116 protein-coding genes, 2 tRNA genes, 2 pseudogenes, 2 riboswitches and 1 other annotated feature (2 of these 123 running past the window's edge) are annotated in these 115,343 nt (G+C 33.3%); of the genes and pseudogenes, 62 read left to right on the forward strand and 58 right to left on the reverse strand.

Annotated features, from left to right (window positions below):
• From menC to hutH, 14 genes are all read right to left on the reverse strand, one after another.
• A protein-coding gene (menC, locus tag HMPREF2706_RS04880) for an o-succinylbenzoate synthase (protein WP_049427393.1) crosses the window boundary here: on the reverse strand, positions 1-908 show its 5' portion. Its footprint begins 94 nt before the window's first position; only the first 908 of its 1,002 coding nucleotides appear in the window; the start codon lies at positions 906-908; its stop codon lies beyond the left edge, outside the window.
• Positions 905-2,308 carry an o-succinylbenzoate--CoA ligase gene (gene menE / locus HMPREF2706_RS04885; protein WP_002434680.1) on the reverse strand — a complete coding sequence of 468 codons (1,404 nt, stop codon included), beginning with the start codon at positions 2,306-2,308 and terminating at the stop codon, positions 905-907. The genes menC and menE overlap by 4 nt, the downstream gene beginning before the upstream one ends.
• Positions 2,309-2,913: 605 nt before the next feature.
• Positions 2,914-3,002: transfer RNA gene (locus HMPREF2706_RS04890), tRNA-Ser, on the reverse strand.
• Positions 3,003-3,061: 59 nt separating this feature from the next.
• A tRNA-Glu gene (locus HMPREF2706_RS04895) sits at positions 3,062-3,133 on the reverse strand.
• 273 nt (positions 3,134-3,406) lie between these two features.
• A complete protein-coding gene (locus HMPREF2706_RS04900; RefSeq protein ID WP_002434422.1) occupies positions 3,407-4,690 on the reverse strand; it encodes an adenylosuccinate synthase in 1,284 nt (427 codons plus the stop codon).
• A 278-nt stretch (positions 4,691-4,968) separates the two neighbouring features.
• Positions 4,969-6,369 (reverse strand): replicative DNA helicase, encoded by a 1,401-nt coding sequence (gene dnaB, locus HMPREF2706_RS04905; protein WP_002434020.1) that lies wholly within the window; start codon positions 6,367-6,369, stop codon positions 4,969-4,971.
• 48 nt (positions 6,370-6,417) lie between these two features.
• A complete protein-coding gene (rplI, locus tag HMPREF2706_RS04910) occupies positions 6,418-6,864 on the reverse strand; it encodes a 50S ribosomal protein L9 (protein WP_002434521.1) in 447 nt (148 codons plus the stop codon).
• The gene (locus HMPREF2706_RS04915) at positions 6,861-8,828 is read right to left on the reverse strand and encodes a DHH family phosphoesterase (RefSeq protein ID WP_064212313.1); all 1,968 of its coding nucleotides are present in this window, start codon (positions 8,826-8,828) and stop codon (positions 6,861-6,863) included. The genes rplI and HMPREF2706_RS04915 overlap by 4 nt, the downstream gene beginning before the upstream one ends.
• A gap of 29 nt (positions 8,829-8,857) precedes the next feature.
• Positions 8,858-9,784 (reverse strand): YybS family protein, encoded by a 927-nt coding sequence (locus HMPREF2706_RS04920; RefSeq protein ID WP_030062315.1) that lies wholly within the window; start codon positions 9,782-9,784, stop codon positions 8,858-8,860.
• Between the two features lie 153 nt (positions 9,785-9,937).
• Positions 9,938-10,906 carry a homoserine O-acetyltransferase MetX gene (locus HMPREF2706_RS04925; RefSeq protein WP_030062313.1) on the reverse strand — a complete coding sequence of 323 codons (969 nt, stop codon included), beginning with the start codon at positions 10,904-10,906 and terminating at the stop codon, positions 9,938-9,940.
• 65 nt (positions 10,907-10,971) lie between these two features.
• Positions 10,972-11,072, reverse strand: a riboswitch (SAM riboswitch).
• Between the two features lie 125 nt (positions 11,073-11,197).
• On the reverse strand, positions 11,198-11,527 hold the full coding sequence (locus tag HMPREF2706_RS04930) for an AzlD domain-containing protein (RefSeq protein WP_030062311.1): 330 nt from the start codon (positions 11,525-11,527) through the stop codon (positions 11,198-11,200).
• Positions 11,524-12,216, reverse strand: coding sequence for an AzlC family ABC transporter permease (locus tag HMPREF2706_RS04935; protein ID WP_002434554.1), 693 nt, complete (start codon positions 12,214-12,216; stop codon positions 11,524-11,526). The genes HMPREF2706_RS04930 and HMPREF2706_RS04935 overlap by 4 nt, the downstream gene beginning before the upstream one ends.
• 335 nt (positions 12,217-12,551) lie before the next feature.
• Positions 12,552-13,838 (reverse strand): serine--tRNA ligase, encoded by a 1,287-nt coding sequence (gene serS, locus HMPREF2706_RS04940; RefSeq protein WP_002434130.1) that lies wholly within the window; start codon positions 13,836-13,838, stop codon positions 12,552-12,554.
• A gap of 373 nt (positions 13,839-14,211) precedes the next feature.
• Positions 14,212-15,717 (reverse strand): histidine ammonia-lyase, encoded by a 1,506-nt coding sequence (gene hutH, locus HMPREF2706_RS04945; RefSeq protein ID WP_002434518.1) that lies wholly within the window; start codon positions 15,715-15,717, stop codon positions 14,212-14,214.
• Positions 15,718-16,132: 415 nt separating this feature from the next.
• Between hutH and HMPREF2706_RS04950 the strand changes: the two genes are divergently transcribed.
• Positions 16,133-16,945, forward strand: a complete 813-nt coding sequence (locus tag HMPREF2706_RS04950; protein ID WP_030062309.1) for an NAD(P)H-hydrate dehydratase — start codon at positions 16,133-16,135, stop codon at positions 16,943-16,945.
• A 177-nt stretch (positions 16,946-17,122) separates the two neighbouring features.
• Here HMPREF2706_RS04950 and gyrA read toward each other — a convergent pair whose 3' ends face one another.
• From gyrA to dnaA, 6 genes are all read right to left on the reverse strand, one after another.
• Entirely contained in the window at positions 17,123-19,795 is a 2,673-nt protein-coding gene (gene gyrA / locus HMPREF2706_RS04955; RefSeq protein WP_037550842.1) for a DNA gyrase subunit A, read from the reverse strand.
• Positions 19,796-19,831: 36 nt separating this feature from the next.
• A complete protein-coding gene (gene gyrB, locus HMPREF2706_RS04960; protein ID WP_023349973.1) occupies positions 19,832-21,763 on the reverse strand; it encodes a DNA topoisomerase (ATP-hydrolyzing) subunit B in 1,932 nt (643 codons plus the stop codon).
• 10 nt (positions 21,764-21,773) lie between these two features.
• Positions 21,774-22,889: a DNA replication/repair protein RecF gene (recF, locus tag HMPREF2706_RS04965; RefSeq protein ID WP_023349972.1), complete on the reverse strand. Its 1,116-nt coding sequence runs from the start codon at positions 22,887-22,889 to the stop codon at positions 21,774-21,776.
• On the reverse strand, positions 22,886-23,131 hold the full coding sequence (yaaA, locus tag HMPREF2706_RS04970; protein ID WP_002454368.1) for a S4 domain-containing protein YaaA: 246 nt from the start codon (positions 23,129-23,131) through the stop codon (positions 22,886-22,888). The genes recF and yaaA overlap by 4 nt, the downstream gene beginning before the upstream one ends.
• Positions 23,132-23,505: 374 nt before the next feature.
• Positions 23,506-24,639 carry a DNA polymerase III subunit beta gene (gene dnaN / locus HMPREF2706_RS04975; protein ID WP_049427084.1) on the reverse strand — a complete coding sequence of 378 codons (1,134 nt, stop codon included), beginning with the start codon at positions 24,637-24,639 and terminating at the stop codon, positions 23,506-23,508.
• Between the two features lie 309 nt (positions 24,640-24,948).
• Positions 24,949-26,304, reverse strand: coding sequence for a chromosomal replication initiator protein DnaA (gene dnaA, locus HMPREF2706_RS04980; RefSeq protein WP_016898446.1), 1,356 nt, complete (start codon positions 26,302-26,304; stop codon positions 24,949-24,951).
• A 735-nt stretch (positions 26,305-27,039) separates the two neighbouring features.
• Here dnaA and rpmH point away from each other — a divergent pair.
• The 6 genes from rpmH to noc all read left to right on the forward strand — a co-directional run bounded on the left by rpmH (position 27,040) and on the right by noc (position 32,736).
• Entirely contained in the window at positions 27,040-27,177 is a 138-nt protein-coding gene (gene rpmH / locus HMPREF2706_RS04985) for a 50S ribosomal protein L34 (RefSeq protein ID WP_000240855.1), read from the forward strand.
• A 108-nt stretch (positions 27,178-27,285) separates the two neighbouring features.
• A complete protein-coding gene (rnpA, locus tag HMPREF2706_RS04990; RefSeq protein WP_030061530.1) occupies positions 27,286-27,633 on the forward strand; it encodes a ribonuclease P protein component in 348 nt (115 codons plus the stop codon).
• Positions 27,634-27,790: 157 nt separating this feature from the next.
• Positions 27,791-29,170, forward strand: a complete 1,380-nt coding sequence (mnmE, locus tag HMPREF2706_RS04995; RefSeq protein WP_030061528.1) for a tRNA uridine-5-carboxymethylaminomethyl(34) synthesis GTPase MnmE — start codon at positions 27,791-27,793, stop codon at positions 29,168-29,170.
• Positions 29,171-29,252: 82 nt separating this feature from the next.
• Positions 29,253-31,130: a tRNA uridine-5-carboxymethylaminomethyl(34) synthesis enzyme MnmG gene (mnmG, locus tag HMPREF2706_RS05000; RefSeq protein ID WP_030061526.1), complete on the forward strand. Its 1,878-nt coding sequence runs from the start codon at positions 29,253-29,255 to the stop codon at positions 31,128-31,130.
• The gene (rsmG, locus tag HMPREF2706_RS05005) at positions 31,130-31,849 is read left to right on the forward strand and encodes a 16S rRNA (guanine(527)-N(7))-methyltransferase RsmG (RefSeq protein WP_070862225.1); all 720 of its coding nucleotides are present in this window, start codon (positions 31,130-31,132) and stop codon (positions 31,847-31,849) included. The genes mnmG and rsmG overlap by 1 nt, the downstream gene beginning before the upstream one ends.
• 47 nt (positions 31,850-31,896) lie before the next feature.
• Positions 31,897-32,736, forward strand: a complete 840-nt coding sequence (gene noc, locus HMPREF2706_RS05010; RefSeq protein WP_002434625.1) for a nucleoid occlusion protein — start codon at positions 31,897-31,899, stop codon at positions 32,734-32,736.
• 64 nt (positions 32,737-32,800) lie between these two features.
• Here the strand turns inward: noc and HMPREF2706_RS05015 are convergent, their stop codons facing one another.
• Together HMPREF2706_RS05015 and HMPREF2706_RS05020 are read right to left on the reverse strand one after the other, a co-directional pair.
• Complete coding sequence (locus tag HMPREF2706_RS05015; RefSeq protein WP_030061522.1) at positions 32,801-33,511, reverse strand: SDR family NAD(P)-dependent oxidoreductase; 711 nt, start codon at positions 33,509-33,511, stop codon at positions 32,801-32,803.
• 66 nt (positions 33,512-33,577) lie between these two features.
• Entirely contained in the window at positions 33,578-34,213 is a 636-nt protein-coding gene (locus HMPREF2706_RS05020) for an HAD family hydrolase (protein ID WP_002434582.1), read from the reverse strand.
• 260 nt (positions 34,214-34,473) lie between these two features.
• Between HMPREF2706_RS05020 and HMPREF2706_RS05025 the strand changes: the two genes are divergently transcribed.
• Genes HMPREF2706_RS05025 through HMPREF2706_RS05035 form a run of 3 tightly spaced genes read left to right on the forward strand, consistent with a single transcriptional unit; the run spans position 34,474 to position 35,768 of the window.
• Positions 34,474-34,833 (forward strand): DUF3147 family protein, encoded by a 360-nt coding sequence (locus HMPREF2706_RS05025; RefSeq protein WP_002454376.1) that lies wholly within the window; start codon positions 34,474-34,476, stop codon positions 34,831-34,833.
• Between the two features lie 19 nt (positions 34,834-34,852).
• The gene (locus HMPREF2706_RS05030; RefSeq protein WP_030061520.1) at positions 34,853-35,248 is read left to right on the forward strand and encodes a DUF3147 family protein; all 396 of its coding nucleotides are present in this window, start codon (positions 34,853-34,855) and stop codon (positions 35,246-35,248) included.
• Positions 35,214-35,768 carry a TetR/AcrR family transcriptional regulator gene (locus HMPREF2706_RS05035; protein WP_030061518.1) on the forward strand — a complete coding sequence of 185 codons (555 nt, stop codon included), beginning with the start codon at positions 35,214-35,216 and terminating at the stop codon, positions 35,766-35,768. The genes HMPREF2706_RS05030 and HMPREF2706_RS05035 overlap by 35 nt, the downstream gene beginning before the upstream one ends.
• Positions 35,769-35,873: 105 nt before the next feature.
• Here HMPREF2706_RS05035 and HMPREF2706_RS05040 read toward each other — a convergent pair whose 3' ends face one another.
• Positions 35,874-36,071 (reverse strand): hypothetical protein, encoded by a 198-nt coding sequence (locus HMPREF2706_RS05040; RefSeq protein ID WP_030061515.1) that lies wholly within the window; start codon positions 36,069-36,071, stop codon positions 35,874-35,876.
• A gap of 295 nt (positions 36,072-36,366) precedes the next feature.
• On the reverse strand, positions 36,367-37,017 hold the full coding sequence (locus HMPREF2706_RS05045) for a YIP1 family protein (protein WP_049427073.1): 651 nt from the start codon (positions 37,015-37,017) through the stop codon (positions 36,367-36,369).
• A 243-nt stretch (positions 37,018-37,260) separates the two neighbouring features.
• On the opposite strand from HMPREF2706_RS05045, the gene HMPREF2706_RS05050 reads away from it, so the two are divergent.
• From HMPREF2706_RS05050 to HMPREF2706_RS05060, 3 genes are read left to right on the forward strand one after another with little or no spacing between them, the layout of a single operon-like run.
• Positions 37,261-38,376: an efflux RND transporter periplasmic adaptor subunit gene (locus tag HMPREF2706_RS05050; RefSeq protein WP_030061384.1), complete on the forward strand. Its 1,116-nt coding sequence runs from the start codon at positions 37,261-37,263 to the stop codon at positions 38,374-38,376.
• Positions 38,373-39,059: an ABC transporter ATP-binding protein gene (locus HMPREF2706_RS05055; protein ID WP_023349962.1), complete on the forward strand. Its 687-nt coding sequence runs from the start codon at positions 38,373-38,375 to the stop codon at positions 39,057-39,059. Before HMPREF2706_RS05050 ends, HMPREF2706_RS05055 begins: the two co-directional genes overlap by 4 nt.
• Positions 39,052-40,254 carry an ABC transporter permease gene (locus HMPREF2706_RS05060; protein WP_030061382.1) on the forward strand — a complete coding sequence of 401 codons (1,203 nt, stop codon included), beginning with the start codon at positions 39,052-39,054 and terminating at the stop codon, positions 40,252-40,254. The genes HMPREF2706_RS05055 and HMPREF2706_RS05060 overlap by 8 nt, the downstream gene beginning before the upstream one ends.
• Before the next feature lie 139 nt (positions 40,255-40,393).
• Here the strand turns inward: HMPREF2706_RS05060 and HMPREF2706_RS05065 are convergent, their stop codons facing one another.
• Complete coding sequence (locus HMPREF2706_RS05065) at positions 40,394-40,804, reverse strand: DUF3139 domain-containing protein (protein WP_030061380.1); 411 nt, start codon at positions 40,802-40,804, stop codon at positions 40,394-40,396.
• A 118-nt stretch (positions 40,805-40,922) separates the two neighbouring features.
• Between HMPREF2706_RS05065 and HMPREF2706_RS05070 the strand changes: the two genes are divergently transcribed.
• The 3 genes from HMPREF2706_RS05070 (at position 40,923) to lip (ending at position 45,104) form a co-directional block, all read left to right on the forward strand.
• Positions 40,923-41,672, forward strand: a complete 750-nt coding sequence (locus HMPREF2706_RS05070; protein WP_049427071.1) for a C40 family peptidase — start codon at positions 40,923-40,925, stop codon at positions 41,670-41,672.
• Between the two features lie 477 nt (positions 41,673-42,149).
• Positions 42,150-42,299, forward strand: coding sequence for a hypothetical protein (locus HMPREF2706_RS12215; protein ID WP_002454386.1), 150 nt, complete (start codon positions 42,150-42,152; stop codon positions 42,297-42,299).
• Positions 42,300-42,800: 501 nt separating this feature from the next.
• Positions 42,801-45,104, forward strand: coding sequence for a YSIRK-targeted triacylglycerol lipase (lip, locus tag HMPREF2706_RS05075; RefSeq protein WP_030061378.1), 2,304 nt, complete (start codon positions 42,801-42,803; stop codon positions 45,102-45,104).
• A gap of 86 nt (positions 45,105-45,190) precedes the next feature.
• Here the strand turns inward: lip and HMPREF2706_RS05080 are convergent, their stop codons facing one another.
• From HMPREF2706_RS05080 to HMPREF2706_RS05100, 5 genes are all read right to left on the reverse strand, one after another.
• Complete coding sequence (locus tag HMPREF2706_RS05080; RefSeq protein ID WP_002434632.1) at positions 45,191-45,385, reverse strand: VraH family peptide resistance protein; 195 nt, start codon at positions 45,383-45,385, stop codon at positions 45,191-45,193.
• Positions 45,386-45,425: 40 nt separating this feature from the next.
• A complete protein-coding gene (locus tag HMPREF2706_RS05085; RefSeq protein ID WP_030061376.1) occupies positions 45,426-47,306 on the reverse strand; it encodes an ABC transporter permease in 1,881 nt (626 codons plus the stop codon).
• A complete protein-coding gene (locus HMPREF2706_RS05090; RefSeq protein WP_002454391.1) occupies positions 47,296-48,054 on the reverse strand; it encodes an ABC transporter ATP-binding protein in 759 nt (252 codons plus the stop codon). Before HMPREF2706_RS05090 ends, HMPREF2706_RS05085 begins: the two co-directional genes overlap by 11 nt.
• Positions 48,055-48,216: 162 nt before the next feature.
• Positions 48,217-48,615 carry a YxeA family protein gene (locus tag HMPREF2706_RS05095; protein WP_049427063.1) on the reverse strand — a complete coding sequence of 133 codons (399 nt, stop codon included), beginning with the start codon at positions 48,613-48,615 and terminating at the stop codon, positions 48,217-48,219.
• 13 nt (positions 48,616-48,628) lie between these two features.
• Positions 48,629-49,030, reverse strand: a complete 402-nt coding sequence (locus HMPREF2706_RS05100; protein WP_023349952.1) for a YxeA family protein — start codon at positions 49,028-49,030, stop codon at positions 48,629-48,631.
• 259 nt (positions 49,031-49,289) lie between these two features.
• On the opposite strand from HMPREF2706_RS05100, the gene HMPREF2706_RS05105 reads away from it, so the two are divergent.
• From HMPREF2706_RS05105 to lepB, 5 genes are all read left to right on the forward strand, one after another.
• Positions 49,290-49,499 carry a hypothetical protein gene (locus HMPREF2706_RS05105; protein WP_037582504.1) on the forward strand — a complete coding sequence of 70 codons (210 nt, stop codon included), beginning with the start codon at positions 49,290-49,292 and terminating at the stop codon, positions 49,497-49,499.
• Between the two features lie 217 nt (positions 49,500-49,716).
• A complete protein-coding gene (locus HMPREF2706_RS05110; protein ID WP_030061370.1) occupies positions 49,717-50,097 on the forward strand; it encodes a hypothetical protein in 381 nt (126 codons plus the stop codon).
• 14 nt (positions 50,098-50,111) lie between these two features.
• Positions 50,112-50,768, forward strand: coding sequence for a hypothetical protein (locus HMPREF2706_RS05115; RefSeq protein ID WP_023349949.1), 657 nt, complete (start codon positions 50,112-50,114; stop codon positions 50,766-50,768).
• Positions 50,769-50,793: 25 nt separating this feature from the next.
• Complete coding sequence (locus HMPREF2706_RS12080; protein ID WP_002434595.1) at positions 50,794-50,955, forward strand: VraH family peptide resistance protein; 162 nt, start codon at positions 50,794-50,796, stop codon at positions 50,953-50,955.
• Between the two features lie 25 nt (positions 50,956-50,980).
• Positions 50,981-51,556, forward strand: coding sequence for a signal peptidase I (gene lepB, locus HMPREF2706_RS05120; protein ID WP_002454395.1), 576 nt, complete (start codon positions 50,981-50,983; stop codon positions 51,554-51,556).
• A gap of 77 nt (positions 51,557-51,633) precedes the next feature.
• Here lepB and HMPREF2706_RS05125 read toward each other — a convergent pair whose 3' ends face one another.
• The 5 genes from HMPREF2706_RS05125 to HMPREF2706_RS05145 all read right to left on the reverse strand — a co-directional run bounded on the left by HMPREF2706_RS05125 (position 51,634) and on the right by HMPREF2706_RS05145 (position 55,836).
• Positions 51,634-52,992 carry an MFS transporter gene (locus HMPREF2706_RS05125; RefSeq protein WP_070862226.1) on the reverse strand — a complete coding sequence of 453 codons (1,359 nt, stop codon included), beginning with the start codon at positions 52,990-52,992 and terminating at the stop codon, positions 51,634-51,636.
• Between the two features lie 410 nt (positions 52,993-53,402).
• On the reverse strand, positions 53,403-54,038 hold the full coding sequence (locus HMPREF2706_RS05130) for an ABC-2 transporter permease (protein ID WP_030061366.1): 636 nt from the start codon (positions 54,036-54,038) through the stop codon (positions 53,403-53,405).
• A complete protein-coding gene (locus HMPREF2706_RS05135; protein ID WP_030061365.1) occupies positions 54,038-54,880 on the reverse strand; it encodes an ABC transporter ATP-binding protein in 843 nt (280 codons plus the stop codon). Before HMPREF2706_RS05135 ends, HMPREF2706_RS05130 begins: the two co-directional genes overlap by 1 nt.
• A 36-nt stretch (positions 54,881-54,916) precedes the next feature.
• Complete coding sequence (locus tag HMPREF2706_RS05140; RefSeq protein WP_030061364.1) at positions 54,917-55,636, reverse strand: DUF3169 family protein; 720 nt, start codon at positions 55,634-55,636, stop codon at positions 54,917-54,919.
• Positions 55,633-55,836 (reverse strand): helix-turn-helix transcriptional regulator, encoded by a 204-nt coding sequence (locus HMPREF2706_RS05145; protein WP_002434049.1) that lies wholly within the window; start codon positions 55,834-55,836, stop codon positions 55,633-55,635. The genes HMPREF2706_RS05140 and HMPREF2706_RS05145 overlap by 4 nt, the downstream gene beginning before the upstream one ends.
• Before the next feature lie 283 nt (positions 55,837-56,119).
• On the opposite strand from HMPREF2706_RS05145, the gene HMPREF2706_RS05150 reads away from it, so the two are divergent.
• Positions 56,120-56,320 carry a YozE family protein gene (locus HMPREF2706_RS05150; RefSeq protein WP_016898412.1) on the forward strand — a complete coding sequence of 67 codons (201 nt, stop codon included), beginning with the start codon at positions 56,120-56,122 and terminating at the stop codon, positions 56,318-56,320.
• 112 nt (positions 56,321-56,432) lie between these two features.
• Positions 56,433-56,663, forward strand: coding sequence for a helix-turn-helix domain-containing protein (locus HMPREF2706_RS05155; protein ID WP_083319928.1), 231 nt, complete (start codon positions 56,433-56,435; stop codon positions 56,661-56,663).
• Between the two features lie 181 nt (positions 56,664-56,844).
• On the opposite strand, the gene HMPREF2706_RS05160 is transcribed toward HMPREF2706_RS05155, so the two are convergent.
• A complete protein-coding gene (locus HMPREF2706_RS05160; RefSeq protein WP_002434067.1) occupies positions 56,845-57,231 on the reverse strand; it encodes a VOC family protein in 387 nt (128 codons plus the stop codon).
• A gap of 403 nt (positions 57,232-57,634) precedes the next feature.
• On the opposite strand from HMPREF2706_RS05160, the gene HMPREF2706_RS05165 reads away from it, so the two are divergent.
• Genes HMPREF2706_RS05165 through HMPREF2706_RS05175 form a run of 3 tightly spaced genes read left to right on the forward strand, consistent with a single transcriptional unit; the run spans position 57,635 to position 60,173 of the window.
• Positions 57,635-58,822: an acetyl-CoA C-acetyltransferase gene (locus HMPREF2706_RS05165; protein WP_030061361.1), complete on the forward strand. Its 1,188-nt coding sequence runs from the start codon at positions 57,635-57,637 to the stop codon at positions 58,820-58,822.
• A gap of 3 nt (positions 58,823-58,825) precedes the next feature.
• On the forward strand, positions 58,826-59,521 hold the full coding sequence (locus HMPREF2706_RS05170; RefSeq protein ID WP_030061359.1) for a CoA transferase subunit A: 696 nt from the start codon (positions 58,826-58,828) through the stop codon (positions 59,519-59,521).
• Between the two features lie 4 nt (positions 59,522-59,525).
• Positions 59,526-60,173: a 3-oxoacid CoA-transferase subunit B gene (locus HMPREF2706_RS05175; RefSeq protein ID WP_070862228.1), complete on the forward strand. Its 648-nt coding sequence runs from the start codon at positions 59,526-59,528 to the stop codon at positions 60,171-60,173.
• 393 nt (positions 60,174-60,566) lie between these two features.
• Here the strand turns inward: HMPREF2706_RS05175 and HMPREF2706_RS05180 are convergent, their stop codons facing one another.
• From HMPREF2706_RS05180 to HMPREF2706_RS05200, 5 genes are read right to left on the reverse strand one after another with little or no spacing between them, the layout of a single operon-like run.
• Positions 60,567-61,310, reverse strand: a complete 744-nt coding sequence (locus HMPREF2706_RS05180) for a cyclase family protein (RefSeq protein WP_002454405.1) — start codon at positions 61,308-61,310, stop codon at positions 60,567-60,569.
• Positions 61,311-61,331: 21 nt separating this feature from the next.
• On the reverse strand, positions 61,332-63,578 hold the full coding sequence (metE, locus tag HMPREF2706_RS05185; protein WP_030061352.1) for a 5-methyltetrahydropteroyltriglutamate--homocysteine S-methyltransferase: 2,247 nt from the start codon (positions 63,576-63,578) through the stop codon (positions 61,332-61,334).
• Complete coding sequence (locus tag HMPREF2706_RS05190) at positions 63,575-65,413, reverse strand: bifunctional homocysteine S-methyltransferase/methylenetetrahydrofolate reductase (protein WP_037550897.1); 1,839 nt, start codon at positions 65,411-65,413, stop codon at positions 63,575-63,577. Before HMPREF2706_RS05190 ends, metE begins: the two co-directional genes overlap by 4 nt.
• Entirely contained in the window at positions 65,367-66,542 is a 1,176-nt protein-coding gene (gene metC, locus HMPREF2706_RS05195) for a cystathionine beta-lyase MetC (RefSeq protein WP_030061349.1), read from the reverse strand. Before metC ends, HMPREF2706_RS05190 begins: the two co-directional genes overlap by 47 nt.
• Positions 66,539-67,642: a PLP-dependent transferase gene (locus HMPREF2706_RS05200; RefSeq protein ID WP_030061346.1), complete on the reverse strand. Its 1,104-nt coding sequence runs from the start codon at positions 67,640-67,642 to the stop codon at positions 66,539-66,541. Before HMPREF2706_RS05200 ends, metC begins: the two co-directional genes overlap by 4 nt.
• A gap of 65 nt (positions 67,643-67,707) precedes the next feature.
• Positions 67,708-68,120: a binding site (T-box leader), on the reverse strand.
• 270 nt (positions 68,121-68,390) lie between these two features.
• Between HMPREF2706_RS05200 and HMPREF2706_RS05205 the strand changes: the two genes are divergently transcribed.
• The 4 genes from HMPREF2706_RS05205 to ychF all read left to right on the forward strand — a co-directional run bounded on the left by HMPREF2706_RS05205 (position 68,391) and on the right by ychF (position 71,540).
• A complete protein-coding gene (locus HMPREF2706_RS05205) occupies positions 68,391-69,221 on the forward strand; it encodes a ParB/RepB/Spo0J family partition protein (RefSeq protein ID WP_030061344.1) in 831 nt (276 codons plus the stop codon).
• Positions 69,222-69,325: 104 nt separating this feature from the next.
• Entirely contained in the window at positions 69,326-70,207 is an 882-nt protein-coding gene (locus HMPREF2706_RS05210; RefSeq protein WP_070862229.1) for a mechanosensitive ion channel family protein, read from the forward strand.
• Positions 70,208-70,227: 20 nt separating this feature from the next.
• Complete coding sequence (locus tag HMPREF2706_RS05215) at positions 70,228-70,431, forward strand: DUF951 domain-containing protein (RefSeq protein ID WP_002445134.1); 204 nt, start codon at positions 70,228-70,230, stop codon at positions 70,429-70,431.
• A gap of 11 nt (positions 70,432-70,442) precedes the next feature.
• Positions 70,443-71,540, forward strand: coding sequence for a redox-regulated ATPase YchF (gene ychF / locus HMPREF2706_RS05220; RefSeq protein ID WP_002434081.1), 1,098 nt, complete (start codon positions 70,443-70,445; stop codon positions 71,538-71,540).
• A 132-nt stretch (positions 71,541-71,672) separates the two neighbouring features.
• On the opposite strand, the gene HMPREF2706_RS05225 is transcribed toward ychF, so the two are convergent.
• A complete protein-coding gene (locus HMPREF2706_RS05225; protein ID WP_002434516.1) occupies positions 71,673-71,864 on the reverse strand; it encodes a hypothetical protein in 192 nt (63 codons plus the stop codon).
• A gap of 78 nt (positions 71,865-71,942) precedes the next feature.
• Positions 71,943-72,758 (reverse strand): GH25 family lysozyme, encoded by an 816-nt coding sequence (locus HMPREF2706_RS05230; protein WP_002434109.1) that lies wholly within the window; start codon positions 72,756-72,758, stop codon positions 71,943-71,945.
• A gap of 642 nt (positions 72,759-73,400) precedes the next feature.
• Between HMPREF2706_RS05230 and HMPREF2706_RS05240 the strand changes: the two genes are divergently transcribed.
• The 13 genes and pseudogenes from HMPREF2706_RS05240 to HMPREF2706_RS05300 all read left to right on the forward strand — a co-directional run bounded on the left by HMPREF2706_RS05240 (position 73,401) and on the right by HMPREF2706_RS05300 (position 80,919).
• Positions 73,401-74,540: an aminotransferase class V-fold PLP-dependent enzyme gene (locus HMPREF2706_RS05240; RefSeq protein ID WP_256322941.1), complete on the forward strand. Its 1,140-nt coding sequence runs from the start codon at positions 73,401-73,403 to the stop codon at positions 74,538-74,540.
• Between the two features lie 3 nt (positions 74,541-74,543).
• Positions 74,544-75,221, forward strand: coding sequence for a hypothetical protein (locus tag HMPREF2706_RS05245; RefSeq protein WP_030061334.1), 678 nt, complete (start codon positions 74,544-74,546; stop codon positions 75,219-75,221).
• A gap of 12 nt (positions 75,222-75,233) precedes the next feature.
• Complete coding sequence (locus HMPREF2706_RS05250) at positions 75,234-75,617, forward strand: NUDIX hydrolase (protein WP_030061333.1); 384 nt, start codon at positions 75,234-75,236, stop codon at positions 75,615-75,617.
• Positions 75,617-76,507, forward strand: coding sequence for a DMT family transporter (locus HMPREF2706_RS05255; RefSeq protein ID WP_030061331.1), 891 nt, complete (start codon positions 75,617-75,619; stop codon positions 76,505-76,507). Before HMPREF2706_RS05250 ends, HMPREF2706_RS05255 begins: the two co-directional genes overlap by 1 nt.
• Positions 76,504-76,920 carry an NUDIX hydrolase gene (locus HMPREF2706_RS05260; RefSeq protein ID WP_227489929.1) on the forward strand — a complete coding sequence of 139 codons (417 nt, stop codon included), beginning with the start codon at positions 76,504-76,506 and terminating at the stop codon, positions 76,918-76,920. The genes HMPREF2706_RS05255 and HMPREF2706_RS05260 overlap by 4 nt, the downstream gene beginning before the upstream one ends.
• 3 nt (positions 76,921-76,923) lie before the next feature.
• Positions 76,924-77,670 (forward strand): HAD family hydrolase, encoded by a 747-nt coding sequence (locus tag HMPREF2706_RS05265; protein ID WP_002434512.1) that lies wholly within the window; start codon positions 76,924-76,926, stop codon positions 77,668-77,670.
• Between the two features lie 115 nt (positions 77,671-77,785).
• Positions 77,786-77,950, forward strand: a pseudogene (locus HMPREF2706_RS05270) (recombinase family protein); the annotation flags it as partial.
• 132 nt (positions 77,951-78,082) lie between these two features.
• Entirely contained in the window at positions 78,083-78,379 is a 297-nt protein-coding gene (gene rpsF / locus HMPREF2706_RS05275) for a 30S ribosomal protein S6 (protein WP_002434058.1), read from the forward strand.
• Positions 78,380-78,400: 21 nt separating this feature from the next.
• Positions 78,401-78,910, forward strand: coding sequence for a single-stranded DNA-binding protein (gene ssb, locus HMPREF2706_RS05280; RefSeq protein WP_023349922.1), 510 nt, complete (start codon positions 78,401-78,403; stop codon positions 78,908-78,910).
• A 46-nt stretch (positions 78,911-78,956) separates the two neighbouring features.
• Positions 78,957-79,199: a 30S ribosomal protein S18 gene (gene rpsR / locus HMPREF2706_RS05285; RefSeq protein WP_001831354.1), complete on the forward strand. Its 243-nt coding sequence runs from the start codon at positions 78,957-78,959 to the stop codon at positions 79,197-79,199.
• 328 nt (positions 79,200-79,527) lie between these two features.
• Positions 79,528-79,782, forward strand: coding sequence for a hypothetical protein (locus HMPREF2706_RS05290; RefSeq protein WP_023349920.1), 255 nt, complete (start codon positions 79,528-79,530; stop codon positions 79,780-79,782).
• Between the two features lie 127 nt (positions 79,783-79,909).
• Complete coding sequence (locus tag HMPREF2706_RS05295) at positions 79,910-80,482, forward strand: DUF5067 domain-containing protein (protein WP_227959544.1); 573 nt, start codon at positions 79,910-79,912, stop codon at positions 80,480-80,482.
• Positions 80,483-80,565: 83 nt separating this feature from the next.
• Positions 80,566-80,919, forward strand: a complete 354-nt coding sequence (locus HMPREF2706_RS05300) for a magnetosome magnetite crystal formation protein family (RefSeq protein ID WP_023349918.1) — start codon at positions 80,566-80,568, stop codon at positions 80,917-80,919.
• 70 nt (positions 80,920-80,989) lie between these two features.
• Here the strand turns inward: HMPREF2706_RS05300 and HMPREF2706_RS05305 are convergent, their stop codons facing one another.
• Positions 80,990-81,247 carry a helix-turn-helix domain-containing protein gene (locus tag HMPREF2706_RS05305; RefSeq protein WP_030061297.1) on the reverse strand — a complete coding sequence of 86 codons (258 nt, stop codon included), beginning with the start codon at positions 81,245-81,247 and terminating at the stop codon, positions 80,990-80,992.
• Between the two features lie 156 nt (positions 81,248-81,403).
• Here HMPREF2706_RS05305 and HMPREF2706_RS05310 point away from each other — a divergent pair, with 156 nt between their 5' ends.
• Complete coding sequence (locus HMPREF2706_RS05310; RefSeq protein ID WP_030061295.1) at positions 81,404-82,153, forward strand: amidohydrolase family protein; 750 nt, start codon at positions 81,404-81,406, stop codon at positions 82,151-82,153.
• A gap of 3 nt (positions 82,154-82,156) precedes the next feature.
• Here the strand turns inward: HMPREF2706_RS05310 and HMPREF2706_RS05315 are convergent, their stop codons facing one another.
• Positions 82,157-82,417 carry a hypothetical protein gene (locus HMPREF2706_RS05315; RefSeq protein ID WP_002434577.1) on the reverse strand — a complete coding sequence of 87 codons (261 nt, stop codon included), beginning with the start codon at positions 82,415-82,417 and terminating at the stop codon, positions 82,157-82,159.
• Between the two features lie 301 nt (positions 82,418-82,718).
• On the opposite strand from HMPREF2706_RS05315, the gene HMPREF2706_RS05320 reads away from it, so the two are divergent.
• The 4 genes and pseudogenes from HMPREF2706_RS05320 (at position 82,719) to HMPREF2706_RS05335 (ending at position 85,565) form a co-directional block, all read left to right on the forward strand.
• A complete protein-coding gene (locus HMPREF2706_RS05320; protein ID WP_002434433.1) occupies positions 82,719-82,973 on the forward strand; it encodes a GlsB/YeaQ/YmgE family stress response membrane protein in 255 nt (84 codons plus the stop codon).
• A 162-nt stretch (positions 82,974-83,135) separates the two neighbouring features.
• The gene (locus HMPREF2706_RS05325) at positions 83,136-83,990 is read left to right on the forward strand and encodes a patatin-like phospholipase family protein (RefSeq protein WP_002434588.1); all 855 of its coding nucleotides are present in this window, start codon (positions 83,136-83,138) and stop codon (positions 83,988-83,990) included.
• Between the two features lie 340 nt (positions 83,991-84,330).
• A complete protein-coding gene (locus HMPREF2706_RS05330) occupies positions 84,331-84,963 on the forward strand; it encodes a LysE family translocator (RefSeq protein WP_002434620.1) in 633 nt (210 codons plus the stop codon).
• A 27-nt stretch (positions 84,964-84,990) separates the two neighbouring features.
• A pseudogene (locus HMPREF2706_RS05335) lies at positions 84,991-85,565 on the forward strand (histidine phosphatase family protein).
• A 107-nt stretch (positions 85,566-85,672) separates the two neighbouring features.
• Here the strand turns inward: HMPREF2706_RS05335 and HMPREF2706_RS05340 are convergent.
• From HMPREF2706_RS05340 to HMPREF2706_RS05360, 5 genes are all read right to left on the reverse strand, one after another.
• Positions 85,673-86,050, reverse strand: a complete 378-nt coding sequence (locus tag HMPREF2706_RS05340; RefSeq protein ID WP_023349914.1) for a hypothetical protein — start codon at positions 86,048-86,050, stop codon at positions 85,673-85,675.
• A gap of 158 nt (positions 86,051-86,208) precedes the next feature.
• The gene (locus HMPREF2706_RS05345) at positions 86,209-86,835 is read right to left on the reverse strand and encodes an NDxxF motif lipoprotein (protein ID WP_070597587.1); all 627 of its coding nucleotides are present in this window, start codon (positions 86,833-86,835) and stop codon (positions 86,209-86,211) included.
• A 321-nt stretch (positions 86,836-87,156) separates the two neighbouring features.
• Entirely contained in the window at positions 87,157-88,680 is a 1,524-nt protein-coding gene (gene ahpF / locus HMPREF2706_RS05350) for an alkyl hydroperoxide reductase subunit F (protein WP_030061286.1), read from the reverse strand.
• A gap of 14 nt (positions 88,681-88,694) precedes the next feature.
• On the reverse strand, positions 88,695-89,264 hold the full coding sequence (gene ahpC, locus HMPREF2706_RS05355) for an alkyl hydroperoxide reductase subunit C (RefSeq protein WP_030061284.1): 570 nt from the start codon (positions 89,262-89,264) through the stop codon (positions 88,695-88,697).
• Between the two features lie 446 nt (positions 89,265-89,710).
• Positions 89,711-90,490 carry a 2-keto-4-pentenoate hydratase gene (locus HMPREF2706_RS05360; RefSeq protein WP_049427022.1) on the reverse strand — a complete coding sequence of 260 codons (780 nt, stop codon included), beginning with the start codon at positions 90,488-90,490 and terminating at the stop codon, positions 89,711-89,713.
• A 159-nt stretch (positions 90,491-90,649) separates the two neighbouring features.
• On the opposite strand from HMPREF2706_RS05360, the gene HMPREF2706_RS05365 reads away from it, so the two are divergent.
• Entirely contained in the window at positions 90,650-91,405 is a 756-nt protein-coding gene (locus tag HMPREF2706_RS05365; RefSeq protein WP_030061281.1) for an NADPH-dependent oxidoreductase, read from the forward strand.
• A 58-nt stretch (positions 91,406-91,463) separates the two neighbouring features.
• On the opposite strand, the gene HMPREF2706_RS05370 is transcribed toward HMPREF2706_RS05365, so the two are convergent.
• The 4 genes from HMPREF2706_RS05370 to HMPREF2706_RS05385 all read right to left on the reverse strand — a co-directional run bounded on the left by HMPREF2706_RS05370 (position 91,464) and on the right by HMPREF2706_RS05385 (position 95,321).
• Entirely contained in the window at positions 91,464-92,852 is a 1,389-nt protein-coding gene (locus tag HMPREF2706_RS05370) for an L-cystine transporter (RefSeq protein WP_030061280.1), read from the reverse strand.
• Between the two features lie 261 nt (positions 92,853-93,113).
• Positions 93,114-93,968, reverse strand: coding sequence for a hypothetical protein (locus tag HMPREF2706_RS05375; RefSeq protein WP_070862231.1), 855 nt, complete (start codon positions 93,966-93,968; stop codon positions 93,114-93,116).
• Between the two features lie 116 nt (positions 93,969-94,084).
• Positions 94,085-94,753, reverse strand: a complete 669-nt coding sequence (locus HMPREF2706_RS05380) for a hypothetical protein (RefSeq protein ID WP_023349907.1) — start codon at positions 94,751-94,753, stop codon at positions 94,085-94,087.
• A gap of 160 nt (positions 94,754-94,913) precedes the next feature.
• Positions 94,914-95,321 carry a YflT domain-containing protein gene (locus HMPREF2706_RS05385; RefSeq protein ID WP_002434071.1) on the reverse strand — a complete coding sequence of 136 codons (408 nt, stop codon included), beginning with the start codon at positions 95,319-95,321 and terminating at the stop codon, positions 94,914-94,916.
• Between the two features lie 216 nt (positions 95,322-95,537).
• Positions 95,538-95,640: riboswitch (purine riboswitch) on the forward strand.
• A gap of 288 nt (positions 95,641-95,928) precedes the next feature.
• Here HMPREF2706_RS05385 and xpt point away from each other — a divergent pair.
• The 11 genes from xpt to HMPREF2706_RS05440 all read left to right on the forward strand — a co-directional run bounded on the left by xpt (position 95,929) and on the right by HMPREF2706_RS05440 (position 109,358).
• A complete protein-coding gene (gene xpt / locus HMPREF2706_RS05390; RefSeq protein WP_070862232.1) occupies positions 95,929-96,507 on the forward strand; it encodes a xanthine phosphoribosyltransferase in 579 nt (192 codons plus the stop codon).
• Complete coding sequence (gene pbuX / locus HMPREF2706_RS05395) at positions 96,507-97,775, forward strand: xanthine permease PbuX (RefSeq protein WP_030061278.1); 1,269 nt, start codon at positions 96,507-96,509, stop codon at positions 97,773-97,775. The genes xpt and pbuX overlap by 1 nt, the downstream gene beginning before the upstream one ends.
• Positions 97,776-97,813: 38 nt before the next feature.
• On the forward strand, positions 97,814-99,280 hold the full coding sequence (gene guaB, locus HMPREF2706_RS05400; protein WP_070862233.1) for an IMP dehydrogenase: 1,467 nt from the start codon (positions 97,814-97,816) through the stop codon (positions 99,278-99,280).
• A gap of 178 nt (positions 99,281-99,458) precedes the next feature.
• Positions 99,459-101,000 carry a glutamine-hydrolyzing GMP synthase gene (guaA, locus tag HMPREF2706_RS05405; protein ID WP_023349905.1) on the forward strand — a complete coding sequence of 514 codons (1,542 nt, stop codon included), beginning with the start codon at positions 99,459-99,461 and terminating at the stop codon, positions 100,998-101,000.
• A 585-nt stretch (positions 101,001-101,585) separates the two neighbouring features.
• On the forward strand, positions 101,586-101,825 hold the full coding sequence (locus tag HMPREF2706_RS05410) for a ferredoxin (RefSeq protein WP_002434152.1): 240 nt from the start codon (positions 101,586-101,588) through the stop codon (positions 101,823-101,825).
• A 5-nt stretch (positions 101,826-101,830) separates the two neighbouring features.
• On the forward strand, positions 101,831-103,540 hold the full coding sequence (locus tag HMPREF2706_RS05415) for a hypothetical protein (protein ID WP_070474361.1): 1,710 nt from the start codon (positions 101,831-101,833) through the stop codon (positions 103,538-103,540).
• A gap of 3 nt (positions 103,541-103,543) precedes the next feature.
• Positions 103,544-104,791, forward strand: coding sequence for an ATP-grasp domain-containing protein (locus HMPREF2706_RS05420; protein ID WP_070862234.1), 1,248 nt, complete (start codon positions 103,544-103,546; stop codon positions 104,789-104,791).
• Positions 104,788-105,999, forward strand: a complete 1,212-nt coding sequence (locus HMPREF2706_RS05425) for an ATP-grasp domain-containing protein (RefSeq protein WP_023349899.1) — start codon at positions 104,788-104,790, stop codon at positions 105,997-105,999. Before HMPREF2706_RS05420 ends, HMPREF2706_RS05425 begins: the two co-directional genes overlap by 4 nt.
• Before the next feature lie 16 nt (positions 106,000-106,015).
• Positions 106,016-107,191 (forward strand): MFS transporter, encoded by a 1,176-nt coding sequence (locus HMPREF2706_RS05430; protein ID WP_070862278.1) that lies wholly within the window; start codon positions 106,016-106,018, stop codon positions 107,189-107,191.
• A 409-nt stretch (positions 107,192-107,600) separates the two neighbouring features.
• Entirely contained in the window at positions 107,601-107,984 is a 384-nt protein-coding gene (locus tag HMPREF2706_RS05435; RefSeq protein ID WP_002454466.1) for a VOC family protein, read from the forward strand.
• A 171-nt stretch (positions 107,985-108,155) separates the two neighbouring features.
• Positions 108,156-109,358, forward strand: coding sequence for a GTP-binding protein (locus HMPREF2706_RS05440; protein ID WP_023349897.1), 1,203 nt, complete (start codon positions 108,156-108,158; stop codon positions 109,356-109,358).
• Positions 109,359-109,513: 155 nt separating this feature from the next.
• On the opposite strand, the gene HMPREF2706_RS05445 is transcribed toward HMPREF2706_RS05440, so the two are convergent.
• The 4 genes from HMPREF2706_RS05445 to HMPREF2706_RS12455 all read right to left on the reverse strand — a co-directional run bounded on the left by HMPREF2706_RS05445 (position 109,514) and on the right by HMPREF2706_RS12455 (position 111,186).
• A complete protein-coding gene (locus HMPREF2706_RS05445) occupies positions 109,514-110,392 on the reverse strand; it encodes a trypsin-like serine peptidase (protein ID WP_002434468.1) in 879 nt (292 codons plus the stop codon).
• A gap of 39 nt (positions 110,393-110,431) precedes the next feature.
• Positions 110,432-110,695 carry a hypothetical protein gene (locus HMPREF2706_RS11880; protein ID WP_023349896.1) on the reverse strand — a complete coding sequence of 88 codons (264 nt, stop codon included), beginning with the start codon at positions 110,693-110,695 and terminating at the stop codon, positions 110,432-110,434.
• A 260-nt stretch (positions 110,696-110,955) separates the two neighbouring features.
• Positions 110,956-111,027 carry a PSM-delta family phenol-soluble modulin gene (locus HMPREF2706_RS12450; RefSeq protein WP_095323428.1) on the reverse strand — a complete coding sequence of 24 codons (72 nt, stop codon included), beginning with the start codon at positions 111,025-111,027 and terminating at the stop codon, positions 110,956-110,958.
• Positions 111,028-111,117: 90 nt separating this feature from the next.
• Positions 111,118-111,186, reverse strand: coding sequence for an alpha-1/alpha-2 family phenol-soluble modulin (locus HMPREF2706_RS12455; protein WP_098905584.1), 69 nt, complete (start codon positions 111,184-111,186; stop codon positions 111,118-111,120).
• 613 nt (positions 111,187-111,799) lie between these two features.
• Between HMPREF2706_RS12455 and HMPREF2706_RS05450 the strand changes: the two genes are divergently transcribed.
• Together HMPREF2706_RS05450 and HMPREF2706_RS05455 are read left to right on the forward strand one after the other, a co-directional pair.
• The gene (locus HMPREF2706_RS05450) at positions 111,800-113,299 is read left to right on the forward strand and encodes an NADH dehydrogenase subunit 5 (protein WP_030061267.1); all 1,500 of its coding nucleotides are present in this window, start codon (positions 111,800-111,802) and stop codon (positions 113,297-113,299) included.
• A 17-nt stretch (positions 113,300-113,316) separates the two neighbouring features.
• Positions 113,317-115,343, forward strand: the 5' portion of a protein-coding gene (locus HMPREF2706_RS05455; protein ID WP_070862235.1) for a DUF2309 domain-containing protein. Its footprint extends 544 nt past the window's final position; only the first 2,027 of its 2,571 coding nucleotides appear in the window; its start codon is at positions 113,317-113,319; the stop codon falls past the right edge of the window.

Genomic DNA, 115,343 nt, shown 5'->3' on the forward strand with positions numbered 1-115,343 from the left:
TCAAAGTAATATCCGGAAGGTGTAACATCACCTGGATAATCTCCCTCTTTAGCTAACATTGCTGTAAAATATCTACTTAATCCAAATTCATACATGCCACCGACTACAAATTTAATATTTTTTTCTTTTAAAATATCTATTGCCTCTAAAACTTTATCAATACCACCTAATCTATACGGCTTTAAAACAACTAATTGAATAGGAAATTTTTCAATAATTGAAACAATATCTTTGATAGAAGTCGCCTTCTCATCGATAGCTATAGGTGGATATTCGCTCACATTCATTGCATTTAAATTCTCTAATGATTTAAACGGTTCTTCAATATATATGATATTCGCTTGATTAACCTCACTAATCTTTGAAAATGATTCAACATTCAGCGATTCATTCGCATCAAGTGCTAAATCACAATGAATATCATTTTGATGTATAGCATTGATATCTTCAACAAGTTGTGAAGACCACTTAAGTTTAACACGACGTGGCTGTGTTTCATAAAGCTTATGTAACTTTTCATTTGTTAAACCACTTATTGTCGCACCATAGGTTACTGAGAAAGATGATAACTCATGATACATTTGATAAACTGCCATAACGATAGCTGAACGAGTCGCTGGGGTCTCCTCAAGTTGCTCTAAATAAACAGACCACTCTCTAAATGAATTAAATTCTTTGTCAATAAGCTGAGGTATCCACTCATTGAGCGTATGGACTGCTATATCTATCGTTTCATCATCATACCAATTCGTCGTAAACGCATTACACTCACCATAAAAAGATTGACTATCTTGGGTTACTATTTCAACAATTAAACTTTCACGTTCATAAAGTTTAACTTTAGGTGTAATAATGGGAGATTTGAAAGGTTGTTTATACGTGTATAATTGAATAGCTTTAATAATCATAATTGGTTTCCTTTATATGATACTTTGCTACGTTGTAGTTTTCCTGTAGAGGTATACGGTAAATTCTCTACTTGATAGAAGGCTTTAGGCACTTTATATTTTGCTAAATTCTGTTGAAAATGGTTTAACAATTCTTCTCTATTGACTTCATTTTCAGAAACAAAATAAAGCACAGGAATTTGTCCCCAAGTATCATCAGCAACACCTACACATACTGCATCAGAAATTTCATTAAATTGTTTAGCAACTGTTTCTATTTGGTATGGATAAATGTTCTCTCCCCCACTTATAATTAAATCTTTACGACGATCATAAACCATTACGAAACCTTCTTCATCTATCTCAGCAATATCTCCAGTTTTGAAAAAGTCGTCTTCAAATGTATTAGTCAAATTCTCAGGATACAAGTAACCATTCATCACATTTTCACCTTTGATAAGAAGTTCACCATGACCATCTTGATTAGGATTCTTAATTTTTACTTTTACATTATCACTCGGTTTACCAACTGTATCATGTTTTTGAGCTAACATTTCAGGTGAAGCTGTTAGAAATTGCGAACATGTTTCTGTCATACCGAAAGAGTTATAAATTGGTAACTGATTGGCAAGTGCTTGCTCTATCAGATTAGAAGAAAGTTTTGCTCCTCCAAGTAAAATTTTTTCTATTGAGAATGGTTGTGTAAGACCACCATCCATCAACCATTTTAATGTTTGAGGAACAAGTGAGACATGCGTCATGTTTTCATCTTTAATAATATTAAGCATCTTATCAGTATTAAATTTACCAACTAAGCGAACCGTGAATCCCTCAATGACTGATCTTAAAATAACGCTCAGACCAGAAATATGATAAATAGGTAAAACTGATAGCCACTTTGTATGTTGATCAAATCCTAAACTTTGTTTACAACCTGTGGCACTTGCTAAATGATTATGGAACGTTTGTGGCACAGCTTTCTGTGGGCCTGTCGTTCCAGAAGTGAACATAATAGATGCAATATCTTCTAAATTGAATTGCTTAGATTGGAGTTGTTGAGGTGCAAAATTTCTAAGACCTTCAATGTTGTATAATTTAAAATCCTCCATTGTTAGAGGCATCGTATGTAATATGGTATCAACACGAACTGATTTCATCTGATTTCTCATTTCTTGCTCAGTTAAACGCGTGTTGAGCATCGCTATTTCGATTTGAGCAATCCAACAAGCATGTATAAGAATGACCGAATCTAAATCATTTTTAATAAATAAACCTACTCTTTTCTTATGAAGTGACTGAATGTAGCGTGCCAAATCATAAGCCTTCTCATACAGCTCACTAAACGTTAACGATTGTTCATCAGTGGCCACTGCAATTTTATCTTTATTTAATTGTGATTGTTCTTTTAACCAATAACCCACAACGCATTCCTCCAAAATTAAATACAATACTCATTATAACGATTCACTGCATAATTATCAGTACTTTAGCTTAAAATATATAGGGGGTTAACACGTTATTTTTGATAAGCATATATTAATTATACCTTTATGAATGTTATAATATTAAATAAGATTTACTATGTTGAATTAATATATAAATATATAATTAAAATAAATTCATACAGATAAAAGGAGGAACTCATATATGGTAACGTTTATAATGATTTTTCTTTTTGTTTACTCGCTTGTTATAACAATGATGTATTTTAGTAAAGATAAGAAATGATGTTTCCTGTCGCCACAGAAAGTGATTCTTAATAAAAGAATTTGAGAACAAAGAAGATTAAGAAGTAGTTAAATATTTAAATGAGATTTTCTGTGACTAAATTAGAAAATGTTGTGACTATAATAAAGCTTAATTATCATACTCATAGTCACAATTTGACTAAAAATTTAAAATGAATAAAAACTATTCAGAAGTAGAATTTTACAAAACACATCCAAAGTGTTGATACAAAAGGATTTAAAAGAATGCAAAAAATTAACGCTTATAATGGATTTAAACCATTATAAGCGCGTTTGTACGGAGAGTGAGGGATTCGAACCCTCGAGACGCTTGTGACGCCTACACACTTTCCAGGCGTGCTCCTTCGGCCAACTCGGACAACTCTCCACTATTGAATTTTATTTAAGATATAAAAAAACAGAAGCGATATTTCACTTCTGTTTGTATGACTCCTACGGGACTCGAACCCGTGTTACCGCCGTGAAAGGGCGGTGTCTTAACCGCTTGACCAAGGAGCCGTTCTTAAGCACAAAATAGATTATAGCATAGCTCATCTTTTCATGACAAGCTATTTTTTACATAAATTTAACAATATTTTTTAAGGGTTAATAAATGAGAAATATTGCTATAAAAGTGTTGATGGCGCCGTTTAAAACGGGATTGCATATCGCGTATTCAACTACTTTCTTCTATATAAATAAAGTAAGACCGACTCGTTGTAATGAAACAAGTCGGTCTTCTTTGAAGCTGGGATATCATTAATGATCTCAGCTTTCTTTTACACCTTTGTTTTACCATAATTGTTCTAATAGGTTTGTTTGTTCACGGTCTGGGCCTACAGAGAAGATTGAAATGTGTACGCCACATAATTCTGAAATACGCTCTAAGTATTTGCGTGCATTTTCAGGGAGTTCTTCTAAACTGCGGCAGCCTGTGATATCTTCTGTCCAACCTGGAAGTTCTTCGAAGATTGGTTTACAACGTCTTAATTGATCTAAGTTAGCTGGGTATTCAGTGATTTCTTCGCCATCTAACTCATATGCTGTACAAATCTTAACTGTATCTAAACCTGTTAAAACGTCGATAGAGTTGATTGAAAGGTCTGTAATACCACTTACGCGACGTGAATGACGTAGTACTACTGAGTCGAACCAACCTACACGGCGTGGACGTCCTGTTGTTGTACCATATTCACGACCTACTTCTCTAATGTGATGGCCGTCTTCATCGAATAATTCTGTAGGGAATGGACCGTCACCTACACGTGACGTATAAGATTTACATACACCGATGACTTTAGAAACTGATGTAGGACCTACACCTGTACCTACTGTGACATTACCAGCAACTGGGTTACTTGACGTAACGAATGGGTAAGTACCGTGATCGATGTCTAACATGACACCTTGGGCACCTTCGAATAATACTTTGTCGTCTGCAACGTTAGCATCATCTAAGATTTTAGCTGTGTCAGTGACATATTCTTTTAAGCGTTGACCTGCTGCATAGTACTCGTCAAAGATTTCATCAAACGTAGGGCATGTTTCGTTGAACATTCCTTTGAAATAAGCATTTTTATATTCAATGTTTTCTTTAAGACGACGTTCGAATGTTTCTTTCTCTAATAAGTCTGCTACTCGAATACCGATACGTTGTGCTTTATCTACGTATGCTGGGCCGATACCTTTTTTAGTTGTACCGATTTTATTATCTCCACGACGACGTTCTTCATATTCGTCTTGAGCTAGGTGATAAGGTAAGATGACTTGTGCACGGTTAGAGATACGTAAGTTGTTAGTTGAAATACCACGTTCATTTAAACCGTCTAATTCTTTCAATAATGCTACTGGATCTACAACTACACCGTTACCGATAACTGCTAATTTATCTTTATAAAAGATACCTGATGGTACCAAATGTAATTTGTAAGTTTCTCCACCAAATTGAATTGTGTGTCCTGCATTATTACCACCTGAGAATCTAGCGATAACATCTGCTTGTTCTGCTAAGAAATCTGTGATTTTACCTTTACCTTCGTCTCCCCATTGTGTCCCAACTACTACGATTGATGACATAAGAGCACCTCCAAGTTTTTCTCGTTTAACCATTAGATATTCTACCAATATGCCTATGAGATTGCAAATAAAAATCGAACATTAAATTTGTTTAAGTTGTTTGCAATTGATTCATCTTGTTTTCACTTTTTATACAGTTTCATCGTTGTGTTATCAGTGCTTTTGAATTCATTTTCCGGAAAATGATATACATACTTCAAGTGATTGCAAAGAATGAAAACAAAATAAAAACCGTACAATAAAACTAAAAATAAGTTTATTGTACGGAAAAATAAATTTTATGTCATTTCTGCATGAGCATAATCAATGTCTGTAAATTTATTATATTGTTTCATAAAATGAAGTTTCACAGTTCCTGTTGGGCCGTTACGTTGTTTAGCAATTATGATTTCAATTTCACCGTTATCATCATTCGTTTGTGGCTCAAAGCCTGCATCATCGTCATCATCTTCATCCTCGCCACGATTGTAGTAATCATCACGGTATAAGAAAGCAACGATATCAGCGTCTTGCTCGATAGACCCAGATTCACGAATATCACTCATCATTGGACGTTTATCCTGACGTTGTTCAACACCACGTGAAAGCTGACTCAGTGCGATAACTGGGCATTCTAGTTCACGGGCAATGGCTTTAAGTGTACGTGAGATTTCTGATACTTCTTGTTGACGGTTGTCTGAGAATCGAGAACCGCTACCTTGAATTAATTGTAGATAGTCAATCACTATCATATCTAAGCCGTGTTCTTGTTTAAGACGGCGACATTTAGATCGTAAGTCATTAATACGAATACCTGGTGTATCATCGATAAAAATCTTAGTTTTTGATAATTTACCAACTGCAATCGTAAAACGACTCCAGTCTTCTTCTGTCATCGTACCAGTTCTTAAGCGGTTTGAATCTACGTTACCTGAACTACAAATCATACGCGTTGCTAACTGGTCTGCACCCATCTCAAGCGAGAATATGCCTACTGTAAACATATCTTCATGTGTCGCAACTTTTTGGGCAATATTAAGAGCGAAGGCAGTCTTACCCACGGAAGGACGAGCCGCTAAGATGATTAAATCATTACGGTTAAACCCAGCAGTCATTTGGTCGAGATCTCGATAACCTGTTGGAATACCAGGCGTTTGACCACTATTTTGGTCGAGTTCTTCGGCAGTCTCATACACTTGTCCTAAGACATCTCTAATATCTTTAAACCCGTCACTTTCTCTTGTAGAAGAAAGTTCAAGGATACGTCTTTCGGCATCACTTAGGATTGTATCTAGTTCTAATTCATCATTATAGCCATCATTTGCAATACTATCTGCCGTTTGAATTAACTTACGTTTTAACGCGTGTTTAAAGACGATATCTGTATAATATTGAACGTTTCGCGTTGTTGGAACGTTAGTCGATAGCTCTGCGAGATATTGAGGGCCACCCGCTTCACTTAAGCTTCCATCACTAGATAGTTGATCCATAAGTGTGACAACGTCGATTTCTTTGTTATCTTCATTAAGATGCATCATTGCTCGGAAGATATGTTGATGGGCGCCTCTATAAAACGACTCAGGAAGGAGGACTTCCTGAGTTGTATTAATCAATTCTGGATCTATAATAATGGCACCTAAGACAGATTGTTCAGCTTCATTGCTATGCGGCATTTGATTTTGCTCATACATTCCATCCATTGTTTGCTTTACACCTCTTATTTCAATCCATCTTTGTTATTTTCGAAATTACTGTTCTACTGTGTGTACTCTAATTGTACCTTCAACTTCTTTATCTAATTTAACTGGCACATTTGTATAACCTAACGCGTGGATACCATGTGGTAAGTCCATTTTGCGTTTATCAATTTTAATATCATGTTGTTTATTTAATGCTTCGGCAATTTGTTTAGTACTGATTGAACCAAACAATTTACCGCCTTCACCTGTTTTAGCTGATACTTCAACTTCGATGTTTTCTAATTTTTCTTTAAGTGCTTTCGCATCATCAATTTCTTGTTGTCTGTCTGCTTCAGCACGTTTATTTTGTTGTTCTAATTGTTTTAAGTTACCAGGAGTTGCTTCTACAGCATAGTTGTTTTTAAGTAAGAAGTTGTTTGCGTAACCTACTGGTACGTCTTTTACTTCGCCTTTTTTACCTTTACCTTTAACATCTTGTTTGAAAATTACTTTCATGCATCTTCACTCCTACTCATTTGTTCTGTAATTGCTTGCTGTAATTGTTCTATAGCATCTTCTATAGTGACACCTTTAATTTGTGTGGCAGCATTTGTAAGGTGTCCACCACCACCTAATGCTTCCATCGTTAATTGAACGTTGATAGAACCTAGTGAACGTGCAGAGATACCGATGAGGTTATCTTCACGTTTAGCCACAACATAAGATGCCTCGATACCTTCTAAACTTAACAACTCGTCGGCTGCTTGTGCAACCGTAACAGGATGGTAGATTTTATCATTTGAACCATGAGCGATTGCTACGCCATGATCTTGTAATTGAACCGTTCTAATAAGTTCTGAACGATTAATATAAGTATCTACATCATCTTTTAAGAAGTGTTGCGTTAAGATTGTATCTGCACCATGCGCACGTAAATAACTTGCAGCATCAAATGTTCTTGAACCTGTTCTTAATGTGAAGTTTCTAGTATCTACTATAATACCTGCATACATGACTGTTGATTCTAAACGTGTCAATCTTTGTTCAGTTGGTTGATATTCTAATAATTCAGTAACAAGCTCTGCAGTTGAACTTGCATATGGCTCCATATATACCAATAGTGGGTTTGAAATAAAGCTTTCGCCACGTCTGTGGTGGTCAATAACGACTTTACGGTTTGCTTTATTTAAGACATTTTCATCTAAGACCATTTCAGGCTTGTGCGTATCCACGACAACGACTGTCGTCTTAGACGTCATCATATCCCAAGCTTCATCTGAAGTGACAAAGCGTTCTTTCAATTCTGGTTTCTTATCAATTTCGTCCATGACACGACGTAAAGTCGGATCAATATCTGAATCATTGAGAACAACAAAGGCTTCTAAATTATTCATTAATGCAAAACGTGAGACACCAATTGCTGCACCAATTGCATCTAAATCAGGGCGTTTATGTCCCATAATAATTACCTTGTCGCCTTCAGTTAATATATCTTTAAGTGCGTGAGAAATTACTCGGGCACGTACACGCGTACGTTTCTCCATAGGGTCAGTCTTACCACCGTAGAAGCGAACGTTACCATTCATATTTTTAATGGCTACTTGGTCGCCTCCTCGACCGAGTGCTAAGTCTAAACCAGATTGAGATAAATCCCCTAGGTCAATAAGGTTCTCTGTACCTTCACCGACACCGATACTTAAAGTGAGTTGTGCACGGTAACCGACACTTTTCTCTCTCAACTGACTTAAAATTCCAAAGTTTGAATCTTCAAGTTCTGCTAATATCTTTTGGTTAAGATATGCAACGAATTGATCAGAATTATAACGTTTGAAATAAATATTGTATTCTTGTGCCCATCTGCTAATGACACGTGTAACCATTGAGTTGATTTCTGAACGTTGTGTATCGTTCATATTCTGCGTAATCTCGTCATAGTTGTCTAAGAACAACGTTGCGATAATTGGCTTTGAATCTTCATACAACTCGTTGGTATGTACGCTTTCTGTGATATCAAAGAAATATAAACAATGTTCATTCTCTGAATATCGCACATGGTAATGATAATTGTTATGTTCAATTTCTACTTCTTGTACTTTTTCTAATTGTTTCAATATGTTAGGAAAGACTTCGTTTACATTTTCAGAAATCACATTAGTTTCAACGTGTTCTGTCATGAATTGGTTCATCCATTCAATGTGGTTATCTTCATCTAACACAATCATCCCAATCGGCAAATGTTTGATTGCTTTATTGCTACTTGCCGAGATGTGACCACTTAAATCATCCACATAATTATCCATTTTAAGAAAAGCTTGTCTCAATAACACGCCACTAATAATAATCATCACGACGAGGATTGCTGCAGCAATGCCAGCGACGATTTGGTTGAAAATAAACCATACGATGACTAATGCAATGGCTGTAAGTACCATGAGTATAAAAGGTATGAGCAATGCTTTTTTAGTGGATTGACGGTTCATTCTTCCACCTCTAATCACTTAGTTAATAATCATTTTTTAATAATTCGTTTTAAATTAATACATAAATCAATAACTCCAAGTAAACCAACGATATGTGTCATCGGTGTAAGTAATGTCCCCACCACCATTAATAAAATCGTTACAGCATTCGGCCATCTCTTAGCTTTACCGAAGAAATGTATAACGCTTAAACCTTGGATATACATCACTAATGATAACACAACCTCAAAGTTCAAGACGATACTTTGGAATATACTTGGTTGGTTCGCAAACATTACACAAATAAGAACTATAAGATAAATCCATAATAGTACACGATTCATTTGCCATGCGAATAATGGCTTAAAGATCGGAGTTGCGACCTTAAACTTACGTAAGATAGGAAATGTAATAATCAGATTAATTAAGATTAAAAGGAAAATGACTATAATAAGATAACTAGGGAGTTGGACCGTTGATTGTCGGAAACCTTCCTCAAGAATCTGTCTATAGTTAGAATTTAATCCACTTGTTAAGATGGCATCATACATCGCATCTTTAAATGGCTTAATTAATACGGCTGCTTTTGGAATTTTTTCGAATGTTTGTAATAACATGAATCCAATCAATGTTATTAAACTCAATGAAACCGTTGAAACATAAAGAATTCTTTCTTTTGAAGTTCTTTCCTTAAGTAATTGACCGATGATAAAACTTAAAATTAAGATAAGTACCATCATACTTAAGACAAATGTATTACCTAATAACGTTGTCAGAATCACTGTTACTAAAGCGCTAATTCCAAATGATTGTACAGAGCGGTTCCATAGCACGATGCCAGGAATCGTTGCAAATAAACATAAAATTAAGCCGAGAATAGGTAATACATGTGTTACTAAAGCGACTATCAGTAATGAAATAGTTGCAATAATAGTTGCTTTAGGTTGTATTTTTGAAAACACACACGCCACTCCCATACTTTTTGACTATAACTTCTATTTTAACCTCTTTGCCAAAAATTAACAATAAAGCGCTACTTTTAATGACTTCGTCATTAATTAGTAGCACTTATGCTAAAGACATACTTACTTTGCTTAGCCAAAGTTTAGTATGTCTAAATATAGCTGTGTTTATTTCCTTTTAAATTGTTTTAAGTTCAAGAAATGGTAGAGGTTTGGAGCCCAATCGTTAAAGTTTAGAAGGAAGCCGTCATGTCCTACATTATCTGGCACAAAGAAATGGCGATGATATTTAAATCTCTCTCCGACTGCTCTTACTTGATCATCTGGATAAAGTAAATCATCTATAAACCCCATCGTTAGAACTTTTGTATCTAATGATTGATAGACTTCATCAACATCATCTCGTCCTCTATCAATATTGTGACTATCTAAGACGTCGAGCAGTGTTAAATAACATTGTAAATCAAAGTTTTTCTTGAATTTATTTCCTTGATATTGTTGATACGTTACAACTTCATCTGGTGTAAATCGTTGGTCATAACTTTTAGAGGAGCGGTATGTTAAGAAGCCAAGTTGTCGAGCGATACTTAAGCCTTCCTTCCCACCAAGATGAATTGCTTGTCGGGCGATCTCGTTGAAAGCACGACTGTATGATGACGTTTTACCAGTTGCTGCGAGAATAATGGCTTTGTCGATTTGAAATTGATTATTATACAGCAATTCCATTGCTTGCATACCACCTAGACTTGCTCCAATTAGGATGTTTATCTTATCGAAGTCTAGTGCTTTGATACCTTTTTCAATCGCTTTAACAATATCTCGTAATGTAAGATGCTGTGGAAAATTAGGGTCATTAAGTTTGGAACTTGAACCAAAGGGACTACCAATAACGTTGAAAGTTAGAAATTGATAATCATGACGTGGAATATAACCACCATCTATAATTTCACGCCACCATCCATGTTTCTCGTCTGTTCCATAAGTTAAGTGATTACCTGTTAATGCGTGACAAACAACAACTAATGGTTGACCTTTATATCCAACGTGTTCATAGCGTAATTTTAAATTATTAATGGTTTCTCCTGATTCAGTTGTAAATGTCCCTAATTCTAACGTATCTACTCTGTAATTCGTCATCGTTAACGCTACCTCCTCTTACAAAAAAGCTTCCTACTCAAATGAAAAAGTAGGAAGCTGGTCAGTACTTATCATTCGAGATTCTCGTTGGTTGTAGCACCGTGCTATCATTAGTCGGTTGCTGAAGCATCGTCGGGCCAATTCCCTCAGCTTCTCGAAATAAGATTTGTTGAATTGATTTGTATATTGATGTTGATTAAATTTCAATCTTAAATAGTCTGAATTTTCTAATTAATATAATATTAACTAAAATGGTTTATGACTTCAATACTTTGCTGTCATTTTCAGGAGTTAAAAGATTAAACGTAAACAAGCGATAGTAATAATACCTCCAATTATTGTGATAGTAAGGCTACGTGTGAAAATGGCAAGGAGTACTGTTGGTATAATCGCAATAATATATGACAAATTGAGCGTATATCCAAAGGTGTTATCGTGTTGTTGTATGACGCCATCAATGACAAGTGCGGTAAATAATGTGATAGGAATAAATGAAAGCCATTTAACGACAATTTCAGGTAAATGAACTCTAGATATCATCATAAAGGGAATAATTCGAACGAGTAACGTTACAATTCCACATAAAATAATAAGTATCAGTGTGTGTAAATCTGTTGTCATTTATCCATCACCACCCCTAAGGCTGCAGCGAATGTTGCGGCTATTAATATTGCTACATATGAAGGCATCACTAAACTTAAAAGAAGCATCATTGTGATTACACAGATAATTAAAATTATATATATACGAAATCTTGATTTCTTCACTGACTCAAATTGAGATATACCTAGGAAAATGAACATTGCAGTAATCGCATAGTCTAATCCAAGTGCATTAGGATTAGAAATATATTTGCCGAAAAGGGCGCCGGCCACACACGAAATAGTCCAAAAAAGATATGCTGTGATATTAAGACCATGAAGCCAACGATCATTAATCTTTTCACCTTTAATATATGGCGTAATGGCAACTCCGAAGGTTTCATCGGTTAATAATGTACCGAGACCTACCCTATTCCATAATCCATATTGTTTATAATTAGGCGCCAAAGTCATACTTAATAGAAACATACGTGAGTTAACGATAAGTGTGGTCAACACGATAGCAGATATTGGAGTACCTGTAATCGCTAAAGCGCAAACAATAAATTGTGCGGCACCGGCGTAAATAATGAGACATAATAAAATAATTTCTAAGATACTAAAGTTTTGAGAGGCTGCAACGATACCAAATGATAAACCTACTCCGGCGTATCCAAATAAAGTAGGAATACATTCTTTTACCCCTTGCTTAAATGAAAGATGGGTCATTTGATCAGCCTCCATTCCACTTTCTAAAATAGTAAAATAAGTCTATTATATTTGGAAAAGTTGTTCAATATTTTTAGACTTCGGTTTGTGTGAAGTAAGACAAACATCATAGTCAAATAGTTGTAACTACAACGATTATAAAATTTCAGAATTTTGTTTCTTCTTTTAGACATCCCTCTCATTTTTGAAGATTTGAAGTTGAATCATTTCTCTTCCCCTACCCTGTTCAACAAAAAAACTGTCGACAAAATCGTTAAGATCTTATCGACAGTTCAAATAATTAATTGAGTCATTCATCGTTGTATTGTAGTAATTATTTAGCCTATTCTAAGTTATTATTTTGTAGGTTTAGAAATTTTAGTTTTTCCACCCATGAATGGAACTAATGCTTCAGGAATTGTGATTGTACCGTCTTCATTTTGATAATTTTCAACGATAGCTGCAAATGTACGACCTACGGCTAAACCACTACCATTTAATGTATGAGCTAATTCTGGTTTAGCTGAGTTATCACGTTTAAAGCGAATGTTAGCACGACGTGCTTGGAAATCAGTACAGTTTGAGCAAGAACTAATTTCTTTATAATCATTGTAGCTTGGTAACCATACCTCTAGGTCATATGTTTTACTAGCGCTGAAGCCAATGTCGCCTGTACATAAGATAACTCGACGATATGGTAATCCTAATTCTTCTAAAATTGATTCAGCATTTTTAGTCATATCTTCTAAAGCATCCCAAGAATCTTCAGGTTTTTCGATACGAACCATTTCAACTTTATCGAATTGGTGTAAACGAATTAATCCTCTTGTATCTCTACCAGCTGAACCCGCTTCACTACGGAAACATGCCGTTTGCCCAGTGAATTTTTCAGGTAACACTCCTGGTTGAATGATTTCATCTCTGTAGAAGTTTGTTAAAGGTACTTCTGCTGTTGGAATTGTGTATAGGCCTTCTTTTTCAACTTTAAATAAATCTTCTTCGAATTTAGGAAGTTGACCTGTACCAAACATAGTATCTGCATTCACTAATTGAGGTGTCATCATTTCTGTGTAACCATGTTGAGTTGTATGTTTCGTAATCATATAGTTCATTAATGCACGTTCTAATAATGCACCATCTTTAGTTAAGTAAACGAAACGCGCACCAGATACTTTAGCAGCACGTTCGAAGTCTGCCATTTTTAGTTCTTCAACTAAGTCCCAATGTGCTTTTGGTTCGAAATCAAATTCACGTGGTGTACCCCATTTTTTCAATTCAACGTTTTCTTCATCTGAATCCCCTTGAGGTACATCGTCGTTAATTAAGTTTGGAATACGGATTAAAATATCTCTTACTTTATTATCAACTTCATTTAATTTAGCATCGTTTTCTTTAATTTCATCACCTAAGTTACGCATTTCTGCAATAACGTCATCAGCATCTTCTTTATTACGTTTCTTCTGAGCGATTTCTTCACTGACTTTATTACGTCTTGCTTTCATTTCTTCAGTTTTACTGATTAATTGACGTCGTTGTTCATCTAATTCTAAAACTTCGTCAACGACCTTAGGATCGTCTCCTCTTAATTCAATTTTGCTCTTAACTTTTTCTGGTTCATTTCTAAATAAACGAATATCTAACATGTAACCTTCATCCTTTCCCAAATAAAATATAGATTTAATGGGGGCACGTATGTATAAAATCATAAAAAAAGACCACATCCCAGACAAGGGACGTGGTCTACGCGTTGCCACCCTATTTAACAATTTAAAATAAACGTTGAATCACTTATTCTAAACTGCACTTAACTAAAATAACGGTTATTACCGATTGCTCTCATAAAGTAGGTAGATTCACATCAAAGTCGATTGCTTGTTCTCACTAACCACAAGTTCTCTGAAATCGTCCGGTTAATGCTACTTAGCCTACGAACAATGTTTTATTAAGTTATTTTTAATATAGCAAAGTCTTTTTAACTTTTCAAGTAAATGTAAATGTGTGTAAACTACCTCGTATTTATGCTCTGTGATAAGCATCATCTTTTAGATACTGCGCTACCGCTTCGATATCTTTGTGGAATTGTCGATCTTGATTGATTGAAGGCACGATTTTACGATATTCTTCATATTTCTCACGTGTTTTAGGAGATAATTTATCTACACCTTTTAATTCCACAGCTTGCAATGCGATGACACATTCAATCGCAATCACACGACGTGTATTCTCAATCATTTGGTAACCATGTCTTGAAGCGATTGTGCCCATTGATACATGATCTTCTTGGTTTGCTGAAGATGGAATTGAATCTACACTCGCTGGGTGTGCGAGGGTTTTATTTTCAGAGACAAGGCTTGCAGCAGCATATTGCATAATCATAGCGCCACTTTGTAACCCTGGCTCAGGACTTAAAAATGCAGGTAAATCTCCATTTAATTGAGGATTAATCAAACGTTCTAGACGTCGCTCTGCAACGTTGGCTAATTCACTCACGCCTAATTTTAGATGGTCTAATGCAAGTGCGACTGGTTGACCGTGGAAGTTACCACCTGAAATCACTAATGTTTCATCATCCTCATCGAAGATAAGAGGATTATCATTAGCTGCATTCATCTCAAATTCTAATTTTTCTCTTACATAATTGAACACTTGGAAACTTGCACCATGGATTTGAGGAATACAACGTAAACTATAAGCGTCCTGCACTCGTAATTCAGCTTGGCGTGTCGTAAGCTGTGAATCTTCAAGCCAGTTAAGCATGCGTGCTGCCACATCTACTTGTTCTTTAATATTCCGGACTTTGTGCACGTTATGATTATACGCATCTGTAATACCATTTAAAGCTTGATGCGTGAGTGAAGCAATCCATTCCACTTGATAACCTAAATCCTCTGCCTCAATGAAATTAATCACACCTTGAGCTGTCATTGCTTGTGTCCCATTGATAAGTGCCAAGCCTTCTTTAGCTTGTAGTTTTAACGGTTCACGTCCTAACTCATTAAGGACGTAGCGACTGTCGACTTGTTCATTGTTATAATAAACGTCACCCTCACCAATGAGTGCAAGTGCAAGATGTGATAGAGGCGCTAAATCCCCTGATGCCCCTAATGAACCTTGTTGCGGAATCACTGGAATAATACGTTCGTTAATGAAGAATTTTAATTGTTCAACTAACTCAAGTGTCGCACCTGAATGCCCCTTCAATAATGTATTTAAGCGCAACACCATCATGACTAATGCCACTTCTTCTGAAAATGGTTTCCCGATACCACATGCATGTGAACGAATGAGATTGACTTGTAATTCGTTATATTGACCTGGATCGATTAAAACATCACTAAATAGACCGAAGCCAGTTGTGATACCATAGATTGTTTCTTTATTCTGTATGATACGTTCAACGACTTGGCGACTTTTCGTCACTCGTTCAATGGCATCCTCTGAAATATCAATTTGTAAGTCTTGGCTTAAAAACGTCTTAATTTCCTTAATAGTCAAAGCCTCTCCATCTAAAATTAATGTCATATAAACAACCCCTTTGTTTAAATTTTAACCCCATTACAGGAAAGTATACGTTTTCATTTTTATATTAACAACACTTTTTGCACTTTTTATAATGCATTATCAATGTAATAATTTAACAGGTTAAAGAAATAGGAATATTATTATTTATTATTTTAATAAGGTAGATGGAAATGGTATTTTTGATATTTTGTGCGGATAGAGGTATTCATTATTAAATTTCTAAAATAGCTATTGACTAAAGAGTATTACAGGTATAGTATTTTCTATTGTATTTAAAAGAGATTGGGCAATTTTAAAGGACTTTAATTTCTTAAAAATGGATGTACACAACAATTTATAAAGTGAAATTTAAGACGGTCGGATGTCTTGTGTACGAGATGCGAGAAGTGAGTTTTTTAACGGAGGTTATGTCATTATGGAAACGTTAGATACAGTTAACATTCCTATAAGAAAAGATGAAACGCATAAAGGCGATTATGGTAAGATTTTATTAATTGGTGGTTCTGCCAATATGGGTGGCGCAATTATGCTTGCTGCGCGCGCATGCGTCTATAGTGGTAGTGGATTAATTACAGTCGCAACACATCCTAATAATCATGCAGCATTACATTCACGTTGCCCAGAAGCAATGGTAATTGATATCAATGATACGAAGATGCTAACTAAAATGATCGAAGCTACCGATAGTATCTTAATCGGGCCTGGATTAGGTGTGGACTTCAAAGGTAATAATGCGATTACGTTTTTACTACAAAATATTCAACCACACCAAAATCTTATTGTAGATGGAGATGCAATCATCATATTTAGTAAATTGAAACCTCAAATTCCTACATGTCGTGTGATTTTCACTCCTCATCAAAAAGAATGGGAACGTTTAAGTGGGATTCCTATCGAAGAACAAACATATGAACGTAATCGTGAAGCTGTTAATAACTTAGGTGCTACTGTCGTTTTAAAACAACATGGTACTGAAATTTACTTTAAAGATGATGCTTACAAATTATCTATCGGTACACCAGCAATGGCTACTGGTGGTATGGGAGATACACTTGCTGGTATGATTACAAGCTTCGTTGGTCAATTTGATAGTCTTAAAGATGCCGTTACAAGTGCGACTTACACACATAGTTATATTGGAGAGAAATTATCTGAGTCTATGTATGTCGTACCACCTTCTCGTTTAATCAGTGAAATTCCTTATGTTATGAAACAATTGGAAGGTTAAGTTATAGACACGTTATATATTAAATACTATTTACGATGCACACCTCAAAGTTGTTCACTTATTGTGAATACCTATTGCTGGTGTGCTTTTTTTATAATAAAAAAGACTACCCTCAAGCAGGGTAGTCTAAAAATTAACAGGTTCTCACTATATAGCGAGAACCTGCTTTAATATCTATTATTCGTTGTCATCATCGTCGTCTGAAGCACTTTCAATATCTTCATTTACACGATCCATAAAGTCTTGTCGAACATCGATTCTATCATCATTAGCGTTATCATCTGTTTCTTCATTAGTTACATCTTCGGCTTCTTCTGTATGAATAGCATTACCAGGTGTTTGGTCATCAATAACTTCTTCAGTTGCTGTCTCGCTCGCATCAGTATCATCTGAGTCTGCTTGATTATCTTCTTCCTCTTTAACTTTAGCAACTGTTGAAACAAATTGACCTTCGCCTAATCTCATTAGACGTACACCTTGTGCAGCACGACCATTTTGAGAGATATCTTCCACATCTAAGCGAATAATCACACCTGCATTGGTAACAACCATTAAGTCTTCTTCACCAGTGACTGTTGTGATACAAACGATATTACCGTTACGTTCAGTAATAGTTGCTGTTTTAATACCTTTACCACCACGATTAGATAATCGGTATTCATCTACTGGTGTACGTTTACCGTAGCCATTTTCAGTAACAACTAGAACTTCATCTTCACTTTCTGCGTGAGCCACATCTAAACCTACAACCACGTCGCCTTCACGTAGTGTGATACCTTTCACACCTGCTGCTGTACGACCTAGAGGACGTAAGGCAGATTCAGGGAAGCGAATAAGTGATGCGTGCGATGTACCGATAAGTATATCTTCATTACCAGTTGTTAAGCGTACGGCTATTAGTTCATCGTCTTCTTTGAAGCCTATTGCGATTTTACCGTTCTTATTAATACGTGAGAAATTACTTAACGCTGAACGTTTAACAATACCTCGTTTTGTAGCAAATACAAGGTAATGTTCTTCACTTTCAAGATCTTTAACCGCAATCATCGTACTTATCGTTTCGTCATTCTCAAGTTCTATCGCGTTAACGACTGGGATACCTTTAGATTGACGAGACAGCTCAGGAACTTCATAACCTTTAAGTTTATATACTCGACCTTTATTCGTGAAGAAGAGCACGTTATCATGTGTACTTAAAGTAACTAACTGACTCACGAAATCTTCTTCAAGTGTGTTCATACCTTGTACACCACGTCCGCCACGGTTTTGTGAACGATATGTAGAAACAGGTAATCGTTTAATATAATTATTATGACTTAAAGTAATTACAATTTGTTCTTCTGGGATTAAATCTTCATCTTCAATATCGTCTAATCCACCTAATTGAATTTCAGTACGACGTTCATCTCCAAATCGTTCTTTGATTTCAGAGAGTTCATCACGAACCAATTGTAATAATACTTCTTCATCAGCTAGAATTTCTTCTAATTCTTTAATGTATTCAAGTAATTCATTATATTCAGATTCAATCTTATCGCGTTCTAAACCTGTTAAACGTCTTAAACGCATATCTAAGATAGCTTGTGCTTGACGTTCAGATAGCTTAAAGCGTTCTTGTAAGCTTTCCATCGCGATTTTATCTGTTTCTGATTCACGAATTGTCGTGATAATTTCATCAATATGATCTAGAGCTATTCTTAAACCTTCTAGAATATGCGCACGGTCTTTAGCTTTTCTTAAATTGTACTCAGTGCGTCGTCTTACAACTGTTTTTTGATGCTCTAAGTAGTGAATTAATGCTTCTTTTAAGTTAATTAACTTAGGTCTGCCATTAACTAAGGCAATCATATTTACACCGAATGATGTTTGTAACGGTGTTTGTTTGTATAAGTTGTTAAGAATAACGCTTGCATTCGCATCTTTACGTACGTCAATAACGATTCTAACACCTGTACGTAAACTTGTTTCATCTCGTAAGTCGGTAATACCATCGATTTTTTTATCTCTAACAAGTTCAGCAATTTTCTCAATCATACGTGCTTTATTAACTTGGAATGGTATTTCAGTTACTACGATACGTTGACGTCCACCACCGCGTTCTTCAATCTCTGCACGTGAACGCATTTGGATAGAACCACGACCTGTTTCATATGCACGGCGGATACCACTTTTTCCTAAAATAAGACCTGCAGTCGGAAAGTCAGGACCTTGAATATCTTCCATCAATTCATTGATCGTGATATCAGGATTCTTACTTAAACTTAATACACCATCAATGACTTCTGTTAAATTGTGAGGAGGAATATTAGTAGCCATACCTACGGCAATCCCTGCAGCACCGTTAACTAAAAGGTTTGGGAAGCGTGCAGGTAAGACTGACGGCTCTCTTTCATTACCATCATAGTTGTCGATAAAATCAATTGTATCTTTGTTGATATCACGTAAAAGTTCTAACGTAATCTTAGTCATACGTGCTTCGGTATAACGCATTGCTGCTGCGCCATCACCATCCATTGAACCAAAGTTACCTTGACCATCTACAAGAGGATAACGGTAACTGAAGTCTTGTGCCATTCTTACCATGGCTTCGTATATTGAAGAGTCACCATGTGGGTGATATTTACCCATAACGTCCCCAACAATACGTGCAGATTTCTTATATGGTTTATCTGGTGTCATACCTTGTTCATTCAGACCATATAATATACGACGGTGCACTGGCTTTAAACCATCTCTAACATCAGGTAATGCACGTGACACGATAACACTCATGGCATAGTCTAAGAATGATTCACGCATTTCACTGGTTATATTTCGTTCATTAATTCTTGATTGAGGTAATTCAGCCATCAAGATATCCTCCTTCAAAAGTTCAATTCATAATGCTTAGAAATCTAAGTTGGCGTAAACTGCATTATCTTCTATAAATTGTCTACGATTTTCAACAACATCACCCATTAACATTTCAAATGTTTGGTCTGCATCAATTGCATCTTCAAGTCTTACTTGTAACATTGAACGATGTTCTGGATTCATAGTCGTTTCCCATAATTGGTCTGCATTCATCTCACCAAGACCTTTGTAACGAGAGATTGACCATTTAGGAGTAGGGTTTAATTCAGCTTTAAGCTTGTCTAACTCTCTATCGTTAAATACATAATACTTTTGTTTACCTTGCGTTAATTTGTATAAAGGTGGCTGTGCAATGTAAACATAGCCCGCTTCAATTAACGGTCTCATAAAGCGATAGAAGAATGTGAGTAATAGTGTTCTGATATGCGCACCATCAACGTCCGCATCAGTCATGATTACGATTTTATGATAGCGTGCTTTTGAAATATCAAATTCTCCACCAATACCTGTACCAAAAGCAGTGATCATTTGGCGAATTTCATTGTTATTTAAGATACGGTCTAAACGTGCTTTTTCCACGTTCAAGATTTTACCTCTTAATGGTAAAATCGCTTGAGTTCTTGAATCACGACCTGATTTTGTAGACCCCCCGGCAGAGTCACCCTCTACTAAGAAAATCTCACTCTCTTCAGGATTTTTACTAGAGCAATCCGCTAATTTACCAGGTAAACTTGATACATCTAATGCTGATTTACGACGTGTAACCTCACGTGCTTTTTTAGCTGCTACTCGTGCTCTAGACGCCATGATACCTTTTTCAACGATAATTCGACCTACGGCAGGATGCTCGAATAAGAAACGCTCGAAGTATTCAGCGAATAATTTATCCACTACTTGACGTACTTCAGAGTTACCTAATTTCGTTTTAGTTTGTCCTTCGAATTGAGGATCGCCGTGTTTAATTGAAATAATAGCTGTTAGACCTTCACGTGTATCCTCACCTGAAAGTTTATCTTTGTCTTCTTTAATAATCTTACTTTGAATACCGTAACTATTAAGAATACGTGTTAACGCACGTTTGAAGCCATCTTCGTGCGTACCACCTTCGTACGTATGAATGTTATTGGCATATGTTAATAAGTTAGTCGCATATCCACTGTTATATTGAAGAGCGATTTCAACCTCAATATCATCTTTTGTTTGATGTATGTAGATAGGTTCTTCATGAAGTGGCTCTTTATTTTCATTTAATAATTCTACGTAAGATTTAATACCGCCTTCATAGTGATAAGAATCCTCACGGCCTTCCTCTTCACGCTCATCTCTTAACGTAATTTGGATACCTTTGTTTAAGAAAGCAAGTTCGCGTATACGTTGTTGTAATGTTTCATAATTATACACAGTTGTCTCTGTAAAAATTTCGCCATCAGCTTTAAAACGAATTGCCGTACCTGTTTGATCTGTTTCACCGATTTCTTTTAAGTCAAATTGAGGTACACCTTTTTTATACGCTTGGTGGTAAATAGTATCATTTCTGTACACATATACTTCTAAGTCTTGGGAAAGCGCGTTAACTACTGATGAACCAACACCATGAAGCCCACCTGATACTTTATATCCGCCACCGCCGAATTTACCTCCAGCATGTAATACCGTTAAGATAACTTCGACAGCAGGACGTCCCATTTTCTCCTGAATATCAACTGGAATTCCACGGCCATTGTCAGTAACTTTTATCCAATTGTCTTTCTCAATTACGACTTCTATTTGATTAGCATAACCTGCTAATGCTTCGTCAATACTATTATCAACAATTTCCCATACTAAATGGTGCAAGCCTCTTTCAGAAGTTGAACCAATATACATACCTGGTCTTTTACGCACCGCTTCAAGACCTTCTAATACTTGTATCTGTCCAGCACCATAATTATCTGTGTTGTTTACATCTGACAATGTATTCACCATCACTTTCTTATTACTTTAGTAATTCGCCTTGACTTATACGGTATAACTTAGCATTATTCATAATTTCATGGTCTATACCGTCAACAGAGGTTGTAGTCACAAATGTCTGTACTTTATGTTGGATTGTACTTAGAAGATGCGTTTGACGTGAATCATCAAGTTCACTGAGTACATCGTCCAGTAATAATATTGGATACTCTCCAACTTCGATGTTCATTAATTCAATCTCTGCCAATTTGATCGACAATGCTGTAGTTCTTTGTTGTCCTTGTGATCCATATGTTTGTGCATCCATGTCATTAACATTGAATCCTAAATCATCTCGATGTGGTCCATAAAGACACACACCTCTTTCTTTCTCTCTTTGAAGGTTATCGTTTAATAATTCGATGACCTCCTCGAGCAATTCTGACTCTTCCTTCTCATAATCACTTAACTTTAAACTTGGTAAATATTTAAGTCCTAACTTCTCACGCTCATTCGTAATCCCTGAATGAATCGGTTGCGCAAGTTCTTCCAGTTCTTTTATAAAATGCTCACGACGTAACGTTACCTTTAAAGCATATTGAGCAAATTGTTGATTTAACACTTCTAACATTGTCGTATCTGTCTTCTGCCCAATTTGTAATTGCTTCAAATAGTTATTCTTTTGTTTAAGAATACGTTGGTATTGAGCTAAATCATTTAAGTAAACGGCTGAAATTTGTCCTAACTCCATGTCTATGAAACGTCGTCGTATCTGTGGTGAACCTTTAACAATATTCAAATCTTCAGGAGCAAATAAAACGACATTCAAGTGTCCCACATATTGAGTCAGTTTACTTTGTTCAAGGTGATTGACTTTAACTTGTTTACCTTTTTTAGTTATAAACATTGTAAGTGGCATTGTGCCATGTCTATAACTCAGCTCACCTTCTATTTTAGCATAGTCAGCTTTAAAACGTATGAGTTCCTTGTCATTCGAAGTACGATGACTTTTAGCTAGCGCTAGCGTATAAATTGATTCAAGTAAATTTGTCTTTCCTTGCGCGTTTTCTCCTATGAGGATATTCACTTCAGGATGACAATCTAATGTAACCTCTTCATAGTTACGATAATTCTCTAATTGGAGTGTATTAAGTTTCATTGTTCACCTTGATGGATGATTAGAAAAGAACCAGTATCTTCAGGTAATTCTGTGATATCAATTCGGTCGTTATGTTCTAATTTCTTCCCGCGACGTGTCTCACGTTGGCCGTTTATTAAAACTTCGAAATCTTGGAGGAACCATTTAGCTTGTCCACCAGATTCAATAATGCCTTCAGTTTTAAGAAATTGACCTAAAGTTATGTTTCCTTCTACAACAACTTCTTGAACCAAAATTATCACTCCATTTCTTTATGTGTCATTAATATATTATACCTTTTTTTGCCTTAGATTTCATTTAAAATAAAGAATGAAATCGTTTACTTTGATATATATTTTTATTTTTCAAAATCTGCAATCTACTTGGTAAATTTTTTTAGTTTTAAGAGACATCATATTTTAATTGTGTATGCTTCTCTAATTTAAATTTAAAGGGGTATTTTACTTAATTTTAACAAATAGGAGGTTTACCCTAAAAAATTTATTGATGTTTCTTAAAATACCTCTCAGTATCTTTAAAATGAATTTAAAGTAACTAAAAAGAGATTGTCTAAGTGACAATCTCTAAACTCATTATAGCATTATTAAATTTTTATGTTTTAATCCATATGGTCTAACTAATAAGTTCTAATTGGTAAAATCAATTGAGTTACTGAATCGTCATCTTTCGGTTTCAAAATAAATGGTTTCATTGTTCCAAAGAATTCTACTTCAACTTCGTCATTATCGATGGCTTTTAAAGCATCCATCATGTATTTAGAGTTGAATGAAATTTTTAAGTTTCCACCTTCAACATCATTTGCAGTTACTTCTTCTTTTACTGTACCAATTTCTGGTGATGTTGAGGATAATTCTACTAACTCATTTCCAATGCTCAATTTAATAACATTATTTCCACCTTCACGTGCTAAAAGAGATGCACGATCGATAGCGTGATAGAAATCACCGTTATTGATGCCTAACTTAATTTCATAGTTTTCTGGGAATAAACGCGTTGTATCTGGATAATGACCTTCAAGTAAACGAGAGATAAAGTTAACGTTTCCTACTCTAAATAGAACTTGGTTTGATGCAAAGAAGATATCAATATCTTCGTCACTATCACTCATAATTTTATTTAATTCTGATAAAGCTTTACCTGGAATGATGACATTTTTATTTTCAGAAGTATCTTCCAATTGTAACTTTCTTACAGCCAAGCGGTGTGAGTCAGTGGCAGTGCATATTAATTCATTATCTTGTATAAGCCAGTTCACACCAGTTAACACTGGGCGTGTTTCTGAGGTGGACACTGCAAAATTTGTTTGAGCAATGATGTTTTTAAGTACTTTAACTGATAATTGAATTGCGTCATCTCTTGATACTTCAGGTAATAATGGATATTGATCTGGATCTAATCCACTTAAGTTAAATTCTGAATGTCCTGAAGTAATCAATGTTTGGAACTGTTCATTTGTAGATAATTTAACATCTTTACCAGGTAACTTTTTGATGATATCTACGAAGAAACGACCAGGGAGTACTACTGATCCTGTTTCTGAGATTTCAACGATGTCCTCACCGTCAACTTGTTTAGGAATTGTAATTTCAATTGAGATTTCTGAATCTGAACCAGTTAAAATCACTTCATTATCTTTAGCATCAATTTTGATACCAGTTAAAATTGGTAATGTTGTTCTAGGTGAAATTGCTTTTAATGTGTCATTAAGTTGATTAATAAAATAATCTCTTTTAATTGTGAATTCCATCATTAATTTCTAAACTCCTTCCAGTCGTTTATATATAATTATATAGGTTTTAAATTCATAGTAATAGTAGTAGGGACTGTGGATTGGTGGATAAGTCCATAAATGTCCGAAATAGCAAAGTTATGCACATGTGGATAAACTGTGTATGCTGTGTACTACTTTTAAACATTATCCACAATTCTTTGCTTTATCCATTTCTTAACTCTCATATTTTGAGAAAATTATTTACTTCATTTTCATTGTAATTATTCCCGAAATTTATCTTTTTAAATCTGGTTGCTTAGAGTATAAGACTTATCTTGTTATTTCCCGTTACTGATTTCTAATTTCTTTTTCTAAGTTTTCGATTTCTTGTTTAAAAGTAGGATCTGCTTTGATGTCGTTAGCTATCTTTTCATGTGCATGAATGACAGTTGTATGATCTCGTCCACCAAATTCTTCTCCAATTTTTGGTAGTGAGAAATCAGTCAATTCACGGGATAGATACATAGCAATTTGACGCGGATATGCAATAGATTTAGTACGTTTTTTAGCACTGAAATCCTCAATGCGTACACTATAATATTGACCAACGACTTTTTGAATATCTTGAATTGTAATCTTTTTGGATTTAGGTGCTTGAATAATATCTTTTAGAGCTTCAGCAGCTAATTCTGTAGTTATCGGTTTGCCTTGAAGTTTGGAATAAGCTAAAAGTCTAGTGAGTGCACCTTCAAGTTCACGAATATTTGACTGGATTTGATTGGCAATATAATTAAGCGCTTCTGGTGGTATATCAAGGTTTTCTTCTTCAATTTTCTTTTGTAATATCGCCATTCTTGTTTCGTAATCAGGTGGTGTAATGTCAACGATTAATCCCCACTCGAAACGTGAACGTAATCGATCTTCTAATTTAGCAATTTCTTTAGGTGGACGATCACTTGAAATAACTATTTGTTTATTGTTTTGATGTAATTCATTAAATGTATGGAAGAATTCTTCTTGCGTCTGTTCTTTATTTTGAATGAATTGAATATCATCTATAAGTAATACATCGATGTTTCGATACTTCTCACGGAAAGCTTCAGTCTCATTATCACGAATAGATTTGATAAATTCGTTAGTAAATTTCTCACTAGATGTGTAAATCACTTTAGCACTAGGTTGATTACTAAGAACATGATGACCAATCGCATGCATCAAGTGTGTTTTACCTAAACCTACGCCCCCATAAATGAATAATGGGTTATAAGCTTCAGCTGGTGCTTCAGCTACAGCTAAACTTGCAGCATGTGGGAAGCGGTTCCCTGGACCAATAACAAATGTATCGAATGTGTTATGAATATTAAATTGTTCTTTACCACCATCATTATCTTCAATTGTAGATGTTGACGTTTGTGGTTCTTGAGGTTCATTAGATGCACCATTGTTATAGTCGGCGAGTTCATCTTCAGTAATAAATAGCGGTTTCACTTCATAACCAATGACATCATATATAATAGCTTGCATTATTTCAGAGTATTTTTGATTAAGCCAATTCGCATTAAAAGATAGGCTCGTTAAAATAATGGCTTCGTCATTTTTAAGTGAATAGAGTTGAGTATCTTTAATAAACGTATGATAACTGGTATGTGAAATTCTTTCTTGAGCAAGTTCTAAAACTTTGTCCCAAATTTCTTTCTCTGACATAAAAACTCCATCTTTCTTAAAATTTTTGACTTATACACATAAATAACATTAGTGGATAAAAATAATCACAGCATGTTAATAATTATCCACAAGTTAATCACATATAGTGGATAACTATCACAATACTATGATTTATTCACAGTAATTATGTATAAAAGTTTAATAAATAAATCCTTATAAAATCATTGATTGAACGACTTATCCACATAATTATACTTTTTAACTTAGACAGATGTCAAATGACTGTGAATATGTTCTTAAATTTGGCATAACTATGTGTATGAACTCTATTTTATCCACAGAAATAAGCAATAGTTTTGTGAATAAGTGGATAACTTTATATAATCTTCATTATTTCTTAATAATCGTTTGGGAAATAATTTATAACACATGTATGAAAAATGTATAACTAATATAAAATTCTTGAGCTGCAAGAATCGTAATGATTTAAAACTGAAAATTTAATTGAAAGATATGCTATACATCATAAAATCATCTTGCTTTATAAAAGGGATTTTGTTATATTGTAGTAGTTGCTTGAATTATGACTAGATAATAATGAGCTAAATAAGAAATTTCTTAATAGCAGACACAATAAGAGAGCAATTGCTCAAATGAAGTATGTTAGTACTATAGGCTGCAACATACTTTGATAATTTATCTATGTATATGAGCCAGTTTCAAGGTATGAAATTGGAAATATTAGATAATTGAATACAGATGGAGGTGTTTTGCATGGTAAAACGTACTTATCAACCAAATAAACGTAAACATAGTAAAGTTCATGGTTTCAGAAAACGCATGAGCACTAAAAATGGCCGTAAAGTTTTAGCGCGTCGTCGTCGTAAAGGCCGTAAAGTTTTATCAGCATAAGATCACTGACTCATCAGTGGTCTTTTTTTTCGTTTTAATTAGGAAAAAAGATTCATTTGAAATAAAAACATTCATATAATGGATAATTGAATAAGCGAGTGATGTTATGTGGAAAAAGCATATCGTATAAAGAAAAATTCAGATTTCCAAACTATTTATAAAAAAGGTAAATCTGTAGCGAATAGACAATTTGTGGTTTATACCTATAATAATAAAGAAAATAAACATTTTCGTTTAGGTATAAGTGTTTCTAAGAAATTGGGTAATGCTGTAACTAGAAATAGAATTAAAAGAGCTATTAGAGAAAATTTTAAAGTTCACAAAGAAGATATTATAGCTAAAGATATTGTTGTTATTGCGAGGCATCCATCTAGAGATATGACAACTTTAGAAATTCAAGGTAGTTTAGAACATGTACTAAAAATAGCTAAGGTATTTAATAAAAAGATAAAGTAGGGTAGGGGATATGCTTTAAATAAGACTAACCGAAGTCTTACCTCAGACAAACGTAAGCCTAACTCGGATACTTTAAAAGCACTATGTTAGCTTTTTATAGAGAAACAATTTACAATGTTATAATGAAATTTTACTTGAATAAGGAGGCGAGACTCTTATGGATTTTGATACGATTACTAGTATTTCAACACCTATGGGCGAAGGAGCTATCGGTATTGTCCGTTTATCAGGCCCACAAGCCATTGAAATAGGAGATACACTTTATAAAGGAAAGAAAAAATTATCTGAAGTAGATACACATACGATTAACTACGGTCATATTATTGATCCAGAAACTAATGAAACTGTCGAAGAAGTGATGATATCTGTGCTACGTGCACCAAAAACATTTACTAGAGAAGATATCATTGAAATTAATTGTCACGGCGGTATTTTAACAATTAATCGCATACTGGAATTAACTATGACGTATGGTGCACGTATGGCTGAACCAGGTGAATATACGAAGCGTGCTTTCTTAAATGGTCGTATTGATTTATCTCAAGCAGAGGCAGTTATGGATTTCATACGCTCTAAAACTGATCGCGCCTCTAAAGTAGCAATGAATCAAATTGAAGGTCGTTTAAGTGACCTTATTAAAAAACAACGTCAATCCATATTGGAGATTCTCGCTCAAGTAGAAGTTAATATTGATTACCCTGAATATGATGACGTTGAAGATGCCACAACTGAGTTTTTACTTGAACAGTCTAAGAATATTAAAGAAGAAATTAATCGACTGCTTGAAACAGGTACTCAAGGTAAGATAATGCGTGAAGGATTATCAACCGTTATCGTTGGTCGTCCTAATGTAGGTAAATCTTCAATGTTAAATAATCTTATTCAAGATAATAAAGCGATCGTTACTGAAGTAGCTGGTACGACTAGAGACGTTTTAGAAGAATATGTCAATGTACGAGGGGTACCATTACGATTAGTTGATACAGCAGGTATACGTGATACAGAAGATATTGTAGAGAAGATTGGTGTCGAACGTTCACGTAAAGCATTAAGTGAAGCGGATCTAATCTTATTTGTTCTTAACAATAATGAACCTCTAACAGAAGACGATCAAACATTGTATGAAGTTGTGAAGAACGAAGACGTTATTGTAATTATTAATAAAACAGATTTAGAACCACGTTTAGATATAAATGAAGTTAAAGAAATGATTGGTGACATGCCATTAATCCAAACTTCTATGTTAAAACAAGAAGGTATAGATGAATTAGAAATTCAAATTAGAGATTTATTCTTCGGTGGAGAAGTTCAAAATCAGGATATGACATATGTATCTAACTCACGTCATATTTCTTTATTAAAACAAGCTAGACATTCAATTCAAGATGCGATAGATGCTGCTGAATCTGGTGTGCCTATGGATATGGTTCAAATTGATTTAACGCGTACTTGGGAAATACTTGGTGAAATCATTGGAGAATCAGCGAGCGATGAGTTAATTGATCAACTGTTTAGTCAATTCTGTTTAGGTAAATAATGATATTTAATATTTAAGGAATAAGACGGTAGGGTGTCTTCATTTTCCGGAAAAGTTTTTAAGAATATAAGGAGGTAAAAAAGTGGTTCAAGAGTATGATGTAATTGTCATTGGAGCTGGTCATGCAGGAATTGAAGCGGGCTTAGCTTCTGCAAGACGTGGCGCGAAAACGTTAATGTTAACAATTAATTTAGATAATATTGCCTTTATGCCATGTAATCCATCCGTTGGTGGCCCTGCAAAAGGTATTGTAGTGCGTGAAATCGATGCGTTAGGTGGACAAATGGCTAAAACGATTGATAAAACACATATCCAAATGCGTATGTTGAATACTGGTAAAGGGCCGGCTGTAAGAGCATTACGTGCACAAGCAGATAAAGTGTTATATCAACAAGAAATGAAACGTGTAATCGAGGACGAAGATAACTTAGATATTATGCAAGGCATGGTGGATGAGTTAATTATTGAAGAAAATGAAGTGAAAGGCGTACGTACGAATATTGGAACAGAATACCGCTCTAAAGCAGTAGTTGTTACAACAGGTACGTTCTTACGTGGTGAAATCATCTTAGGTAACATGAAATACTCTAGTGGTCCAAACCATCAATTACCTTCTATCACTTTAGCTGACAACTTGAGACAACTTGGATTTGATGTAGTTCGATTCAAGACAGGTACGCCTCCACGTGTGAATGCTAAAACAATCGACTATTCTAAAACTGAAATTCAACCCGGTGATGATGTAGGTCGTGCATTTAGTTATGAAACGACTGAATATATTTTAGATCAATTACCTTGTTGGTTAACATATACAAATGGTGAAACTCACAAAGTGATTGATGATAATCTTCATTTATCTGCGATGTATTCAGGTATGATTAAAGGTACTGGTCCTAGATATTGTCCATCAATTGAAGATAAATTTGTTCGTTTTAACGATAAACCTAGACACCAACTTTTCTTAGAGCCTGAAGGTCGTAATACGAATGAAGTGTATGTACAAGGTTTATCTACAAGTCTTCCTGAACATGTTCAACGTCAAATGTTAGAGACAATTCCTGGTCTTGAAAAGGCAGACATGATGCGCGCAGGTTATGCAATCGAATATGATGCGATTGTGCCTACACAGTTATGGCCAACCCTTGAAACAAAATCAATTAAGAACTTATATACTGCAGGTCAAATTAATGGTACGTCAGGGTACGAAGAAGCGGCAGGACAAGGTATCATGGCAGGTATTAACGCAGCAGGTAAAGTGCTAGGTACTGGAGAGAAAATCTTAAGTCGTTCTGATGCATATATCGGTGTATTAATTGATGACTTAGTGACTAAAGGAACTAATGAACCATATAGATTATTAACTTCTCGTGCTGAATATCGTTTATTACTACGTCATGATAATGCAGATTTACGTTTAACTGATGTAGGTTATGAGTTAGGCATGATTTCTGATGAACGCTACGCACGCTTTAATGAGAAACGTCAACAAATTCAAAATGAAATTCAACGCTTAACTGACATTCGTATTAAACCAAACGATCACACTCAATCTGTTATCGAGTCTAAAGGTGGCTCACGCTTGAAAGATGGTATCTTAGCAATTGATTTATTACGTCGTCCTGAGATGACTTATGATACGATTTTAGAGATTCTAGAAGAAGACCACCAACTACCTGATGCGGTTGAAGAACAAGTTGAAATACAAACGAAATATGAAGGTTATATCAATAAATCTTTACAACAAGTTGAAAAAGTAAAACGTATGGAAGAGAAGAAAATTCCTGAAGACTTGGATTATAATAAAGTAGATAGTTTAGCTTCTGAAGCTAGAGAAAAATTAGCAGAAGTAAAACCATTAAATATTGCACAAGCTTCACGTATATCTGGTGTAAATCCAGCAGATATCTCAATTTTACTTGTCTATTTAGAACAAGGGAAACTTCAAAGGGTGAATCAATAATGAGTGTAGAATGGCTATCTAAGAAATTAAGTGAACATGGCATTGAATTGTCTGAAACGCAAAAAGAACAATTCCAAACGTACTATCAATTACTTGTTGAGTGGAATGAAAAGATGAACTTAACAAGTATTACGGAAGAACATGATGTATACTTAAAACACTTCTATGATTCAATTACACCTAGCTTCTATTATGACTTCGATGGAGAATTAAGCATTTGCGATGTTGGAGCTGGTGCAGGATTTCCAAGTATTCCTTTGAAAATAATTTTTCCTGAATTGAAGGTAACGATTGTGGATTCACTTAATAAACGAATTCAATTTCTCAATCACTTAGCTGCAGAGTTAGGCCTCCAAGATGTCAGTTTTGTGCATGATCGTGCGGAATCTTATGGTAAGGGAGCCTACAGGGAGTCTTATGATATCGTTACAGCACGTGCTGTTGCACGTCTTACTGTATTGAGTGAATTGTGCTTACCTTTAGTTAAAAAAGGTGGCCAATTTATCGCACTTAAGTCATCTAAAGGCGAAGAAGAATTGCAAGAAGCGAACTTTGCTATTAATATTTTAGGTGGAAACGTGAAAGAAACATTTTCATTTGAATTGCCTGAGGATGCTGGCGAAAGACAAATGATAGTGATTGATAAACGTAGACAGACTTCTAAGAAATACCCAAGGAAACCAGGTACGCCAAACAAATCTCCACTACTTGAGAGCTAAGAAGAGACATATGATATAACAAATAATTGAGAGGGAGAGAATGGATAATGAAGAAACCTTTTTCAAAATTATTTGGTTTAAAAAATAAAGATGACATCGTTGGTTATACTGAAGAAGAGCGCAATAATAATGTTGAATCCATTCATATTGAACGTATCGTACCCAATCGTTATCAACCAAGACAAGTATTTGAGCCAAATAAGATAAGAGAATTAGCTGAATCGATTGAAGAACATGGGTTATTGCAACCCATCGTTGTACGTCCGATAGAAGAGGATATGTTTGAAATTATTGCTGGTGAGCGTCGATTCAGAGCATTACAATCATTGCATAAACCACAAGCTGACGTCATTATTCGTCACATGAATGATGAAGAAACGGCAGTAGTTGCGTTAATTGAGAATATTCAACGTGAGAATTTATCTGTGGTTGAAGAAGCGGAAGCTTATAAAAAATTGCTTGAAATAGGAGATACGACGCAAAGTGAATTAGCGAAGAGTCTAGGTAAAAGTCAAAGTTTCATCGCTAATAAATTACGCTTATTAAAACTTGCTCCTAACGTGATTAAACGACTTCGTGAAGGAAAGATAACTGAAAGACACGCCCGTGCTGTCTTGGTTTTACCCGAAGATGAGCAAGAAGAATTAATTGAGCAAGTCATTAATCAGAAATTAAACGTTAAACAAACTGAAGATAAAGTACGTCAAAAGACAGGTCCTGAAAAAGTTAAAGCTCAGACTTTCCAATTTTCACAAGATGTGACTCAAGCGAGAGATGAAGTGGGTAAAAGTATTGAAGCCATCGAGCAGTCTGGCTTACGTGTTGAACATAAAGACAAAGACCATGATGACTATTATGAAATAAAAATTAGAATATATAAGAAATAGTAAGAAAAGAACGAGTTAATGCAGTATATTGTTGCACTAACTCGTTTTTTTTTATTGAAAGTATTTACTTTTTAAATAGTTTAAAAGGCGTGACTCTAAGTAAGATTTTACCATTGTGATTACGGTTGTCTGTGACCACTTTTACAATGGATTGGGCAGCTTCACTGACGGTACGCATGAGTAGACCTTTTTGATGATTGTTTAAATCAGTCGTCACTCCACCTGGCATAATACCGAAAATTTCGACTGGTATTTTACTTTTCTTGAATTGTCTTGCAAAGAGCTTAATCATTGAGTTAAGTGGTTCTTTCGTTGCAATGTAACTAAATGGTTCGAAGAAACTTGATGGTTTCAAAGGGATGGTTAAATTCACTATTCTACCTTTATTACGGGCTAAGATTGGTGTGAAAGCTTTAATCATTTGGAAATTACCGAAGAAATTAACCTCTGTTAAAGATCTTAACTCATCAACATCCACATCTAATGGCTTAGCCTGCATATTTCCTGAAACACCTGCATTATTTATTAAGACGTTAATATCACTGTGATGTGCTCTAATGTATTGTGCAGCTGAATCTATTGTTTCATCGTGATTTAAATCTATTCTAACCCATTTTACGTTAATTCCTTCTCGTTGAAGCGTATTAACTGCTTCCATCCCTCTTTGCTCATTTCTAGCCCCGAGTAATATGTACCAATCTTGCTCTCCAAGTTGTCTCGCTGTTTCAAAGCCTATGCCTTTATTCGCACCTGTAATTAAAACTTTTTTACTCAAAGTGATTTTCTCCTTTATATGTTTGATGAAGGGATGTTAATTGAATTTTCGAGAATTTAAAAAAGATTAGAAATTTAATTCAGTTACCTCATGAATGATATATGTTGGATTCTCAGATTTTAATTCCTCAATACTGTGTGTACCCCAAGTGACTGCACATGATGCCACTTTTGCGCTATTTGCCATTTGCATATCAAATATAGCGTCCCCGATATAAATAGTTTCTTCATTTTCTAATTGGTATTTATTCAAGATATAGTTGATGCCATCAGGTGAAGGTTTATAATGATTAACTTTGTCTGACCCTATTACTTCTGTAAATAAGTGATCTATGTCTAAGATCTCTAAGTTACGAATGAGCACATCTGTTTTCTTACTTGATACTACAAATAACTGTTTATCTTTTGAGAGTGATTGGAGTTGTTCAGTCATATGTTTATAAAGTTTTAAATAAGATGATTCAACCTCTTTATAATTTTGCCTAAAGGTTTTGATAAGCGCTTCTAACTGATGGTCATCTAAATCAACGGAACTCATTAAACTGAATGACTTTTCTATTGGTATTCCCATATAATACTCAATCAGATTTACTGTCGGTTCTTCTAGCCCTCTTTCTTTAAAAGATTTTTGAGTAGCAACTATACTACATTCTTTAGAATCTGCAATTGTACCATCGAAATCAAAGATTAAATTTTTGTACATGAATGTCTAACCTCACTTAATTAGAAAATGATTTTATAAAAACTTTAACATAAATCTATCAAGCAACAAACTAAACTATAAATAAGTTATTTTAGATAATGCAAAAACTTTAATAATTGTTTTACGTGAAACACATACTATTACTATTTTTAGAAAATTAGGTATTTTAGTGGAAATGTTTACAACGCACTATAATCGATTTACACTAAAAGTAAACGAAACGTTTCGTTTAATAATTAAAATTGATAAGAAGGGTTATTGTGTTTGGTATATCGATTTCAAGTGCTATTCTCCATTTTGTAATAGGTGGTCTTGCAGTTGCGCTCGCATCAGTAATGGCAGATAAAGTCGGTGGTAAGTTAGGTGGTATTATAGCCACTATGCCGGCAGTCTACCTTGCTGCAGTGATTGCTTTAGCTATAGATCATCGAGGTCAACAACTGATTCAAATGTCTATACATCTTAGTACAGGTGCAATTGTAGGAATTATATCTTGTATAGTTACTGTATTCTTTACCTCACTATTTATAGGTAAAAGAAATTACAAGAGTGGGACTATATTTTCAATTGTATGTTGGCTTGTCATTTCTATAGCAATATTTGTAGTTAGACACATTTAATGATGGAGGCATTGTAATAATGAAATTAGTATTAATAAAATTTCTCGTTGGTGGATTAGCAGTATTAGTGAGTTACATTGTATCAATGGTATTACCTTGGAAAGAGTTCGGAGGTATCTTTGCAACTTTTCCAGCAGTGTTCTTAGTTTCAATGTTTATCACAGGCATGCAATTTGGTGATAAGATGGCAATGCATGTGAGTAGAGGCGCAGTCTTTGGTATGATAGGCGTATTATTTAGTATTTTAGCTACTTGGGGACTTTTACAATCAACACAAATGTGGTTAATTAGTATTATTGGTGGATTTATTGTATGGTTTGTAAGTGCAGTGGTTATATTTGAAATTGTTGAATTTATTACGCATAAAAGAAGGGTTAAACATGGCTGGAAGACCGAAAGATCCAACAATAAATAAGAAAATTTATGAAGAAATTAACCGTTTATTAGAAACAATACATTTTAGAGACATAACAATTGATCAGATTTCGGAAAATACTGGTATCTCTAAAGCGACGATTTATCGCAGATGGAAAGATAAATCGTCAATTATTATGGATATGTTTGTTGAACAATCACAAAAGATATTTATCCATGAGAGCGACAATTTATATGAAGATTTGTATCATTTTTTAGTGAAAATCAAAGATATTTATAAGACGAAATTAGGTAGTGCAGTGATTGAAATTTTAATCAGTCATCAACAGATCGAAGCACGAGAAACGTTTATGACAGATTATTTTAATAGTAATCGAAGAACATTAAAAAAGATTATCAGCAAGCATATTAAAGATGAAGAGCAAGACTTATTTATAGATCTTATCTTCTCGCCTATTTACTTCAATATATTAATCAAACCCGACTCATTAGATGAAAATTACATTGAAAAGATGTTGAATAGAATTATCGAAGCGTATGACCCAGAAACGAAAGAGTAAACGTTCCTTAAATAAGGAACGTTCTTTATGTAGAGGGTAGACTGAACGAAGTGTTAGTTTCTTATTTGTATGCAGTTTATTAAAATCTAATGATCAGACAACTTTTTATTTAATAAAATATAGTAATAACATTAATAATATTGAAATCGGAATAATGATACTTTCTGCTCTCATCATTGATTTAGAAAGATTTTTAAATTCTTTATCTGAGGCATTATTGTTTTTTAATTTAAAGTATTTTATTCCAAGATATATGGCAGGTAACAAATGAAGTAGTAAAAAAACTATTAGTATAGTAATCATCAAAATCCTCCTCCAAAAAAATAATAGCATCTAATGAAAGCGAGCTTTAAATAAAAAATAATTAATTAATCTACTATGCATTTCTATGTAATCTAGTATAATTAAATTAATAAGAGTTCATGCATTAATATTACCAATCCCCTCACTACTCGAGATAGTGAGGGGATTTTTTAGGTTATGGTTGATATCACTTATTTTTTCTTTTTCTCATTCAAGCTAATAATAATTGGTAACATACCACAACAAATGATTATCAATAATATTAATCCTGAATTCATTTTTGTACCTCTTGTGATTATTTAGTGTTCATATTTGGCATTGATTGACCAGAAGCTCCACTTATTAAACCAAATCCAACTAATAAAACTAGAGCAACGATACCTAATATAATAGATGTTTTCTTAGATAAGCGACTCGTTGAGTAATAAACTACGCCTGTTAAAAATGCTTTTAATAAGTTAGTTAAGTTTAATGCCATTAAAAATTTGTTGCCTTTAGCGAAGATGTTTAAACTGTCTAATTTATATTCAAGAATACTTAATCCAAATAATAGTTGGATAATAATGATAATAAGAGAGAAAGCATTAATTATAATTGAGTATGAAAGTGCAGCAGAAAAGATACTGCTACCTTTAGCATCAGATTTAAATATTTTAGAAATAACTAAGAAAATCACAAAAACTATTCCTGCATTAAAAAGCATGCCAAAGAAACCAGTTATTATTGTTATTATCAAGTAAACTCCAGAATTCATCTGACCATTAGTTTGTGATAATAAAGAATCTTTTGTAGCAAAGTAACTTACGAATGCAGTTATTATGGCTAAAACTATTAAAATTAACAACTTCACTAACCATTTTGGATTTTCTCTTAACTTACTAAAATGATTTACAAATGGAATGCTAGAATTTTCTAGTTGTTTAGTATCGATATTTTGATTTTCCATAATATGTATATCTCCTTTGTTTATTAATATCACTTAAATGTTAACATTTAAATCTATTTTATAAAATAAGCAATTTAAAATTTTAGTTAAATTTCATTGCCTATACATAATAATTTTAGAGAATGAATGTTTTTTCAATATTAACATTTCTAAGATTTTGTAAATTTTATATATATAAAATATTACTAATTTTACATTTGTGTTATCATTTCAATTGCAATCAATTATTAAGGAGAAATAGATATGAAAAAGAAAATATTGTGGATCATCATAGGAATTGCAATCATTCTATTATTAATTATCGCTGCTTTTATCGTGAAACAGGTAAATGGATCAGGTAAGAAAGATAGTGAAGGTTACGATACATATACAGTTAAAAAAGAAACACCTATCAGTTTAGAGGGGAAAGCTTCTCCTAAATCTGTAAAGACATATAATAATAACAGTTCAATTGGGACATTTTTAAGTACATCTGTAGACGATGGACAGAAGGTTAAACAAGGGGATCGTTTAATTAATTATGACACGAATGCTAGTAAACGTGAACAATTAGCGAATAAGGTGAACCAAGCACAAAGTCAAGTGAATGATGATTATCAAAAGATTAATCAAAGCCCTAATAATAGCCAATTGCAATCTAAACTTACTCAAGATCAAAGCTCATTAAACGAAGCACAACAGTCATTAGCACAACACGACAGACAAGTGAATGACAGTATGTATGCTTCATTTGATGGTAAAGTAAATATCAAAAATGATTCAGATGTTGGTGATGGACAACCGATTTTACAATTAATTTCAGATAACCCTCAAATTAATGCGACCGTTACAGAATTTGATATTAATAAAATTAAAGAGGGGGATAAAGTCGACGTTACTGTAAATAGTACAGGTAAAAAAGGCGAAGGTAAGATTATCAAAATTGATGAGCTTCCTACTAGTTATGATTCCGGTAGTGAGGGTGAAGCAGCTGGTGGTGCTCAAGCAGGCGGTGAAGAAGGTGAAGGTTCAGGCGCTCAAGCTTCTAATCCAACTGTGAATAATCCTTCTGGAGGTAAAGAAGGCGACACATCTAAATACAGAGTAGTTATTGGAGATTTAGATATCCCAGTTAGATCAGGTTTCTCTATGGATGCGAAGATTCCTTTAAATACTAAGAAATTACCTGACAATGTATTAACTAAAGATAACGATGTGTTCGTGGTTGATGAAAATCATAAAGTTCATAAACGTGATATCAAAATTGAACGAAACAATGGTCAAATTATCGTTAAAAAAGGTCTTAAATCAGGTGATAAAGTCATTAAAAATCCTAAAGGTAATTTAAATGATGGAGAAAAAGTTGAGGTGTCATCATGATTGAGTTGAAAAAAATCAATCGACACTTTAAAAATGGTAATGAATCTAATCATATTTTAAAGGATATTGATATTCATATTGATGAAGGAGAGTTTATCGCTATCATGGGTCCTTCAGGCTCAGGTAAAAGTACGCTCATCAACATATTAGGATTTATCGATCGCGGATATGAAGGGGAATACCTTTTCAATAAAGAAAATTATCAAAAAAGTTCAGACAACAAGCTTGCTGAAATTCGAAATCATACTGTAGGGTTTGTCTTTCAAAACTTTAAATTGATTCAAAATAATACCATTCTTGAGAATGTTAGTATCCCTCTTATTTATAATGGAATAGGGAGTAAAGAGCGTAAAAATAAAGTTTTAGACGGTCTTCAAGACGTCGGTCTTAAAGGTAAAGAAGATTTATTGCCGAATAAATTATCAGGTGGTCAACAACAACGTGTGGCCATCGCTAGAGCGATTATCAATAATCCGAAGTTTATTATCGCTGATGAACCTACAGGTGCGCTTGATTCTAAGACGTCTCAAGATATTATGGAACTCTTCGTTAAACTAAATAAAGAAAAAAGAACGACGATGATTATGGTTACACATGACCGTGATGTAGCGGATAAAGCTGATCGTATTATTCATATTTTAGATGGTCGTGTGCGAGAGGAAGAGGTGTTGACGCATGAATAACTTTTCTAATGTTATTGCTGTCGCCTTTCGCTCAATTTTAAAGAATAAACGTCGAAACATCTTTACGATGATTGGGATTATCATCGGTATCGCAGCTGTCATTACTATTATGTCTTTAGGTAATGGATTTAAGAAATCAACAAATGAACAATTTGATGAAGCGGGTGCGGGTAAAGATCAAGCTTCTATTTCATTTATGACTGAGAATATGGAGGCACCTAAGAATAATCCGTTTAAACAAGAAGATATAAGTGTAGTAGAACAAGTTAAAGGTGTTAAGAATGCCAAAATAAAAGAAGACGATGATAGCACGTATTCAGCTAAAATCACCAATTCACATGGTGGCGGTGATGTCAGTCTTAAAAAACAAAACGAGCTTACCGATGTAGACAAAGGGAAAGGTTTTACTAAAGATGATAATGACACTGAAGAGAAAGTCGCTGTCATTGATAGTAAACTTGCGAAAAAAGTGTTTAATAATAATGCGATAGGTAAGTCTATCTATGTGAATGGCGAAGGATTTAAAGTTGTTGGTGTATCTGAAGGTTCAGGAATTGACGCTGGCGGTATGGGTATGCCTGAAGAATCAACAGTACAACTCCCTACAAAGACATTCAATAAATATATGGGTAACTTGTCTCAGGGTATGCCTCAATTATTAGTTACTGTGGATAAGAGTTCTGCTAAAAAAGACGTTGGTAAAAAAGTTGAAAAAGAACTGAATAAAAAAGGTACTGGCACATCTGAGGGGCAATATAGTTATCAAGACAATGAAGAAATGATGAAAGGTATCGGAAAAGTATTAGATACCATTACTTACTTTGTTGCAGCAGTTGCAGGTATTTCACTCTTTATTGCTGGTATTGGTGTGATGAATGTGATGTACATTTCAGTTACTGAGCGTACAGAAGAAATTGCGATCCGACGTGCATTTGGCGCTAAAGGTCGAGATATAGAAATACAATTCTTAGTCGAGAGTGTGGTCCTATGTCTTATTGGTGGTATTATTGGATTAATACTCGGTATTATCATAGCGACACTAATTGATGCTGTGACGCCAGAAATGGTTAAAAGTTCCGTCAGTCTAGGATCCGTAATCTTAGCTGTTGGTGTATCTACCCTAATCGGTATTGTGTTCGGTTGGATACCTGCACGTGCCGCATCTAAGAAAGAATTAATTGATATTATTAAATAACGATTGCTTCTATATAATTATCTTAAAAGCGTGAGTAGTTACTTTAATGTTGACTACTCACGCTTAAATTTTAATAATTGTTATTAAAAAATTGATTTAATTGAAGTTACTTTATCTAATGATATTAGAGTAGGTCTTTTTATTTTAAATCATACTTTTCCTCAAAATGATGACGCTTTCTATATTCTCTGTATTTTTTATCATTATCAAAACGCTCTTGATATTTCATTTTTAACTCTGCATCTCCCGTTACTTTACCATCATCATTAACCTCATATTGATATGTATTATAGGGCTCATCTTTAAAAGTAACAACTACGTCACGTTCTCCAGTATTCAACGTGAAATTGGGTTTCTCTGTTTTAATTTTGTTTTCCCAACCTTTTTGCTTAAGTACACTGTGAACTTTTGCTTCGAGTTTATCTTCTTCATGTTTTTGATAATTTAAATAAATATGTTTACCTAAAGTGAAAATTAATATAGGGACAACAATTAAAGCAATAAGAATACTTATTGGAATAATATAATTTAATGTATATTCTTTTTTCATATTTAATCTCCTTAACTAAGTATTTTTATTCTGTTAATATTTTGTAAAATTTAAAGAAATAATACAATTATATGATATGTTTTTTAATGAAACACAGTCAAGTCATAGGAGGAAATCAATGAAAAAGTTAATAACTAGTTTATTATGTACTACAATATGTGGCACAGTTTTAACTACAGGAAGTATAGACGCTCAAGTTGAGAGCTCAACTAACTCTAATTCGTTGAAAGAACTTCAAGATGAAGGTGTTGTGTCTAAATCAATTACTGAAGAACAATGGAAGCAAATTCAAGCTAAAAATCGTGAAGAAGAAGCAAAGTTTGAGAGAACAGCTGAAGAACAATGGCAGAAACAACAAAAACAAGACCAAATAGATCGAGAAAATCGTAAAAGAAAAAAGAAATTTCATTTGAAAAAAGGTGACTATTTCATCACAAATGGTGTAAGCGCCAAAGGGCTCACAGGTCATGCTGCGATTTACGTAGGGAATGGATACATTAAAGAAGCTCGTGGATATGGAAAATCTACAAGGACAAAAAGCTTTCGAAAATGGAAATATAGTACTTTAAAAAAGAAAAAAGGACACCCCAAACATCGTTATATCAGTGTATATCGAGCATCAAAAAAATATAGAGGCAAAGCTAGAAACTATGCGAAATCTCATTTTAATCATGTGCCCTATAATATAACGCCGAATCCATATTCAAAAGGAGCTACATATTGTTCGAAACTTGTTTGGCAATCTTATTATTATGGTGCCGGACCATCCTCAGTTCGCCCTTTCTCTCAACCACAATTCATTATTTATCCATATGCTCTCCATCGGTATATCAAGTCAAAACCGGTTCGGATATATACAAGAGGTTAAAATGATTAAGGTATTAAATGTATAAAATATACGAAAGTACTACTCATAATACATCATTATATTAACTCATCGAAAAGAGAGTGGGACAGAAAACATAATTTGTCAAAATTATTTTCGTCGTCCCACCCCAACTTTCATTGTTTGTAGAATTTCTTCCTAAAGAAATTCTCTATGTTGGGGTCCCGCGACAAGGATGACTAGGATTGAAAGAAGCTTGATATAAGCGCACTTTCAATTCAGACATCTACTGCCAACATATTGAGTGAGGTTGAGACAATGAATTACGTCTCAGCTTCTTTTTTACTCAAAGAGACTATTTATTTTCATAAAGAAATATTTTTATGCAATTTATCTTAAAACAAATACTTATCAACAAGATAGATTTATGTGAAAAAGATTTTAAATAACTTCAAAAGAGAATCTTACTAATTTTTATGAGAAACATGTCCCACTTGTTTATTGCAGGTGGGTTTTATAATGAAATATATAATTGACTATTGTCAGAAAATTATTAAAGCACTCCTCAGTCTAAAAGCTAAAGACCGTGTTATTATAATAGCCACACATGATCAATTAATAGCAAAACAATGTGATGAAATAATAAATGTAGAAGATTATAGAGTTTAACATAGTGAAGCTGGAAAGTTGTTATTTAATTCAGACTTTCCAGTTCTTTATTTAGAGACGATGCAATAAGTAAGTGTAGTCAACGTAAGTGTTAAAACGATACTTAAAACAAAGGTAGTAATGATTCTTTCTTTAAGAGACACATGACGTAAACCCACGAAAACTGTGACACTAAAAAAGACTAAACTACTAATTAAATATAAAATAAAAGCTATCCATATAAATGTATTAGGGCTGTTTAGAAATTGTTGGTAACTCTCCATTAAAAATAACCTCACACATATTATTTAGTACTTAATATATCAAATTACAGGTAATCTATCGAATTATAATAATTATTTGTTAAATTGAAAATATAGAAGAAAGCAAAATATAAAAATGAAAATTTTAACAAAACTTTAATAAAAAAAGTTAAAAAATTTAAACGTTTGTATGTTAATTTAAAGATAGCAGTTATATTTTCAATCTTTATAAGGGAAAAAACTTATAGAGGTGATTATTTTGAAAAATTATAATGAAAAGAAAAGATTTAGTATTAGAAAGTACGCTGTCGGAGTCGTGTCTATTGTCACAGGTATAACGATTTTTATTGGGGGACAACAAGCACATGCCGCAGAAGAGACAAACCAACAAATTAATACACCTTCACATTCAAATGAAACAACTCAAACTGCTCAAAAGAATTTAAAAGAAAATGAATCACGGCCAAGTGAGTCTGAGTTATCATCTTCAAAAACTTCTCAACCACAGCAATCCGAATCAACGCAACATTCTCAACCTCAACAAACCGAATCAACTCAATCTACTCAAACACAACAAACGAATCCAACTCAACATCCTCAAGATAAAGAAAACTCTCAAAATCAATCATTAGAAAGCACGAAAGAAGCAACTAATCATAACGATACTCCAGACACATCAGAAGCGATTGATACTAAGAAGGAAGAATTAGATAATCAAGACGTCCTTCCGTCTAAAAAAACAAATAATAGTGAAAGAAAAGCTGATAACACTTCTACGCAAGACAACGCAACATCTACTGATAACAAGCAATATGAATCAGAAAGTAAACCAACAGAAACCAAATCAGAAAATGATAAAGTAACTCAAAGTAACTCAAGCGATAATCCTTCTGAATCTCAAGAATCAACTAAGTCGCAAGATCAACAAGACCCTCAAGATAAACCAGATTCACAGCACTCACAAAAATCTGAGGATAATTTATCAACTCGTGATACTACATACCCAAAAGAATCTAAACAAAATTCCTCATCTTCACAACCTCAAGAAACAACGCAAGAGTCTCGAAACAACAAAGACGAAACTGACAATGATAATCCTCAGTCTAAGGGTGCCCATCAATCATCACAAAATACTCAACTTCGATCTACTGAAAACAATGATGACCCGAAAGACTCAACTCAATTAAAATCTTCAAATAAAGAACAAGATACTCGGGAACAAAATAATGAAAAAGAAGTAGACCAACCAACTAAGAAAACTCCATCCATGAAACAAGAAAATAAAAATACTACGAAACAATCAGTTAAAACAGATAAAACAGAAAGACCGACTTCCACAGAACCAAAAACACTACAATCTCATCAACCGAACAAACTTTCTAAACAAACGCTACAAGCTCAATATAAAAATCAATATCCTGTCGTGTTCGTTCATGGTTTTGCTGGTTTAGTCGGTGAAGATGCGTTTACACTTTACCCAAATTATTGGGGTGGAGGTAAATATAATATTAAAAGTGAATTGACTAAACAAGGTTACCGTGTACATGAAGCAAATATTGGTGCATTTAGCAGTAACTATGATCGTGCGGTTGACTTGTACTACTACATTAAAGGCGGTCGCGTAGACTACGGTGCAGCTCATGCGGCTAAATATGGTCATCATCGTTATGGTAGAACATATGAAGGTATTATGCCGGATTGGGCACCTGGTAAAAAAATTCATTTAGTTGGTCATAGTATGGGTGGTCAAACGATTCGTTTGATGGAGCATTTCTTAAGAAATGGAAATCAAGAAGAAATAGACTATCAACGTCAACATGGTGGTACGGTATCAGATCTCTTCAAAGGTGGAAAAGATAATATGATATCAACTATCACTACTGTAGGAACACCACATAATGGTACGCCTGCTGCCGATAAATTAGGTACACGTAAAATTGTTAAAGATGCAATGAATCGTATAGGACGTCTAAGTGGTAGTAGATTGCTAGATTTAAATTTAGGCTTTTCTCAATGGGGCTTTAAACAAAAACCAAATGAAAGCTATATAGAATATGCTGAACGCGTTGCAAATAGTAGAATTTGGGATACTGAAGACCAAGCAATTAATGATTTAACAACTGCTGGTGCTGAAAAGTTAAATAAAATGACAAACTTAAACCCTAATATTGTATACACAACTTATACAGGTGCAGCTACGCATACTGGCCCTCTAGGATTTCAAATACCAGACGTAAGACAGTTATTCGCAATGGATATAACGAGTCGTATCATTGGTAGAGATAAAAATAAAAATGTAAGAGTGAATGACGGTCTAGTACCTGTATCATCGTCAATATATCCTACTGCTCAAGCATTCAAAAAAGTAGGCTTCTTGAACCCAGCTACAAGTAAAGGGGTTTGGCAAGTCAGACCTGTACAAAACGGTTGGGATCATGCAGATTTAATCGGCCTTGATCTCCCTGATTTCAAACGTACTGGTGCTGAATTAGGAAAATATTATTTAGGTATGATAAATAATATGATGAGAGTTGAGGAATTAGATGGTCTAACTAAAAAATAATAACTTCACATAGTAAAAACACCCTCAAAGGATGTGTCGAACTGTACTGACATCTCCAATGAGGGTGTTATTTTTTTATGATTAAGTTATTGATCTTCTTTTTCTTCACGACGTTTTAAGAAATATGCGCCTCCTAATAGTCCAACAGGAATACCTGCGATAGGCGTAATAATATTACTTAAAACAAATACAATGACAACTAACATTAAGATATTGAACCAGTTAATAGTTAAATTTTTTAAATCCTCATATGATTGTTTGATTAAATCTTTAATTTTCATAATAAATACCATCCTTTTTTAATTATTTGAAAAATCCTTTTTAAATTGAGCGCTTAATGACACGATTTGAGTGTATAAATGCTATAAGAGCAAAGATGAGGTAGATGACTGTGTAAACAATCATTACTAGGAATACAGGTACCATTGTTACATTGCCCATAACATGCATAAAGGCTAGTGCCGCAAATAACGCATGTAGTAGAGCTATAATTAAAGGTAATCCAAAGTTGAATAAAATCTTTAATAATAACCCTTTAGACATATCAGAATTAGTAAATCCGATTCGTCGTAAGACTTTAAAATTATCGATTTCATCTTCAGTTTCATCCATTTGTTTAATGTAAATAATACATCCAGCTGCGATTAAGAACGCTAATCCTAAGAATGAAGTTACAAATATGAAAATACCATTTGTTGCGTCCACCACTTTTTTCAATTCATCTTTAGAAGTTACATTTGGATCAACTTTCGACGCGATACGTTCAGCTTTTTTCATATCGCTATGATGTTTAATATTAAATCCATAAACGTGCGCAGTATTTTTATCTGTTTTTAATGAGTTGTATACTTTAGGACTTACTTCTACTATAGGAGCTGCATATGATAATTCAGATGGATAAACTTTGGAATCGTCTTTATCTGTTACTTTTACAGTTGTTTTAGACTTACCTTTAACTGTGATACTTTGATTCATATTAAATTTCATCATTCCGATAGCGGTTTTAGTGTTTGTTAATCGAGCGTTACTACCTTTAAGATCTTTATTAACAATCATTGACGTATTCTGTGAGAAACCTTCAGAATCATCTTGTAATGTCATAACGTTATCTTTAACTGTTTTAGGATTAATTGACTCATAAGTATGTTTATCGTGTTTAATATTATTTTTATCTAATTGCTGTTCAAATTTATGCGCTTGCTTACCTTTTGAGAAGTCAAAGTCTTGTGGTGTTGATGATTCAATATTATAATCCGAATTTGCTTTAGTAATAGCTGTAAAACAAAGAATTGTAACAGTTAACGCTGAAATGATGGCGATGACTGTTAATGACATCGCATTTTTCTTCATTCTATGCATGATAGAAGATGTACACACCACATCTGTGATTGAAACACGACCATTCTTTGAACGTTTTATCGTTTTAAAAATGAGTGACACTGAACTTCTAAAGAATAAGTAAGCACCGACAATTGTTAAGAATAAAATAATGAATGGTGTAACTAATGCTATAGTAAGTGATTTAAATACACCAAACATTTCAGTTGCCATATAATACCCTAAAGCTATCATTAAGATACCTAGGATACCACCAATAATTTCAGGAACTGAAATACGTGCTTTAGTTGCTTCAGATTGAGAACTATCTTTCATCATTGTTAAGATGCTTCTTCTTTTTAGGAAAAGGTAATTCTGAACAAGTATTAAAACAAAAGCAATGACTAACATTATGATAGTAATGATTAGTGCTTGGGGTTCAAATCCTATTGAAAGATGAACTTTTAACTTCATCAATTTAGAAGCAATGGCAAGTAAAAGTTGTGAACTGAAAATTCCAATGAGCACGCCTAAGATACCTGTAATTACAAATATCGCGAATTGCTCAATACTTAACATTCTAAGAATATTTCCTCTTGTGAGTCCGATAAGTTGGAATAATGCAAACTCTTTTGTACGTCTTTTAACGAATAAGTGGTTCGCGTACATTAAGAATATAATAATAATAATGAATAAAATTGATGCTCCGAAACTAGATCCTTTTTGAATTATTGCCATAGAAGTTGAATTATTAATACTGTGTGAATGCTTCAAAGTTGAGAAACTAAAATAAAGTACGATACTTAATAATAAAGAGAATAAGAACATGCCATAGTGTTTGATGTTCTGTCTTAAATTTTTAAGCGTAATTTGATTAAACGTCATGAGTGACACCACCTAATGCCGATTGCAATTTGATGATTTCTTGATAGAAGTCTTGTTTAGAGTCGTCTCCTTGATAAATTTCAGAATGAATATTACCATCCTTCAACATAATTACTCTCTCAGCAAAACTTGCTGCTGATGGGTCATGAGTAACCATAATAATCGTTGAATTAAATTGTTTATTCATATCTTCTAATCGATTAAGTAAATCTTGAGCACTTTTCGAATCTAGAGCACCCGTAGGCTCATCGGCAAAGATAATATTTGGTTTATGAACGAAAGCACGGGCGGCTGCCGTACGTTGTTGTTGTCCACCTGAAATTTCACTAGGATATTTATTTCCCAGGTCATTAATACCAAGAGCTTCTGTCACTTCTTTGTAATTCTGTTCCATTTCGTATTTTTGAATTTTTTGGACTGAAAGTGGAAGCATAATATTTTCTTTAACGGTTAAAGTAGGCAGTACACTATAATCTTGGAAGATGAATCCAAGTTGTTTTTTACGGAAATTTGCAAGCTTTTTATTACTTAGTTTGTTTATTTCATTACCATCGACTTCTACAGAACCTCCTGAGATAGTATCAATAGAACTAAGAACATTTAATAATGTAGTTTTACCTGAACCAGAAGGTCCCATGATTGCTACGAATTCTCCTTTTTCAACTGAAAAACTGATATCTTTAAGTGCTTGGTACTTTTGTTTGTCTCCATATACTTTTGATAATTTGTTAACTTTTAATATCGTCATCTTCTCACTCCTCAATGTGTTTATACTTAAATTGTAGAGAGAATCTATGGCTGTTGCCTTTATCTAACCTTACAAATTGCTTGTTGTAACTTACAGGTATGTAAGATTTAATTATCTTTATAAAAATAAAACCACGACCTTTTAAAAGATCGTGGAAATAAATTAATTTAAATTTTTATTGGCGTCTTCAGGAATCTCTCTTTTTTTAACTTCTGAATAACTTAAAACTTGATCCTGTTTTGTTGTTAACTTGAGATAATGATTTGTTTTTAATTTCTTAGTTGCGGTATAGGTGATTTTCTTGCCATCACCTTTTTTATCATAACCAACAGTTTTATAAGTATAATTATAGAAGTCTGTTCCGAATTTTTCTTTTTTAACAGGTTTATCAGTTTTAACAAAATAATCTTCTTTAGGTATCATAAAATTATATTTATTTAAATCTCGTACTGTGGGGTCGTTTGGATGATGTTCACTATAAATTTTACCTACTAGCATGAGCGCACCAATTAGAAGAATAAAAACGCCTAGTGTAATTGATAGTTTCTTCAAAGCTTTCATAATCTTTCACCATTTATTTCTCTAATTTACTCATTGCTTTTTTAGGAATTTCATCTTTTTTAACTTCGTCATAGCTTCTCACTGTGTTTAATTTTTCTTTAATTTTTAAATAATGATTTGGTTTAAGTTTTTTCATTCCTGTGTATAAGATTTTTTTACTGTTGCCTTTATCATCATAACCAGTAGTCTTATAAACGTTATCAACATCTTCATATTGCTTAGGTTTATGTTTCATTGGTTTAGTCGTTTTCACATAATATTCTTTTGTTGGTTCTAAGGGGTTAGCCATATTTAAACTTTTAACATCTTTGTTATTTGGATGATGATCGCCATAAACTTTTAATCCGAAAAGTAATCCTACTAGTAATAAGATAATAACTACTACAGTAGTTAATGAAATTTTTAATGCTTTCATGAATAAACACTCCTTTGAATTGATTACAATTTCATTGTAGGAGCTTTATTGTAACGTTGCCTTTATCTAATCTTACAAATCAACGATTGAAACTTACACGGTTGAAAGGTTTATAAAATTTGATCCTTCTATGTGTAATTAAGAACGTTTTTAACCTTTAGAACTGTTTGATATGATTACATCAATTTAAAAGTTGAAACAATAGCCATACTTAATATATATTTCATAACTATAAGTGAGGTAAAAGTATGAAAATTTCATGGATTTGATGGTGGTGTCTACAATTTTTTGGGTAGTGGTGGCACTTATTTTACTAGTATTAGGTTTAATGAATGGCTTAAACAATGAAATGGAAGGATATAAATTTGCCTTTCTATTTATAGGAATATTTCTTGCGCCTTTGATTTGCCAATTGATTTGGCTAATTATCAATATTATAGTCATCAAAGATTTTAAAGAAAGTAAATAGATGTAATCAACTAGTGTTGGGAATTTTTAATGTTCATTCTCAACATTTTTTAATTATTTGGGATATTAAAAAATAATTTGTATTACATAATTAATTTATGAGATGATGCAGTTAAATAACATTGTAAATCATTGAGTTTGGTTAAATCTTAATATGAATTTAAAAAACAATTGTTATAATTTTTATGAAACTTTAAAGACTATAAAGGAGTATGTTTATGAAAAGGTTAATACTATTAATTAGTTTGTTAAGTTTAGCATTTATCCTCACAGCTTGTGGGGGAACTGGAAAGCAGAAAGAACCTTCGAAGGAAAGTCAAAAATCAGATAAATATGAATACGTATATTATGAAGTACTAAATGATGGTGGAGAAGACACGCCTAATGTAGAGATTAAATATAAAGACAATAAAGGTAAATCACATTTAGAGAAAACAGATTTAAAACATGTTTATGAACATATTTTAAGTGATGGAAATAAAAAACCATACATAGTTAAAGATGGTAGTAAAATTCATGTCTATCGCCCACCTTACATGACATACGGCGATGATGATGTTGAAGGTAAAGCAGTTTCTAAAGATGAAGTATCTAAATAAGAAAAGGTGAGTTGATGAAAGGTAAAATATTAAAATTTATAAGTTTAATGATTATTATCACTACAGCCTCACTTGGTATGTTATCAACGGAATTAGACGCTGCAACATCAGGAGGGTCTAGTAGTTCTAGCTCAAGTAGTTCAAGTAGTAGTTCATCATCAAGTGCTTCCTCGTCAGCTGCAAGAGGCTCAACATCATCTAGTTCATCAATGAGTCGCTCAAGTGCAGCTAATGCGTCACGAGCTGCCCAACAATCAAGCCAACGTGCTGCGCAACAAGCAACTAGAACAAGTAGTATAGCTTCTAGTAGAAATGCTTCGAAGTATAAACAAGGTGCATATCACACTAAATCTCAACAAGCACGTTCAATGATGGCACCAAGACGACGATACAGCTCAGGTGCGCCATATACTTCACAATATATGGCGACGTCATACTATAATAATTGGTTGTATTTCTATATCATTGCCTCTCAAGAGAATCAGAGTAAGACAAGTAGTGTGAAGTACCAAATGAATATGTTAAAAAATCAAATGAAACCTCATGAAAAATTATACACTGTTACTATACAAACGAATAAAGGTAAACGCGTCATTGTTGTACCAAAGAAACAATACGATAAAATTAAAACCGGTAAGAATGTGAAAATTAAAAATGGTATAGTACAATAGTGAGCATTAAAGGAGAATTAAATCTTTGATAAAAAAATTTATTGAGAATGAACAAAAAAGTGGATATTTAGGTATCTTATGTACCTTAGTATTTGGTTTATTATTTAGTTCAATGTTCACACCATTTATTGGTATACCTGCAGCGTTAGGTGTTGGTTACCTTATCCACACAACTGAAGAAGAATAATTTAAAGAATCAAGGAGCCTAAACCATGAAAAAAGAGATATTAGAATGGATTATTGCAATTGCAGTAGCGCTTATCATTGTTGGATTAGTACAGAAATTCTTGTTTACTTCCTATACCGTCTCAGGTGAGTCTATGCATCCTACTTTTGAAGACAGGGATAGAGTGATGGTTAGCCGTATTTCTAAAACATTGAATCATATTAATTCTGGCGACGTAGTTATTTTTCATGCAACTAAAAAAGATGACTATATTAAACGTTTAATAGGTAAACCTGGAGATACTGTAGAGTACAAGAAAGACCAATTATATTTAAATAATAAGAAAGTGTCGGAACCATATTTAAATTATAATAAGAAACATAAAGTCGGAAAGTATTTAACTGAGAATTTTAAATCTAAAACAGTTAGAGGCGCTAATGGACATATGAAAATCCCTAAAAATAAATACTTAGTATTAGGGGATAATCGTCAAAATAGTGTTGATAGTCGTTACGATGTAGGATTAGTCGATAAAGATCAACTTGTTGGTAAAGTATTATTTAGATATTGGCCGTTAAATAAATGGAAAGGCGGATTTAATCCAGGTACTTTCCCTAATTAATAAAAAATTGCCTCTTAGCAATTTAGACTACCCTCAATTAAGGGAGGTCTAGCTAAGAGGCTTTCTTTATATAATATTTACTCGTCCTCTACATTCTTTCCAACAGCTTCCCATCTCAATGCAGTCGTGATAATTAGACCAACTAAAGGAACGATGGCTAAGATAAGCATCGTATTTGTTAATCCCACAGCTGCAAGTATAATCGGAAATACAAATGTACCGATAATACTTCCCGTACGACTTACTGATTCTACGAAACCAGTAGCTTGTGAGCGTAAATATGTTAGGAATGATAAAGCCGCAATCGTCTTACCTTGTGTACCAGGTCCACCAGAATGTCCAAATAAGAACAATGCGATCAAGAATGTATTGATAATCATTGGTAGACTATGATAGAACAAGCCCGTCATAACCATCGCGATTAACACAAGACTGAAACCAATCATTGTGAGTCGGCGTGTACCTACCTTATATGTCAGTTGCGATCCTACATAAGCACCAATAATACCTGCTATATTCACGATAGCTGTACCTAATAGCACGCCTAATTTATCTTTACTAATTATGTAAGTTGCAATTATTGGGATATATAATCCTACTCCATAGTACTGCATTCCCTGTAATGTTGAAATGGCTGTTGCTAGTACAATCCTTTTCAAATATTTAGGTTTAAATATTTCAGTGCCAGAAGACTTTGAAGATTTATTCTCGGAAAATGACTCCCCAGTACCTTCAAGTTTTAAATCCACATCATAATTATTTCGTACATACTCGGTAGCTTCTTTAAGAGAGTGGTGATTAATCATCCAAGTTGGGCTCTCTTTTAAATAATTAATACGTAAAATGTAGAGTACTAAAGCAATCAAAGCACCAAAGCCAACTGCGAATCTCCATAAGTGTTCACCTGTACCCATTAAAAAGAAGGCGATAACTACTAAAGCTGAGGCAACGATTGCTACATACCATACAACCTGCCAATAGTTAACATTACGACCTTTCTGCCATTTATTACTAATTTCAGCAATGAAAGTGAATGCAACAGGACTATCCATACCGATAGCGAAGCCCATAATGAAGCGGCAGATAAGTAAAATAGCTAAATGAGGAGCAAGTGCTGCGCCTAAAGAAGTGATTACAAGGATAAGTAATGAGACAGATAATATACGCTTACGCCCGAATTTATATGCAAGTGAACCCCCTAGTATGGCTCCAAAAAGTGCTCCAATAGGTAAGGAAGTCATAACCACTGAAAGCATTGTTGGAGATAGGTGGAATTCTTTCGTTAGCTGGTCTGTCATTGTACCTAAAATGGTAATGTCATACGCATCTAAAAAAATCGTGCCTAATATCATAAAAAGAAGAATTTTAGATGTATGTTTCTGGTCTGCATGGTCGATAATTCTAAATAAATCATTTTTATTTTTTACGATTTCCATATTATCATTCCCTTAAATTATTTGTCTTTTTAAGCGTAATTGAGTGTCATTAAGTAACAATTAACTTGAGATTAAAATTTTATTAACATTACTAACATATTTATTTAATAATTGTGGATAACTTTATGGATAACTAAACCCAAACACCTGTATAGCAACATTTAGAGATAAACTTCAAGTTATCCACATCATATAATAACATGTTGATAATATCCAGAATTGTACGAAAAATCTATTTGTTTAGATTTAGAATTTAATTTTAAAAATATTCTTATCCCTTATTAAAGTCTATTATCTAAAGCATAATTGCTTTTAATCATATTAAATAAAAAAGTAGGTTATTAATGGATGATCTTAGCCATACTAAAAAACCCTCACTATTGTAATAGTGAGGGGATATATGAAACTTATTATAGTTCTTTTTTATTAAAAATTTTTATAGATAAAATATAAGTTAAGGCAAAAGTCACTAACCCCAATATGCCAAAGACAATAAACACAAGTAAACTATTTGTACTACTTAACATATTAATCATTGAACTATCATGATGTGCACCTAGAGCAAGTGCTAAAATATAGAATACGAAATATATAATAATCATAAAGAAAACGGTAATCATGATGATTGTGTTTGAATTTTCAGGGCCGAATTTAAATGTTAATGGGAATAGTGCGGAATATAACCCTGTACAACCAACACAAACTAAAAAGGCAATCAACGCCATATTTATGCTGTGTGTAATTATCAATACAATTGGGAAACTAATCACAAAAGAGATGACTGTGATAGCGCCAAAAAGTAAATAGTAACTCTTTACATAATCAGCACGTTTTACAGGCAATGTAGAGACGTAATACATCCATTTAGAATCTTTTTCGCGTTTGAAATTATCTGCAATAGATGAAACCAATAATACTACTACCATGAAACCGCTCATAGTTGGGTTTAAAAAAGTCATAATTATAGCTGTTATGATTCCAACAATGAAATATATAATTAATGGTTTTTTAGTTGCATATAAAGTACTCAATACTAAACCTTTCATTATTTATCACCTCTCATAATAATTTTAGTTGCATCATCAATGTTGTTAATTTGTTTGGCTTCGGGAACCTCATGATGATTGTTCACAAGACTAATTCTATTATGATTTCTTTGACGTGACGCGACCAAATAGTCGTTAGAAATATTAAATGATTCAACAGGTTGGTCAACAATGCCATAATTTTTGAGTAGTTCTTCTTTACTTTCCTTTAAAATGATTTCGCCGTCTCTCATAAATACTAATTGATTAGCGAGTTGTTCTATATCTTCTGAAATATGAGAAGAAATTAGAATGCTGTTACCTTGTGCCACAAAATCTTCAAGAATTTCAATCACTTGTTCTCGGCCTGATACATCCATCCCAGCAGTTGCTTCGTCAAGAATGAGTAACTTTGAGTCATGTGCCATTGAAATGGATAATGCTGTTTTCATTCTCATACCTCTTGAGAAGGTAGTGATTTGATTATGTGTTGGTAATTCAAATTCCTTTACCAATGAAAAGAATTTATCACTATTCCAAGTGTTATAAATATTAGTGAATACTTTGTCTATAGATGTTAAAGTCAATTTATTAGGTACTCTTAAATCATCAAACACTACACCAATATGCTCTTTGTATTGAACGTCTTCTTCGCTCACTTCTTCATCGAAAAAGCGAATTGAACCACTATCTTTATGTCTATTTCCTACAATTGTATTAATGAGGGTAGACTTCCCTGATCCGTTCTTACCGATTAAGCCAATCACTTCACCCTGTCCAATTGAAAAAGAAATATTTGAAAGTCGAAATTCTGAATTTGTATACGACTTATTAAGATTTTGAATATCTAAAAACTTTTCCATAAGACTATCCTCCTGAAAAATTAAACATGTTTAGTATTATTTATAAAATTTATTGATTTTAGTTAAGTAACCAAATGTGTTATAAACAAAAAGAATAATTAATATGATTAAGCTCAATGTTTGGTTAATGCCTGTGGAAATTGAGAATAGACCAACGATTAAACACCCTCCAATTATCAATGAGATGTTAACTCTATACAATTTATACATAGCAATTAAAGTGATATGACGTTCACCTTCATCGAATAAATTTAATGTTTTTTCGATATAGTTTTTCTCTCCTAGTTTAGGATATCTAGGATCAAATTTTCGGATGAAAAATCCTATCATCAAAGCTGGAATAATTGTAATAACGTAAGGTATTATCACAAACATTATATTTTTTGCTGACGCATTACCTAAAACAACGATTAAAATAGTTAGTAGACTGATTAGTATTTGTATTGAATAGATAAAGTCACTTTTCATCGATTTTAGATATGCCTTTTTCTCATATAAATCTGCAGACTCATCATCAATGTGATTCCTAGTTTTAACTTTTAAATTGAGTGCATCTTTGTGTACTTTAAATAAATATAAAGTTAGAAGTATATTGATTATTGAAGATATAGTTGCAATTATGATAACGACGTTAGTTTTGGCAAAATGAGTGAATGGTGTCAGACTTAAAATTTTAATTCCGCCGAAAGAAAGACCTATCAATCCTCCAATTATTCCTCCGATAAGTGTTAATAATATGTATCTTCCTACTTTCATAAATCTCCCTCCTCGATGATAAAAATGTTTTCTACTGGTTCATTAAAAATTCTAGCTATTTTGATTGCTGTCAAAATAGAAGGTGTGAAATCATTACGTTCAATTAAAGAAACGGTTTGTCTTGAAATCCCTGCTTTCTTAGCAAGTTGCGTTTGGTTATATCCGTCTCTTGCACGTAATTCTTTAAGTCGATTTCGCAATTTCTATCAACTCCTTACATCAATAACATATATTACTTTAGTCAATTTGACAAGTATATTAGTCAAATTGACGCGCATTAATGTCAAAACATTTAAGTTAATTTAAATGTCTGCTAAAGGTTTAAGAGGGAAAGGGATTGTCTTTACTCGAACTAAACGAGCGATTGTTAAAGGAATATTGCTGTTACATTTTTTCGCTAATAAATTAAAACAAATGTATTTTGGAAATGTATATATTTTGTTAATATATATCTATTGTTATGAAATGCAGGAGGTGCAAGTGGTGAGTTTTTATAACTTCATGAAAAACTATGAAGGTGAGAAAAGTCATTTTGGCGATTTATTTGAAGGTATGAAAGATATTGATTTTCCTGAAGATATCTCTACCCCTAGAGACATCATTGAAAGATTTCATCATTGGCTTGAAGAACCAAGTTTACATGATACAATTCATCAGGCTATTGAAACGTATCAACAGAAGTAATTAGTTTTTATCATCACTATTAATATTTATTGAAAATGAATTCTCTAAAAGTAAAGAGACTTAACAAAGTATTTAAGTGATGTGTATAAAAGACTTTCAGGGAGTGTTGAGTATGAATAATTTACACAATATTCGAGAAAAAAATAATTTAGAAATTAAAGAGCTTGTAGAAGACTTAAACAAGAAATTTGGTACTAAATATGAAGTTCATCATATTTGGGAATGGGAAAATGGTAAGAACGAACCCAAAATGGAAGATGCACTTGTACCTCATCAAGAGTTTTTAGATAGTGAAATGAAAAAGCTAAAAGATTCAGTTGATGATGTTTCAATTAATAAGTAATAAGGCAAATGTAAAGGAAAGTAAGTATATACTTCTCAATTCATAATAATCAACAATAGTTCTCACCTTATATTCATAACATGATATGTAAAATCGAGAAGAAATAGCTATATGAGTTTATAATAATGCGGTCAGTCTACCCGGCCGTGTTAAACTCTGCTATTTCTTCTTAATTTTTTATTTAATTTTCAATAATTTGAATTAAATTACCACAAGTATCATCAAAGATAGCCATTCTGACGCTACCCATCGTGGTAGGTGTAACTTTAAAGTTAACATTTGATTCTAATAACGTTTCATATGTTTGTTGTACATCTTTAACACCAAACATTGTAATTGGAATCCCAGCTTCATATAGGCGCTCTTGATAGTCTTTAGAAATGGGATTGCCGTTTGGTTCTAGAATTAATTCTGTACCATCTTGATGTGTTGGAGAGACAAGTGTTAACCAGCGAAATCCCTCTCCGACAGGTTCATCGCGTTTTTTCTTAAAGCCTAACACGTTTGTATAAAATTGTAATGCTTCTTCTTGATTTTCAACGAATATACTATTTGCAATAATATCCATATATTTCTCCCCCTTTATCTACTTTTTAAATAATTCCCTTATATTTTTTGTGTTATACATAATATTGGATGATTAATTAAGGTAATATTTCATGAAAGGTCAGTCTTAAAATGACAAGTTAAACGTTTTAATCATGTTAAATCATTTTTATCTATTTAGAGATGTATTGTTTCTGGAAAATTAAAGCTAAATTTTGGTACTATTGTCAGTAATGAGTGGGAACGCGCGATGTATGAATACATACTTAAATCGTACCTTAAAGAACAGTAATTCAGGTGAAATTCATATTTAATATATAGACGTTTTACTGTTTTATAGATTAGGGAAAATTACATGAGACTGACATGTGGTTCGACCCCCATTTTCAGAATAAAAAGATAAATAATAAGGAGATGAATAATACATGACACGAGTAGTTCTAGCAGAAGCATATCGTACACCTATTGGCGTATTTGGAGGCGCATTCAAAGATGTACCTGCATATGATTTAGGTGCAACAGTCATCAAGCACATCGTTAAAAATACAGGTATAGATTCAAATGAAATCAATGAAGTGATTATGGGCAATGTCTTACAAGCAGGACAAGGACAAAATCCTGCTCGTATTGCTTCTATTAAAGGAGGATTATCTGAAGCAACGCCGGCATTTACTCTGAATAAAGTGTGTGGTTCTGGGTTGAAAGCAATTCAACTTGCATATCAATCTATCGTAGCTGGTGATAATGAGGTTGTTATTGCAGGTGGCATGGAGAGTATGTCGCAATCACCTATGTTATTAAAAAATGGTCGCTTTGGCTTTAAAATGGGCAATCAAGCATTAGAAGATAGCATGGTAAGTGATGGTTTAACTGATAAATTCAATGATTACCATATGGGAATTACTGCAGAGAATCTAGTTGAAAAATATGGCATCAGTAGAGAGGAACAAGACCAATTCGCAGCCCAATCACAACAAAAGGCGGCGCATGCACAAGAAACTGGTGGATTTGACGCTGAAATTGTACCGGTTGAGGTACCTCAACGTAAAGGTGATCCTATTATTGTTTCGCAAGATGAAGGTATCCGCCAAGGCACAACAGCAGATAAGTTAGGTAAGTTACGTCCTGCGTTTAAAAAAGATGGTTCAGTGACAGCTGGTAATGCGTCCGGTATTAACGATGGTGCGGCTGCGATGTTAGTGATGACTGAAGAGAAAGCAAAAGCCTTAGGTGTTAAGCCGATTGCAATTCTTGATAGTTTCGGCACGAGTGGCGTGGATCCATCAATCATGGGTATTGGTCCTGTTGAAGCGGTTCGTCAAGCATTGAAGCGCTCGAATAAATCAGTTTCAGATATTGATGTTTTCGAATTAAATGAAGCCTTTGCCTCTCAATCATTGGCAGTTGATCGCGAACTTCAACTACCACAAGATAAAGTAAATGTGAAAGGTGGCGCAATTGCGCTAGGTCATCCTATCGGTGCATCAGGTGCGCGTATACTTGTAACGTTATTACATCAATTGAACGAAACCACAAAAACGGGTATCGCTTCATTATGTATTGGTGGAGGACAAGGTATCGCTACTGTTGTCTCTCACTATGAGGAGGGATAATGCATGGGTAAAGTCATTACGAATATTGAATCTGCCTTTGAACATTTAGAAGACGGCATGACTATACTTGCTGGTGGGTTTGGTCTATGCGGCATTCCCGAACACAGTATTGCAGCTATTCAAGCACGTGGTACTAAGAGACTCACTGTTGTTAGTAACAATTGTGGTGTAGACGACTTTGGCCTTGGTGTGTTACTTCAGGATAAACAAGTGGACAAGATGATTAGTTCTTATGTAGGTGAAAATAAATTATTCGAACAGCAATTTATCTCAGGTGAGTTAGACGTAGAGCTTACGCCTCAAGGGACATTAGCAGAAAAATTACGTGCAGGAGGGGCGGGGATTCCCGCATTTTACACTGCCACAGGTGTAGGTACTGAGATTGCTGAAGGTAAAGAAACACGCGTATTTAATGGCCGTGAGTATGTCATGGAAGAAGCGATTCAAGGAGACTTTGCCATCGTAAAAGCTGATATAGCGGATACAGCTGGAAATTTAATATTTAATAAAACAGCACGTAATTTTAATCCATTATGTGCGATGGCTGCTCAGACAACCGTTGTTGAAGTAGAGAAAATTGTTGATGTTGGTGAAATTGATCCTAATCAGGTGCATCTCCCAGGTATCTATGTAGATTATATTTTCGAAGGTGAAAATTTTGAAAAACGCATCGAAAAAAGAACGCTAAGGGAGGGTTAAACGCATGACTGAATTAACACCTAAAGAGAAAATCTTGCTACGTGCAGGACGTGAAATTAAAAGTGATATGTACATTAATTTAGGTATTGGTATGCCAACATTGGTAGCGAATGCGATGCCTGAAAGTGTAGATAATGTTTATTTTCAATCGGAAAATGGTTTACTAGGTATAGGCCCTTATCCGACTGAAGACGAGCTAGATCCAGACTTGATCAATGCAGGCAAAGAAACAGTGACAGTCGCAAAAGGGGCGAGTTACTTCGATAATGCGGAGTCATTTGCGATGATTCGAGGTGGACATATAGATTTAGCAATTTTAGGCGGCATGGAGGTTTCTGAAACAGGCGATTTAGCGAATTACATGATTCCTGGCAAACTCGTCAAAGGTATGGGAGGCGCAATGGATTTAGTTGTTGGTGCTAAAAAGGTTGTGGTGATTAAGTTCCATACCAATAAACATGGTGCGTCAAAGGTGAAAAAGCAATGTGATTTACCATTAACTGGTGCGGGTGTTGTATCTAGATTAATTACCGATTTAGCCGTATTTGATTTTATTGATGGTCAGATGCGTTTGGTTGAGTTACAAGATGGTGTGACACTTAAAGAAGTTGAAGATAAAACAGAAGCACACTTTGTGAATTGTTTGAAGTAAATGCGACTGTGAAGGGGAAGTTTAATTAAGACGCCTCTCTTTCTGGTTTTCATCATTTTAATACTGATTTGAAAAATTAATAGCTACATTATAAAAGCTTTAAGTGATACTCTACTACGATATCACTTAAAGCTTTATTATATTTATTAAAATAGGAAGGTTAGATTGGGCGATGACGTAATGAATGGCTCTTTCATTACGATTCGCGCATGTAACTCATGGCAAAAGGTGATGTGCGATCTTAATTTTTGTTAAGGCTGTGTTGCACCTTGAGTTATGAATCTTTGGCAAGCCGGCTCAAAGCTTACCAAAGTGTTTGAGTATGTTACTTTAGATGATTGATATACTCGATAGTTGATTGTTTTAAATAGAATCGCTCAAATCTTTTTACTTTTATGGTTTGATTGCGAATGCTCTGACAGGGAAGCCGGGTGCATTTTTAGGTTTAGGACTTATTGCGTAAATAATGGCCCCTCTTGTAGGAAGTTGATCTAAGTTTGTTAATAATTCAAGTTGGAATGTATCTTTACCTAGAATATAACGTTCTCCTACAATATCCCCATTTTTAGCAGTATCAACTGAGGCATCGGTATCAAACGTTTCATGGCCTATAGATTTTACGCCACGTTCTTCAATAAGAAATTTTAACGCATCTAAACCCCAACCAGGTAAATGTTGGTTGCCGTCGGAGTCCTTATTTTCAAACTGATCTATATCTGGCCAACGTTTAGACCAATCTGTACGGAGTGCGACGAAGGTACCGGCTTCAATTTTGCCGTGCTGACTTTCCCATTCTTCAAGGTGTTGTCGTGTCACGATGAAATCTGCATTCTCTGCAACCTCTTTAGAGTAATCTAAGACAATAAGTGGTAATACTAGTTCTTTCAAGTCTAACTCTTCTAAATATCTCTTATTTTCCACAAAATGAATAGGCGCATCGATATGTGTACCATATTGAGTAACGATATTCCATCGTTGAACGTAAAAACCATGATCTTTGACGTTAAAGAGTGTTGAAACTTCGCCTTTTTCAAACTCACTAAAGCGAGGAATGTCTGGATCGAACGTATGAGTTAAGTCGACCCATTGGGCCTCTTTAAGTTGATTGAGTTGCTCCCATAAAGGATAGTTTGTCATAACCATCACCTCTGAATGATATTAAGCTATTGTTGCATCGTTGTCTTGGCGTTTCTTCTTAACGGCATTAACTAAAACTGTTAAGGCATCTTTCACTTCGTCTTCTTTACGCGTTTTAAGACCACAATCTGGATTTACCCAGAATAATGAACGATCGATTTGCTGTAAAGAACGATTAATTGCTGTTGTAATTTCTTCTTCAGTCGGAATACGTGGACTATGAATATCATAAACACCTAATCCGATACCTAAATCATAATTGATATCTTCAAAGTCTTTGATTAAATCACCATGACTACGTGATGTTTCAATTGATATAACATCAGCATCTAAGTCGTGAATAGCATGAATGATTTGTCCGAATTGAGAATAGCACATATGTGTATGAATTTGTGTTTCATCATGAACGGACGATGTTGCTAACTTGAATGAGTTGACGGCATCTTTCAAGTATTGATTATGATATTCAGAACGTAATGGTAAGCCTTCACGTAATGCTGGTTCGTCTACTTGAATAACTTTAATGCCTGCTTCTTCAAGCGCTAAGACTTCTTCATCAATAGCTAATGCAATTTGATCTTGAACAACTTTACGTGATACATCTACACGTTCGAATGACCAGTTAAGAATTGTTACTGGTCCAGTTAACATACCTTTGACTGGCTTATCAGTTAAGCTTTGTGCATAGACTGTTTCTTTAACAGTTAAAGGTTCAGTCCATTTTACATCCCCGTAAATCACAGGTGGTTTAACTGCACGAGAGCCATATGATTGCACCCAACCAAACTTAGTTACTAAGAAGCCTTGAAGTTTTTCACCAAAGAATTCAACCATGTCATTACGTTCGAATTCACCATGCACGAGGACGTCTAAACCGATGTCTTCTTGGATTTTAATCCAACGTGCAATTTCATTTTGTAGGAACTCTTGATATTCAGCATCTGTAATGCGACGGTTCTTCCAATCTGCACGATATTTACGTACTTCACGTGTTTGAGGGAATGACCCGATTGTTGTAGTTGGTAAATCTGGTAAATTTAGACGTGCATATTGTTTTTGTTTACGTTCTGAGAATGGTGATTTACGACTTGTAGGAACGCTATCAAAGTCATACTCAAGGTTTTTGAATGATTGGCTTTGGAAACGTTCGTAACGTGCTTTGAGCTCGTCATATTTTGCGCTATCATTATTGTTGAATAAACGACGTAATGCATCTAATTCGTCTAACTTTTCAGTAGCAAAACTCAAACCTTCGGCAATAGATTCATCTAACGTTTCGTCATCTAATGAGACTGGCACATGTAGGAGAGAGGACGATGGTTGAATTACTAATTGATTAGTATATTGTTGCAACGTTTCAATTAATTGCTTTTTAGCTTCAATATCTGCAGCCCACACGTTACGACCATCAATAATACCAGCATAAAGTGACTTGCTTGAGTCGAAATCTCCTGATTCAATTTGTTTTAAGTTATAACCATTGTCATGAACAAAGTCTAAACCTAATCCGCCAACTGGTAATGAACTTAAGAATTTTAAATGCACACGTTCGAAGTAAGTTTGGATGACTAACTTTTCACCTAAGCCCGCTTGAGCAAAATATTCATAAGCTTCTTTTGTAATATCCTCATAGCTCTCGCTATCGTCAGTTACTAAAATAGGTTCATCAATTTGAATGTATTCAGCACCAGCTTGAATCAATGATGATAAAACTTCTTTATAAAGTGGAAGCAATGTTTGAACTTTTTCTTCAAATGATTGGTTGCCACCTTTAGAGAGTTTGACGAATGTGATAGGTCCAACAATCACAGGGTGAGCATTCACATTAATAGATTGAGCATATTTGAATCGTTCTAATAATGTATTTTTCTCAACTTTTGGTTCTACATTGTCCCATTCCGGTACGATGTAATGATAGTTTGTATTAAACCATTTAATTAGTGCACTCGCTACATGTTCCTTATTACCGCGGGCGATATCAAACAATAAATCGTCATCGACTTCACGACCTTGGAAACGTTTAGGAATAATATTGAATAGTAGAGATGTATCAAGAATATGGTCATATAATGAGAAGTCTCCAACTGGAATACTATCTAAATGATAATTCTTTTGAAGTAATAGGTTTTCTTTGTGTAAATCAGTAAGTGTTTGATCTAATTCAGCTTTATTAATTTTTTTAGCCCAGTAACTTTCGATAGCTTTTTTCCATTCTCTTTTTCTACCTAATCTTGGGAATCCTAAGTTTGAAGTTTTAATTGTTGTCATAATATTGCCTCCTTATTAGCAGTAATTGATTTAGAGTATGCTGCGAGTTCTAGTGAGTAATCCACCTTCTGGAATGGTGTAATAATGTATAAACCATTAAAATATTCATGCACTGTATCGATTAATTCTTTTGAAAGTCGTAAACTTAACTCTTTCGTTTTTTCTTTATCATCTTTAACAGCTTTGAATTGGTTCAATACATCTTCTGACATCTTTATGCCTGGCACTTCGTTATGTAAGAAAAGTGCATTATTATAACTAGCGATAGGCATAATGCCAATGAAGAACGGTGTATTTAAATGTTTCGTTTCTTCATAAACTTGTTTAATTTTTTCTTTGCTGTAAACGGGTTGTGTAATGAAATAGCTCATGCCACTTGCGACTTTTTTCTCAAGACGCTTTACGGCGCCGTCTAGTTTACGTACGTTTGGATCGAACGCACCTGCGATGTTGAAGTTTGTATGTTTCTTCAGCGCATCACCATCTGTATTAATACCTTGGTTAAATCTCAATGCGAGTTCCGTTAAACCTTTTGAATTTACATCGTAGACATTGGTTGCTCCTGGTAAGTGACCTACTTTAGAAGGATCTCCTGTAATTGCTAGAATTTCGTTTACACCAATGAGTGATAATCCTAGAAGGTGAGATTGCAGGCCGATAAGGTTTCGGTCGCGACATGTCACGTGAACGAGTGGTTCGATATCATATTGTTGTTTAATAAGACTTGCGGCTGCAATATTGCTTACTCGAACCGTTGCAAGTGAATTGTCAGCTAATGTGACGGCATCGATACCTGCTTCATCGAGTTTGCCTACATTTTCAAAGAAGGTATCTGTATCTAAGTGCTTAGGAGTATCAAGTTCCACAATGACCGTTGGACCATTCTTAACTTTAGAAGTCAGATTCTGTTTAACCACTTTCGTAGGTTTGTGATTAGATTTCTTCGTGATTGGAACGACCTTCTTGTCTTTTATAGGTGTTAAACCTTGAACAGCAGTCTTAATGTAACGAATGTGCTCAGGTGTCGTGCCGCAACATCCGCCAATTAATCTCACACCTTCATTAATTAATTCTTGTGCTACATCTCCGAAATATTGGGCATTATCACTGTATTTAAATTCACTGTTTTCAATATCTAAGAGACTCGCGTTTGGATAACACGATAAATAGGCATTATCCGGAAGTTCTATATGTGAAAATGAACGCTGCATATGGTGTGGACCATGGTGACAATTGAGACCTACGACATTAGCCCCACATGCAACCAGTTGTTTAAGAGCGTCATTGATTTCAGTACCATCAACAAGATAGTTCGTATTTGAAGCGGTCAACTGTGCGATGATAGGAATCTCATACTTTCGACGTGTGGCGACAACAATACTTTTTAATTCGTCTAAATCGTAGTAGGTTTCAAATAGTAGCGCATCTACGCCCTCGTCAATCAAAGTATCAATTTGTAATTCGGTGTGATATTGAATCGTAGACAAACTGATGTCATCTTGTCTGACACCTCTAAAGCCACCTACAGTTCCTAAGATGAATGTGTCATGATGCGCTGCACGTTTTGCAATTTGAACTGCTGCTTTATGAATTTCTTTGACACGATGTTCTAAGCCGAAAGTTTTTAACTTTTCAAAGTTAGCACCATACGTATTGGTTTGAATGACGTTTGCACCTGCTTCAATATAAGAGCGATGAATACGTTCTACCTTATCAGGGTGGGTTAAGTTATATGCTTCAGGGCAAGTGTCGAGCCCTTCTGAATAAAATATTGTTCCGATAGCTCCATCAGCTACCAAAACGTTGTTCTGCAATTGGTTCAGAAATTGACTCATTGAAAGCCTCCTTTAAAGCGTAGTTAATATCTGCAATGATTTCTTCTGGGTCCTCTAGTCCTACACTTAAGCGAAATAAACCGAAAGTAATGCCTCTCTTATTTCTTATTGCCTCAGGAACAGCTGCGTGAGACATTGTGGCTGGGTGGGAAAGGATTGTTTCAACTCCGCCAAGACTGACAGACACAAGTGGTAAAGTTAGAGACTCTACAAAGGTTTGTGCCTTTGATTCGTCTTTAAGTCTGAAGCCAATGACAGCACCACCGGTTGAAGCCTGTCTTAAATGTGTTGGATTATTTCCTGGGTAATATACTTCAGCAATTTCGTTACTTTGACTTAAGAACTTAACTAAACGTTCGGCATTTTCTACAGATTGTTTAAATCTTACAGGTAATGTTTTAAGATGCTTTGCTAACGTCCAACTATCATGAGCTGAAAGCGCCGTACCAGTACCGTTTTGTAAGAGGTAAAGGGCATCTGCAATATCTTTACGATTAGTGATCGCTGCTCCAGCAATAAGATCACTATGACCACCTAAAAATTTAGTAGCACTATGTACTACAATATCTGCTCCTAGAGCTAAAGGAGATTGACCAAGGGGTGTCATAAAGGTATTATCTACCGCTAAGAGTAAGTTGTTTTGTTTGGCTATTCTGGCTACTGCACGAATATCCGTAATTTTGAAAAGTGGGTTCGATGGCGTTTCCACATATATGAGTTTTGTATTTGATTGAATTGCATTTTTAATTTCTAGAATGTTTGTCGTATTTACCGTCGTAAATTTAATGTTAAAACGATTTAATATTTGTTCAGTAAGACGAAATGTGCCACCATAAACGTCATCAGGAAGAATTACATGATCGTCTGATTTGAGTGTAAGTAAGACAGCAGTTATGGCTGCTATACCTGAGGCATATGCGAAAGCATATTTTCCACCTTCTAAACGTGCTAATTTTTCTTCCAAAAGTGTACGGTTTGGGTTTCCACTTCTTGCGTAGTCGTATTGTGCATTCCCACCAAGTACTGTTTGGTGAAATGTTGAAGAATCATATAAGGGTGGATTTGCTGAGTGATAATCCTGTCCTCTACGTGAATCAAAGATTACTTCTGTCTCTCTAGATAAACTCATGAAATCACTCCTACTTTAGAATTTTCTAATGCTTGAATAATATCTGCTTCAATATCTTGATAATCTTCAATGCCAACTGATAGTCGAATCAGGTGTTCGTCTATTCCTCGTTTATCTTTTTCAGCATCAGGCATATCTACATGTGTTTGTGTATATGGGAAGGTGATAAATGTTTCTGTACCTCCTAAACTTTCTGCGAATATGCAAATGTCTAAATTTTCCAAAAACTTAGCGACGCTAAAAGCCTTATTGAGTCTTAAACTAAGCATTCCTGTACGGCCACTATAGAGGACTTCGTCTATGGATTCTGAATGACGACAACGTTCAGCCAGTCGTTGTGCATTCTCTTGAGAGCGATCGATACGAAGATGTAATGTCTTAAGTCCTCTTTGAAGTAGATAACTGTCTAAAGGTGATAACGTTGCGCCAATCATATTATGGAATTGTCCAAGTTGTTCAGCCAAGCGTTCATCTTTCACAGTTACGACGCCGGCTAATACATCGTTATGTCCACCAATATATTTCGTTGCTGAATGTAAAACGATATCTGCACCTTCTTCAAGAGGTGTTGATAGATAGGGCGTTAAGAACGTATTATCAATGATTGTTAATAAATTGTGTTTTTTACTTAGAACATAATACGGCTCGACATCAATTTCTATCATTTGTGGATTGGAAATCGGTTCAATAAATAAAGCTTTTGTTTGTGGAGTTATATTTTTTTCAACATCTTCATAATCTAAGAAATCAACGTATTTAAATTTCACGCCATATTGTTGTTCGTAGAAATCGAATAAACGGAAAGTGCCTCCGTATAAATCAAATGCTACGAGCACTTCATCCCCAGGTTTGAAGATGTTACAAACGAGTTGGATTGCTGCCATTCCACTAGAAGTGGCAAAAGATGCAATGCCTTTTTCCAGTTTGGCAAATGATTCTTCGAACGCTGTGCGAGTTGGGTTCTTAGTGCGTGTATAATCATATCCTGTTGATTGACCTAGATGAGGATGTTGATATGCAGTAGATAAATAAATTGGATTGGCAATAGCGCCGGTATGATCCTTTGTTAGAGCAATTTGAGCTAATTCAGTATCCTTCATTTCTAGACCCTCCTAATTAAATAAATAAAAAAAGCTTCCGTCCTTTAAACCCGATTCATTCGGATGTAAAGGACGAAAGCTTAAGTTTCGCGGTACCACCTTTGTTTGTCACTTTATTGCTAAAGTGACCTCTACCAGTACGCCATTATATTTGAACAACGTCTATTTATGGAAGTGTTAACTTTAATCACAAGCATTATCGTTATGTTAAATCATTGAGCCAAATAAAAAACTCATTTAGTCTTAGGAAGAATAAATGAGTATTAACGATATGTTGTGACGATGGTAATGAATTCCAGTACGCCATTCAACTACAATGTTAATACTGTATCGCTATAACGGGCGAACCCGTTGATACCTCATATTGGCATCAACACTCCAAGGCCATTTTCAAACTTTCTTTCAATACCTTCTCTCAGCTAACGAAGACTCTCTGTAAAAGCAGTGTAAGTTCTACTTTCCTTTTTATAGTGTGTAAAATGTTTCGTTTTGTAATTGTTAATACTTAGATTACAGAGTAGGAAATGATTTGTCAACAACTTTTCTGAAAATTTAGATTAAACAGTTTACTTAGAAGTGCGACGAATACTTTTAACATAGAGTTTCGCGTTATTGAAAAAATTTCATTTGAGTTAGTATAATCATTTACTAAAGCTTGTACTACAAGAGTGAAATTTTTAAAATAATAAGTGTTAAGAAATGATGTGTTGCAAAAAATTGTTAATCATTTATAGAAAGATGTGAAAATATGACACAGAATGATGATCAGCGCTTGCAACTCGAGAGAGATGAGCAAGTTCAACATGTAGCTATAGGTTTAATCAAGCCTAATCCTTACCAACCGCGTAAGACCTTTGATGAGGATAAATTGCAAGATTTAGCTAAATCCATTCAACAACATGGAATCCTTCAACCTATTGTAATAAGAGAAACCATACAAGGATATTATATTGTAGTGGGCGAGCGACGCTTTAGAGCTTCACAAATCGTTGGGTTAGAAAGTATTCCTGCGATAGTTAAAAAGTTATCTGATGAAGATATGATGGAGCTCGCAATTATTGAAAATTTACAACGTGAAGATTTAAATGCGATTGAGGAGGCTGAAAGTTATAAAAAATTAATGTCGGATTTAAAGATTACGCAGCAAGAAGTTGCTCGTAGATTAGGTAAATCACGTCCTTATATTGCGAATATGCTTAGATTACTCCATCTTCCATCCGCCATTATGAAGATGGTTAGAGAGGGAGAGCTCTCTGGTGCACATGGCCGCACCTTATTATCCTTAAAGGACGAAGCTTTAATGAAAAAGGTAGGTAAAGAAGCCGTCCGGGAGTCTTGGAGCGTACGACAACTTGAGCAATATGTAAATACACATTTAAAAGAAGGCGAGTCGAATGCAAAATCAAAGCAAGCGAACAATAAAAAACCGAAATTTATTCAACAACAGGAAAGGTTACTTAAAGAGCAGTATGGTTCCAAAGTTGAAATTTCCACGTCTAAAAATATTGGAAAAATCACGTTTGAATTTAAATCAGAAGACGAGTTTAAAAGAATTATTCAGCAATTGAATAGAAAGTAGTGAAGTTATAAAGTTATTTTTAAAACTGTAGACTGATTAAAACTGTATTTTTTTAAGTTATAATATGGGAATTATGGAAAATTTGAAAAGGAGGTAATACATTTATGAACCAAGTAAAGCATATTTTATCTTCTTTATTTGAACCTTTAACTAAAGTAGAGACTTATGAAAATCTTGTCATAAAAATTATTATGATTTTGATTTATATCATTGTCGCACTCATCGTTATAGCGATTTTAAATAAAGTCATTGAACAAGCTTTTAAAATACAAAATAAAAGTAAAAAAGGAAACAAGAAACGTTCTAAGACACTCGTGTCACTAGTACAAAACGTAGTAAAATATATCGTATGGTTTATTGTGATTACTACCATTTTAAGTGAATTTGGTATAAGTGTTGAAGGAATTATCGCCAGTGCTGGTGTGGTCGGAGTTGCAGTAGGTTTCGGTGCTCAAACGATTGTCAAAGACATCATTACAGGTTTCTTTATTATATTTGAGAATCAATTTGATGTTGGAGATTATGTTAAAATCAATAGCGGTGGAACAACTGTAGCAGAAGGTACAGTTAAGTCTATTGGTTTGAGATCTACGCGTATCAACACTATTTCTGGTGAATTGACGATTTTGCCAAATGGTAGCATGGGAGAGATAACTAATTTCTCAATTACTAACGGCACATCTATTGTGGAACTTCCAGTCTCAGTTGATGAGAATTTAGACCAAGTTGAGAAGAAATTAAATAAATTATTTACTTCATTACGTAGTAAGTACTATTTATTTGTTAGTGATCCAGTGGTTGAAGGTATTGATGCATTAGAGAATAATAAAGCAACGATTCGTATTTCTGCCGAGACAATTCCTGGCGAAGGTGCCTCAGGTGCACGTATTATTAGAAAAGAAGCACAAAAAATGTTTATTCAAGAAGGCATACGCATGCCACAACCTCTATTCACTCAGTATAGTGAAGAGCAAAGTAAAAGCTAATTATCATTGGAGGTCATTTTATGACGTCAAATTACGGAATAAATGATATAGTAGAAATGAAAAAACAACATGCATGTGGAACAAATCGCTTTAAAATTATAAGAATGGGTGCTGATATAAGAATTAAATGTGAAAATTGTCAGCGTAGCATTATGATTCCACGTCAGACGTTTAATAAAAAATTGAAAAAAGTTCTTGAATCTCATCAAGACAAAGAAAGTTAGGAGAATGATTAATGGCTTTAACAGCAGGTATCGTAGGCTTACCTAACGTAGGTAAATCTACCCTATTTAATGCAATTACTAAAGCTGGTGCATTAGCAGCAAACTATCCATTTGCTACGATTGATCCGAACGTGGGAATCGTAGAAGTACCAGATTCACGTTTATTTAAATTAGAAGAAATGGTACAACCTAAAAAAACAATTCCTACTACATTTGAATTTACAGATATTGCAGGTATCGTGAAAGGTGCCTCTAAAGGCGAAGGGTTAGGAAATAAATTCTTATCCCATATCCGTGAAGTAGATGCGATATGCCAGGTTGTTCGTGCATTTGACGATGAAAATGTAACGCATGTATCTGGTCGAGTGAATCCTCTAGATGACATTGAAGTAATCAATATGGAATTGGTATTAGCAGATTTAGAATCTGTTGATAAACGCTTACCTAAAATTGAAAAAATGGCTCGTCAAAAGGATAAAACAGCTGAGATGGAGTTGCGCATCTTGACTAGAATTAAAGAAGCGTTAGAAGATGGTAAACCTGTTAGAAGTATTGATTTCAATGAAGATGACCAAAAATGGGTAAATCAAGCACAATTATTAACTTCTAAGAAAATGTTATATATCGCTAATGTTGGTGAAGATGAAATTGGCGATGAAGATAACGATAAAGTTAAAGCAATTCGCGAATATGCTGAAAAAGAAGATTCTGAAGTCATTGTGATTAGTGCCAAAATTGAAGAAGAAATCGCAACATTAGATGATGAAGATAAAGAAATGTTCTTAGAAGATCTAGGTATTGAAGAACCTGGTTTAGATCGTTTAATTCGAACTACTTATGACTTATTAGGCTTATCTACTTACTTTACAGCTGGTGTCCAAGAAGTTCGTGCATGGACATTTAGACAAGGTATGACAGCACCACAATGTGCAGGTATTATTCATACTGACTTTGAGCGTGGATTTATACGTGCCGAAGTTACTAGTTATGAAGATTATGTTGAACACGGTGGCGAAAATGGCGCTAAAGAAGCGGGTAAACAACGCTTAGAAGGTAAAGAGTACATTATGAAGGATGGAGACATCGTACACTTCCGCTTTAATGTATAATTGAATAAATATTATGGAGCTATCTCATTAGGAGATGGCTCTTTTTTATAAAAAAGAAGCAATGTAGTTTAGTATGCTCAAAGTGGCTAAGTGACTCAACTACATTGCTTTTATATTTGAATTTCCAAATTCTTAAAAAAATGGAATTACTTCACTTGCTTCGATTATATCTTGAGTGCTAAAGAATTGCTTTCCTTCGCCAGTGTATGCAGGTTCAAGGACCATATTTGCCTTAGCACAATAAAGCCATTCAGGGTGAATACCACAATTTAAGATATCTTGAAATTCTTGGAAATCTTTATTCCAATCTAAATTTAATTTCATGCTAAACACCTCACCTATATTATAGAACGAATGTTCGTAAAAGTGAAGTGTTTTTGTTCGATTGTGTTCGTATTAATTTTAAGATGTGAACCAAGAAGCATCAACATTGCTATCAAGGTAATTGGCATCTACATTTTGGTCTAACTCAGGTGAATAATAACTATCAGTATATTGCCATAAAACTTTTTCACGTGTAGGTTCTTCAGCTTGATATGATGCTAACCAGTAGCCATCATACGAACTCACTGCATTTGCAACGTGATTTACCATAAAGTTTTCATAAGAATAGAAGAGTATTTTTTTGTTTCCTGCAAGTTGTCTCATTTGATTTGCCCAAGCTTGAGTAGCTGTATTCTCATCGCCGCTCGTTACTGAAGATTGTTCATAGTCATTAATATAGAATGAAGCTTTTGGAGCACGATTGTATAAAGTTCTTGCTTCATAACGCGCGTCATCAGCATTCTCATACATACTATAAGAATAAACACCGAATTTCATATTATTTTTGTCTAATAAAGCTGAATTGTGCTCTAAACATTGATCTACATATTCTGAACCATACTGGCCGCGTATAATGATGAAGTCATAATTTTTCTTGAGTTTTTTAACTTGAGCGTCAGTTAAATTACCTTGCCATTCTGAAATATCTAATACTCTCTCTCCAGTGTTAGTTACAGCTGATCTAGATTTAGTTGAGAACGTTGAACGATTTTGTGTTGCGTTACTTTTTTGATTAGGATGTTTCTTTAAATATTGTTGGTAGCCATAACCCATTGTTCCTTTTTCACTTGTTGACTGACTTTTAGAAGATTCCTCTGCATTTGCGTTAACCATGCCCAAACTTGTCGCTAACATTGAAAATGAAATTATCGAGTATGTAACCTTCTTTAACATAAATGTGCTCCTTTTTTATTGAGAATTTAGAAATTACGTACAATTATATGTAAAATGTAATTTTTATGCTATAACAATTAAACTCAATTCGCAACAACGCATTTAGTACGATTTGTAATGTTTAAATATTAAGTTATACGGAACATAAAAAGTTCTTAATTTTATAAAAATTTATTATTCGAAATGAGCAGGGATGTAAAGGGGATGTACTGAAATATTCATTCTTAATATCTTCATCTGTATTTATTCGATACTTATTACTTCTTGCTTTATCTATGAGACCTGTAACCCCATCGCTATTGTATCTATTAATCCAATTATAAAGCGCACGAATAGGGACTTTAGTTGACTCACTAATTTCTTTCACTGATTCTAATCTTTTAAAATAAGGTTCAATTTTATAATATCTATGCATAGCTTTTTTACATACCTCTTCACTAAAATTAGATAAATTCTTACTCATTTCAGTATCTTTATAAATTAATTTTTATACTTAAAAGTTAATAATGCGATAAATGAGTAAAATGACAAATAAATTTCTTACATACATCGATTTATCATATTAATGTTTCTAATACTTGTTGACATAAAAGTGAACACAAAATGAACTATTTCTAGAAAATGTGTAAAAAATTTCTTTTTGTGTTATTATTTATTTTAAAAGGAGGAAATTTTATAAAAAATAATCTTTATTTTAATACAGGTGAATTATCTATAGTAATTAAAGAATTAAAATGTAAAATGATAAAAGAAATAAAAAATGAATTTTATTACGGACGATCAAGAAAAGGATCAAGAAAAAAGTTTAATGTACAATTATCTCATTTACGAGAACAGATAGACGATTTAATTGGTGCTTATAGTGAGGAAATAACCATTACTGATAATACTACGTTTGGCCTTAATATAGTTCTTAATGGTATGAAATTTAATACTGGAGATGAAATAATAACAACTTCTATGGAACATCTTGCAAGTATATCTCCTTTAATAAATTTGAAAAACAAAAAAAGCGTAGTAATCAAAGAGTATAAAGTAAAGCAAAGATTTAATATCAAGGAACTAGAAGACCTAATTACCTGTAAAACTAAAATGATAGTTATATCTCACATATTTTGGAAGACAGGAGAAGTAGTACCTATTAAAGAAGTTATAGATATTGCACATAGTAGAGGGATGAAAGTACTAGTAGATGGTGCTCAAGCTGCAGGATCATATCCTGTAAATCTACATAATATTAATGCAGATTTTTATTGTTTTCCTGCTCATAAATGGCTTTATGGGCCTGAAGGATTAGGTTTTTTATTTGTTCGGAAAAATATCCAAAAAGATTTAGATATTATATTTTCTGGAATTTCAACCTTTGAATACTTTAATGATTATAACGATTATAGCATTCAAGACAATGGACAAAGATGGGAATTAGGAACTATGTTTAGACCTAGTGTTTATGGTATGAACGATGTTTTAAAATATTTAACTGGTTCGAGAAAAATTGAAAGCGTTTACATAAAAACGCAAAGTTTAAATAATTATATGAAATGTTTAGTTTCCGATATTGCTAATATAAGTATTGTTACAGACAACAATTATAATATTTGTACTTTAACTTTCCCAGAAAACATTAACTGTAAGGCATTGAAAGAGCATTTAGAGTTTTTTTCTATTTTCACTAAAGATATCGTAGATATTAATGCCATAAGGGTATCTTTAAGTTTTATAAATAATGAAGAGGACATTCAATTTTTACTAAAAAAAATTAAAGAATATATGGAGGAATGAATAATGGAAAGAGAAAAAGTTGCTATTTTATTTACTGGTGGAAGAGATTCTTCTTTAGTTGCTTGTTTGGAATCCCTACAAGATAAAGAAGTACATTTAATAACTTGTAATAGTGGTATTGGCATAAAAAGTGAACTTTCAGAAATGAGGGTTAAAGAATTGATTGAAAGATTTCCAAATAATATTGTAGGGAGAACAATTTTACCTACATATGGACTGTTTAGAAGTATTGCAATAAAAAATTTAGAAGCCGATTTCAAAAGATGGGGTATAAATCTAGTGCTTTTAGGCGATAAATTAGCTATACATGCAGCTGCGACAGTATATTGTTTAGAACACGGTATTAAAAAAATAGTTGATGGTTGTGTAGGTTATCAAGAAGATTTAGCTGAGCAAAAGAATGTTGCAATAGAATTATTTAGAGAATTTGAAGCTAAATATGGTATTGATTACGAGTGTCCTATTTATAACTTTGGAAATCAAGACGATGTTAAATATGCTCTTATGACATTTGGATTATCTTCTAAATCTTTAGAAGGTGTTTCTATATTTGGTGATGCTTTCAGTGAACCAACGGAAGAAGTAGTAGGAGAGTACATTAAAGATAAATTAGATATATGTGAAGAACACGTGCATTTTATGACAAAAACAAAAGATTTAATGCAAAATTACCAATATTAAGGAGTCTTTTTTATGATTAAAAAAGTTGCTGCTGTCATTATAAAAAATGATTGTATTTTATCCGTTAGTAAAAAGAAAGCACCCAATTTTTATATGTTACCTGGCGGTAAATATGAAGGGACAGAAAATGACATTGAAGCGTTATCAAGGGAATTGAGAGAAGAGCTAAATGTAACTATTTCAAAAATGGAATTTTTTGGTGATTATGAAGATATTTCTATGTTAGAAAATGAAAAGTTATTTTTAAGAACATATATCACTGAAATAAACGGCGAACCATATCCAGATAATGAGATTCATAATGTGAAATGGATACCTATTCATGCAAACTGTAACACTGAAATAGGTAGTGGCATTGCTAAATTTGTAATTCCAAAATTAAGAGGCGAGTTTTAATGTCTAAAAAACCTTCTGTTATCGGTGGAATAGCTGCTTTGTTCGTTGGAATTTCATTTGGTTTTAATTCTAATATAGTCAAAATGGCTAATGTAAATGGTGTAGAAACTATCAATATAATACTATATCAATTAGTAATAGGTTTAGTATATTTTATAATCCGATATTTAGTTTCTAATCCAACTTATAAAAGTTTTACACCTAATATTTTAAAAAATCCATTTAACTATATTGCTGGTATTACTACAGCGCTAACAGGTATTTGCTATTATTCATCGATCAAATTAACTAATCCAAGCATAGCATCACTAGGTTTATTCCAATTTCCATGGATATTATTTTTGTTAGGTGTGATCTTTAACAAAGAAAGATTTAATTATAAACACATTCTTTCTATTATAATGCTTTGGATTGGCTCCTTTATTTTAATTGGTGCTAATATTACACAAATAAGTTTCCTAGGGTGCTTATGGGGCTTGTTTGCTGGAGTATCATTTGCAACAAATATGTTTACATTACCTAAAACAACCAATCATGGATTTATAAAGGTATATATATTTGCAATAGCAGTAATTACAGCTTTATTTTGTAGTATTTTTTATATTCAGGAGCTCTCTCTTTTAAAAACCAACGTCATTTTTTATGGTACTACAATAGCTATATTAGGTCAGATTATAACATTTGAATTACTTATGTTTTCAACAAAAAGAGTCAGTTCAATTAGTATGGCAACTTTAACTACTATAGAGTTACCTGTAGCTATGATAATTTCATGGATTCTCTGGGGACCACTTCCCAATTTCATGAAAATTTTAGGCCTTATCATTACTCTAGTATCAATCATTTGGTTAGTATATGAAGAATATTCAATTAATAAAAAGAATGGATGATATTGCAAAAGACCAATCTAATTCCAATTTTTGATAGAAACTTCAAAAATATCTTAATGTGTAAAAGAATTAATCCACCTTTTAAAAATATGTATAATTTGATAGGCGGAAAGGTTGAAGAAAGTGAAAGTCTTAAGTCTAGTGTATATAGGGAAATGTTAGAAGAGATATCCCTAACATGCGATGATGTGATATTGCATCCAATAATGGATATAACATATTATCAAGACAAACAGCAGATATATGTTTATTCTGGTATACTAAATAAAAACTATATACCACCTGCAAATTATGAACAATCACTTTATTGGATAGACCTTCAAAGCAACTTTAATGATCTTGATATTTTTGCAGGCAATGGTAATTTATACCATATTTTAAAACAATCTTCATACATTTTAAAAGGCGTGTGAGTAATGGCTAGAAAAGTGAAATTGGTTATTTTTGATTTAGATAATACGCTATTTTCTTTTAATAATTTATGGATAAAAGCTAATAAAGATACTTTTGAAGAATATACGTTATTTAAAGACATAGAGTATAGTGACTTTATGAAATTATATAAGAAATATGATTTATATTTTTGGAAACAGCATGATGAAGGGATTATTACCTTAGATGAATTGCGAGAGTTAAGATTAATTAAAACTTTAAAACATTTTGATATAGATATTTCTCATGCAGAAGCTAATAAGTATTTCCAATCCTTTTTTACTAAATTGCTGTCTAGTATAACTGTTAATAGAAAAATAAATGATTTGCTTTTGTCCTTGAAAGAAAATGTAAACATCGCCATCCTTACCAATGGTAAGCTTAAAGAACAGAACACTAAAATTGATAACCTCGATATTAGATCAATATTCGAAAAGAATATTTTTATATCTCAGAATATAGGTTATGAAAAGCCGGACCCTAAAGCATTTTTAAATGTCACGTCTAATCTAAACGTCAATCCTGAAGAGTGCTTGTTTATAGGAGATTCTTTTAAAAATGACATCTTGGGAGCATTAGATGTTAATATGGCTGCCATTTGGTTAACTAATTCTGATAAAGATACAGAATTATATAAAAAGAATGGTCTTTGTGGTTGCGAAGATAATATAGAAGTTCTACTAAAAAAGCTCCTTAATGATGAATATAAAGATTTTACAATTAATAACTAGTATCATATAAAAAAGGAGTATACTGAAAATAACCATTTTCTATACACTCTCTTTCTATATCGAAATAAGTAAGAATTATATATATTTGTGTGTTCAAAAACTCAACAAAGAATCTATGTTCACAAAAAAACTTGTGAGTGGTTCAAAAAGTAAAAGACCTAGTTTAGATAAAGCAATTGAAATTGCGAGATCAAGAGATACTATTATCTTTTGGAGATTAGATAGACTAGGATGTAATATGGAGGATTTAATCACATTAGTTAAAGAACTTAACGAGAGAATCATTATAAAATGAATTGTAAAAAGTAATACTCTGTGCTATAATTCTGGATTGTGAGTAATGAAAATTATTCCTTGCTTATCACATAAATGTTGATAAGCCGCATAGACCATAAGGAGGTGCAAATAAACTATGAGAACATATGAAATTATGTATATCGTACGTCCTAACATTGAAGAAGATGCTAAAAAAGCTGTAGTTGAGCGTTTTAACGGTATCTTAGCTTCAGAAGGATCAGAAGTTTTAGAAGAAAAAGACTGGGGTAAACGTCGCCTAGCTTATGAAATCAATGATTTCAAAGAAGGTTTCTATAACATCGTACGTATTAAAACAGATAACAATAAAGCTACAGACGAATTCCAACGTCTAGCTAAAATCAATGACGATATCATCCGTTACATCGTTATTCGCGAAGACCAAGATAAGTAATAATTAGACGGGGGCGTTTAAATGTTAAATAGAGTTGTATTAGTAGGTCGTTTAACGAAAGATCCAGAATACAGAACCACTCCCTCAGGCGTAAGTGTAGCGACATTTACTCTAGCAGTTAATCGTACTTTCACGAATGCTCAAGGGGAACGCGAAGCTGATTTCATTAACTGTGTTGTCTTTAGAAGACAAGCTGAAAATGTTAATAACTACTTATCTAAAGGTAGTTTAGCTGGCGTTGATGGTCGCATACAGTCGCGTAGTTATGAAAATCAAGAAGGTCGTCGTATTTTTGTTACTGAAGTTGTGTGTGATAGTGTTCAATTCCTTGAACCTAAGAATTCACAACAAGGTGGCCAACGTTCACAAAACAACGATTTCCAAGACTATGGTCAAGGATTCGGTGGTCAACAATCAGGACAAAATACGTCTTACAATAACAATAATTCATCAAACGCTAATCAATCAGACAACCCATTTGCAAATGCTAATGGCCCAATCGATATTAGTGATGATGATTTACCATTCTAAAATGAACGTATAAAAACGAAAAATAAGTCAAAGGAGGCAGTTAACCATGGCAGGTGGACCAAGAAGAGGCGGACGTCGTCGTAAAAAAGTTTGCTATTTCACAGCAAATGGTATTACACACATCGACTATAAAGACACTGAATTATTAAAACGTTTTATCTCTGAACGCGGTAAAATCTTACCACGTCGTGTAACAGGCACTTCAGCCAAATATCAACGTATGTTGACTACAGCTATTAAACGTGCTCGTCATATGGCTTTATTACCATATGTAAAAGAAGAACAATAATATATAGTTTATTGTTAAACCCCGTAGGCATAGGCTTACGGGGTTATTTTTGTGCTTTAAATTTTAGAAAAAGGGCAGTTAAAGGGCATAATTTAAGAGTTTTTGAAATTTTGAGCATAAAAAAAGGCAACCGTCACAACAGTTAACCTCAAGTACACTCCGCGCAGATGCGCCCCACTATTTAGTAATAAGTATATCTTTTCATTAAATATATAACTAGATTAGTAATTTATATTAGTATAGGCAATTTTTTAATTTTTTATATCAATTTACTTTGTTTATGATAAGTTAAGTATTGACGGTATTAAATAAACAAAGGAGTCTTACGATGGAATATAATTTAAAGGAAGTTCTTAAAAATTTATTTATCAATTTAGTGGTCACGTTTGTTGTGGCTTTTGTCTTTGATTATTTTAATATAAATAATGATAGACATGGATGGTTTTTTAATATAATAAGTAAAATTGATTTTATACATATTTTTGATAACAAAACTGCTAACGCTATAGTTATTTTAGGTTTGGTTATAACGATTATTGAACTTATTTATGATGTATTCTTCGATGATGACGATGATGAATAGAGAAATAAAATAATGATTTGATTATGGAGACCAGGAGTAAGAATTTAAATTTTCCTCCTAAGTAAATACCTGCCTGCACCAAATGAAGTAAAATATTATAGTATAATATAATTATTAATTTTTATGGGTGAGTGTATTGAAAAGAATTCTTGCTACTATTTTAATATTATGTCTGTTTGGTGTTTCTTGCGATAAGAGTAAAGCTCAAAAAGATGAGGTTAAAAGTGAAAATAAATTAGTACATAAGATGTTAAATAATAATATTGTGCAATTTAAGAATAATAAATTGGTTCTCGATAAACAGATAATTAAAATCAAAAGGATTTTCATACTAAGGGATCCTCGTAATAATGTTACTGATTTAGCTATTCAATACAAAGTGAAGAGTAAATCTGATAAATACAGTGTAACTGTAAAAAACTCTTGGGAGAAAGGTTTTAGAGTTTTACAAAACGATAAACCCTTAGGGATGAGAAAGAATACAAAGCATTTGTATCACTATAGAAAATGGCTTACTAAGAATGATGAAAAAATAGAAAAAGGTGAGACGCGTAAAGGAATGGTAATTTATCACCTTAATAATGCCCAAAAGGTTGTTCTGCAAGCGAAACGAGGTTATGAAGGTAAGATATTAGCTGAACAAGATTACCCTATTTCAGAACTTAAAACAGTTGATTTAAATCAACTTTCCAATCGATAAACTTACACTACTGAAAGATATCGCTATGAAGGTTATTAAAGGCAATTGTTTGTGTTTTAATAAGTTTTGTAGAGGTGATTGAAATGAACAATATTGAAATGACTAAAAATCAAAAATTACTTGCGGCTTTAAGTTATTTTAGTATCTTATTCGCGCCGTTGCTATTTCCATTTTGCGTATGGATATTCGCTGATAAACCAATGTCAAAATATGGTAAAAACTCATTAATTAATCATATTTCATGGACTATATTTGTTTGGATAATGAAAAGTGCTTTTAATAATGCTAAATACGCACATAATGGTGCTCATGCGCATCCTGATGCAGTTTTCATTATTAGTTTAATTGTTGGAATTATCTTTGGTATTTTAGCTTTAATCTGTTTGATTATAAGCATTGTTACTGGGGTTAAAATATTAAATCAAGGAAAGAAATGATAAAAAAGCTAAGGTAATACGTTTATTATACTGAAACGTACTATCTTAGCTTTTCTTTTTGTATCGCGTGCTACATTCTAATATCCACATCATCTAAATGCTTTTGATACTCTGTAACTTTACTTTCAAGAAACATTTGATATGGAGTGTTGAAGAAATCAGCTAAATGCAATGCATCTTTAAATTTAGGTTCGTGGTAGTGATTTTCCCACTCCCAAATTTGATGAGCTTCGTAGTGCGTTCCGTATTTCTCATTTAACTGTTGGGCTAATTCCTCAATTTCTAAATGGCGTTTAGTTCTTAAATTATATAGAATATGTAAATTCATATGAAACAACTCCAATTCTTGCTGATATCATCTTGGTGTATTTTTATTCTATAATTATAAAAATGAGCTTTCAATGTGATATTAAATCTAAATGTGTCGTTATATTTAATTTTTGTGGTAATAAATTAATAAAATAAAAAATTAGGGGGTGCTAGAATGAAAATTTTTGATGCACATTTTCATATTATTAATTTTGATTATCCTGTAAAAGAAAATAAAGGTTATATGCCTCCAGAATTTAAAGAAGAAGATTATGAAATATGGCAAAAAGATCTAGGGATCGATGATGGTGTAATTGTCTCTGGCTCATTCCAAGGATTCAATCAAGATTATTTAATACATGCACTTAAAAGTTTAAAAGGACACTTTGTAGGTACAACTCAACTACCTGTAGAAACGTCTGATGAAAAAATCATAAAATTAAACGAATTAGGAGTACGAGGAGTAAGGTTTAATGTAAAAAGAGGAGGTTCGGAAGATTTAAGACATCTTAAATCATTTGCACAGCGTGTCTATGATTTAGTGGGATGGCATACTGAGCTTTATATTGAATCAAAAAAATTGGGTGAAATTAAAGATATTATTTTAGAATTGCCTCAAGTTTCAATAGACCATCTGGGGCTTACTAAAGAAGGCTTTGAAGATTTAAAAGATTTAGTTCGTAATGGGGTTTATGTAAAAGCGACAGGTTTCGGTCGAATAGAGGTTGATCCTTTACAAACTCTTAAAGCACTGATGGAAATTAATTCTAACGCGATTATGTTTGGCACAGACTTACCATCTACTCGAGCAAAACGTCCATTTGAGAAGTCAGACATTGAACTGATTGAGAAAAACTTCTCTAAAGAAGAACAAGAAAAGATCTTTTACAAAAATGCGATGCATTTTTATAGGATTACAAAGTAGTAATCATTGATTTTTTTCTTTTTTATATTCAATTTTTCTAATGATTAGAGAAGCAATAGTACAAACTATAATTAAGATAATTAACGTAGTCATAATATAGATTTGTTTACTTTTAATGTTAAATCCTATTTCAAAATTACCTTCCAGATGGCCATAAATGAAAAAATTAAATGTAATGATTAATAAAATTGTAATGACTGATAAGAAACCTATAATTTGGAAAAATTTATTTAAAAATTTGAGTATGTTCAATTTACTATTCAAATGACGTAAACCTCCTAAAATAAGAGTTTTATGAGCGCTAAGCAAATATTACTCAAATATTTTAACATACAAATTATTGTTGTCATGAAGGCAATTTTACAATGTTACTATTAAAATATACTTAGTATTTTTACGATGCATAAATACTTTAAAAGTAAGTGTTTTTTTCTATTGAAAGTAGATAATAAATGTTTCTTTTTTAAATTAAAATAAATTTTTTTCGTAAATTTGTTTAATAAATCTGTCGAAGGGTATCAATTACTATTGGATAAATAATTATTAAGTAAAGGAGACAATCATTATGTTTGGATTAATAGGTATGATCATTGTCGGTGGTATCATTGGTTGGATTGCCGGCTTAATTATGGGTAAAGATATCCCAGGCGGAATCTTAGGTAATATTATCGCAGGTATCGTAGGTTCATGGGTAGGTACTGCAATTCTTGGACATTGGGGTCCACAATTAGGTAAAATTCACATCTTCCCAGCGTTACTTGGTTCAATTATTTTAATCTTTTTAATTTCATTAGTTTTACGTTTATTCAAAAAGAAATAAACAATAAAGATAAGTTACATGAGATGACCTCATTAAGGGGTCATCTTTTTTATTGCTTAAATTTATATATCTTGCATACCTAACATCATTAACAATTGTTCGAATGATAGGACGTGTCCCAGGGTAAAATATACTATAAGATTAAATAAGGAGGTTGCTCAAATGTCTGAACAAATCACTTTAGTATTAGGTGGCGGTGGCCAATATGGTATTGCCTGGGAAATTGGTTTACTAAAAGGATTAGCTGATCATGGAATTGAGCTAAGACTTTCTGAACAAATTATTGGAACTTCAGCGGGTTCACAAGTTGGTGCCGTAATCGCATCAAATAAAACTTGGGAAGAGATTTGGAATGAACAAATTGATGAAGAAATTAATGAAGTTAATCCTAACCCTAATATGGGAGAAGTATTCGATGAATATGAACGTATAACTAAAGAAGCTACTAATGGAGATGACTGGGTTGAGAAATTGTGTGAATTTGCGAAAACATACCAAGTAGCTGTAACAGAAGATGAACATATTAAAAGAATAAAAGAACGTATAGGTGATATCCAATGGGGAGATAACTTAATAATTACTGGTACTGATATTGAAACTGTACGTAGAAAGACTTGGAAGCAAGAAGATAATATAAATATCCATCAAGCTTTAAGTGCAAGTTCTTCACTTCCAGGAGTATGGCCTCCTACTACGATTGACGGTAAACAATATTCAGATGGCGGATCCTATTCAATGGAAAATGCAGATTTAGCTACTGAGACTGAGAAAGTAATTATTCTTTCACCTAATGTCCAAGTAGATACGCCTATAAGTTTAAAGCAGCAAGTTGATCAATTAATACAAGAAGGCAAACAAGTATTGTCATTAATACCGAATGCTAGTGTAGTAGCTAAGTTTAATGAAATGGGTAATAATCCAGTTGACCCAAGTATTAGAAAAGTAATTGCAGCAGCATCCAGAGAACAAGGACTTGCAGATTCAAATAAAGTGAAAGAGTTTCTAAAAAATTTATAATAATGATTTATTAGATTTTAGACAAAAAAAGAGGATGGCGCTGGGTTACGCCATCCAGGAGTATTATGTTCATGAATATAAAAGACTTTGTAGTTACTACTAACTACACTCTAATAGTATCATGATTCACATTTATCTGACAATAATAATTTTTTAAATTCTTTTAAAACTATAAATCAAATTCGCAAAATAGCAATTTGAGATAAGATATTGAAAATGGAGTTTTTTCTAAAATTTCACAATTATAGAACTTCAGGGATGTCTTAGGGAGGTCTTACATTATGATTTTTTGTATGTAATAATTGTTAATGTATAAAACGACATCAAGGAGGGGACGCGTATGGAAGGACTATTTTCATTCATTATTATTACGTTACTGATTATCATTGTGCCAGGTCCTGATTTTTTAATTGTGATGAAAAATACAATTAATTCTAGTAAAATGAATGGGATAGTAGCAGCATTAGGAATTACTACAGGACATATTCTTTATTCTTCTTTAGCAATTTTCGGCATTATATACATATTGACTAGTTTATATTACGTCTTTTTAATTATTAAAATATTAGGTGCTTGTTATCTTATTTATTTAGGAATTCAAAGTATTAGAAGCGCCCATAGTACAATGAATTTTAGTAAGGAAGCGTTGGCAGATGTAAGAAATGTAAGCTATTTAACATCTTATCGACAAGGTTTTCTTAGTACAAGTTTAAATCCTAAAGCATTATTATTTTACGTGAGTATTTTACCTCAATTTCTCTCAAATGGAGGTATTCAAGTAAAATCAGAAGTAGCTGTTTTATCTTTATCAGTAGTACTTGTTACATGTTTATGGTTTTTATTCTGTGTGTTTATTTTCCAATATATTAAACTATTATTTAGTAAACCTAAGTTCAAAGTGGTTTTTGACTATGTAGTTGGAATCGTATTAATTGGTTTATCAATTAATTTACTACTAAGTAAAAGTAGTTAATCATATAATTTTAAGGAGTATTATAAAATGAATATCTATCTTGTAAGACATGGTGAATCTCAGTCCAATTATGATAATAAACATGGTAAACCATATTTTTGTGGCCAATTAGACGTTCCTTTAACTGAAAAAGGTATGCAAAGTGCGCAAGATTTAGTCACTTATTTTACTAATAAGAAGATTGAACATGTTTATGTCTCTGATTTGTTGAGAACACAACAAACATATGAGGGTATCTTTCCGTATAATATACCTACAACGTTCACTAAATCGTTGAGAGAACGTTCATTAGGTGTATTTGAAGGGAAAAACAAGAGGTTAGTGAAGATGTAGAATACGAAAGATACTTCAATGACCCAGAGTTTAAAGACTTTCGACATAGCTTTAGTCAAAAAGCACCTGAGGGTGAAAGCTATCAAGATGTTTATGAACGTATTGAGCACTTCTTTAATGAGGAGTTAAATCATGACGATGAAAATATAGTTATAATTGCTCATCAAGTAGTTATAAGATGTATATTAGTTTATTTAGGTGAACTCAATAAAGAAGATGCTTTAGATGCCGAGATTAAGAACTGTTATCCATATTTAGTTCATAAATAAAAATAGTGAGTGGATATGAGTAGGCTAAATCCTCTTATATCCATTCACTATTTTTTTAGGAAATAAGACTGATGGGTGTCTTAATAATCAATATTTAAAGTTTATAATTATGCATAAGACTGTGTCTTTTTGTAGCCCACAGAAAGTGTGATAATAGTACTTACTAGTATCAAAACGACTGTTAAACCACTCATTAAACCAGGTTGTATATACCCTGTTAAAAAAGTGACTACGGCTAAGATGAACCAAAGCATTAATGCAAAAATTTGTATTATTGCCGATACGATTCTACATACTAAATTATTGAAGAATCCTAATATTAAAGCTGGTAAAGCACTCACTAATAGAGTAACGATAGCAGTGAATATTTGCCAAGGCTCGTCATAATTAATAGTATTTGGGCCGCTCGGATACTTAGCAAGTGTTAAAATCGCGCCAATTGATCCTAGTATCGCTAGAATTATAAAACTTACACGTAGTTTCATCGAGTCACTCCTAATAAAATTTGTAAAATTTTTAGTTTCTATACAATAAATACATTAGACACTATTAGTGTGAAGTAAATTGTTAGCGCTGTCAAAGGTTAAAAAGCAATACCTCTATTTGATGTTAAATCTCATCAAATAGAGGTATTTTTAATTGATTACTTATTAAATACTTCAGTGTTAATTCCTTTTTTATCGAGGAATTTAGTGATTTTATCTTGTTGTTTTTTATTGACGTCACCTGCATATTTAGTAGGTACGTCAACGACATTGATTGAATTTTGAGGTTGGTAATTTAATTCTTCAATATCTTCATCAACATTTGCAATTGTACTATTTAAAGCGTTGAAATAGTTGATAATACGTTGTGTTGGATCTTTATATTCTTGTGGAATGTGATTGTTTTTAACAAATTTTTTGAAACGTAAATCATTTTTAACAGCTAAATTAGATAATTCGCTTAATTTGTTTGCCTGAGATTTAGTGATTTTAGGGCTACTATCACTTTGTTTATCTAACTTATGTTGCATTACGTATTTATTATCAAGAATATCGCTATTAGCTTGTAAATATGTTTTAAGAGCATTTTTCATTTCAGACTCACTTATTTTTTGTCCCTTTTTATTAGAGGAGAAAATGTCTTTTTCTTTCATATTTTTAGCTTTTTTAGGTGCATGAGTACTACTATGACTATTTTGGTCATTATCATCCTCGCTTTGATTTGAACAAGCTGAAAGTACCAAGGCGAGCACAATTAGTAAACTTAAAATTACTCTTTTTTTCATAATATGATGGAACTCCTTTAACATCTCTATAATTAAGTATTATTTTTAGTTATTACACACATTATAGAGTATCATTTATGAAAAAATATTTGAATGTTTAAGAACTACAATTCATAGTGATGTATGACTATTTTGTGTCGTGTATAAAATCATTTTCACTATTCTGATCCAATGATATAAAACTACATCGTTACAATATTAATTGAATATAAAAAAACTGCCGACAAAGTCTGATACTTTGCCAACAGTCTGAAGCAAAAGAGCCTTAACAATTAAGGCTCTTTTAGTGTGAAGATATTATGATAGGTAAATAATTATCATTTAGTTTCTGATAATATAGTCGAATGCATTTAACGCAGCGTTAGCGCCAGCACCCATTGAAATTATAATTTGTTTATTCTTCTGATCTGTCACGTCACCTGCTGCGAATACACCAGGAACGTTTGTCGCGTTATCACGATCGATGACTACTTCGCCACGTCCGTTTAGTTCAATAGCATCTTGTAGCCATGCAGTGTTAGGAACTAAACCGATTTGAACGAAAATACCATCAAGATTTACTACTTGAGTTTCACCGCTATTTAAATCTTCATAACTAATACCGGTAACATGGTCTTCACCAAGAACTTCAGTAGTTCTAGCGTTCGTTTTAATATCAACATTTGATAAAGAACGTAAACGATCTTGTAAGACATTATCTGCTTTTAATTCAGATGAATATTCAAATACAGTAACATGCTTAACAATTCCTGCTAAATCGATAGCTGCTTCAACGCCAGAGTTACCGCCACCGATAACTGCGACATCTTTATTTTCAAATAGAGGGCCGTCACAGTGAGGGCAGAATGCTACACCTTTATTAATAAGGCGATCTTCACCAGGAATATTAAGTTTTCGCCAACTTGCACCTGTAGAAATAATCACAGTTTTACTTTCTAGTACAGCATCATTTTCTAAAGTAACTTTAATTGCTGAATCAGTTTTCTCGATATTAGTAGCACGGATACCTGTCATCGTATCAATGTCATATTGTGAGATATGATCTTCAAGGTTAGAAGAAAACTCAGAACCTGTTGTTTCTTTAACAGTAATAAAGTTTTCAATTCCAGCAGTATCATTAACTTGACCACCAATACGGTCAGCAACAATACCTGTACGTAGTCCTTTACGTGCAGTATAGATAGCAGCACTACCGCTTGCAGGACCACCACCTACGATTAGAACATCATAAGGGTCTTTATCATTAAATTCAGAAGCATCTTGAGTGCTTCCCAATTTAGTTAAAATATCTTGAATAGTCATACGGCCATTACCGAACTCTTGACCATCTAAGAAGACAGCTGGTACAGCCATGATGTCTTCAGACTCCTCACGGAAAACTGCACCATCAATCATAGTATGCGTAATGTTAGGATTAATAACACTCATCAAATTCAATGCTTGAACAACGTCAGGGCATTTTTGACAAGTTAAACTAACGAAAGTTTCGAAATGAAATGGCCCTTCAAGACCTTTAATTTGGTCAATCACAGATTGTTTTTCTTTAGGAGCACGGCCACTTACTTGTAATATCGCTAATACAAGTGAGTTAAACTCATGACCTAATGGAATACCTGCAAATGTAACACCTGTTTCTTCACCTGGGCGATTTACAGAGAAACTTGGTGTACGTTTTAAATCTTTTTCAGTTACAGTGATGCGTGCTGACATATCAGCAATTTCATCTAGTAAATCTTTAAGTTCTTTAGATTTATCATCTGAGCCAAGGCTAGCGATGAACTCAACGTCGCCTTCCATTAGCTCTAATAATTGTTTTAATTGTTGCTTTAAATCAGCATTAAGCATTTTTTAATGCCTCCTTAGATTTTACCTACTAAGTCTAAACCAGGTTGTAATGATTCAGAACCTTCTTCCCATTTAGCTGGGCAAACTTCGCCTGGATGTTGACGTACATATTGAGCTGCTTTAATTTTGTTAACTAATGTACTAGCGTCACGACCGATGCCGTCAGCGTTGATTTCAGCTGCTTGAACTACACCATCAGGATCGATGATGAATGTACCACGTTGAGCTAAACCAACTTCTTCATCTAATACATCGAAGTTACGAGTGATTGTTTGAGATGGGTCACCAATCATTTGATATTGGATTTTGCTGATTGCATCTGAATGATCATGCCAAGCTTTGTGTACAAAGTGAGTATCAGTTGATACTGAGAATACGTTGACACCTAATTCTTGTAATTTATCATATTGGTTTTGTAAATCTTCTAATTCTGTAGGACATACGAAAGAGAAGTCAGCAGGATAGAAGCATACTACACTCCAAGAACCTTTAAAATCTTCTTGAGAAACTTCTTTAAATTCATCATTTTTTGGATCATAAGCTTGCGCTGTGAAAGGTAAGATTTCTTTGTTAATTAAAGACATAGGTAAATACCTCCTGAAATTTTTAAGTATAAATTAGAATTAGTTAACAATAATTGTTTGTTTATAATAATTCTAATCTCTTGATAAGTATTATCACATCTACAATCTAAATAGTCAACTTTAGAAACTTTTTAATTGAGAAAATGAATAACAATAGCCTTTATATAGCGTCATGTTAGAGATGAACAATGCGAACTATAAAGTGATAAGAAGCTTAATTTATCGAATGTAATATTCTTTTCCAACCACTTCTTATACCATAAATAACACATATCATTCTCAACTAAACATGTTTCATTGATAATGGAGTGTAATTTTATTACATCTATACATTAATGATAACATCTGTACCCTCAATTTTCTTTTATGACAGTTTATATAAATAAAATAGAGCTAAATTCAAAATAATTGTTACTATTTTGAATTTAACTCTATTTGGTTTAGTTTTATTTAGAAACCTTAAACTCTACGGTACCTATTCCACTATATTCTGCACGATACGTACCATACTCTAATTTAAGCGGAGAGATGAATGTTCCTGAAGAAATGACTTGTCCCTTTTTTATTTGTTTACCGTGGGAATGTAACTTTTTAATAAGCCAAAGTACAGCATTGAGAGGGTTACCTAATACTTCAGATGAGTCACCTGTAGCAATTAATTCTTCATCTTTATATAAATTCAATTGTACATGCGCAAATGCGTCTATATCTAAAGGATCTACTTTATTTCCTACAACAATCAATCCTGTTGCAGTATCATCGCAAATTAAATCACCAAGAGTGAAATTCGGGAACCAATCTTTATATCTTGCGTCAGGTATCTCAATGCCGGCAGCGATTTCAGTATTAAGAATAATTGTTTGTAAATCTGCATCATAAGGTAAGTCTTCTTTTGCAATAAACATAATTTCTGGTTCTAATAATGGGGAAAATAATGAAGAAAGTGAGACAGCGTCACCATTATTTACTATTTTATCTGATAAAATAGTGCCATAAGCAGGCTCATTAGTATGAGCAATTGCTTGTGTTGTAGCGCTCGTCATACTCACTTTGTATCCAGCAACATGTGTACGATCTTTAAATTTTAGCTGTTCAATTAAATCATCTTGAGTTAAATAAGCTTCTTCCTCAGTGATATTGTAATTTTCGCTTACAAAATCAATAGGTTTTTTATTTTTAAAAGAATTGAAAAGGGCATTTGAAATATTTTTAATAGCTTGAGTCATGATATCTCTCCTTAAAATATCTGAAAATTAATACTATTATGATAACTTTTAAATAAGCTGTGTGCAAATAAATTTAAAAGTCCTTTGTTCAGGGTATAGAATATTTAAAGACAAATTAGGATTTATCATATGTGTATAAATTTATTAGGAGTGATTAGTGTGTCAGATTATGTATACGACTTAATGCGTAAGCATCATTCAGTAAGAAAGTTCAAAGATAGTCCTCTTAGTGATGATACTGTGAAGAAATTAGTTGAGGCTGGACAAGGCGCATCAACTTCTAGTTATCTTCAGACTTACTCAATTATAGGTGTTGATGATCCCGAAATTAAAGAAAATTTAAAAGAAGTTTCAGGGCAACCTTATGTGTTAGATAATGGTTATTTATTCGTCTTCGTTCTAGATTATTACCGTCATAGTTTAGTAAATGAAAAAGTGGATTCAGATATGGAAGTCTCATACGGTTCAGCTGAAGGCTTATTAGTAGGCACGATTGATGTGGCTCTTGTATCTGAGAATATGGCTGTAGCAGCTGAAGATATGGGTTACGGTATCGTTTATTTAGGTTCCCTACGTAATGATGTAGGTCGTGTTCGTGAAATTTTAGACTTACCTGACTATACTTTCCCTCTATTTGGTATGGCTGTAGGAGAACCCGCTGAGGATGAAGATGGTGAGCCTAAACCACGTTTACCATTTGAACACATTTTCCATAAAAATAGTTACGATGCAAGTAATGATAAACAACGTCGTGAATTAGATGAATATGACCAAGTGGTTAGTGATTATTATAAAGAACGTACAAATGGCGAAAGAACTGAAACTTGGACCGAACAAATTGAATCTTTCTTAGGAAGAAAAACTAGGCTAGATATGCTAGACCAACTTAATAAAGCTGGATTTATAAAACGTTAATGCAAATAAAAAAAGACGCACCCACTTAGTTGTGAGTGCGTCTTACTTATTGTTCAAATCAGTTTGAAGATAATTCCCCATAATTATTAGATTCAAATGTTTGTTTATCCCAATTTTTTGTTAAGCGTGCAGTACCTGTACCAGCTAAGATTGAATCATTCACGTTCAATGCAGTACGCCCCATGTCTATGAGCGGTTCAATAGAAATGAGTACACCTGCAAGTGCCACAGGTAAGTTTAACGTAGATAGTACTAAGATGGAAGCGAATGTAGCGCCGCCACCAACACCTGCAACACCAAATGAACTAATGATAACAACAGCTATTAGCGTAATGACAAATTGAAAATCAATGTGTACATGTGCCACAGGCGCAACCATGATTGCTAGCATAGCAGGGTAAATTCCCGCGCAACCGTTTTGTCCTATTGATAAACCAAATGTAGCTGAGAAGTTTGCGATACCTTCAGGTACACCTAGACGTTGTGTTTGGGTTTGGATATTTAATGGCAGAGAACCCGCGCTTGAGCGAGAAGTAAAAGCAAAGATTAGCACTTCTAAAGTTTTCTTAACATATCTAACTGGATTAACACCTAATACTCCTAAAATGATTAAATGTATGAGATACATTGTGATTAAAGCAGCATAAGATGCGAGTAAGAATTTTCCTAAAGTCCAGATTGCCGCAAAGTCACTGGTTGCTAATGTAGAAGCCATAATTGCTAGTATACCGTATGGCGTTAATCTTAAAACGAAAGTTACAATGGCCATAACGATTGAGTATACAGCTTCAATGCCACGTTTTAACAGATTTCCATACTCTGGTTCTTTGCGTGCAACACGTAAATATGCAAAACCGACGAAAGTTGCAAAAATGACAACTGCGATAGTTGATGTCGTACGTTGACCTGTAAAGTCCAAGAATGGATTACTTGGCAGTAATTCAAGAACTTGTTGAGGTAACGTGTTTGCAGTTAAATCTTTAGCTTGCTTACTAATTTCAGTACCGCGAGAATGTTCTGCACTACCTAAGTCGATTGAAGAAGCATCAAGTCCAAAGATTAAAGCGTAAATGATGCCGACAATAGCTGCAATGGCTACAGTGCCAATTAAAAACATAAAAATGAATGTCCCAATTTTAGCAAATTTATCTCCAATCTGGATTTTACTGAAAGCTACCACAATTGAAACGAAGATCAGTGGCATTACAATCATTTGAAGTAAGGCAACATAGCCATCGCCCACGATACTAAACCAATCTGTGGATTGTTTTAATACCTTCGATTCTGCTCCGAATATAAGATGTAAAGCTATTCCTAATACAATCCCTATACCTAAAGCGGTAAATACACGTTTAGGAAATGAAACATGTTTTCTAGCCATTATGTTTAACATAATAATGAAAATAATTAACACTACTACGTTAATAATAGTGAAGAATGCTTCCATAATGTATATACTCCTTTGTTCTAAAATATAGTATTCCGACATATATAATAAGGGTATTACTCGCGATTATAGAATTCAAGGTAGTTGAATTCATTTTTTATGAAAATAATATAGAAATAATTTTCTGAATAATTAAATAAAAGAGAATGTGTAGAGTAGGGTGTGGGTAGTTGCGATGAAACACGGTGATTTAAAAAACACTTACCTAAATATGTGTATTTAACACATACTCAGATAAGTGTTTAGAAGTTGTATGCTCATTTATAAATTAAATAAACGCGCAAAGAATCCTTTTTTCTCTTCTCTAGGTTGAGTGTTCATTTCGTTAGGTGAATGAGACGATATTGTTGAGTTAGAGTTAATAGTAGATTCACTATGAGTTGACTCTGGTTGTTCTGAAGTACTTACAGTGGTACTTGGTGATTGAGAATTTGATGCACTTCCGTTTAATGAATTACTGCTTTCTGATTGAGATGTAGAGAGAGAGTCAGATGTGCTTGCGCTTTCACTTTTAGTAGATGATGTACTTTCAGAAATAACTTTCTCCTTATTCTCACTTAATGATGGTGAGGATACAGTTTCACTAGATTGCGTATTCGCCTTCTTGATTTCTTTTGCTTGTTTCTCTTGAGAAGATTGAATAGCTTCTTGTGAAGTTTGAATAGTTTTTAAAGATTCAGTGTTCGCATCAATTTTGTTTGTGATTTCAGTTTGTAAATCTTTAAGTTCTTGCTGTTGTTGATGAACTTGATTGATCATTTGGCCAAGCATTTGGCGTTCTTCGTGCATTTTTTGAATTTCGCTACGTAAATCTTCAACTAACTGCGCAACATTTTGGTCAGTAGGTAATTGGCTATCTTCATCTTTTACAATTACTTGTAAGAAATCTTTTTCTTTTTCAAGTTCATCAAATGCTAAATCATAGCTATTAGTTTGCTTTACTTTATCAGCGATATCTCTAAATAATTCAATATCTTCTTCTTTAAAATCTGTAGCTTCACGTCCACGATATTCAGTTTTACTAAGTTGATATCCACGTTCTTCTAAGTGTTGTACGATTTTACGGACTTGTTTTTCACTTAGTTCGACACGTTGTGCAAATTCTTTGGTTAACATTGAAAAAGTCCCTTCATATTTGGTTTATGTATAGTGACGTTTGTCTTCGGTCAGTGAAACGTCAGTCTTACCTCATATGATAGTTTACTCTTTCTCGCTTGTGATTTCAAGTTGTTCTATAGAGGGGTTCTTAAATTCATTTCTTCTAAAAGGGGATAAATAATATCGCGTGAAATTCCATTAGCGAAGACATATTTAAGAATGTAATTTGATTTAACACTCGTACCGTATATGTCTTTCGTGAGTTCGATATTGGCTTTAATAAATAAGTCAACTTTTTTAGATTCTTCATTCAAGGCGTAATTTGGATGAATGTAGTCAATTTCTTCTTGCTTTTCAAATTCATGTTCATAAAGAAATTGTCTTCGATGTTCAAGAATTTTATCAGTTTTATCATCAACAGTCTTTGGTTCTTTTGGAACTTCGAGCATAATAAAATTAATGTCTCTATCATGAACTTCGTTGGATAAAAGATTAAGTTGTTTTTCGACTTCCTCTAACGTTAAAGTAATGAGCTCGTCATGATTAGGTCCATCTTGGGCGATTAAATAGATTAGAAACGCGGCATTGGTTGTCGCTTCATAGTGAGCTGTAGCAAGGCTAACCACTTGGTCATGTTCTATACCTACAACGAATGCATAGTCATTTTCAGTTTTGTTATTTTCAAGTGAACGTTTAAATATAGAACTATCTTCACTTAAACTTATATCTAATTTTGCATCATATAATTGGAGTGCTTTTTCAAATAAAGGATCTTTAGCGGTTTGAATCGTTTTAAACTCCATAACACTGCCCCCATCAAATTTTATTTATTCTATTATAGGATAATTATAAGCTCTATTCACTGCCTGTGAGTGATTTATTTATAAAAAAGCACCACAAGGTCTACGATTTTTAACGTAAACATTGTGGTGACGTAAATTGAAACGTTCTAATTATAAGAACTTATGATTTAGGACCTTTTGATTCAGCAGCATAATGCGTAATATCTATCTCTTCATAAGCTGAATTATTCTCTTCAACTTCATCGTGAGAAGAACGATCACGATTTGCTACAAGTAATAATTTGTCATTTAAAATGTCGTTTTTATGTGATTCTAATTCATCTTCAGTTAAATTGTAACGAGAAAGAACAGCCTCTTCACCATCTTCGCCAGTTAATAAACGAGACATGCGATCACTAAATGAACCACTTGTGGCAATCATAGAGATTTGAGAATTGTGTAGGTCATCTAAGTGTAATTTACTTTTACTAATAACTGCTAATTCAGTTTCTAAATAGCCTTCAGATTTCTTTTGGTTAATGACATTATATAATTCACTTTTGTCATTTACTACAGTAATTTCTGCCATGGTTATCGCCCCTTCATCTTAAAACTTGCTTTACAAAGTTATACCCTTGTCCTTTTATATAAAACTTTTACATATATAATTATATAATTTTGATTTAGGTTTTTCCAATATGAATTAATAGTTGAAAATTAAAGCGATTTCACAATTAATTGTTGATATTGCAATCATTAACTTACCTCTAACCATATTGAAAATACACAAAAAGTTTGCTATTATCATTAAATAATTTATATGACTCATATAATCTAGAGAATATGGCTTTAGAAGTTTCTACCGTGTCGCCTCAAACGACATGACTATGAGTAACAATACAATACATTAAGAGCAGTTTAGATCGTAAAACAACACAAAGTAAAACGTTTTTGATATGTCTTATAGCTATGAAGTGAGTATTTGTACATAAATACCTTTAGCGCAATTGTAATTAAGCTTTATCAAATTTTAATAAACGTTTTTAGGACTAATTTTGCGTAACTTCTTCTTATTTTTGCTTTAATGCAAAGTATTGCATGTTCACTCGTAGATCCTGAAACTATTAAATTTTAGTTTGAGGATTTTTTTATATCTAATTTATTCAAATTATTAATTATTTGAGGAGGTTTTTTGAGTGGAGTCGTTAGGACGTAAAGTCAAAGAAGACGGTGTAGTCATCGATGAGAAGATTTTAAAGGTGGATGGATTTCTAAACCACCAAATTGATGCAACGCTAATGAATGAAGTAGGTCAGACATTTTATGACGCGTATAAAGACGCAGGAATAACAAAGATTTTAACTATTGAAGCGTCCGGTATAGCCCCTGCTATTATGGCGGCATTCCATTTTGATGTTCCTTGTCTATTCGCAAAAAAAGCTAAACCTAGTACTTTGAAAGATGGATTTTATAGCACAGAGATTCATTCATTTACTAAAAACAAGACAAGCACAGTTATTGTCTCTGAAGAATTTCTTGGAGAGGGCGACAAAGTTCTTATTATTGATGACTTCCTTGCAAATGGAGACGCATCATTAGGTCTTAATGATATCGTGCAACAAGCTAAAGCAACAACTGTAGGTATTGGTATTGTGGTTGAAAAAAGTTTCCAAGACGGACGTCAACGACTTGAGAACGAAGGTCTAAATGTAACGTCGCTATGTAAAGTAGTTTCTTTAAAAGGTAATAAAGTGACGCTCTTAGGTGAGCAATAATGAAAAATTTCATTTTAAGTCTTCAACATCTCTTAGCTATGTACGCTGGAGCAATCTTAGTACCTATTATAGTCGGTACGAGTTTGAAGTTCTCCTCTGAACAGATTGCTTATTTAGTAACAGTTGATATTTTCATGTGTGGTGTAGCAACATTTTTACAAGCTAATAAAATAACAGGTACAGGATTACCTATTGTTTTAGGCTGTACATTTACAGCAGTCGCTCCGATGATTTTAATTGGGCAGACAAAAGGTTTAGGAGTACTTTATGGTTCATTATTTGTATCAGGAATTTTAGTTGTTATTATTGCACCATTCTTTTCCTATTTAGTTAAATTCTTTCCACCTGTAGTAACAGGAAGTGTAGTTACAATAATTGGAATTAATCTTATGCCTGTCGCAATGAATTATCTAGCAGGTGGAGAAGGTGCTAAAAATTATGGGGATCCTAAAAATCTAATTTTAGGTGGCGTGACTTTAATTATCATCTTGGTATTACAAAGATTTACTAAAGGTTTCCTAAAATCGATAGCTATTTTAATAGGTCTAGTTCTAGGTACAGCCTTGGCAGCAGTGTTTGGCCTTGTAGATATTAAACAAGTGGGAGATGCACACTGGGTAGGCTTACCTTTACCATTTAGATTCTCAGGTTTTGGCTTTGATCTAAGTTCGACACTTGTCTTCTTTATTGTAGCAATCGTAAGTTTAATTGAATCCACAGGTGTCTATCACGCACTTAGTGAGATAACTGGTAAAAAACTTGAGAGAAAAGATTTTCGTAAGGGTTACACTGCGGAAGGTCTAGCCATCATCTTAGGATCTGTATTTAATTCATTCCCATATACTGCTTATTCACAAAATGTTGGTCTTGTGTCACTATCAGGTGCGAAAAAGAACAACGTTATTTATGGGATGGTTATTTTACTACTCATTTGTGGTTGTATTCCTAAGTTAGGTGCATTAGCGAATATTATCCCACTCCCTGTATTAGGGGGAGCTATGATTGCCATGTTTGGAATGGTAATGGCGTATGGGGTAAGTATTTTAGGAAATATTAACTTTAATAATCAAAACAATCTATTAATCATTGCTGTATCTGTTGGTTTAGGAACAGGTATTAGTGCCGTTCCCCAAGCGTTCAAAAGCTTAGGAGATCAATTCGCTTGGTTAACTCAAAATGGAATTGTATTGGGTGCTATTTCGGCAATTATCTTAAATTTCTTTTTTAATGGTATAAACTATAAACAAAGTGATGAAAATGTGAAATAATGTAACTAATTATAAATAAAAATGGAGGCGGTTTTTAAATGTGGGAAAATAAGTTTGCTAAAGAATCTTTAACATTCGACGATGTATTACTCATTCCAGCTGAGTCAAATGTTTTACCAAGTGACGTAGATTTAAGCGTTGAATTATCAGATAAAATTAAATTAAACATTCCAGTAATTTCTGCAGGTATGGATACAGTAACAGAATCAAAAATGGCAATTGCAATGGCACGCCAAGGTGGATTAGGTGTTATTCATAAAAATATGGGCATTGAAGAACAAGCTGATGAAGTACAAAAAGTAAAACGTTCTGAAAATGGTGTCATCTCTAATCCTTTCTTCCTAACTCCTGATGAAAGTGTTTACGAAGCAGAAGCTTTAATGGGTAAATATCGCATTTCAGGTGTTCCAATTGTTGATAACGACTCTGACAGAAATTTAGTAGGCATCATTACTAACCGTGATCTACGTTTTATTGAAGATTTCTCAATTAAAATTTCAGATGTGATGACGAAAGAAGGTTTAATCACAGCTCCAGTAGGTACAACTTTAGATGAAGCAGAAGCAATTTTACAAGAACACAAAATTGAAAAGCTACCTTTAGTAGAAAATGGTAAATTGAAAGGTTTAATTACAATTAAAGATATTGAAAAAGTACTTGAATTCCCACATGCTGCTAAGGATGAATACGGTAGATTATTAGCAGCAGCTGCTATCGGTACGTCTAAAGATACTGAAATCCGCGCTCAAAAACTTGTTGAAGCGGGTGTCGATGCATTAATCATTGATACAGCGCACGGTCACTCTAAAGGTGTTATCGATCAAGTTAAACACATTAAAGACACGTATCCTGAGGTAACTGTTGTAGCTGGTAACGTTGCCACTGCTGAAGCTACACGTGCGTTATTTGAAGCAGGCGCTGACGTTGTTAAAGTAGGTATTGGACCTGGTTCTATTTGTACGACACGTGTTGTAGCAGGTGTTGGTGTTCCTCAAATTACTGCTGTATATGATTGCGCGACTGAAGCACGTAAACATGGCAAAGCTATTATTGCCGATGGTGGTATTAAATTCTCAGGAGATATTATCAAAGCATTAGCAGCAGGTGGACATGCCGTTATGTTAGGTAGCTTATTAGCTGGTACTGAAGAAAGCCCAGGTGCTACTGAAGTATTCCAAGGAAGACAATATAAAGTTTATCGTGGTATGGGCTCATTAGGTGCTATGGAAAAAGGTTCAAACGACCGTTACTTCCAAGAAGATAAAGCTCCTAGAAAATTTGTTCCAGAAGGTATTGAAGGACGTACAGCATACAAAGGTCCTTTACAAGAAACTGTTTATCAACTTATGGGCGGTGTAAGAGCAGGTATGGGTTATACTGGTTCGAAAGACCTTAAAGCTCTACGTGAAGAAGCCCAATTTACTCGCATGGGACCTGCTGGTTTAGCGGAAAGTCACCCTCATAACGTTCAAATTACTAAAGAATCACCAAATTATTCTTTCTAATTAGGAATTGAAATACATTCATTATTTTAGAGATCGCTCTTCATGACTATGTTATATGTTAGCTTGAAATTCTTTTTCGGATAATCGGATGAAAAATGATAGCGAAGTATAGCACTGGGAGGAGCGTTTCTCTAAGTTTTATACATAAAAATCACAATAATAAAGGAGATTCGCAATTATGGAGATGGCGAAAGAGCAAGAATTAATTCTTGTCTTAGACTTTGGTAGCCAATACAATCAATTAATTACACGACGTATTCGTGAAATGGGCGTCTACAGTGAATTACATGATCATGAGATTTCAATTGAAGAAATCAAACGAATGAATCCTAAAGGAATTATACTTTCGGGTGGTCCTAATTCTGTATATGAAGAAGGTTCATTTACAATTGATCCTGAAATATATAATTTAGGTATCCCTGTATTAGGTATTTGCTACGGAATGCAATTAACGACAAAACTTCTAGGTGGTAAGGTAGAGCGTGCAAACGAGCGTGAATATGGAAAGGCTATTATCAATGCTAAATCTGATGAGTTATTCTTTGGACTACCTTCAGAACAAACTGTATGGATGAGCCACTCTGATAAAGTCATTGAGATTCCTGAAGGGTTTGAAGTGATTGCAGATAGTCCTAGTACAAACTATGCTGCGATTGAAGATAAATCACGTCGTATTTATGGCGTTCAGTTCCATCCAGAAGTACGTCATACTGAATATGGTAATGACTTATTAAGAAACTTCGTACGTCGCGTTTGTAATTGTACAGGCGAGTGGACAATGGAGAATTTCATTGAAATTGAAATAGAGAAGATTCGTGAACAAGTTGGCGACCGTAAAGTTTTATGTGCTATGAGTGGTGGCGTAGATTCATCAGTGGTAGCAGTGTTGTTACATAAAGCAATCGGCGATCAATTAACTTGTATATTTGTTGACCATGGTTTACTTCGAAAAGGTGAAGGCGATATGGTCATGGAGCAATTCGGTGAAGGCTTTGATATGAATATTATTCGTGTTAATGCGCAAGACCGTTTTATGGACAAGTTAAAAGGCGTGTCTGATCCAGAACAAAAACGTAAAATTATAGGTAATGAGTTTGTTTATGTTTTCGACGATGAAGCGGCTAAATTAACGGATGTAGATTTCTTAGCTCAAGGTACGCTTTATACTGATGTGATTGAGTCTGGTACTAAAACGGCTCAAACAATCAAATCTCACCATAACGTAGGTGGGTTACCTGAAGATATGGAATTTGAGCTTATCGAACCGATTAACACGTTATTTAAAGACGAAGTACGTGCTTTAGGTATTGAATTAGGCATTCCAGAGCACTTAGTTTGGAGACAGCCATTCCCAGGTCCCGGTTTAGGTATTCGTGTACTTGGAGAAATTACTGAAGATAAATTAGAAATTGTACGCGAATCTGATGCAATTTTACGTGAAGTTGTGCGAGAAGAAGGTCTTGAAAGAGATATCTGGCAATATTTCACAGTTTTACCTGGCATTCAATCGGTAGGTGTGATGGGTGACTATCGTACGTACGATCACACTGTAGGTATTCGTGCAGTGACATCCATTGATGGAATGACAAGTGACTTTGCTCGTATTGATTGGGAAGTTTTACAAAAGATCTCAAGTCGTATTGTAAATGAAGTTGACCACGTAAACCGCGTCGTCTATGACATTACTTCTAAGCCCCCAAGTACAATTGAATGGGAATAATGAAATAATCATACTAAGTAGGTTAGAGACATCATAACAATAGGGTCTCTAGCCTATTTATTTTTATATTGAATACGTTATGATTACGCATTTCTAAACCTTTAGCCATTGTGGTTAAAGGTTTTTTGGTGTGTTATTCACTTTAATAAACAGAAGGAAAGAAATGATGATTTATTAAGTTATAACTATTAGCCTACCGTTTTAACAATTTAACTTAAACCCACTCTGAAGTTTATTACCACTATTTATTTGCTTTGTATTATGAAATATAAAAAAATAAAAACTTTGTTGCATAAATATTTAAAGTATATGTATTTCTTTCTATATTTTTGTTTAATGAAGCTATCTTCTATTATTTTATTAATTTATATTTTCATCTTTATTGCAAAATTGCACTCGAAAAGTTAAAATTATTTTGGGATTGTGGGAAAAGGGGATTTATATAAAATTAAAATAATATGATTTTAGAGAAATTATCTTTTGTATAAGCAATGTATTTCTAGCTATCATTCTTTTAGAAAATCATGATTAATATATCAATATTTCCACTTGCACATTGAGAATTGAATATAAGGGGGATTCTATATGAACTATTATACTTATGTAGATAGAGAAAATTGTATTTCATGTGCTGCCTGTGGAGTAGCTGCTCCTAATTTATTTAAATATGATGTAGAAGATATTGCATATGCGTGCTTAGATAATAACCGCGGATGTGAATCGGTGCCATCTAATGAAATTGAACATTTGAAAAATGCACTTGAGGGATGTCCAACAGAATCAATTAAAATATCGCAACATCCTTTTAATGAAAAGGGTGAGTGATGAATATGAATAAAAATGGTTTTGGCAAGTTATTGTTAGAAGTTCAAAATAAAGTTAAGCGTTTAAAGAATCCATCTACAATTATTCGTACGCTTTTTACGTTAGATGGGAAAATAGCTGAATCTGTTGGAGTGAAAAGTCTCAATATAGAACAAAATGCTATTTATCAATGTTTAACCGAACATAATTCTAGAATCGTTTTTACTTCTGAGTTAGAAAATGTTGATGAAAATAGAATTTATTTCGGTATAACTGAATATGGAAGAATACTCTTGGGTGCGGATAACTTTTTTGATGATTATGCACTTGTATTAGGTTACTTCGTTGTAAATGAACAAGTGATAAAAATCATAAATGAAAAGATAAGAAAAGCGTTAGAGATAGAAGAAATATACAATAAAGAAGTAAAGAACTTTTTCAAAGGTAAAAGCAAAGATGAGATTAACGAAATAATAAAATTTATTAAGTTTAATATCTATCACATGGCACCCATATTGCTTTATGTTAAAGATAAAACTTTTAGTACATTTTATAATTATAATAATTTGATAAAAGAATTCGATGGAGATACAGAGGACTTTTTATTAAATGATTTGCCCTATAAAAGTGCTGAAAAATGGGATAAAGCAGAAAAAATTTTTGTTTTTAATATGTATCTATTACTTAAATCTGGACCTCCCTCACGTGGAGAGGAAGTAAATGGTATACATTTCTCGCTGTCATTTTTAAAAGATTATTTTAATGAAAAAATCAAAGAATATAGTCATATTTTGAAAAGAGAGACGAATAGTAGTCTTAGCCTAGAAAAACAAGCGGCACGTATATATTCGTTAAGAAAAGAAATTGAAAATAGCTATTTAATCTACAGGTATATCAATGGTCTGAATTTACATAAAGAGGAAAGATATATCGATAAAAGCGAACTAGCTAAACTAAATGACGGTAGCTTAAAAACTGATTTAGAAAAATTTACCTCAATTAAATTCAAAAAAGATTATTATCATTATTTTTGCCAAATTATAGAGAAAAATATTGATAAAGAACCATATCAAATGATTGAAAAAATTATGGATATGATTATCAATAAAGCAATTGACCGAACTTCATCCGATATAGGTATGGCTAGAGGTTTTAGAGCGCCACTCAAATTTTATGAAGCCCATCAAAAAGATAAGTTAGAAGAAATTTTTAACTGGGGACAAAATCAATATTTTTGTTGTGTTATCCCAAGTTCACTCATGAAAGATGCATTTCAAGATAATTCTAAAATATTAGCAGGAATACTTACCGCTATAAGTAAAAGAATGGAATATAACAGTTGGCATTATACCCCGGGAAATTTTTTGAATAATCAAACAAGGATCACTCGTCATTTTTATTTTCCACCTGTTATGGCTGACATAACTATGTGGAGTGATCAGCATCATAAAGGACATGTGTTCGCTAAAGTTAAACATGCCATACGTTGTCCGGGATTTATTGAAAATGGGGCAACAATATATAACGCATTTTTTGATCTAAGATTAATGAAGCAAAGCGGAAGTGATTACAGTAAGAATGACCTAGTCATCGCTATATATTATAAAGAAATATTGAAGTCATTATTTCAATCTTGGTTTGATATATGTAAAAAAACCAAGAAAGAAATAAATATCAATATTTATAGTAGAGAATGGTACCAAAATAAATATACTAAAGATAAAGTGGGTGGTTAGGATATGGAAACCTTATTGTTTATAAATATAAGAAGCCATAAGGTAGAAAGAGTTCAACCTATTATAGAAGCTAAAAATTTAGGGTATCGTGTTGTCTTAATGGCAGATAAAAATCCTAAGTTAATCGGAAAATTAGTAGATGAATTAATTATTATAGATTCTTATGATATTCAAAAAACGATTAATACAGTTATTGAATACAACAAAAATATAAAAATTAGTGGTGTTTTTACTTGGTCAGATAAAGATGTAGAGCTTGTGTCATTTTTAAACAAAGAATTGGGTTTGCCTGGTATTAATCCAGAAATAGTACAAAATGTGAGAAATAAATATTTTATGAGACAAGCTATGTCGAGTGTTAAGGGGCTTTGCCCAAATTTTCAAGAGGTTAAAAGCTTGAATGATTTAAAAGAGGCAGTAGCTAATATTGGAATGCCAGGTATATTAAAACCAGTTGGTGCCTCTGGTAGCAAAGGTATTTTTAAAATTGAAAGTAAAGCACATTTGGAAGATACTTTTAATTTATTATTGGATTCTACCTCCCCAAATAAAGATAAGGTTTATAGTTACTACCCTAATCTATATATTTATGAAGAATACATTGAAGGAGAAGAGTTCTCTGTCGAAGGTGTTGTGCAAAATAAAGAAGTATTTATTGCTGGAATTACTGATAAAAGGGTAACACCTAAATTTTCTTTAGAATATATTGCATTTTTCCCTTCTGATAAGCCTGAAAAGGTGAAAGATGAAATTAAAAAGAAAACGAAATTAGCGATTCAAAGTTTAAAAATTGATCACTGTGCATTTCATTTAGAAGGTCGGTTGACGGAATCTGGTTTTAAAGTGATAGAGATTGCAGCGAGACCAGCTGGTGGCTTCATAACGTCGCATCTTATTAGACTCTCTTCGGGTCACTCATTTATCGAAAAAATCATTGATGTTGCTATTGGAAATAATGTTAAAGATAGCTGGCCAGATTATGAAAATGGTAATAAAAAATTATGCTTTTATAGTATACGTGCACATCAAAGTGGACTGTTCAAAAAAAGTGCAGGTCTAGATTTTATTATGGAAATTCCCGGAGTCATTGCCGTCATACCTTTGAAAGAAGAAGGCGATGAAGTCATTATGCCACCACAACATTTCTCTAGTTGCTTCATTGCAAATATTATTTTAGAAGGAGAAAGCACTGAAGATATTGAAAATACTATCGATGAAATCGAATCGTTTATAAAGGTTGAGATACAATGACTGTAATTATATTGTCTAGTACCGATGGAAACAAAACGCCTTACGATTTATGGTTTCCTAATGCTAAAGAAAATATTATTCTTTTTTGTCCAGTAGAAAAAGAACATACATTCAATTCACAGCATTTTTTATTAATTGAAGCATTTGAAAATTACATGGATAACGTGGAGGTTGAAACTAAAGCGATACAGCTAAGCAAAAAGTACAATATCACAAATGTATTATCCATATCGGAATTTGACGTTGTACGGAGTGCGCGGTTAAGAGAGATACTACATTGTCCCGGTCAGTTATTGATGAGTGCGGAATCATATAGAAATAAAATATTGATGAAACAATTACTATATGATTCATCTGTAAATATTCCTAAATTTGAAAAAGTAATTTCTAAAACACAAGTTGAAAAGTTTATTCAACAAACGAGCTATCCTGTGGTTTTAAAACCAATCTATGGTTCAGGATCCATGGATGTATATATTATTAAGAATCAACAAGACATAGACGCCTTTTTTGAAAAAAATCTAAATATAAATAATTATGAAATCGAAGAATTTATCAATGGAGAAATGTATCATGTTGATGGATTAATTCAAAATCATGAAGTCATCGTTTCTTATGTTTCTAAATACTATAAAGGCTGTTTAGAATTTCAAGAAAATCAACCTTTATCGAGTTTTATGATTGAAGAAAAAAATTCGATCAATAAAATTTTAAAAGCACAAGCTGAAAAAGTCATAGATATATTACCTAGCTTTCCAAACGGCTCATTTCATGCTGAATTTTTCGTAACTAACAGTGGCGAAGTTTATTTTTGTGAAATAGGCAGTAGAACTGGAGGCGCAGAAATAGGAAAAGTGATTCAAAATTCGACGTATATACACTTAAATAAAGAAAGTTTATATTTGCAAATGTTTGAGGAACATACTATTTCAATTCCACAAGAACCAGTTGAACGATACTCTGGTTTTGTTTTGATTCCACCTCAACGTGGCGTCTATAAAGGAATTAAGAAAAATTTAGATTTTGACTGGGTAGTAGCGACTAAAATTTTTGCTAAAAAAAATAAAACATATAACGATGCGCAATTAAGTGTTGATCATATCATATCTGTTGTAATAGAAGGCAACAGTGAAAATGAACTTATTTCTAGAATTAATATTGTCAATGAATGGTATGAAAAAAATGTTATATGGGAACATCATCAATAGAATAAAGGAGTTTTTATTGAAAAATTTACCTGAAATCATATATATATTATTTTTAGCTACATTTCTTGAAAGATTTAGCTATTTTCTGATTATACCTTTTTTATCTATTTATTTAGCTCAAAATTATCATTTAAGTGGTTTGGAAATAGGTTTGGTAGTTTCGACATTTGCGATTACATCTCTATTTATGAGTTTTATAGCGGCGCCTTTTATAGACAAAATCGATAAAAAAGTCATTATTTTTGTTGGTTTATTTCTATCGGCAATGAGTTTCCTATGTTTCCCTCTAATCAGTAAATGTCTATTTTTCGTTATATTTGCTTTAGTTAATAGTATTGGAAGTAGTCTTCTTTCGCCGACATATAAAACAATTTTGGCATTATCCACTGATAAAATGAATAAGGAATTTGTATTTAATATACGCTATTATCTTGTTAACATTTCAGCTACATTAGCTCCATTGGTGTCAGTACAATTACAATTCTTAGGTGTACATATTATTTGTTACATCATTTTTATGGCTTATTGTATCAATTTCAATGCGTTTATATATGCATTTTACGTACTTAAAATAGATTTACAAAATAAAAATAATACTTTGAAAGTTGATATTAGTCGTATGTATACTACATTTCGTGATGATAGAGCATATTCATATTTAATCATTGGATTGATCCTGTTTGTGTTTGGTTATACCGTTATGACTAGCATATTACCCCAATATTTTGCTATATATTATAAAAATCTTAATGCCTCAAAGTTATTTGCGTTGTTACTTTCAGTAAATGGAATTACTGTTATCACATGTCAATTCTTCTTTTATGTTTTTAGCAAACGCGCATCCATTAAAACAGCAATGATTACGGGGGCCTTCTTATTACCTGTGAGTTTATTTGCTCTAGGGATAATTGATGATGTTATCTTAAAATGTATATCAATGGTCGTGTTTACTTTAGGCGAAATGTTGGTTTTTACAATGATGGATATACGTATTGATGCATTATCTAATGATAATTTTAAAGGGACATATTATTCGTTAGCTGGGTTGCAAAACCTGGGAGCTTTGTTAGCGCCAATCATAGGTGGTGTGTGTTTAGACATTATTCAGCAAAGTTGGATAATATTCGGATTGTTATCAATTATAACCTCTTTCAGTATATTATTTTTCTATAAAAGTAATAAAATTGCATAATCATCAAGATTGGAATTGTATATTTAAATTCATAAGTGTATAAATATAGATTTAAATGTTATATATTGTGATGATTTCAACGTCTAAGTATTCAAGTCTGTCAGTTAAGCAAAATTTATTCATTATATCTTAAAGGTTTTATAATAATAATGTAAAGAAATAATTGAGAGGAGATGAATTTCATGAGTGATTTAATTCAATTCGCGAAAAAAGTCTTCGACTTCTTAAGAAGTATTCTAGTACATGGTGGACCTAAGTTTTAAATAAATTGCCACTCCATTAAGGAGTGGCTTTGTTGTATTGAATTGTAGTACAACGTAAAAAATTAAACATTAAGATTTTTGAAATTTTCGAAAGTTTAATATATATTTGTTAAACAAACTTTAAGACTAAAATTATGGAGGGGTATATGAAGACTGTCAGTCCATTTATTTATGTAAAAGACGTAGATAAATCATTAAGTTATTATAAAGATGTATTTCAGGCAAATACTGAAATTCTGATGGGTAAAGATGGTAAAACGTATCATGCCCAATTGATTATTGGAGAGAGTACTTTTGTTCATTTCGCAGATACTTTCCATAAACATCCGATTTCTAAAAATCCTCACCTCATTATCGAATGTGATTCGCAAGAAGAATTGGAACGTGTGTATCAACGATTAGTAGATGACGGTGGTCAAATTAAAGTGAAATTAGAGAAGACGTTCTTTAATGCGTATCATGCTGAAGTTAAAGACCGCCTAAATGGTATTACATGGGTATTAAATTACTTCATTAATGGCACATTTTAAAATTAAACAATTCGTTATGGGTTAGTTAAAAACGAGAAACGTTTTTAACTAACTTTTTTTATTTGTGCTATTGCTAAACTCATTTTCAAAAGAATAGGTTGATACTTAAACCAACTTTCTATAAAATGTAAAACGTAATAATTACTATTTACATAAAGAGAGGTTATATGAATGGCTAAGATACCAGTGACAGTGCTAAGTGGATATTTAGGTGCTGGAAAGACAACATTGCTTAATCATATTCTTAAAAATAGAGAGGGGCGTCGAATTGCTGTCATAGTCAATGATATGAGTGAGGTCAATATTGATAAAGACTTAGTCGCTCAAGGCGGAGGGTTATCTAGAACGGATGAAAAACTTGTCGAACTATCAAATGGGTGTATCTGTTGTACTTTAAGAGATGATTTACTTAAAGAAGTTGAACGTTTAGTTAAAAAGGGCGGTATTGACCAAATTGTCATTGAGTCTACAGGAATTTCAGAACCTGTACCGGTTGCGCAAACATTTTCCTATATAGATGAAGAATTGGGGATTGATTTAACCGCTTTATGTAGGTTAGATACTATGGTAACTGTAGTGGATGCGAATCGTTTTGTTAACGATATACAATCTGAAGATTTATTAGCTGATAGAGATGAAAGTATAGGGGATGCTGATGAACGCACAATAGCAGATTTACTGATTGACCAGGTTGAATTCTGTGATGTGATGATTATCAATAAAACTGATTTAGTAAGTAAAGAGGCATTAGGTCGTTTAGAACAGACTCTTAGAGCGTTACAACCTGAAGCAAAGATGATTAAAACAGTAAATTCAGAAGTTGATTTATCAGAAGTATTAAATACACAGTTATTTGACTTTGAGAAGGCAAGTGAGTCTGCGGGATGGATCAAAGAGCTTACAGAAGGTGGTCATGAACATCATACGCCTGAAACAGAGGAGTATGGAATTTCATCATTTGTTTATCGCAGAAAACTCCCATTTAACGCAGAACGTTTTAAAGATTGGTTCGATCATTTACCTAGCAATATCGTGAGAGCAAAGGGAATCGTTTGGTTTGCACAACATAATAGTGTAGCTTGTTTATTGTCGCAAGCAGGCTCGTCATGTGATGTTCATCCTGTAACATATTGGGTTGCTACCATGCCTGAACAAAAGCAGAAAGAAATACTTCAAGCACGTGCGGAAGTAGCTGCTGAATGGGATTTAGAATATGGGGATCGTCATACGCAATTTGTTGTTATAGGAACTGACTTAGACCAAGAGGAAATAACTAGACAGCTAGATGCTTGTTTAATAAATACTTCAGAAATTAATCAAGATTGGCGATTACTTTACGATCCTTATCAATGGAAATATGATAAAAGAATGTAGTGAGGAGTTGATGCGTATCATTTACTATTCTGGGTGAACTTAGAGTCTTGAGTTTCAAGAAAATAAGTGATTGTTCCACGTGAAAAATACATTAAAAATACAGGTTATTGTAAAAGTGAATGTAATTAAGCACTCCTGCAATAACCTGTTTTAATTTATTTAATATTCTTTCTAACAAATTGACCTGCCGAACCTTTAAATGATTCGCCACCAGCCATTTCTTGTTTCGCATATTGGTCTGTTGATTTTCCATCTAAATTATATCCATATGTTCTCAAGCCATAAATTTTGCTGAATTTGGAATCTAACATCGGTGAACCTGAAGCGCCTGATCTGAAAATATCTTTTGTTAGTATTTCTGAACCATTTCCAGAAAATTGTACAAAGCGTAAACGATTAAAATATGCCTTAGTATTATCATTATGTTGCCATGGATAACCTAATGAGTAAAGTGTCGAGTTGAATTTTAAACTTTTAATTTCTTTGTCCGTAGCGATTCGTATAGGTTTAACATACTTGCCCATATTTTCTTTAGTATGTACTACCGCAATATCGCTTTGAGGTACTTTAATCACCTTTGAGGCATGAAAATGATATGGGATAGACTTGCCATCTCGATTCATATCGAATGAAATGTATTTAGCAGCTGCAGCTTTACCATATCTGTCATCAATGACATGGGCATTCGTAATAAATGTATGCGAACCTATCACTGTTCCTGTTCCCATTGAATCTTGTTTTCTTACTTTTGGGTCGTTGCTTCCTTTTTTCCAGCCATTCTTATTAGATACTCTACCAATTGCTTTTAATTTACTTTGTTTAGTAGTTGTGTAATGCGAGATACTAAGTTTCTTATTACTGATTTTTTTAGCTTTATTCAAAGCTGTAACATATGTTGGATACTGAAACCCGTCTCGATAATAATGATCAACTTCAGCTTTAGCTTTTTCACTGTGGTACAAACTAAATGTAATAGTGGATGTTGAAATCAGTGTACCAGCAATAACAGTTTTAATGATTTGAGATATTTTCATAATTAGCTCTCCCTTTGTTAATGAAAATAAATGATCTAATTAGACAATAGCGAATGGCGTAGTGAAAATGAGTAACACAAAAAAGTTAACGAAGAATAGAGAAATATTAAGTGATTTATTATTTCTAAACATTCCTAAAATGTTAACAATGATAGATATAACGAAAAATGTTGCACCTGGGAAATACCAAAAACTAAATCCACTTTCGTTATATAGATTAGTGAACATTGTTGTATAGCAAATAAACACGCTAATTAGTGTGAATAAGATTGATAAAATATCTAAAATTGATAGATTTCTCATGTATGTCGTTCCTTTCGATGTCGTAGTAATAATTAAATTTTTAGCATTGAAATCATAGTTAAGAGTTAGCAAATTTCATGCTGTATATTCTATTATATGTATAAATATGTTTATTACAATAGTTATTTTAATTTTTAATATAAATAAACAAAAAGAAAGGGCGATTAGATAGTGGGGAGATCTATTATTCAAGTAGTAAGTGATTTGCAAATAAAAAAACCACTACCTTATTAGGTAGTGGTTTGGATAAAAATTATAGACTATTTTTTGAATTTTTTAACTAAGTCTACGATAGTTTTAACGATTTCGATGATAGTTGTAACGATACCCATGTTTGTTGCCTCCCTTCACAACATTGTATGTTAGAGAATTTTTATTGAATATTCATAAGCTATGAGTAATAGCTAAATGAATCAATAAACTTATTTGTTAGTGAATTTTTCAATTAAGCCTTTGACAACTTTAACGATTTGATTGATGATATCACTCATTAAAATTACCTCCTTTGCTTAGTTGATATGTATAGTTTAACGAGAAAGTGATGTTTTGGGTGTGATATTCCCTAACTCGTTTATTAAATAGCCTAAGTGAAATTTTTAGGTCATTAAGTTACACACAATTATTCCTAGATGTAGTTAAGTAGTGTAAACCTTTACAAAACCTTTACATTCATATTTTGAGCTTGTTCTTCACTTCACAATTTAACCTTATTTTAGGTAGAAAAATTGGTGTGACAAGCCAATTTAAATTGACATTAGTATTAAAATGAATTACATTTATACTAATGTGCGCAAAAGTAACAGCTAAGTCTTACTTTAGCGATTATGGATTTCGACATCCAAATTGATGAAGAAGAAAGAGTTTTTACTTTGCTATAAATGATATATAGGCAGCTTATTTAAATAAAGTTAATAATAGTACATGTTTAATTGATTAACATGTTTACTCTATACATACTTGAGTTGAATTGAAGCCTACAGTAGTTATAAATTCTTTTAAACCATCATTGTATTCAATGGTGGTGAAGGGATTAACTATTGTAGGCTTTTTTATTATGGAAATTAAGTGAAATAGAAGTCATTTTTGAAAAGTGGGGGACGTGCAATGTTAAGTATGAGCATCATTTTAATAGTATTTTTTATAACACTTGTCATTGCTATACTGAGTGGATTAATATTTCTCATTCCATCAGTACCAATTAAATACATTAAAATACACCTTTATCTCATTGTTCTACCAATTATTATAAGTGTTATAGGACTATTGAATGTTAGTGATAGAGAACAAATTGGGCCTTTTACAATGGATCATCTCGCGTGGTTAATGGGAAGTTTCATACTTATTTTAGGTTTTATTATTCAAAAGTTCTCAGTTCGTTATTTAATAGGTGACCGTAATTACCGCAAGTATTTTCCATTATTTACGTTAATCACATCTTTTGCATCTATTGCATGGTTAAGTGGAGATTTGAGATTGATGGTTTTATTTTGGGGAGCAACGTTACTTTCTTTAACGCTACTCATAAGAGTAAATCGTTCTTGGAAGATACCTTACGAGGCGGCTAAAGTATCTGGAAAGTCATTTGCTTTGGGATGGCTCTCATTACTTGTTGCTGTCATCTTATTATATGTAGCTACAGGAAACTGGCATATTAATGTCACTTTAGCAAACGATGACGTAATAACTAGTGGTATGAGATTCATCATTGATATGCTCATCGTTTTAGCAGTAATCGTACCTGCTGCTCAATTTCCATTCCAAAGTTGGTTAATTGAATCAGTAGCTGCACCTACGCCTGTTTCTGCAATTATGCACGCGGGCATTGTGAATGCGGGAGGCATAATACTAACACGGTTTTCACCTGTCTTTAATGACCCATTAGCAATTACTATCTTGTTAATTATCGCAAGTATTTCTGTATTACTAGGGTCTGGCATCAGCTTGGTACATGTGGATTATAAAAGACAATTAGTTGGTTCTACGATGAGCCAAATGGGCTTTATGCTTGTTCAATGTGCCTTAGGAGTTTACTCAGCAGCGATTATTCATTTAATTTTACATGGTGTATTTAAAGCAACGCTATTCTTACAATCAGGTTCGGTTGTGAAACGATTTAATATACCAATACCACCTAGCGCTAAGCGTTCTTATAGTTGGGTAGTATTAGGTCGTTGCTTAGCAATTATTATTGCTATTTTATTTTGGTTAGGTAGTGACCGCAGTGCATATGAAATTTTAAGTGCTTTAATATTGGCGTGGTCGCTAATGGTATCATGGAATCAAATGGTGGCATTTAGTAGAGGACTAATCGGTAGAGTGATAGGTATTATAATGATTGTTATTGTTGCTCTTGTTTATATTGTTACACATCATTATTTCTACAATACATTAAGTCATGTTTATATGAATGTTGCTCATCCACCATTAATGAGTGTGATCATTGGTATTTTAATTTTAGTGTTTGGAAGCGTTCTTAGTATTTGGGTTGCACGTCAGAGAGATTCAAAAGCGTTTGCTGTTTTGTATTTGTGGCTGGTTAAATTAGGTGAAGCCAAGACGAAATCAATCGAAAGTCACCCAACTTATCTGAAGAAATATTTATAAAAGAGGAGAGAAAGGTTATGACTCAATATCAACAAGATATGAATGAATTGGTATCACGTGCAAAACGTGTCATTACACCCTTATCACCTATTTCTATATTTGCTGCACGCAATCCATGGGAAAGTTTAGAAGATCGTACCTTTGATCAAGTTGCAAAGTGGATTAGAGAGGTAAGAGATATTGATATGTATCCTAACCATGCTTCTATTCATGCAGGAATTAAAAATGGAGAGATTGATAAGAAGGTGTTTGAAGACGTTCTTCAAGAAGATATAAACGCTTTTGATACGCCTCTCTCTGAAAATGAAGTTCACGCATATATGGATAATGCTAAACATTTATCTCACATTGATGAGGAATATTTTAATGAAAATGATCAAACAAAATTAGAAGAATGGGTGAAAGATCATTTTAAAGATTCTGTGAGTCAAACACGTGTTAGAGCTAAGAGTGCTGACCGTCTTAGTTCAAACGGAGAAAAACTTATCGATATTTTAGACGCACACATGATTAAATGGTCAAAATTATATTTAGACGATTTTCAATCAAGTTGGACAATGCCACAACGTGATAAAGGTTTTTATACAGCATGGTTACATTTAGCACAACACGACCCAATGTTACAGAAAGAACAACGTCAAAAAATTAAAATGCTATCTCATGACGTCAATGAAGCGATTTATCAAGCTTTTAAATATTTGAACATTAAGGAAGAAAACCAGCAAGCATATGTAGAAAGTCATTTATTATCATTACCTGGTTGGGCTGGAATGATGTATTACCGTGCAGAAAAAAATGAATTTGAAAAAGACTTACTTACTGAATATGTAGCTATACGCTTGTCTATGGAAGCATTGCTGATTAATAGTCAATTTGATACCTCTAATGGACTGCCTTTTCATATAAAAAAAGGTTTGGAGCAAGTTCATACGTTACTTTATCACAGCAACATGTCTGTGAGTGAATGGTTAGAGTTACCGGCGTCTAAACAGAGTGATTATTTAAAATTAGTAGAAACTTTTAGTCCGGCATATTTCCAGAAACTGTGGCTTTATGCGTGGGAAGAAACGCATGAAAATGAATTAGTTGAAAAAATCTATGATTCACCACGTAAGATACATGATAAACAAAGAACACAAGTACAACTAGCATTCTGTATTGATGTACGTTCTGAACCGTTTAGACGTCATTTAGAGAGTGAAGGTCCTTTTGAAACGATAGGTATAGCAGGATTCTTTGGTTTACCTATTCAAAAAGAAGTGCTAGATGAGCAATTTACGCATAATTCATTACCGGTCATGGTAGAACCTGCATATAAAATTAAGGAATATGCTGATCGACAAGAGTTAAATATGTATAATCAACAACAACGTTCTGTAACTTCGATGTTTTATACATTTAAACTAATGAAGCATAATGTATTACCTAGTCTATTATTACCCGAACTAAGTGGGCCATTTCTCAGTATTAATACTATTGCTAATACCATTTTACCGAAGAAAGCACATCAATTTGTGAATCGTCTTACAAAAAAATGGCTTCGTAAACCTGATGCCAAATTAACAATTGAAAGAGAACACGGTCAATACTCTGAATTACCGATAGGGTTTACTGAGGAAGAGCAAGTTCAATTTTCTAAAAATGCTTTACAATTAATGGATTTAACAAAAGACTTTGCACCACTTGTAGTTTTAGGCGGTCATGGTAGTGAGTCTCATAATAATCCTTATCATGCCACATTAGAGTGTGGCGCTTGTGGGGGGGCATCGAGTGGATTTAACGCTAAATTATTAGCTACCATGTGTAATATGCCATCTGTAAGAGAAGGGTTAGCCCAAGAAGGAATTCACATTCCTGAGGACACTGTTTTTATAGCTGCAGAACATAAAACATCAGTAGATTATTTAGAGTACATTTACATGCCACACTTAAGTGAAGCCGCACAACATGCTTTTGATCAATTAGAAGTAGCAATGCCTAAGGTAAGCTATAAAGCTAATTTAGAACGTCTAGGTGAATTACCGAGTATTGATGAACATCACAA

Source organism: Staphylococcus sp. HMSC067F07 (assembly GCF_001837405.1).
GTDB classification, from domain to species: Bacteria; Bacillota; Bacilli; order Staphylococcales; family Staphylococcaceae; genus Staphylococcus; species Staphylococcus capitis.

What these genes read in the sequence shown, in the direction of transcription:
- HMPREF2706_RS04900 (WP_002434422.1), bottom strand. Translation starts at nt 4,690, where the DNA reads ATGTCATCAATCGTAGTAGTTGGGACACAATGGGGAGACGAAGGTAAA.
- dnaB (WP_002434020.1), bottom strand. Translation starts at nt 6,369, where the DNA reads ATGGATGGAATGTATGAGCAAAATCAAATGCCGCATAGCAATGAAGCT.
- rplI (WP_002434521.1), bottom strand. Translation starts at nt 6,864, where the DNA reads ATGAAAGTAATTTTCAAACAAGATGTTAAAGGTAAAGGTAAAAAAGGC.
- HMPREF2706_RS04915 (WP_064212313.1), bottom strand. Translation starts at nt 8,828, where the DNA reads ATGAACCGTCAATCCACTAAAAAAGCATTGCTCATACCTTTTATACTC.
- HMPREF2706_RS04920 (WP_030062315.1), bottom strand. Translation starts at nt 9,784, where the DNA reads ATGGGAGTGGCGTGTGTGTTTTCAAAAATACAACCTAAAGCAACTATT.
- HMPREF2706_RS04925 (WP_030062313.1), bottom strand. Translation starts at nt 10,906, where the DNA reads ATGACGAATTACAGAGTAGATACGTTAGAATTAGGGACATTTACAACT.
- HMPREF2706_RS04930 (WP_030062311.1), bottom strand. Translation starts at nt 11,527, where the DNA reads ATGACAACAGATTTACACACACTGATACTTATTATTTTATGTGGAATT.
- HMPREF2706_RS04935 (WP_002434554.1), bottom strand. Translation starts at nt 12,216, where the DNA reads ATGACCCATCTTTCATTTAAGCAAGGGGTAAAAGAATGTATTCCTACT.
- serS (WP_002434130.1), bottom strand. Translation starts at nt 13,838, where the DNA reads ATGTTAGATATTCGTTTATTTAGAAATGAACCAGAAAAAGTTAAGAGC.
- hutH (WP_002434518.1), bottom strand. Translation starts at nt 15,717, where the DNA reads ATGACATTAATTTTAGATGGAGAGGCTTTGACTATTAAGGAAATTAAG.
- HMPREF2706_RS04950 (WP_030062309.1), top strand. Translation starts at nt 16,133, where the DNA reads ATGGAAACGTTAGATACAGTTAACATTCCTATAAGAAAAGATGAAACG.
- gyrA (WP_037550842.1), bottom strand. Translation starts at nt 19,795, where the DNA reads ATGGCTGAATTACCTCAATCAAGAATTAATGAACGAAATATAACCAGT.
- gyrB (WP_023349973.1), bottom strand. Translation starts at nt 21,763, where the DNA reads ATGGTGAATACATTGTCAGATGTAAACAACACAGATAATTATGGTGCT.
- recF (WP_023349972.1), bottom strand. Translation starts at nt 22,889, where the DNA reads ATGAAACTTAATACACTCCAATTAGAGAATTATCGTAACTATGAAGAG.
- dnaN (WP_049427084.1), bottom strand. Translation starts at nt 24,639, where the DNA reads ATGATGGAATTCACAATTAAAAGAGATTATTTTATTAATCAACTTAAT.
- dnaA (WP_016898446.1), bottom strand. Translation starts at nt 26,304, where the DNA reads ATGTCAGAGAAAGAAATTTGGGACAAAGTTTTAGAACTTGCTCAAGAA.
- rpmH (WP_000240855.1), top strand. Translation starts at nt 27,040, where the DNA reads ATGGTAAAACGTACTTATCAACCAAATAAACGTAAACATAGTAAAGTT.
- mnmE (WP_030061528.1), top strand. Translation starts at nt 27,791, where the DNA reads ATGGATTTTGATACGATTACTAGTATTTCAACACCTATGGGCGAAGGA.
- rsmG (WP_070862225.1), top strand. Translation starts at nt 31,130, where the DNA reads ATGAGTGTAGAATGGCTATCTAAGAAATTAAGTGAACATGGCATTGAA.
- noc (WP_002434625.1), top strand. Translation starts at nt 31,897, where the DNA reads ATGAAGAAACCTTTTTCAAAATTATTTGGTTTAAAAAATAAAGATGAC.
- HMPREF2706_RS05020 (WP_002434582.1), bottom strand. Translation starts at nt 34,213, where the DNA reads ATGTACAAAAATTTAATCTTTGATTTCGATGGTACAATTGCAGATTCT.
- HMPREF2706_RS05030 (WP_030061520.1), top strand. Translation starts at nt 34,853, where the DNA reads ATGAAATTAGTATTAATAAAATTTCTCGTTGGTGGATTAGCAGTATTA.
- HMPREF2706_RS05035 (WP_030061518.1), top strand. Translation starts at nt 35,214, where the DNA reads ATGGCTGGAAGACCGAAAGATCCAACAATAAATAAGAAAATTTATGAA.
- HMPREF2706_RS05040 (WP_030061515.1), bottom strand. Translation starts at nt 36,071, where the DNA reads ATGATTACTATACTAATAGTTTTTTTACTACTTCATTTGTTACCTGCC.
- HMPREF2706_RS05045 (WP_049427073.1), bottom strand. Translation starts at nt 37,017, where the DNA reads ATGGAAAATCAAAATATCGATACTAAACAACTAGAAAATTCTAGCATT.
- HMPREF2706_RS05050 (WP_030061384.1), top strand. Translation starts at nt 37,261, where the DNA reads ATGAAAAAGAAAATATTGTGGATCATCATAGGAATTGCAATCATTCTA.
- HMPREF2706_RS05055 (WP_023349962.1), top strand. Translation starts at nt 38,373, where the DNA reads ATGATTGAGTTGAAAAAAATCAATCGACACTTTAAAAATGGTAATGAA.
- HMPREF2706_RS05060 (WP_030061382.1), top strand. Translation starts at nt 39,052, where the DNA reads ATGAATAACTTTTCTAATGTTATTGCTGTCGCCTTTCGCTCAATTTTA.
- HMPREF2706_RS05065 (WP_030061380.1), bottom strand. Translation starts at nt 40,804, where the DNA reads ATGAAAAAAGAATATACATTAAATTATATTATTCCAATAAGTATTCTT.
- HMPREF2706_RS05070 (WP_049427071.1), top strand. Translation starts at nt 40,923, where the DNA reads ATGAAAAAGTTAATAACTAGTTTATTATGTACTACAATATGTGGCACA.
- HMPREF2706_RS12215 (WP_002454386.1), top strand. Translation starts at nt 42,150, where the DNA reads ATGAAATATATAATTGACTATTGTCAGAAAATTATTAAAGCACTCCTC.
- HMPREF2706_RS05080 (WP_002434632.1), bottom strand. Translation starts at nt 45,385, where the DNA reads ATGAAAATTAAAGATTTAATCAAACAATCATATGAGGATTTAAAAAAT.
- HMPREF2706_RS05085 (WP_030061376.1), bottom strand. Translation starts at nt 47,306, where the DNA reads ATGACGTTTAATCAAATTACGCTTAAAAATTTAAGACAGAACATCAAA.
- HMPREF2706_RS05090 (WP_002454391.1), bottom strand. Translation starts at nt 48,054, where the DNA reads ATGACGATATTAAAAGTTAACAAATTATCAAAAGTATATGGAGACAAA.
- HMPREF2706_RS05095 (WP_049427063.1), bottom strand. Translation starts at nt 48,615, where the DNA reads ATGAAAGCTTTGAAGAAACTATCAATTACACTAGGCGTTTTTATTCTT.
- HMPREF2706_RS05100 (WP_023349952.1), bottom strand. Translation starts at nt 49,030, where the DNA reads ATGAAAGCATTAAAAATTTCATTAACTACTGTAGTAGTTATTATCTTA.
- HMPREF2706_RS05105 (WP_037582504.1), top strand. Translation starts at nt 49,290, where the DNA reads ATGGATTTGATGGTGGTGTCTACAATTTTTTGGGTAGTGGTGGCACTT.
- HMPREF2706_RS05110 (WP_030061370.1), top strand. Translation starts at nt 49,717, where the DNA reads ATGAAAAGGTTAATACTATTAATTAGTTTGTTAAGTTTAGCATTTATC.
- HMPREF2706_RS05115 (WP_023349949.1), top strand. Translation starts at nt 50,112, where the DNA reads ATGAAAGGTAAAATATTAAAATTTATAAGTTTAATGATTATTATCACT.
- lepB (WP_002454395.1), top strand. Translation starts at nt 50,981, where the DNA reads ATGAAAAAAGAGATATTAGAATGGATTATTGCAATTGCAGTAGCGCTT.
- HMPREF2706_RS05125 (WP_070862226.1), bottom strand. Translation starts at nt 52,992, where the DNA reads ATGGAAATCGTAAAAAATAAAAATGATTTATTTAGAATTATCGACCAT.
- HMPREF2706_RS05130 (WP_030061366.1), bottom strand. Translation starts at nt 54,038, where the DNA reads ATGAAAGGTTTAGTATTGAGTACTTTATATGCAACTAAAAAACCATTA.
- HMPREF2706_RS05135 (WP_030061365.1), bottom strand. Translation starts at nt 54,880, where the DNA reads ATGGAAAAGTTTTTAGATATTCAAAATCTTAATAAGTCGTATACAAAT.
- HMPREF2706_RS05140 (WP_030061364.1), bottom strand. Translation starts at nt 55,636, where the DNA reads ATGAAAGTAGGAAGATACATATTATTAACACTTATCGGAGGAATAATT.
- HMPREF2706_RS05155 (WP_083319928.1), top strand. Translation starts at nt 56,433, where the DNA reads ATGAATAATTTACACAATATTCGAGAAAAAAATAATTTAGAAATTAAA.
- HMPREF2706_RS05160 (WP_002434067.1), bottom strand. Translation starts at nt 57,231, where the DNA reads ATGGATATTATTGCAAATAGTATATTCGTTGAAAATCAAGAAGAAGCA.
- HMPREF2706_RS05165 (WP_030061361.1), top strand. Translation starts at nt 57,635, where the DNA reads ATGACACGAGTAGTTCTAGCAGAAGCATATCGTACACCTATTGGCGTA.
- HMPREF2706_RS05170 (WP_030061359.1), top strand. Translation starts at nt 58,826, where the DNA reads ATGGGTAAAGTCATTACGAATATTGAATCTGCCTTTGAACATTTAGAA.
- HMPREF2706_RS05175 (WP_070862228.1), top strand. Translation starts at nt 59,526, where the DNA reads ATGACTGAATTAACACCTAAAGAGAAAATCTTGCTACGTGCAGGACGT.
- HMPREF2706_RS05180 (WP_002454405.1), bottom strand. Translation starts at nt 61,310, where the DNA reads ATGACAAACTATCCTTTATGGGAGCAACTCAATCAACTTAAAGAGGCC.
- metE (WP_030061352.1), bottom strand. Translation starts at nt 63,578, where the DNA reads ATGACAACAATTAAAACTTCAAACTTAGGATTCCCAAGATTAGGTAGA.
- HMPREF2706_RS05190 (WP_037550897.1), bottom strand. Translation starts at nt 65,413, where the DNA reads ATGAGTCAATTTCTGAACCAATTGCAGAACAACGTTTTGGTAGCTGAT.
- metC (WP_030061349.1), bottom strand. Translation starts at nt 66,542, where the DNA reads ATGAGTTTATCTAGAGAGACAGAAGTAATCTTTGATTCACGTAGAGGA.
- HMPREF2706_RS05200 (WP_030061346.1), bottom strand. Translation starts at nt 67,642, where the DNA reads ATGAAGGATACTGAATTAGCTCAAATTGCTCTAACAAAGGATCATACC.
- HMPREF2706_RS05205 (WP_030061344.1), top strand. Translation starts at nt 68,391, where the DNA reads ATGACACAGAATGATGATCAGCGCTTGCAACTCGAGAGAGATGAGCAA.
- HMPREF2706_RS05210 (WP_070862229.1), top strand. Translation starts at nt 69,326, where the DNA reads ATGAACCAAGTAAAGCATATTTTATCTTCTTTATTTGAACCTTTAACT.
- HMPREF2706_RS05215 (WP_002445134.1), top strand. Translation starts at nt 70,228, where the DNA reads ATGACGTCAAATTACGGAATAAATGATATAGTAGAAATGAAAAAACAA.
- ychF (WP_002434081.1), top strand. Translation starts at nt 70,443, where the DNA reads ATGGCTTTAACAGCAGGTATCGTAGGCTTACCTAACGTAGGTAAATCT.
- HMPREF2706_RS05225 (WP_002434516.1), bottom strand. Translation starts at nt 71,864, where the DNA reads ATGAAATTAAATTTAGATTGGAATAAAGATTTCCAAGAATTTCAAGAT.
- HMPREF2706_RS05230 (WP_002434109.1), bottom strand. Translation starts at nt 72,758, where the DNA reads ATGTTAAAGAAGGTTACATACTCGATAATTTCATTTTCAATGTTAGCG.
- HMPREF2706_RS05245 (WP_030061334.1), top strand. Translation starts at nt 74,544, where the DNA reads ATGGAAAGAGAAAAAGTTGCTATTTTATTTACTGGTGGAAGAGATTCT.
- HMPREF2706_RS05250 (WP_030061333.1), top strand. Translation starts at nt 75,234, where the DNA reads ATGATTAAAAAAGTTGCTGCTGTCATTATAAAAAATGATTGTATTTTA.
- HMPREF2706_RS05255 (WP_030061331.1), top strand. Translation starts at nt 75,617, where the DNA reads ATGTCTAAAAAACCTTCTGTTATCGGTGGAATAGCTGCTTTGTTCGTT.
- HMPREF2706_RS05260 (WP_227489929.1), top strand. Translation starts at nt 76,504, where the DNA reads ATGATATTGCAAAAGACCAATCTAATTCCAATTTTTGATAGAAACTTC.
- HMPREF2706_RS05265 (WP_002434512.1), top strand. Translation starts at nt 76,924, where the DNA reads ATGGCTAGAAAAGTGAAATTGGTTATTTTTGATTTAGATAATACGCTA.
- rpsF (WP_002434058.1), top strand. Translation starts at nt 78,083, where the DNA reads ATGAGAACATATGAAATTATGTATATCGTACGTCCTAACATTGAAGAA.
- ssb (WP_023349922.1), top strand. Translation starts at nt 78,401, where the DNA reads ATGTTAAATAGAGTTGTATTAGTAGGTCGTTTAACGAAAGATCCAGAA.
- rpsR (WP_001831354.1), top strand. Translation starts at nt 78,957, where the DNA reads ATGGCAGGTGGACCAAGAAGAGGCGGACGTCGTCGTAAAAAAGTTTGC.
- HMPREF2706_RS05290 (WP_023349920.1), top strand. Translation starts at nt 79,528, where the DNA reads ATGGAATATAATTTAAAGGAAGTTCTTAAAAATTTATTTATCAATTTA.
- HMPREF2706_RS05300 (WP_023349918.1), top strand. Translation starts at nt 80,566, where the DNA reads ATGAACAATATTGAAATGACTAAAAATCAAAAATTACTTGCGGCTTTA.
- HMPREF2706_RS05305 (WP_030061297.1), bottom strand. Translation starts at nt 81,247, where the DNA reads ATGAATTTACATATTCTATATAATTTAAGAACTAAACGCCATTTAGAA.
- HMPREF2706_RS05310 (WP_030061295.1), top strand. Translation starts at nt 81,404, where the DNA reads ATGAAAATTTTTGATGCACATTTTCATATTATTAATTTTGATTATCCT.
- HMPREF2706_RS05320 (WP_002434433.1), top strand. Translation starts at nt 82,719, where the DNA reads ATGTTTGGATTAATAGGTATGATCATTGTCGGTGGTATCATTGGTTGG.
- HMPREF2706_RS05325 (WP_002434588.1), top strand. Translation starts at nt 83,136, where the DNA reads ATGTCTGAACAAATCACTTTAGTATTAGGTGGCGGTGGCCAATATGGT.
- HMPREF2706_RS05330 (WP_002434620.1), top strand. Translation starts at nt 84,331, where the DNA reads ATGGAAGGACTATTTTCATTCATTATTATTACGTTACTGATTATCATT.
- HMPREF2706_RS05340 (WP_023349914.1), bottom strand. Translation starts at nt 86,050, where the DNA reads ATGAAACTACGTGTAAGTTTTATAATTCTAGCGATACTAGGATCAATT.
- HMPREF2706_RS05345 (WP_070597587.1), bottom strand. Translation starts at nt 86,835, where the DNA reads ATGAAAAAAAGAGTAATTTTAAGTTTACTAATTGTGCTCGCCTTGGTA.
- ahpF (WP_030061286.1), bottom strand. Translation starts at nt 88,680, where the DNA reads ATGCTTAATGCTGATTTAAAGCAACAATTAAAACAATTATTAGAGCTA.
- ahpC (WP_030061284.1), bottom strand. Translation starts at nt 89,264, where the DNA reads ATGTCTTTAATTAACAAAGAAATCTTACCTTTCACAGCGCAAGCTTAT.
- HMPREF2706_RS05360 (WP_049427022.1), bottom strand. Translation starts at nt 90,490, where the DNA reads ATGACTCAAGCTATTAAAAATATTTCAAATGCCCTTTTCAATTCTTTT.
- HMPREF2706_RS05370 (WP_030061280.1), bottom strand. Translation starts at nt 92,852, where the DNA reads ATGGAAGCATTCTTCACTATTATTAACGTAGTAGTGTTAATTATTTTC.
- HMPREF2706_RS05375 (WP_070862231.1), bottom strand. Translation starts at nt 93,968, where the DNA reads ATGTTAACCAAAGAATTTGCACAACGTGTCGAACTAAGTGAAAAACAA.
- HMPREF2706_RS05380 (WP_023349907.1), bottom strand. Translation starts at nt 94,753, where the DNA reads ATGGAGTTTAAAACGATTCAAACCGCTAAAGATCCTTTATTTGAAAAA.
- HMPREF2706_RS05385 (WP_002434071.1), bottom strand. Translation starts at nt 95,321, where the DNA reads ATGGCAGAAATTACTGTAGTAAATGACAAAAGTGAATTATATAATGTC.
- pbuX (WP_030061278.1), top strand. Translation starts at nt 96,507, where the DNA reads ATGAAAAATTTCATTTTAAGTCTTCAACATCTCTTAGCTATGTACGCT.
- guaB (WP_070862233.1), top strand. Translation starts at nt 97,814, where the DNA reads ATGTGGGAAAATAAGTTTGCTAAAGAATCTTTAACATTCGACGATGTA.
- guaA (WP_023349905.1), top strand. Translation starts at nt 99,459, where the DNA reads ATGGAGATGGCGAAAGAGCAAGAATTAATTCTTGTCTTAGACTTTGGT.
- HMPREF2706_RS05410 (WP_002434152.1), top strand. Translation starts at nt 101,586, where the DNA reads ATGAACTATTATACTTATGTAGATAGAGAAAATTGTATTTCATGTGCT.
- HMPREF2706_RS05415 (WP_070474361.1), top strand. Translation starts at nt 101,831, where the DNA reads ATGAATAAAAATGGTTTTGGCAAGTTATTGTTAGAAGTTCAAAATAAA.
- HMPREF2706_RS05420 (WP_070862234.1), top strand. Translation starts at nt 103,544, where the DNA reads ATGGAAACCTTATTGTTTATAAATATAAGAAGCCATAAGGTAGAAAGA.
- HMPREF2706_RS05425 (WP_023349899.1), top strand. Translation starts at nt 104,788, where the DNA reads ATGACTGTAATTATATTGTCTAGTACCGATGGAAACAAAACGCCTTAC.
- HMPREF2706_RS05435 (WP_002454466.1), top strand. Translation starts at nt 107,601, where the DNA reads ATGAAGACTGTCAGTCCATTTATTTATGTAAAAGACGTAGATAAATCA.
- HMPREF2706_RS05440 (WP_023349897.1), top strand. Translation starts at nt 108,156, where the DNA reads ATGGCTAAGATACCAGTGACAGTGCTAAGTGGATATTTAGGTGCTGGA.
- HMPREF2706_RS05445 (WP_002434468.1), bottom strand. Translation starts at nt 110,392, where the DNA reads ATGAAAATATCTCAAATCATTAAAACTGTTATTGCTGGTACACTGATT.
- HMPREF2706_RS11880 (WP_023349896.1), bottom strand. Translation starts at nt 110,695, where the DNA reads ATGAGAAATCTATCAATTTTAGATATTTTATCAATCTTATTCACACTA.
- HMPREF2706_RS05450 (WP_030061267.1), top strand. Translation starts at nt 111,800, where the DNA reads ATGTTAAGTATGAGCATCATTTTAATAGTATTTTTTATAACACTTGTC.